This is a genomic window from Candidatus Omnitrophota bacterium, assembly GCA_023819145.1.
GTDB lineage: Bacteria > Omnitrophota > Gorgyraeia > DTHP01 > DTHP01 > JBFWKV01.
This window is the reverse complement of record JAMWCW010000005.1, coordinates 1-115,343: the sequence shown is the minus strand read 5'-3', so window position 1 is coordinate 115,343 and position 115,343 is coordinate 1. Positions and strand designations below refer to the sequence as shown.

The following is a 115,343-nucleotide window of genomic DNA, read 5'->3' as shown; positions in this document are numbered from 1 at the left end:
TGCTATCTGGGGTGGTGTAAGCGGAAGATATGGTGTCCACTGCACTTCGGGAGGAGATTCACCTCCATAATTCCAGACTATTGCCTCGCTGAAGTATGGCGTTATGGTCTTTACTGTTGCGGATGTCTGCTGGGCATAAGAAAGATTACTGATGAATAAAAATATCCCTGTCAGAATAAAAAATAATTTAGTCTTGGGTAAAGTCTCAATCTGAGCCACTAAATTTTCAAGATGTTTATGGTTATAAAGCAAGTTTAGTAATTTGTCAACTTGTTGTTTAAGCGTAAGTTGCCTATGGTTATAATGCCACACATATTCAGCCAGATAAAGCTTAATAAACATATCAAACCTACCTTTTTCTTACTCCTCTCTTTTAATAAAATAATTATTTCGTATAAAACATCTTCTAATAATTATATTAAAAAAATGGATTATCCTTTCTTATGTAAAGTCAGTTTTACTTCTTCAATCCTCCCGAAGAATCGAACGGGGGAGAAAGTTTTTGTATTCCTTGTGACTCTACTCCAAACTGGATAGTTGCGGGAAGCCAGGCAATATCATCGTCAATCATTATATAATTAGATTTAGAAACTAACCCTTTTCTAACCCAGGCAATATCATCATCAATCATCACATATTCAGTGCCTGAAGGAATACGCACCGCTTGGCTCTTCTGAACAATGAATCTACCCTGACTGCCTGAAATAGTCGGTCTGTGGGGTGGGTCAGGGTCCACAATGGCTATATGTCCAATACTTCCACTTTTAAGGTCAAAATTCTTTACCTCAATAATTTTTTTATCCGGCAGTAAAAATTTAAAATGACCGCTTCCCAATTTTTCCACTCTTGTTCCTTTGGGCAAAATAATAGTCTTGGTTTCGGCAAAGGCAGACACAGAATTTACCAAAAGCATCAAAACTAAAAAATATCCTAATCCTTTACTCATTTTTCACCATCCTTTCTCTTTAAAAAAACGGATTATCCTTCCTTATATAGAGGAGTTTAAGACCTTGGGGAGTGTTTTTAAAGGCAAGTTCAGCCGTTCCGCGAGATTTAGAAAATGCACCAGAGTTATCAATTGTTTTTTTAAACCAATGAATTTTTACTAAGACCTTATCCTTATCTATAAGGAAGGTATCTAAAATTAAATATAAATTTAAAAATTTTACTGAATAGAAATAATTTTCTAATTTAGAAATAAAACCTAAATAATTTTCAAAATCCTTATATATTAATTCCTTAAAACCCAAAATGTCTTCTCTCTCGTAAGCTGACTCTAATTGGGAAAGAATTGCCTCAACCAATGTCTTGTCTATTTTTTCGGAAAGGTTAACTTTTTGAGGTTGACTTGCCATTCCTAAAAGAAATAAGGCAATTAACAGTAAAGTTAATTCTTTTTTTATTCTCATTTTTGTTCCTTTTTAAAAGTTCCTTATGACAAAATCATTGTTTCTAATCCAAGGTTGTGGTATAAACATTATTATTCTCATTAGTTTCAGAAATAGTGTTTGAATCATCTACCACTACTTTTCCTGTAGGATTATTGCCAAAATTATTATAATAATCTTGGTGGCTAACTGTTGTCTGGGCGCCACTAGCAAGTGAAGAGATAGTAGTTGAATAAAACAAAACATTATTAGAGTAGATTTTAACAGAAATATTTGAAGCGCTTGTTGAACCATTATTTCTGATAACGGCGGTTACAATGGGTGGTAATGAGTCATCATTAGTAAGCGAAATGGGTTCCAAATCCGGCTGGGCCAGTAAAGCTGACCCAAATATCGTATTTCCCCGCATACCCGAAATTAACCAACTTGGTCCTTCTCTATCAAAGCGCATGGCAATCGTTTCCGAGTCAGAAAATGCAGTTCCGTCTCTATTATCATATTTTCTTTCCCAGTAGACATCCCAGATTGCGCCTTTAAAATCGCTGTCAAAGGTCTTACGGTCAATTCTATATCTTAACCTTATATTTTTATAATTATAAAAATCATTCTGAATTGCCTCTTTAAATTTTATCCTTTCAGGATAATCATAAGAAAATAAATCCATAAATCTATCAATATTTTCCTGCTCATAATAAATCTTCATCTTCTCTAAAACTTGTTCTACTTGCTCATCGGGCTTTTTCTTCTGATAGACTATTTTTACATATGGCTTATACGTCTGCATGCTTCCACTTTCTTCAGTCAAAATAAACTCTGGAATAATTTCTTCTTCGCTTAAAGGCCGATACTCAAAAATAAAATAATCTCCATCTTTTGTCATCTCCTTCCAGTTTCTTCCTTTATCAAAAGTAATTTCAACTTTTTTGAAATTATCTTTCCGCAAAGAAAAAACAATTTTACCTGCGATCAAATCATCAGAAAAAAGATTTAAAGTTTCTCCTTCCTCTACCTCTTTATTGTTCACTCTAAGATTTTGAGCATAAACAGAGGTGTTTAAAATAAAAATCAAGCAAAGACTTAAACAAAATATCTTTTTATTCATTTCCCTCCCTCCTTAAAAACTATGGCTAAGTTTACATTTAAGAATCTCTTCTGCATAATCATTATTTCCATCTACATAACTATATCCTTTATATTCATAACTCATATCAAAAGAAAGACTGTCTCTCAGTTTGCGTGATATAGCAAAATAGTAACGGTTTGTATTACTATCGGTATCATTCAGATAATAATTATTATCGCCCAAGGAAATCTTGGTATCAAAGGTAAGAGAAGATGGAAAGGTCGCTCTTAACCCTAGACTTGTCAGAAGAGACAAATCTGCTTCATTCGCCTCAATATAATAATCATGGCTAACATCTTCGCTGATATTCCAAGAGAATCGTACATCTTTAAGCATAAAATTCCCATCCAGACCCAACGAATAGGTATCAGTTTTTCTTTCCGACGATGGACTTACCTCATCGGTAACAATGGTTTTTGAATACCCAAATGAGGAGTAAAAAATTCTAAAATCGCGATTTATATTCAAGGTGTGGGTAAGAGTTTCGGAATTTGTAGCCTTATCAGTAGAAAATCTTTTGCGTAAATCTGAACCTAAATCTAAAGAAATGTCCCACGGTAAGCTGAAGGAAATTTTTCCTCCAGGATTTATCTGCTTGGTTGTAGTGGTCTTATTATCTGAAATATTATCTCTATCCAGATGCAAATAGTGCGTAAATTTTATTTTCCACGGCATAAACCATATCCCATCAAAATTTAAAGTCTCCAAATCTTGAGCAGAAAAACCACCGGTGGTATTGAAATGGTTCCCTAAGCGACTATATGTAGAAGTAAGAGAATAATTCTGGTGATTAAAATCAAGGGAAGTCTTCAAGGCATAGTCAGATTTTGTATCTATTTCGTCAACTCTTATATTCTCATCAGTAAAGCTTTCAGCTATTTCTGAGGTAAGAGTAAAATATTCATTGATAATATACTTAAAATCACTACTCAACACATTTACCAAAAGAGGTGAGCTTGTTGAACCAATGTAAGCTAAATCGTCTCTCGAACCTCCATAGTTAAAATTTAAAAACAATCTATTGTCAAGAAGATTGTTTTCTAAGCGTGCTCCCCATACATACTTCCGTGTTGCAGAATCATCCCAACGCTTTTCCCACAGATCCTCCCATTTTGAAAAATCCATTCCTCCCACTAAAGTAAGTCGTCTTGACTTTTCATCTCCAAAAACAATCTTTAGCCCTTTTAAGGCATTACCTAAAGAATATTCTGAGAAATTAGAATAGAAATCTCCTATTAAAAACTCCTTCGCTTCTCCTTTCAATCCCAAAAACATCCTCTCTATGCTAACATCTTGGACATCTACTAGACGGTCGTTGGTAGCACGATATTCAAAATTCCCAAAAAATTCATAATCTTTATACGGACTACTGAAGTCAATACTTCCCTCATAGAGGTAATCCGCATCATTTGCAGGATAGAAAGAACGTTCCTTATTATCTCTTACATGATAATAAACCCCTGTCAAATCCTGCCTCATATGTAACTCAGCAAAGCAGGGTAATACAAATAAAAACAAAAAACCTAAAGAAAAGATAAAAGTTCCTGTTTTCATCTTTCACCTTTCCTTTCTTTTTAGTAAAGTTTTATACACGAGGGTGATATTTAGTATTGTTGTTATTTGCAACCTTTTTTATTACATAACAGCTACTTATACTCCCTTATTCCTAATATAGATATAGGAAATTCAAATTCTCTGTAGCCGTCTTTCCTTTTTACATAAACAATATTTCTTTAAAAGCCGAGGTTTCCAAAATCATATTTTATATATACCTAAATTTATTTTTTTGTCAACTTTTTTTAACTCGGAGTTTTTAAGAATTTTGACTGATTAATCTTAACCACATAATATAAATGATACAAAAAATGTGTGTCTATTTCCAAGAACAAATGCCTGTAATCCCTGATTATTCACCACCTTCAAACTCATCATAAGTACGGTGGAGACTATCAGTTTTTGTGGCAGAGTTATGCTCTTTAATCATTACTATCTTCTTTGGACAAGAAAATTTCTTTACTTTGATAAATCTTTCCACTATTTCCTTTGTACCGGTAACACGCAACTCTTTAAAAAGAAATTCAAACTTATTTTCTATCTCTTTGCGAATTTCGGCACGGATATTTTCGGGTAAATTCAATAATTCTTTTTTAAAAGGTCCGAAGGCTTTTTTGCGTGTTTTGTAGTAAAACTGTTCATCGGTTTGTCCTTCTTCCCTTTCATTAGAAAGATTTTCTCTAATCCAAGCATAAATTTTCTCTCTTAACTCCGACGGAAAATATTTTGAGTCAAAAATCATATTCTGAAATTCTGTAGCCAAATGCACCTCTGCGGTTTCAGTTTCGGGAAATTTATGAAACGCTTCTTGAGGTAAAGTAGATGCTCCGTGTTGAACTGCACCGGCAAGTTTGTATTTATCGCGGGCTAATTGGGAAAGAGTTCTCAAAGTATCAAAATCAAGTTTTACCTTTGCCACCGTTCCATCAGGCAAAACCACTCCGCCGTGAGATGTTCCCGTCTGAACGCTTATTTTACTGATTCCTTTTAAATCTCCAATAAATTCAAGATAACCTTCCATAAAACCATCTAATTCTTCAGGCGTAGAATTTTTTCCTCCCACCTCTCCAATCTCAGCTCCAATAGAAATATCTAAACCCTTCGGTTGAATTTCACGCATAAAACGGGTCATTTCCCCTGCTAATTCAAAATTTAATCTCTGTTGTTCTTTGATTGTGGATTTAGACAAATCTACAAGGGTTGAACTATCAATATCGATATTGTAGAATCCATAATGCACCGCCTCAACAATTAATTCTTTTAACCCCTCTACTTCCTTGGAGGGATTCTCCTTGTATTTCTTAGCATTTATCTGAAAATGGTCTCCTTGAATAAAGATTGGGCCTTTATAGCCTTCTTTTATCGCCGCAGCAATACACACTCCCGCATACTCTCCAGGTCGCTGTTGGGTATAGCCAATTTCTGAACGGGCAATTTCAAAAATGAAAGCACCGGCGTTGGTCTTAATGGCGGTCCTTATCACTGCCCGTGCCAAATCATAAGTAAGTCCACGCAGGTTAATTGCGGGAACCGTAAAACCCTTTACCTTCCCTTTACCGCGCGCTTCATAGAGTTTCTGAATGGAAGAAGGATAAATTCCTAATTCCTGCGCTGTGAGCCAGATAATCTCAAACGCTCTGTCTCTTACTCCTTGCTCGCCACTCAAACAAAGAGTTTCTACCAAGTCATCAATAAATTTCTCTTTAATAAGGGCTGAATCTTTTATCTTAATCCTCTTCTCTCTACCTAACCTTATTGCCTCTTCTAAATTTAAATATAATTCCGATTCTTCTTGATACACCATCTTAGCCTCCTCTTTGTTTAAACAATTAAACTGATTTTTCGATATCTACTAATGAATTTTTGGCTGGGAATAATTACTTGACTAAAAGCCCATACCTTTCTATATTCCCATCTGCAATTTCCTGCACGCGGGCAAGTTCTGCTTTTGCCTCAGGCGAGAGTAAATGTTTAAATCTTCCCTGCAGTTTAAGATATTCTTCTACCGGCTTATGTTCTTTGAGTTTATAAACATTGATAAGTTTTCCAAATTCAAATTCTACCAATGGGAAAAGTCCGGTCTCCACTGCCAGCTTTGCTACCTCAAGCGTCAAATTTGGCTCATGCCTCCAGCCTAAAGGACAAGGACAGTGGATATGGAGAAATTTAGGACCTTTTAAAGATAAAGCCTTTTTGATTTTTCTCTGCAAATCTCTGGGGAAACCTACAGTGGCACTTGCTACATAGGAAATTCCATGTGCCGAAGCAATTTCTATCATATTTTTCTTCGGCCTAATATTACCTGAAGAAAATTTCCCCACGGGGCTGGTGGTAGTATTGGTATCCAAGGGAGTTAGCCCTGAACGCTGAATTCCCGTATTCATATAAGCCTCATTATCGTAGCAGATAGATAACACATTGTGTCCTCTCTCCCACATTCCTGAAAGTGCCTGAAGCCCAATGTCGGCAGTTCCTCCATCTCCTGCTTGGGCAATAACATTAATCTGGTCTTCTTTTTTTAAATATTTTAAGGCAGATTCAACTCCTGAGGCTACTGCCCCGGCATTTTCAAAGAGCGAATGAATAAAAGGAACCTCCCATGAAGAATCGGGATACCCCGTAGAAAAAACCTCTAAACAACCTGTATTATTCACAACAATCACATTGGGACCAGCAATATCTACTACCAGTCTTGCGGCCAGAGCCTGTCCGCAACCTCCACAAGCGGTGTGTCCGGGCGATAATAATGGTTTATACATTTTATTTTTAATTTACTTTGCCTTGCTTCGCTTTTTGTTTTAGCGTATTTCTACGTTTTTTAAATCAATAAATTCGCAATCGGTTTGCTTTCCAGAAAGTTTATCAAAGACTGTCTTAATTGAATTCTTGGTTATATCCCGGCCACCCAAACCCACAATGAATCCACTTATTTTGGGATTTTCACCTTTACCCTGAAATAAAGATTTTATCTCCGTATATAAAGGACCAAAACCGCCTAAAGAAATCGCCTTTTCCAAAACCGCTATTTCCTTAACCTTCTTTAAGGCTTGATAAATTTCCTCTTGAGGAAGAGGTCGATAAGTAATTATTTTAAGTAGCCCTACTTTCTCTCCCTTTTCTCGAATTTCATCAATTGTTTCCTTAATCGTTCCGCAAACCGAACCCATAGCAACAATTACTCTTTGGGCATCTTCTAAACAATACTTCTCGATTAATCCGCCGGTGTTTCTGCCAAAAGTCCTATGGAACTCATTGCTTATTTCAGGAATTATACTCAAAACATCTTCCATCGTCTTTTCAATTGCAAAACGTGTCTCCATATAGTAATCAGGACCTGCTAAAACACCTAAGGTTAGAGGATGAGTTGGGTCAAGTTTACGCTCCAGTTGATAAGGGGGTAAAAATTTATCTACCAATTCTTGTGCGGGAATATCCACTACTTCATAACCATGGGTAAGAATATAGCCGTCGATATTTATCATTACGGGAAGCAAAACTCTTTTATCTTCACTTAAACGGTATCCCTGAATATGGAGGTCTGCTGCTTCTTGAATGCTTTCTGCATAGAATTGAATCCAACCGGAATCCCTTACGGTAACAGAATCCTGATGGTCATTCCAGATATTTATGGGCGCAGAAACTGCACGATTAGCACAGGTAAGCACAAGAGGAAGTCTTAATCCTGCAATATTAAAAATAACCTCTGCCATTAACAGAAGCCCTTGAGAACTTGTAGAAGTATAAGCACGCACCCCGGTAGCCAAAGCCCCTAAACAACAGGAGGCAGCAGAATGCTCTGATTCTACATTCACAAATTCTACTTTTAACTCTCCGTCAGCAACCAGTTGTGCTAATCCTTCTACAATGTGCGTCTGGGGGGTAATGGGATAGGCAGAAATTACTCCCGGTCTACATAAAGCCACTACCTTCGCAATCGCCTGTGAACCTTCTAAGTATTCTTTCATTCTGCGTTATTTTGCTTAAAATCTAGCGTATTTTTTGCGGATTTTATTCCTCACTTACCATTATAATGTCCTGTTTAGGACAAATCACTGCACAAAGTCCACAACCTTTACAAAAATCATAATCACAATTAAAGGTATTTTTTTCTTCTCCGGTAATACAACCTTCAGGACAGATTATAAGGCAGTTCTTACAGGCAACGCAATTCTTCTGTAAGAATTTTGGCTTTTTCTCTATTCTCCAAGAACCGGTTTTATTATTTCTTGCTGAACCCGGTTTTGCAGTTAAGTGAATAATCATCTTAGGTCAATTTCGTATTTCTTATTTTTTTATATAATCGTATCCTCTCTTGGCTGTCTCTACATTTTGCTGGGCGACCTTTCCTGAAAACCGCTTATTGATTGCTTTAATTAAAGATTCAATTTTTACCAAATCTGTAACCGCACAAAAGGCACCCAGAATTGCAGTATTACCCAAAGGTCTTCCGATTATCTCTTGGGCAATTTTATTCGCAGGAATAAAAAATATTTTTTGACTTTTCTTTAATCCCGAGAGAGAAATTTCTGCTTCGCTATTAATCACCGCAACTCCTTCATCCTTAAACCCTTTAAAAACATCAAAACCTCTGATAAGAGTGGGGTCAATGATTAAAAGGTAATCTGGTTCATAAACCTGACTTCTTAACCGCACCGGTCTATCCGATACCCGCACAAAGGCATTCATGGGAGCACCCATCCTCGCTGCGCCAAAATGAGGAAAGGCATAGGAAAATTTATCTTCCTCAAATAAAGCATCCCCTAAAATGCTGGCGGTAGTAATTGCTCCCTGTCCTGCGCGCGCATGAATGCGAATTTCTTTAAGAAATTTTTTATCCATTTTGACAAAAAGAAGTTTATCTATTTTACTCTTCTTAGAACTTTTCGTCAAATCTTTTTTTTTACACCTTGCCCAACAACATAAAAATTCCAATAATAATAAATATAGAAGCAGAGACGAAACGAATGAAATTCTCTGGCAGGTATCTCCCTAAAAGATGTCCGAAGCAGACTGTAAAGAGAGTCACAATGGTATACGCAGATACCGAACCTAAGAAAACCAACCAGGGAGATTTTGTGCGGGAAACAAGACTTAATCCTGCAAGCTGTGTCTTATCACCCATTTCTGCAAAAAACACTGCAGAAAATATACTCAAAAAAATTTTAAATGGCATAATTATCGTATCCTTTCTTCTAAACTTCTGCCCATTTTACCTTTTTTGTTTTTTCAAGCCAATTTGCCACTCCTGCCATTATCAACCATAAAAATACTACCGCCAATGTCATTGGAACTCCTATCTTCAATATCTCAGGAAGAGCCTCGCCTATCCCGCGGGTTAAAAATGGAGGATAAAGCACAATCTCGCCATGAGCAATGTGTTCCACAACAAGCATTATCACCCCACCCCAAAGCATAGAAATTAACCAGTGGAAATGGTATTCTTTAGAAACTTTTTTCTTTACTGCAGTAGTTAATATGGCAGTTGCCATCGGAGCCAAAAAACAAGCCATCTTTCACCTCCTTTTTGAATTGGTAATTAAAACCGAAACCATCCAGATACCTAATACCGGAACAAGCATCGCTAATCCTAAAAATGTTCCGTTTTTGATTAATCCTTCGGTAGTTTTTTCTAAAAAAGGCCCTCCTTCGTAGCCCAAGATGTGGTCAATTAAAATCATCACCGTTGCTCCCCAAAGCATTAGTGCCAAAAAACCCAATTTAAATTTATATTTCTTAGGAAGGACAAGATTAAGTATCGTCACCCCTACCGCCGAAACTACCGTAGTTACTAACCACATTATATCACCCCCTTTTTAAAAAGTATACACAAAAGTAAGCACTAAAGAATCATTGACCTCTGTGTTTTTACCTATAAAAGTTCTTTGGTAACCAAAGAGCATTTGAAATTTCTCCGATGCCCAACCAATTCCTGAAGAAAACATAAGATATCTTATATCAGAAGCAGGAATCTTTTCTCCGTTTTCTCTTCTATCTTTTTGCATAACCCCATTTAGTTCAAACATAAGATTAAATCCTTTTGGTAATAAATACTCTATAGCAAAGTCCAGGTTTAAACCTTGGCCGTAAAGAGTTTTAATTCCTTCTATTTTTCTTTCTAAGGGATGAGTATAGATAGTATCAAAATGTACTATGAAAGGTTTTAAATTTTTAGTAGCGATTAATCCCATCCCTGGTTCATAAACTCCATTACCTAAAGCGTCGGTGCCAAGTTTATCTTCATCTAAATTTTTATATTTTGCCGTAGGAAGTTTAATCTGAAAAAGGCTGGTGACACAAGGGAACTTATCTTCTTCTTTTAAAAGATATCTTAGAAATAAATAGGTATCAGCCAAGCCATGAGCATGAGCTTTTAGGTCTTCTTGTTTTACATAGTTATGTTGATAAGTTAATTGGGCATCGATTTCTAAGCGCTCAGTTAAACCGTAATAAAGAAACAATTGTTCTTGAATTTGCCTCTTCTTTTCGCCTTCGGGAATAGAATGGTATTTACCATCGTCATCAAAAGAACCTCTTGCGGAGGTATAGAAGAAGAAGGGTTGAGCCACCAAAACACCTTTTCCACAGAGAGGAGCTGTCCAAGTAGTAAATGGCCCAGGGGAAATAACTTCTTCACCGTAAATAAAATTACTGAGAAATACCAATAATAATAAGAAACAGAAAACAACGAAATAATTTTTATACATTACACCCCCTTTCTATAATTTATTTATTTCTTCCTTTTATAGGTATCCCTTTCTTTCTCAACTCATCGGTTTTCTTTTTAGAACACTCCAAACATAAAAATTTTGGAGGGGCATTCCTCCGGTCATACCCAGGAGCAAAAACTAATCTCCAGAGGCTTGTCTCTTTTCCACAACTATCGCAGGTTCCTTTTTCTTTAAAATGCCACATCTCTACCGCTGCCGAAGTAAAAATAAATCTATCTACCCAGAAAAAGATTGAACCCCCAATTAAATTAGCCAAAACCGTCGCCCAAATACCCGGACCTAAATTCCTTACCACCAACCAGAGAATGGGTGTGCTTAACTGCCAGCGGATAAGATAGAGCATAAAACGCTTTAACACATCTCCTCCTTCTTTTTAAACAATCTCTTTCCCTGTGCTTGACATACTTAAAGTTCCGTGCTTTACTCCTTTTAATACTTTCAGATTATCAGCTAACTTTTTAACTTCTTGGGGCTTCCCCCTCACCGCAATTATTTCTAGACAATTATCTCCATCCAAGTGAATATGCTGGGTAGAAATAATCACTTTCTGAAATTCATGCTGGATATCGGTAAGCCTCTCCAAGAGTTCATCCTTATGATGGTTATAAATAAGGGTTATCGCTCCGGCGACTTCTTTTCCCTCAAGCCACTCTTTTTTAACCAAAACCTCTCTGATTAAATCTCCAATTGCCTTGGAGCGGTTAGAATAATTTTTCTCTCTGATGAGCCTATCAAATTTAATCAATAGCTCCTTCGGCAAAGAAACACCAAATCTAATTAATCTTTCCATCGTGTTACTTTTTTCGAAAAAATAACACAAAAATTCTTGCTTGTCAAGCAAAATGTAGCGGGATGTAGCCGAGTAAAATATTTGCTGATAAAGGTGGTAAAGGGGTGCTTTATTTCGTTTTGATTTGCGGAAAATTGCGTATTGAATCGCGGCGATAAAAATTTTCTCTGTTTTCAAAAGGAAAACCTAAATCTTTTACAATAATCCTACCGCAATATTTTGGTCCTTCATTTCTAAGCATTCCTTTCTTTTTTGCCAAAAAGGTAATTGTGCTATCTGCCCTTACACAACTACCCATAACTTTTCCTGTGTCTGCATCCAAACCTGAAGGAATATCTACGGAAATAACATAGGCTCCTGAAAAATTTATGGAATCGATAACCTCTTTAGAAATTCCTGCTATCTCTCCTTTTAGCCCTATCCCAAAGATGGCATCGATAATCAACTCATAATTTATAAATTTTATCTTCTTTAAGTTCACTTCATTTATCTCTACAACCTTCTCCCCCAAATTTAAAAAAATCTCTAAATTTATTTTTGCCTCATTTTTAACCTCTCCGGTTTTTCCCAATAAAAACACCTCCGGCTTTATTCCCCTGCATAAAAGATGCCTGGCAGAAACCAATCCATCTCCTCCGTTATTACCTTTACCGCAGAAAATAGCAATTTTTTTACTCTTTAATTTAATTACCTCCTCTGCGACAGAACGACCGGCATTCTCCATTAAAACCAAAGTAGAAATACCCAAATTTTTGCTTGCTTTTTCGTCTATCAACCTTGCTAATTTGACAGATAGTGTTGAACTCATAGTGTAAAATTAGGGGTTAGAATTCCCTTGACCATCTTCTGTAATCCCTCAATTTAAAATCCTTGCGTGTATCTGGAGATCGTGCCATCGCTAAATCTTTAATGCCGCAAAGAGGCCTGTTACAATTTAAGCAATTCCCTGAACAATCGTAAAGCACTTCAAAGTTTTTATCTTTTTTCACATATAAAGGAATATCTATCCCTTCGCAATTCTTTGAACTCATAAATTCTTGATTTAGTCCCTGTATTTTATTATCTTTTAATTCATATTCCATACACAAGGAAAAAGTAACCTTCTTTTTGTCACAAAATCCTCTTAAAAATTCAAATATTTTTCGGCGATAGTCTATCTTAGCATTTAGATAACCAATCTTCTCTTTATATAAAGAATTGTATTCTACAGAGATTCCAGAACCAAAGTGTTTTTTGATTTTATAGAAAACAAAATTTTTTATCCTTAAAGGAATATCTAAAATGCTTGCTACAATATGTCTTGCCCCGGCGTCAATCGCTCTTTCAATTACTTTAGAAAGCTCTTTTTTTTCATCAGTAATAAAAGGAAATATCGGGTCAATCCTACATACAGAAAATATCCCTTTTTTAGAAAGCCTCTTTAAGTTGTCAAATAACTCAATAGTATCTGCCCCACCGGGAGCAAGTATCTTTCTTAAGTTTTCCTTAGTCGTTAAGATAGAAATCTGCCCAAAGGAATGTTTCTGGGTCCTTATTAAATCAATGACTCTTTCGGGAACCTTACATTTGGTAATAAATTCTATAGGAATGTTTCTTTTAATAAATTCTTCAATTATTCTTTCTGAAAGATGATAAGTTTCTTCTAAAATCTGAAAGGGGTCGGTAACTGGAGAGAGGTAACCACAGCTGGCAATATTTAAAGCATCAAGTTGTCTTGAGATTAATTTATCAAAGTCTTTACAGACAAAAACTATATTTTTTTGATTAAATATCCCAAAATAACCAGGGAGCGCTCTGGCATAGCAATAGAAGCAACCTACCGAACAACCATTATAAGGATTAATCAACATTCGCTCAGCGGTACACTCCCTCTTGCCCCGATACCAACCATGAAGTTCCTTGTTGGTCTTAATTAAAACATGGGGAAAGGGTTGTCTAATTACTTTAAATTTTTTTGTAAACATAATAAATTCATATTCCCTCTTATCTTCTTGATAGAAATTCCGAATCTTTTATGATAAATCTCCATAACCAATTTTTAGAAATCCCGGCATAAGGGATATTTATTCTGGAAGTAGCAATAATTTTGTCTTTAGCCACTTTCTCTCCTTCAGCAAGATAAACTTTTCTACCCCTAATCAAGTCGTAACCATTTAAACTGCTATCTATCTTCAAAGCCCGACAGATTTTTCCCGGACCATTTAATAATTTTCTCACATCAAAACCTCTTCCCCTTTTCCTCAAATTTTTCAAGATAATCTCCCTCCCTTTAAGCGGTTCCAAAGCCCTTAACAAAATTCCCCCTGCATCTTTTTTAGTATGGCATACCACATTTAAGCAGAAGGTGTTGATATGCACAGGGTAAATATAGGCACAACCCACTTTGCCAAATAAAAGAGCTGTCCTTTTGGTATAACCAAATCTCCCCACATGGCACCCCAAATCATATCTTCCTCCGTAAGCTTCTGTTTCCACAATTTTAGTAATTATTTTCCCTTCTTTAGAATTTATTACCAAAAATTTTCCTAAAAGAAAAGGGGCAACTATTTTCGGATGACGCGAAAAGAAAGCTCTACTTAATCTCTCCATACTAATTAGGAAGGAAAAAATTCAAAATCGTACCTAAAAACAGAGCGGTAGAAAGCATAATGAGGGTTGCTTTTAAAGTATCCTTTATCCCCAACTCCCGCACTAAAACAAAAAACGTAGCAATACAGGGGAAATATACCGCCAGAACCGTTGAACTAATAACAAGTTCTTTTGTGGTAAGATTAAGAGGAGCAAGCATCCCCACCGCTACATCTTTTCTTAAAAAACCCACTAATAAAGCAGAAATAGTTTCTTTAGGAACACCCCATAAACCAATGAGAAGCGGAGAAAAAAGTTTTGCCAAAAATTCAATTATTTTGAATGCGTAGAGTAAATTAATGAAAAAAATTCCTAAAAGTACCAGTGGCACCGCTTCATGAATAAAAATAAAAATACGCATCCAAAGTTTTTTAACCACTGCTTTCGTCTGGGGTATTCTGTAGGGAGGGATTTCTAACAAGAGTTCCGGGCTTGTTCCTTTTAGAAATTTATTTAGGATTAGACCCTTAATTATCAAAAGCAAAAAAAGTATGGCAAAGATTAAAACCACATACTCGCCTCCCCTTTTTCCTACTAAACCTATGATCATGGCAATCTGCGCCATGCAGGGAACCGCAATCGCCATTAATGTGGCTGCAATAAACTTCTCGCGCCTTCCTTCCAAAAGTCTTATCGCTAATGCGCCAGGAACATTACAACCCAAACCTAAAATAAAAGAAACAATAGCATATCCGTGCAAACCGATACGGTGCATTAAGTTATCCACCAGTACTGCTAAACGTGGCAAATATCCAAAATCTTCCCAGAGGCCTAAAAGAAGATAAAAACTTAGAATGTAAGGAAGGACCATGGCTAAAGGAACGTAAAGAGCCGTAGTTAAAACTCCCAGAGAACTACCAAAACTGATTTTCCCCTCCACAAGATTACCAATAAGAACAGTGTGTAAAAAATTACCCTCTTTTAAAAAGATACTTAGTTTATTCATCAAAGGAAGCCAAAAATTCTGAAAAATAGGGTCAAATAAATATCTAATAAGTCCTTCACTTAAAAAGCGAATTATCCAAAAAGTAACATAGATAACCCCAAAAGAAAGAGGAATGCCGGTTAATGGTTTAATACTAAAATCTTCTAAATTATCCAAGAAACTATGGTGGCGATGAGTTATTTTCTGTACCGAAGAAATAATCTTACCCACTGTTTCCCATCTTTCTTTATCGGAAGAAAATTTAAATTTGGGAATTTTTGCTTCAGAAACACGGCTAATTAATTTTTTAATTCCCTCCCCAGTTAAACCACAAGTAGGCACCACCGGAACGCCAAGCATCTCTTCCAATCTACTTATATCAATCTCAATCCCTCTGTGCTTTGTATCATCCCACATATTTAAAGCTACAACGATGGGAATTTCTCTTTCTAAAAGTTGCAATGTAAGATAGAGGTTGCGTTCTAAATTAGTAGCATCTACAACATTAATGACTGTGTCTCCTCCTTTAAGCATCTCTACCGCTATCTCCTCTGCTTTAGAAGTAGGCTCAAGGGTATATGTCCCCGGCGCATCAATAACCATAAAAATCTCCTCCCCCACCTTCATTTTCCCTTGGGTAAATTCTACGGTTGTTCCTGGATAATTAGAAATAACTACCCTTGCGCCTGTAAGACGGGAAAAAATTGCAGACTTACCAACATTGGGATTTCCCATGAGGAGTATTTTCTTCATTTGACTTCTACCAAAATCTTTTTTGCCATACCAAAGCCGATGGCAAATTGACAGTTATCTATTTCGATTGTCTGTGGCCCTCTTAAGAATTGGGAACTTATTTTCTTTATCTTCTTACCTTCTCGTATTCCTAAAGACTCTATCCTTCTCACAAAACCTATACCTCCTCGAAATTCTTTTATAATCCCTAATTCACCCTCTTCCATCTGTGTCAAATCTTTTAACATAATTATCCCTTTCTTTTTTTATGCTTCTATGCCAAAAACACCTCTGATAAATAAACCAATACCAAAATTAATCAGACTAACTCCCAAACTTATTCCTGCCATCTCGAAAAATCTTTTTCTGAAATTAAGACCCCTGGAAACGGAAATATAGAAAGTAAAGATAAGAATTAACATAATGGCATTTACAATCACTAAACTCAGACTGAAAAAGATATTTTTGAAAATAAAATAGGGTAGTACTAAAAGCACAACTGTTCCCACATAGGCAATGCCCGTATATAAACTTGCCTTAAGAGGATTTTTCTCTGAATTCTCTTCCTTAGTAGAGAGAAACTCTGAAGAAGCCATGGATAAAGAAGCGGCAATCCCTGTAATTAAACCGACAATCCCCACCAACTTTGTCTTTTGAAGCGCCAGCGTGAACCCTACTAAAGCCCCACTTAATTCAACCAGTGCATCGTTAAGACCCAAGACCATAGAACTGACATACTTAAGTCGCTCTTCATCAATTAAACTGATGAGTTCGTGTTCATGATTTGTTTCATCGGAAATTACTTTTTCTATCTTAGAAGACAAATTCTTAATCTCACTGTAATTACCCTGGGTAATATCCTCTCCTCTTTCCATAAGCCTCAGACCAAAATTTAGACCGAAAAACCGAGAGACAAAAACGTAAAAGAAAATCTTAAAATAACTTGGTTTAACCTCACTGTGCGTCGTTTCTTTAAAAATCTCATAATGGCAAAACTCCTCATCCGCAATTCTCTTGAGAATTTCCGCATGTTGAGTATTTTTCACAAGAGAGGAAAGTTTTTTGTATACTATATGGTCAGTGAGTTCGTTCTTTTGGTAGTTTAGAATCTTTTTCCTTAAATCTAAAGACAAGTGTTCCATCTATCTCCTTCTAACAAATTATTCTTCATGTAACTCAATGGATTCTATGTAAAATTCCTTGTCTACATTTAATTCTAAATTGTCGCTACCACACTTCTGACAATTTAATCCTTTGCGGGTTATAGAGGAAATATTTTTACACTTCTTGCATTTAGCCAAAATTTCTAAAGGCATAATCACTATCTTTGTCCCTTTAAATTCAGTATCACTTATTAAATTGTTAAAAGCCTCTGCTAAATTTTCTGGACTAACATGGCTAAAAGGACTCAATTTCACATTTACCACAATTTTTTTTCGCACTGATTCCTGAGTTAAAACTCTTTTTAAGAATGCTAATATTTCGTTGGCAAAAACCGTCTCGTGCACAAAATTTCCTTTCTAATGGGAAACAACTCTCAGTCCCCACATAAGAAATATTCCTAAAATGAAAAAGAGCATAGAGAAATTTGCTTCTTTTATATCGGGTTGTCTATGCAATTCGGGTATTAAGTCACAGGAAGCAATATAGATAAAACCTCCTGCCGCAATGGGCAAAAGAAATTGGGAAAAATTACTTATCTGAGCAGCAAATAAAAAGCCCAATGCTGTCCCTAAAACTGCACTCAAAGCGGAGATAAAATTAAGAATAAGCGCTTTAGTGCGACTAAATCCCCCAAAAATCAGAACCCCAAAATCACCCAATTCTTGAGGAATTTCATGCAAAATTATGGCTAAAGTAGTAACAAATCCTAATTTCAAATCGGTGAAAAAACTCACTCCCAGAACCAAACCGTCCCCAAGATTATGAATCCCATCGCCCAACAGATTTAAATAGGTAAAGGGGTGATTTTCGCATTTTCCTCCTTTATGGCAATGGCGCCAGCGAAAGTATCTTTCTAAAATGAAAAAGATAATAAAACCCAAAATCACATTTAAAAATACGAAATTGGCTTCTTTTGTTTCTTCCAGAGCCTCGGGTAAAAGATGGAGGAAACTTCCACCAATAAGCCCTCCTGCGGAAAAGCCTACTAAAATCAATAAAGCTTTATTTAATAATTTTTCCTTAACCAAAAGCCCAAAGATTCCAATAAAAGCAATTAGACTTACCAGAATACTTGCCCCCAGTGCCCAGAAAAAATTCATGATTCTCCCTCCTGGTTTATCTTCTCCTTAATCAAACTAATAAAACTCTCTTTCTTTTCTTTAGTGACCTTTCCCCAATCATTAATCACCATTCCTAATGTTTCTGTGATTTGAATCTTTTCGGTTGAATAATCAAAAAACTCTCTTTCACCTGTAAGATAAGACCATCGCTTACCTAAGATTTCTGCAAACCAGAGCCTAACTTTGAAATCTTTCTTGGTGATATTAACCAATTTATTAAGATAAGCGAGGTATTCTTTTCTTTTTCTAAAAATAGATGTCCCTTTCTCCATTTTTTATTCTCTCGTAATATTCTAACAATTTAGGATATGCAGAAGGAATTTGTCTTTTTACCTCTTCCATCTCCCCTAAAATTACTTTCTCCGCAACAGTTTTTGTTTCTTCAGAAGCAAAATCATCTAACCACTCCCGAAAAGTAAGAATAGCATTAAGCTTGCAGAACTTTGCCTCTTTGCCTGACTTTAGAAGTTCCATAATGCACTCGCCTGTTCTACCGCAACGATATCCGGCAGTGCAAAAGGAAGTTATATAACCCATCTGCGCAAAGTCTCTAATCACTTCATCAAGACTGCGTGTATCTCCCAAAAGAAACTGTTGCCTTTCTGCTTCCTGTTCGTTGTATCTATCACTATAAGCACCAATACCAATCTTTGTAGAAGCGTCGGTCTGGGTACAACCAACTTTAAACATCTCCCGGCGAATTTCTTTTGGCTCACGGGCAGTGATAATCATCCCCGTGTAAGGAATAGCTAATCTTATCACCGCAATCAATTTCTTAAAAACACCATCCGAAACTTTATATTTTGTTTCTTGAACAAAAGGAGTATTAAAAGCAGGCTCAAGACGAGGAAAGGAAATTGTATGTGGTCCGATACCAAATTTTTTCTCCAATTCTCGTGTATGATAAAGAAGTCCCATAACCTCAAATCTCCAATCGTAAAGACCAAATAAAACACCGATTCCCACATCATCAATTCCTGCTTCCAGTGCTCTATGCATACAGTAAAGCCGCCATTGATAATTTGACTTTATAGTATCTTGAGGATGCACTCTCTTATAGGTCTCATGGTGATAAGTTTCCTGAAATACCTGATAAGTGCCAATACCTACTTCTTTTAATTTTCTTAGGTCTTCTATTGCCATAGGTGAAGCATTTACATTCACCCGCCTTATTGAACTGTAACCATTCTTTGTATTTACTTGAACTCCGTAAATAATCTTTATGGTATCTACAATGTAATCCACATCTGTGGAGGGATGTTCTCCGTAAACAACGATAAGGCGTTTATGTCCAACTTCTCCTGTCAAAACCTCTACCTCTCTCTTTATCTCTTCCAAAGAAAGTTTTTTTCTTTTAACTGAATTATTTTCGCTTCTAAAAGCGCAGTATAAACAATTATTTACACAATAACTTGAACAATAGAGAGGAGCAAAAGTAACGATGCGGTTATCATAAACTTTCTTTTTTACTACAGATGCCGTTTCAAATATTTCTTCCCATAAAGCCTCATCTTTTACATTCAAAAGAGAAGCAGTTTCATCGGGTTCTAAGGTCTGAATAGAAAGCGATTTCTTTAGAATTTCTCTGATGTGTGATGGTGAAGGACAAACGTTCTTACGCAGTTTCCCCCAAATTTCCTCATCATTAATAAAATCCTGTTCACCATCCAGATAGCGAACGATTTCTTCTTCTTTAATAACTTCTTTCATCCAGTCTTTTAAACTATAATTATAAACTGTGCTCATTTTAAAATAATAAAAGAATAGGTGTTTTATTTTAACATAATTTTCTCCTTTAAGCAAAAAACTTTCAGGAAGAAAATGGTTATTGCATGCTCCTACTATAAATATTAATTATAACTGCACAGGTAATATAAAATCTGGCTATTCGGTAAGAGTATTTTTTGAAAAATAGTTATCTAAAAACTATGTCTATAGCTTTTTGGACATAGTAATTGCGCATAAAGTATTCCCAAATAAGACCCGAAAAGGCATTCTCTATCATTAACACGGGGGTTAAAACATCCATTCCCACAATAAAAGAAGAGTTTTGTTGAGGTCTGCCTTCTTTATCTAAACTATTTGCATCTAAAGACTCCACTATAAATCCTTCGTGATTATAAATGTTTTTCTCCATAAAATCCCAAGCTAAAAAGGCAGGGTTATTCTTGAGGTCATCTTCCAAATCAAAGAAAGGAATACAGGCAATAGTAATAAAAGGAGCTATGGGCCAAACTTCATTTTTTTTATTACCGTAACGCAAACCCTCTCCAGATAATCCTCCTCCTACATCTGAGCGATATTCCCACTCATCCCAGCGAGGACGGCTTTTTGACCAGCAGGCGGTTAAACCCCAGACATTTTCCGGATATCCTTCATCGCGACAGTAATTGATGTCTGCCTCAATTGCCCGTTTTGTATTTTCCCACCAATCTACGCGGTAAAACCTATCCGGACCCAATCTCTTAAAATCAAGAAAGATATGCGCATAAAGATAAGTAAACAAAGCCCCCCACCAAGAATAAACATATTTCTCTCCCAAATTGTACTTACCAAAATTAACCCTGAATCCTGAGAAAGCGTCTTCAGGGAAAACCCGATATTCAGGATTAGGCGCACCTACGGCTAAGAGTGCAATTAATAATATTTCGTCGGTATAAAAATCCCACCACCCAAAGAAATTCCCATTTTTCCAAGCCATACGGAACTGCCTCCGCGCAGGTTCAAAGAATCTCTTCCAGTTAATTTTAGAATAAAACTCTTCCGCCCTATCACGAATCGCACCTCCAAAGTATTCTCCAGAGGTAAGCATTCCTGATAAAAGTAAAGCGGTATCAATAGTAGAAACTTCCACATCGGGTTTATGATAAAATTTCTCTTTCACCTGGTCCCAGAGATAGAAATGATACAAAAATCCTGAAAAATTCGTTTCAGGATTATTTTGCAATTCTAAACAGCGTTTAATGGTTGCTAAAGCAAAATCTTGCGCTTTATCTCTTGAGATTAAACCGTGCTCTACAGCAATACACAATCCTGCGAGGGCAAAACCTGTCCCGGCAATATCTATTTCTCCCCTTACATACGGTCCCGAGCGATATAAATCTTTAAGCCGAAACTGTTCTTTATATACAAAAGAGAGTTGCTTTTCTTGAAACTCTACAATTCTTTTTTTGTTAATATTTTCTCCAACCGCTTTGACCTTAATTCTAAGAGGAGAAGAAACCGTGGTTAAACCTCTGTTGTCGGTAACCATTAATTGCACAAAATATTCTGCCGGTGGATGATTAAATAGGTGTTTGGGGTTGGCTTCTGCGGAATGGGTTCCATCCCCAAATGTCCAATAATAGGAAATCTCGTCTCCTTCGGGGTCTGAAGTCCCTTCGCTAGAAAACTGGACTTCTAACGGGCCAAGGCCTTCTTTAGGTTGACAGGAAATTTTAACTACGGGAGGAAGGTTAATTTCTTCTGCAAATAATGGAAAAAAACTAGAAAAGAATAATATTAATAATGTTAACCCTACTCTCAAAAACCTTTTTAACCTCAATATTCTAAACATCGGTTCTCTTTTTTTATAATGAGCAAATATCATACCAAAAAATTATAAAATAAATCAAAAATACAATTCATTTAAGATACTTAATAATATAAACTTATAACTACCTATCCTAAAAACGGAATTATAAAATTCCTTGATAAAAGAAAAAAGGGAGTAACTTTTTCTACTTTAATAAATTGAAATACATAAATATCTATCAAAAAATAACTTGTTTTTGTAAACTTTAGTTACACCCCGTAACTTTTCTTATCTTTACCTTAGACTCTTTAATTTCTTAAACAGTTCTTTCAAAGGAAGGCTATTAAGAACGTCTTTTTTCTCCAACCAAGCTCTTCTAGCTACCGCCACACCTAACCGCATATAATCCCATTGACTTAAACTGTGTGAATCCGTACCAATAGCCAAAATAATCCCATTATTCTTTGCAGCGCGAGCGTTAACATCGGTAAGGTCAAGTCTTTGCGGATAAGAGTTTATTTCTAAGCAAACTCCTTTTTCCTTAGCCACTTTAAAAATAGTCTGATAATCCAATTCATAAGCTTCTCTTTCTCCCAAGAGTCTACCAGAAGGATGGGCAAGTATATTAACCAAACCTGTCTCAAAAGCCTTAATTACTCTTTTAGTTAATTCCTCTTTTGATTGTTTAAACCCTGTGTGTAAAGCAGCAACTACTACATCTAACTTCTCTAAAACCTTTTTATCTAAATCTAAACTCCCGTCTTTGCGAATATCCACTTCTGTTCCGCAGAGGAGACGAAAGTTTCTTAATTTCTGATTTATTTTTTTTATTTCTTCGATTTGCCTCAATAATCTCTCTTCATCTAACCCCCGTGCAATTCCTAAACTCTGGGAATGGTCGGTTATCGCAATATATTCATAGCCTCTTCTTATCCCTTCTTTAGCAAGCTCTTCCAAAGAATGCATTCCGTCAGACCAGTCAGAATGAAGATGCAAATCGCCTTTTATATCTTCTAACTCTAAAAGTTGGGGAAGTTTTCTTGATTGTGCTGCTTCTATTTCACCTAAATCTTCGCGCAGTTCAGGGGGGATATAACTAAGGCCTAAAATCTTGTATATTTCTTCTTCCTCTTTATTTTTCGCTAAATTCTTATTTGTCTTCTCCTCAAAAACTCCATATTCACTTACCTTTAATCCCATCTTCTGCGCCAAAGTGCGTAAATGAATATTATGCTGTTTTGAGCCGGTAAAATATAAAAGACAAGAACTAAAGCTCTCTGGCTCAACCACACGCAGGTCCACTTGAATACCTTCGTAAGTCAAAATGCTCGATTTAGTTGTTCCTTTGGCCAAAACTTCTTTTACCTGCTTAAGTTTTACAAAATATTCCATTACTTTTTCTGAATGAGTAGAAGTAACCAAAATATCAATATCGCGAACTGTTTCTTTCATCCTACGAAGACTTCCAGCGTAAGTAATACGTTTCACCTCTTTTAGATTCTTCAATTCTGAAATGATTAATTCCGCTAAGGGCAAAGCAGTTCCCAAGAGCATTCTCTCTCTTCCCTTCTTTAAAAGTTTTATGCCTTTTAAAATATTTTCTTCAGTTTTGTCCTTTAGTCCCGGAAGTCCACTTAATTTGTGCTCCCTTGCAAGCTTTTCTAATTCTTCTATGGATTTAACCCCTATCTTTTCATAAAGCATCTTGGCAGTCTTGGGGCCTACACCGGGAATTTCCAACATCCTAAATACACCTTCAGGAATACTCTTACACAATTCTTCAAAACTGGAAATCTTTCCTTTATTAAGAAATTCTTTTATCTTCTCTGCAAGGTCTTTCCCTATTCCAGGAATTTCTTGAAGACGGTTATCGCGTGCAAGTTTATCGATATCTTCGGTAAGGCTTTCTAAACTCTGGGCCGCCTTTCGATAGGCGCGTATTTTAAAGGGATTATCCTCCTTTATCTCCAAGATATCAGCATACTTACTAAAGATTTGAGCAATTTGAAAGTTCTTCATTATTTCTTACTAATATTATACTAAAAAGACCTAAAACAAACAAAATTTTTGACGGTGGAGAAAGTTTGTGTTATTATGTTGTACAATGTTAAAAATAATATTTTTTTTACTTCTCTTATTTAAATCTACCTCTTCTCTACTTGCCGAAGAATGGCAAGAGGAGTTATTTAAAAAATCTCCCCGTTTAGAATATTTTAAAAAAGAACTTCTTAAACGTTCTTCCACCCATCGATTGCTTACCACTTCACCACAAAATGTATCCAATCCCATTCTGCTGCGAGAAGGGTTGGTTTATACTCTTTACGAATTGGAAATTGAAAAGACAAAATTTATAATCTTAAAAGATTTATCTGAATTTTTGTATTCTCTAAAGTACAAAGACAAAGAAATTGAAACAATCAAAGAAATAATCCAGTCTTTTTCACGAATTTCTTATTTGCGCTCCGAAATTAATCCCCAAGCAAATCTTTGGTTAAATCAGGAAAAAGAATTATTAGAAGAGGAGCTTAAAAAGAAAAACGAAGAAAAATCTTTTTATCATCAAATACTTAAAGATAAATTTAACATTAATACTCTGATAGAAGAAGAATCGCTCTTTAAAAATATAAAAACGGGCATTGAGAGAGAAATAATAAAAAAGAAAGAAGAGCTTTTAGAATGGGACAGTAGCTATTTTCAAGAAAGAAAAGAAAAATACCCTAATTTAGTCTACTATCTCAATACCTCTACAAATATTCCCTATGTTTTCTTCACTTTTCCTATCCCTCCTTCCATATTAGGAGAAATATACAATCTATACTATGAACGGAATAAAATTGAACTTAAAATCGCTGAGTTAGAAAATGCTTTTATTGAGGAAAAAATTAATCTTCAACTTAAATATATCCAGAAAAAAAGAGAAATTCTCAGAAAAATAATAGAGGAAATCAATGAGGCAAAAGGATTATCCAATTCTTTTGAAGAATATTCCTCCATAGAAAACATTTTTTTAGAAGCCTCTCTATCTCTAATAAGACTTGACAAGGAAGAAGAATTATTAAGAAAAGAACTTCTGATACACAAAACAAATTCTTCCAATAATGAATTAAAAATAAACCTCTCCTCTCTCCCAAAATTAGATACCCTCCTTAAATATGTTGAAGAAAATTCCCTCTTTCTGAAAAAAATAGAGAGGGATTTGTCTATTCTAAAAAAAATGGCTTCAAAACATGATTATTTCTCCTCCCTCCATACCTGGAGAGAATTGTGTTACGAAAACGAAAAATATAATCTATTTAATAGAATATTTTATAACTGGTTATGCTTAAGCTCAGCACAAGAAGCATACAATTTTCAAAAAGAAATCTATAATCTTACCACTAAATTATATGATTTGAGTATAGACTCTCCACTTTATACACCATTTGACAGAAAGATAAAGAGAATAGAAATCTTAAAACAAGAACTTATCGTTTTAGATAAAGAGAAACTAATTTCTTTACTTTGGCTGGATTTAAAGAATGCAATTAAAGTTCCACAAATAGATAATCTCGATGCTTACGATTACGATGAAGAAATTCTTAATCTTGATATAGAAAACTTTCATAAAAAACACTTCTCTGAAAAAGCATTTAGTAAAGAAAAAAAAGAATTAATTAAAAAAATTAATAATAACGAACTCGCCTTATTAGCAAAAGGACAAGGCAGAATTATTCTCCATCCTAAAGAAGAGAGTACAGAAGAAAGTTTTTCGCTACCCTTTAGATTGGAAATAACTGCCGAACCTCTTGCTTCTTTCTCTATTATAAATACATCAAAATTAAACTCTCTTAAAGAATACTATAACTTAAGAAAGCAATTAGAAGAAGAAAAGGAAAATAAAGGAAGACTTTACAATTTGGAACTCTTAGAAATGACCAAAAATAGGATTAAATTCATAAGTGATTTGCTCTCCGAACAGGAAGCTATAATCAGAGATTTAGAGAAGATAATTTCTCCGGATATAGAGGAACGTATAACCCAACAAAGAATAAGGATTTTAAATCTAAAAAATCACCTCTTAGAAAAAAAACAGAATTGCGCTTTTGATTTAATTCATACAAAGATTATCCAAATGCCGGTTTTAAATAAATATGAAGAAAAACTAATTTTAGAAAAAATATACCCCTTCTTAAACAAAGAGATTGCCTCAATTATAAACGCAATCAAAGATAAGGAACAGAAATTAGAGAGTATAAAATCTCTTTATACCTTTAAAAATCTTGAAAAAAAAGAGGAAAAAATTGAAAAGATAAGCTCTCTTATTGAAGGTGTGATAAAAATGTTTACTGTCAAAGAAAGAATCGGTTTAATCCCTTTAGACGACCTAAGCGAGCTGAAGCTAATCAAAAATAATCTTGAGGAAGAGCTTTACCAGACAAGAAGAGAAAATATCGCTCTTAAGAAAAAAAACGTTCCTTATAATAAAGTAGAACCGTTTGATGCAAAAGAGTTACAGAAGGCATATTCGTTATTCAATTTAGAAGAAATTAAAAAACGCGACCCTTATTTAAAATTCGTGGAGTTAGAATTAAATCATCCCTCTACACAAGAAACAGATTTTTTAACATACCTCTACAAAGAAAGGGAAAGCAAAATAAAAGAGGAATGGCTAATATTTTCTAAAGCAAATTATCTATACGATAAACTCCTTAACTCTACAAAAAAGAGCGAAAAGATTTGCGAAGAAAATTTAAACAATGCTATTAGAAGTTTAAAGGAAGGGGGCATAGGAATCTATGGTGCCTATGGTTTAAATTCAATCCTTTTGAAATACATAGAAGAACAAAAAAGAATTTATGAGTTTCGGGAAGAATATCAGAGATATCAGACAGAAATATGGAGCATAATAAGTGGCTTATCTCGTTTTAATCATCTTTCCTTAATTCCCACCGGATTAAATATCTCTTGGAAAAGAATCGTTAATTCTTTAAGGATTGAACCATTCATTTTAAGAGAAAGAGAAAAAAGAAGAAAAGAATTTGTTAGTAAAAACTATAACCAGAAAATTCACGCTTTTAAATTTATCCGCGCGGAAGAAGAGAAAGAAGAATCTTTAAAAAGAAGAAGGGATCTGTTTAAAAATGCCCAAGAACAAGAGCTAAGAAACATAGAATACTTAGATAAACTCTGGGAAAAGGATAAACAATTCCGAGAAAGAATAAGGAAAATTATTGAAGAAAGCCAAATAGATATAAAAAAAGAAATTAATCCTCTTAAGGAAAAACTTTCTCTGCGCGAAGCGAACGAAGAAATTTTAGAATTGATATTCATTAACTATGCTAAAAGATTCCGCAAAAAAGAAAATATAAGAAATTACATAAATGATATTACAAATCTTTTTTCTATCCTACCGGTAAATACAAAAGAACTTGAGAATCTTCCCCAATGGTGGGCAAAATATATTTCTGCTCTCCTTCCTTATCCCGAAAAAACTCATTTGGAAGAAATCACCGATCCGCGACTTTTGGGACTATACCTCTACTACGCAGAATTGAAAAAATATCTGGGACTTAAAGATATAGAATCTCTTTCACTATATATCGATGAGGATAAAAAATTCTTATTCTTAGACCTGCGCAATCTCCCATTAGAAAAAATCGAGGAATATCTCAATTGGGAAACGGAAAAAATAAAAACATTGGATACCCTTACTCTCTCTGAATATTCAAAACAAGAATGGGAAGAAAGAAGGAAACTTTTCTTGAAGAATACAGGAGGCATCTTTGGATATACCTACGGCTCTTTAAAAGAAAAGAATCTTCAGAAAGAAATAATTGTTTGGTTAGTTAATAGTGGCATAGAAGATAAAGAATATGCCCAGTTCATTGACGTTGCAGAAACTGTTATTAAAGAAATGGGAAGATTCCTTCCTCCTCTCACCCGCGAAGAAAAATTAAATATTAACGAAGCGGTAAGGCTACGCTGGCTCGCATATAAACAAGAGTTATCGCTATTGGAAGAGGAGGACAAAAGACTTGATGAAGCTATTTTTATAGGGAATCTCCTCTCTTGGTGTGAATTTTTCTGGGAAAATAGAATCAAAAAGGAAGAAATACCGTTATTTTTTAACTTCATGAATACCTTAAAGAAAGAAAGGTTTTTTACTGAAATTTATGGTAAATATGAAGAGGTAAGTATCTTGCGAAAAAACTTCTATATATCTTCTCTAAGCTACTGGGCAGAAAAATGGCTTAATTTTTACCAGAAGAATCCTGAAGAAGCAGAAGATATGATTAAAAAATACCTCTCTCGCTTCAGGCTATTTTATTCGCTTGATTCCTTTCAACGCCTCTACGGACCCCTTGACCTTGCAAAAATTAATCCCCAGAGATGGGAAGAAAAAAGACAACTGCGAGAATTCATGGGGAAAATTGGGTTTTTTGTAGACTGGACTTTTAATCTCTCTCTAAGTGAAGAGGAGACAAAAACATTTTTTAATAACCTGTTTACTCTATTCCTAAACAAAGAGTTCATTGAATCTTTCTATAGAAATCAAGGTATAGAACTAAAACTAAGTTGGGAAAATAGTGAAGAGAAAGAAGAGATCCTAGGAATATTGATCAATTGGGTCCAATTTTTCCATTTCAGAGAAATAAAAGAAAAGGAAGAAATGTTTAACGCTTTAGAAGAAATAAAATTTATCCAAAAAAAATCAAAAAGCTTTCAACTAAATTTTGATATCGATGAAATAAGATATTGGTGGGAAAAATCTAAGGTTAAAGGATGGAGTTCAGAATTCTTAGAAAAAATATTCTCCAACATTAATCAGCTCAACCAACTAATGTCCGTTGTATGCAATGAACTCTTAAAAGAACTATCTACATCACCCTTCTCCGAATGGGAAAATTATCAAGTAAGAGAAAAATTAATAAAGACGATTGAAAAAAATAAAAATATTCCCCTCAGCCGGTCAGAAATTTATAATTTAGCAGAAAAGATTATGCCTACTTATAACCTGGATTTCACAGCAATAAAAAATTACTATAAGGAAAAAATTTATATTGAAACTGCTTATTATGTATTTACAGGAGAGGATATTTATCCACCCAAGATGTTCCAATTCTATTCCATAATGAAAGAAAGAGGCTATAGCCTGAAAGAAATGGGGAATTTTATATACCTCTATGCTATGTTCAAAAGTGATAAACTACTCTCTAAGACTAATCCGTCTGATTTAGAGATATATGGTTTGTTAACCCATCTCTTTAGACAGATTCCTCCTTACGGAAAAAAATTCCGTTTATGGATGGACAAGGCAACATTTTTAGTAAAATGCTTTTATAAAGAACATTCTAAATATATCGATTTCTCCCTGCTTAAATTTATACTAAATTATTCCCTCCTCCGTATGCGCCCTTGGCAAATAAAACTTCTGGTGGAAAATGGCGCATTAAGTACAAACAGCCCTGACGAAGAGATTCGCATGGCGAATACAGAGGAAGATTTACGAAGGTATGTCTTTAGGATTTTTTGGGAGAATCTAAATGAACCAATTTCGGAGGAAGAGGTAAAAGAATTTACTAACTTCCGAACATCCAAATCTACGGAGGAAGTAAAATCCGGTTTCAAAAAAGCGATAGAAAGATATGCTAAATTTCAGAACGGTTTTATCAACATCTTCTTCCAAAAATACTCTAAGAATAAAACCACCCTCCAAGAAATTTACCCCAAATTAGAAGAAATTTTAAAAGAAACAAGAAGGATAATTATCCCCGAACTCCTTCGACATATTTTTTCTGGTGAAGAAGAGACGTTTAACGAAAGACAAAAAATAATTCTTTCATTAAATAAGAATACCTCTAAACACCCATGCCATCCACAACCTTTTTACGATAGAAAAAAAATACAAAAAGATATTATAGAAAGAGCAAGAACTATTTATAAAATAGAACTTCCTCCTCATAAATCATCGAGTCTTACATGGAAAGTTCTGGAAGGATTGGGAGTGGAAGATACCTTAAAAATATATATCGAAGATTATGGATGGTTAGAGGATTTATATAAAAAAATATTTTCAAAGGGAAAAGTTGATTTTGAGGATTATTCAATACTAAACTACTTTAGCGAAGAAATAAACCGTGGTAGCACCAGAAGAGAAATTATCCCCCAACTATTTACGATTTCTCAAGAAATTAAAAATGGCTTTCACGAAATTTTTAATAAAGATATCCCCATCCAGAAAGCAATAGATTATGCATGGCCAATCCTCCACTCAGGAGGAGAAGCAAAAACTGTAGGAAAAATATTTTCTTTAGTAAATACGTTCAAAAAATATTTGGAAGAAATAATGGATGATTATTTAATTCATGAACTTTTATTTCTTACAGGTGAAATATACAGTATAGAAATGGGAGAAAAACCTTTACGCGTTTATTCTATAGAAGAATATACTAAAACTTTGGAAGAGATGTTAAGCCACCTAAAGATAGCAAAGGAAGAAATAAATTATATAAAATTAAAAGAAGTTGCAGAAAAAACAATGTTTCTTCTACAACCACCGGTGGTATTTTTATCCTACGCGCGGAAAGTAGAATATATCCATGAATTTATAAATAAATATCATAAAAATGTTACCCCCAAAGAAATTCTCGTGTATTTAGATATTATAAAAAGAGATACGGTGAACTTCTTAAATCTCAAAAGTATTTTTTATGAATGCACTCCGGAGGCTCTCATTATTCAAAAGTTAGAGTCTGCTCTTTCTCTGTCTTTTAAAAATTTTCTCAAACAAAACTTAAAGCCTAAAAAGCTCAAAATTTCTTATGCTCCCTCTATATCTCAAGAATAGAGACAAAATAACGAAGAAATTAGAATATTTAAAAGAAAGGTTATCCCCCTGTCAACTTTGTCCTCGCAAATGTCGAGCTAAACGTGCCGAAGGAGAAAAGGGATTCTGTGGAGGTGGAGAAAAAGCAACTGTCGCTTCTTATTTCCCCCATTTTGGTGAAGAAAAATGTCTAGTAGGTGAACACGGTTCAGGAACAATATTTTTTACACACTGCAACCTTAAGTGTGTCTTCTGCCAGAATTATGAGATAAGTCACTTAGGCGAGGGAAAAGAAATCTCTTCTCAAGAATTAGCTAAAATTATGCTCTTCTTACAAAAACTTGAATGCCATAATATAAATTTGGTCACTCCAACACATTTTGTTCCACAGATTTTAGAAGCCTTAACTTTTGCCATAGAAGAAGGACTCACAATCCCTTTGGTTTATAACTGTGGAGGGTACGAATCGGAAGAGGTTATCGATATTTTAGAAGGCATCATTGACATCTATATGCCCGATACAAAATTTTATTCTTCTCAGATATCCCAAGAATTATCCTCCTGTAGTGATTATTTTGAAAATTTAAAAAAAATTCTTAAAAAAATGCATGGCCAAGTGGGGAATTTAATTATAGAAAATGGTGTTGCCCAGCGAGGTTTACTTATTAGACACCTGGTAATGCCTAATCAAACGAAAGAAACAAAAGAGATTATGAAATTTATTGCTGGAAATATATCTTCTGAGAGTTATGTAAACATTATGTCCCAATATACTCCTTGTGGAGAAGCACATCACTTCCCTCATATAGGCAGAGCAATAACGAGGGATGAATATTTAGAAGCACGCGAGATTGCTCTTTCATTAGGGATAAAACGACTGGACTAAGATGATTTTGGCAATATCTATTATACTTTTTTTAATTATTGCCTGGAAATTTATAATAATTTTAGGGGAAACCTGCTCTACGCTCTTTAAATTTATCAAAGTAAAAACACCCCTTGAGAAAAAGAGACTAAAACGTCTCCTCCTCATTAGAACTTGTTTTTTATTGCCCTGTGAATTCTTAACCCTCTTTGTTACTTCTATATTTGCTTTTATCGTATTCCACTGGTTTAGCTCATCATTATTAGCGATTTCCTTAGTAAGTATATTATTTAAAGAGATATTCTCCGAAATCCCTTATCTACTGGTCTCAACATTTCTCTATTTTTTTAGAAAACCCCTCTATCTTAAAGATGACCCATTTATTCAAGAAACAGAGATAATTCCCGCAAATTTCTTCTCTGCCCTCTATATACCTCAAAAAGCAAAAAGTAACGCTGAGGTCTATGCCTGTATAACCCAAGGACTTCGTGCCTTACGGAACAACCTCAACCCCAAGAGCCATCTTGCTTTTATTTACCATAGTGACACCGAGGAAGAATCTCTTGTAGAAGAAGAAATTCGTTTGATTCTGGACGCAAAGAAAGAACTTGGCAGTAAAGTGTTCCTCTTTGCACGCAACCAAGAAGCTTACAACCCAATGTTCTTGAAAAAGCCCGGCGGTTATATGAGTGATTATCAAATTTTAACCACAGGGGTTTGGCATCCCTTGAACTATGTTTCGCACAGTTTTGATGCAAGGCGTCAGAAAATTGTCTGTCTTGATGGGGAAATTCAAGAACATATCCCTTTCTATTCTTTAGGTAAAAAAGATGAATTTCAATACTTCCTTCACTATAAAGGAAATTTCTTTCTGAGAGAGAAATTAAATCTTAAGAAATACCCTCCCCAAGAAGAAATATATGAAGATATAAAATTTTTGTCTGAAAGTTATCTTATTGATAAAACAAATTCAGAAAAATACTACCTTATCTCTCAGGGAGCAATCTTTTCTCCTCAGGGAGAACTTTTGTTTAATGCCAAGCAATGGAAGATAGATTCGGAAGGCAGAATAGAATTTTTAGAATCCAGAGATAAAAATTTTGAAGGTAAAAATTATGCTTTTATATTTGTGCAGATTGTATATACAAACGAAGGTAAAAAATTAATTCTTGATTCTGTTTCTAATCTTATTGATGCCTCCAATGGCAAAATTTGGGCAAGGGCGGGAGAATATCGTATAGATTTTTCTTACGACCTCTACAAGCTTAAGGATAAAAAATTCCACTTTGTCAAAAAAGATATCACCATTGAAAAAAAATTAATAAAAGGGGTTGATTACCGCAGGTTAGCTTTTGACCGTCTGCTTAATATATCTTGGTTAAGCATAAAAAATCTTGTAAAAGAGAAAATTATCTCTTTCTCCCAAGCAGATGAATTTATGAAAAATGGTATCATAGGAAACATTTATAACCTCCATATTGGGAAAAAGGGTATAGAAAAAGAATATTTTATAGAAGACACCCTAATAAAACTTAAAGAAAGGGTCTTCGGTGGCTATTTAGTCCAGGAAGGACGAGGATTTAGGCTGGACAAAGAAGGAAATCTTTTTTTTGAGGACAATTTAATAGAACCAAAGGAAAATATCAAGGAAACTTTTTTGCACAGAGAAAATGATTTGGTCTATCTTATGTATAGGGAAAAAGAAGAGGATTTCTTTGTCCGTCTCACAGAAACAAACGAAAAAGTTATAGCGAACCCTAAAGATAAATATATCTATATTCATAATTCTTGGATTAATAAAATAAAAATTACAGATTCGGGATTTGTGGTTAATGAAAAGGACGGTTTTTATTTAGACAACGAAGGTAATATTTGGTATATAGGCGACGTATTTGAGAAAGGTATAGCGAAACCTTTGTTGATAGCAAAAAAGGATAAAATAAAAGAACTGCATAAAGAAGAAATTGCTCTTGATTATACAAACTATGCTCTGATAAAAACCACCCTTTTGGCGGAAGCAGGCGGTTGGTATAAAGACAAGGAAAATAATATAAGGATAAGAAAGATCCTTTCTCTAAAAGACTATGTCTACTTCGATGAAAAATTAAATGCTCTCGTGATTAATCCTTTGGATGGTGATTATTTAATTTATCCCTCGGGTTCTTATACTGTAGGAGATGTCTATCTTTGGCAAAAAGAATCAACGGATGATGTAGTTGTCAAAGAAAAGGATGTTTTAATAAAAAATGGAAATTTAATTAAAGAGGAACTCTTAGCGAAAAAGGAGGATTATATTTTCAATAAAGATGGAGAAATCGTCTTAAAAAATGGAGAGAAGTTGCCCTACGGAATACATTTAAGATTTAAAGATGCGCAAATACTTAGAGACGAAAATGGAAATTTTATCCCCGCAGACTGTGGCATAAAAATCATAAACCAAACTGATGCAGATGACGAATTCCAACCGCAAACGCTCTCTTATCTTAACAGCAAACTCATACATAATCTCCATGAAGAAGACCCCTATTTGATGCTTCAACCGGAAATCTGTTTTGCCAATCAGGGCCAGTCCACATTTGCCCGTTTCCATTCCTGGGCACAACAGATGTATCGTTTCAGCGCAAGAGCAATTTTCTCTTTATATGGAGAATCTTCCGCTTATGGCAAGATGACAAAATTGGTCGATGCTTATGTCAAAAATATACTGTTTAAAGAAGCTATACCGCCATTAGCAAGAACCCACGACCACTGGGAAGCAATGCATCTTAAAACTGCTCTTGTGTATTCTTATCCTTACCTAAAAAGTAAAAATCTTATCGAAAATATCCCCCCTAACTACATCTCTTTTCTAAAACGGCTTGAGGGATGGTTAGGTGGGGATCTTCTTCTATTAGAATACGAAACCTATTTCGGAGTCTTTATTGATTTTTTCAGAATGGTTTTTTCCCTTCTAAAAATAAACTTTTCTGAATTTAAATTTTGGTTAGGCCATATTTATGTAAGAATTAAATATCTTAAAGAAAAAAACGAAGCCCCCTCCTATTTAGCAAAAATATTGCGTATCTGGCTAATAAAACGCTTAGCGTTCTCCCCTCTTTATTACTGTATATGGTTAATGCTTATAGGAACGATTTCTCTGGTTATCCCCGGGATACTCACCATAAAATCTCCTGCTATTGCTTGGCATATCTTCTGGTCTGTTTTAATAATTCTAATTTTTTTACCCAAAGCCGTTGTCCCCCTTCTTGAACGTCTAATTTTATTCGAGAAGAAAAAAGAGAAATTACTGATTTTTCTATTATTATTGCTTATTTCTTTCTACATATATAAATTAGGAAATAACGCTTTCCCCGGAAATTGGGGGAAATTTAGTGCCTTTATTATTAGTCTATATGTTCTCCGCCGTATAATTATTTATATTATGAAGTCAATTTTTTCTCTATATCCAGGTCTGATTAATCGCTTAGTAAGCATAGTGATTATATCGACCATTGGCTTCTTTGCCTGGCTCTATGCACCCTTTTTATTAAACTGGATGGAGAATATTACTTCCGCAAACTGGGTCTTTTTGTTTCTCTTCCAATCTTTTCCATCCCTGGCGGGTTTTTTATTTCCCCTCATCCTTCTTTTAGAAATTGTCCCCTCTCAAAGAACGGTTTTAGACATATTAAAAAGAGGATTTATAGAAACAATCTATTCTAGTTCTATCCTCCTTATGAATGTAGTGCACATTCCTTTTATTGTCATCTCTAAAATCTGGTTTATTATTTTCAACCCTAACACCTCTATCCCTTGGTTTACCACTCCTTTTGTAGAAAAAATCCTTGGCAAAAAAACTTCCCTTTTTGAAGTATATTTACGTCTAATCGCTACTCCCATTCTCTCCTTAACTTTTGCTGTAATTCCTGTTTTTTCAGGGTTAGCCGACCCTTCGCTTATCTTCTATGGGTGGCCAGTATTTATCTGGTCATGGATAATAGGACCAATGCTTGCATGGCTATCAGGAAATTATGGAGAAAGCCCATCATTCTCTTCTCTTGAATTCTTAGGGATGCGGGATAGAATTAAGTTATTGAAAAAAGAACTGTCTAATAAAAATAAACCCTTAGAGAGAGAACAAATTATCGAAAATATCTTGGAATATAATTTGGAAATCAATCATACGTTGGGCCCTCGAGAATTGTTAAGAATATTTTTATCTTTTCTTACTGAAATGGATTGGGAAAAATTCCCTGCAAAAAATCTGTTAGAAAAACTTACCCATAAGGAAATACTGCCCGAAAATTTGCGTGAGTATAACTGGGAAACTCTCAATGAACTTAGTAGGGCGCGAATTTTGTTAAAGCTATATAAAAACAAAAAATACAGAATCTATCTTCCTCAGGATAAAGAGATAAAATTCATTAAAGCCTTAACCGCGCTTATAAATCTTATGGGGCCCAAAAAACTCGGTTTCCCCCCTTGGGAAGAACTTTCCTTTAATCAACAAAAAAAATTAATCAAAAAAATAATCAAAAGATACAAAATCAGTATTGCGGAAGAAAGGGAAATAAGAAAACTATTGCAGTTTTTTGAAAATAGTGAGTTAAAAAAATTATACAAAAAAATAATGAGTTTACGGAATCTAAGCGAAGTTATTGATTTGGTTGCTCCAGAATATTTCTATTTGAGAAAGGCTCTATCCGAGATACAGAACATTCCTTATGCTAAACTATCACTTTATCAGAAGGATGTCTTTTTAAATTTGCTCACAACACGCTATAATCTCAGACAAAAAATATACACAAAGATAATTAAATCCTCCTTAAATCTAATATCTTCTCCTGCCTCGCTGGTAGAATAGAGGTAAGAGTAACACTCCTGCAAAAAAACCACCAAGATGAGCAAACCAAGCAACCCCTCCACCTAAATCGCTGTCCATTCCCGAACTAATTATCCCTGATAAAAATTGAACCGCAATCCAGAATCCAAGAAAGAAAAAAGCAGGAATTTTAACTATTCTGATAAAGTAGAAAATAGGAATTATGGTAACTACCCTTGCTTGAGGGAAAAGAATAAAATATGCCCCTAATACCCCGGAAACCGCTCCACTTGCACCTAAAGTAGGAATAGTTGAATGGGGATTGGTAAGAATGTGTGCAAGGGAAGCGGAAATTCCGCAGAGAAAATAGAACAAGATAAATTTAAAGTGCCCCAAAACGTCCTCAATATTGTTGCCAAAAATCCAAAGGTAAAGCATGTTTCCCAAAAGATGCAATAAACTCCCATGCAAAAAAAGTGAACTAAAAAGCGTACGTAATTGAGAAAAATCAAAATAGTTTATAAAATTATATGGAATAAGGGTATAACGACGGATAGTTATCTCTAATGAACTACCTAAGGAAAGCTCATAGAGAAAAACAATGGAATTAACAATAACCAAAACAATGGTTACAAAAGAGAACCTTTCTGTAGGATTTTCATCATGTAAGGGAATCATTCTAAAATTCAGAAATAAAAAATTTTACATTTAATGTCTAAATGTTTAGTATGTATTCTAAACTTGGCGGAATATCTTCTAAACTGTGAGGCTCAAGGGTAATGGTAGGTAAGATTCCTCTTTCCTTGATTAATTGGAAGAATTCCTTGAAGTTAATGTCGCCTTTTCCTAAAGCTAAATGGGTATCAAAATCCCCTAAGTTATCCGAAAGATGAATCTCCCCGATAACTTCTTTTGGATATTCCTTGAATATTTCGAGTGGGGATTTATTACCAAAGGCATTGAAGTGCCCAATATCAAAACAGGCAAGAAAGTTTGGAGAATTAATTTTTGCAATAAGTTCTAAAATTATACTTGGTTCGGGATCTAAAGAATTCTCGATTAATAAATAAATATCCTTTTCTAACAAATATTCTGCAAAAGGTTTCCAAATTTCATAGGAATTTTCCAGCCATTTTTCTCTATGATTTCTATAATAAAGATGCCCAAAACCATGGTGAAAAACAATATTTGAAGAATTTAATCGCTCACAAAAAGATATCGTCTGCTTAATCCGTTTCTTAGAAATACTGCGAATCTCTGAATCTAAAGAACCAGGATTAAGGTCGTATATTGGACCATGGATATTCTTTTTAAGTCCATGTTTTTCAAAAATTTCGTTTATCAATTCTATTTCTTTATCATGATAACAATCCAAGGAATCTCCATCAATATAAATCTCGCAATTTATTCCTAAATCTGCTATCTTCTCCAAATTTGGCAAAAGCACCCTGTAAGGAACATGTACAAAAATCGTTTCTTTTCTCATTCTATGTTTCCAAAATAAAAGTAACGGGACCGTCGTTGATTAGTTCTACTTCCATTCTTGCAGCAAATTTACCTTCTTTTACTCCTAAACCAGTTTTTGCCAATTCCCTAATAAATAAGTCGTAAAACATTTTTGCCTCAGTTGGTTCCGCACAAGGGTCAAAAGAAGGTCTGCGTCCATCCCAACAATCTGCATATAGCGTAAACTGTGACACTACCAAAATTTCACCTTTGACATCCTTTATAGATAAATTCATTTTACCTTGGCTGTCATCAAATATCCGCAACTCGGAAATCTTTTTAGCCAATTTTATAGCGCTTTCTTCGGTATCTCCTTTACCCACCGCCAAAAAAATCAAAATACCCTTCCTGATATCAGCAACGGTCTCATTATCTACAACTACCTTGGATTCTTTTACACGTTGTATTACCGCTTTCATAGCAAACCCGCATTTCAAAAATCAGAATTTAATATTTAAACTTATAACTCCGCCTCATCCCCAACTTCGGGTACATAGACATTATCTACCCCTACTTCCTTAATACCTTCAGCCAAAGCCTCGGACTGGTCTGGATCGCCATGAACTACAAAAACTTTCTTAACCGATTCTTTAGTTCTTCTTACATACTTGAGTAAATCGTTTCTATCCGCATGACCGCTAAAAGCATTCATTATCACTACCTCTGCTTTAAGTCTATATTCCTCGCCGAAGATTTTCACTTTTTTTTCCTTCTCTACAATTTTCCTGCCAAGGGTATCCTGGGCCATATATCCCACAATCAATATGGTGTTTTTGGGGTTTTCAATATTGTGTCTTAAATGATGCAGAATTCTTCCGTTTTCACACATGCCCGAAGCAGAAATAATTATGGCGGGTTTTTTTAAATCATTAAGCGCCTGCGATTCTTCTTTAGAACGAGTATAAACAACATTTTCAAAGCCAAATGGGTCACGCCCCATCAAAAGCATATTTTTAGTCCTTGCGTCGAAACAATCGGGATGGAGGCGAAAAATCTCTGTAATGTTTATCGCTAAAGGGCTATCTACATAAACAGGGATGGCAGGAATCATTCCCTTATTCCACAAATCACTCAAACACCAGATAATCTCCTGAGTCCTCTCCAAAGCAAAGGCAGGAATAATTATTTTCCCCTTTCTCTTAAAGGTACGATTTATCAAATCAGCCAGTTCTTTTTTCACCTCACTAAATTCGGGGTGCAAACGATTGCCATAAGTAGATTCAATAATTATATAATCCAAGTCGGGAATAAATTCTGGGTCTTTCAAAAATGGTAAATTTTGCCTTCCCAAATCTAAAATATATCCAAGCCGTTTTGGACGAACTGTATCCTCGGTAATTTCCAAGAGGATGAGAGAAGAACCTAAGACATGCCCTGCATCAAAAAATTCTACTTTTACTTCCTGACTCAGACTAAATACCTTATGATATCCAATGCCCATAAAAAGCCCCAAAGCTCTCTCTGCATCCTCAATAGTATATAGTGGACTGAGTAAAGGTTTTTTCTTTTTCTTCAATCTCTTATTCAAAAACTCAGTATCCTTCTCTTGAATATAGGCTGAATCTCTTAACATCGCATTAGATAGGTCGTAGGTAGCCAAGGTAGAATAAATGTGTTTCTTAAACCCCAACCTCGATAAAGTAGGGATATTACCGCTATGGTCGATATGCGCATGGGAGAGAACGACTGCCTCAAGTTTGGATAAATCCACTTTGGGATTTTCATTAAATAACCGTGCCTCTTGACGCTTACCCTGAAAAAGTCCGCAATCTAAAAGGAAATTATTTCCTTTAACCTCTATGAGGTGATGGGAACCGGTTACAGACTTTACTCCTCCCAAGAATTTTATCTTCATCTTAGATATTTTCTACTATCTACTCTAACCCTTTACTTTTGTATCTTTACATTAACATAATTAATGAAATAATCCTTCCTACATCCTTACCTTCTTTGCGATAAGAAAAGAATTCATGGTTTTGACAAAAAGTGCACATCCCGCAGTCAAAAATATTCTCATCCCTTACGCCTAAAGAACGCAACTGTTCTAAATTTGCTTCCTTGAGGTCTAAAAATAGCTCCTCTTTTCTACCTTGAATATGTTTAGGAAAATAGCTTTGTAAATCTTTATTCACTTTATAGCAACATACTCTTATACTCGGACCGAATGCTACAAGTAAATCAGAAGGCATTGTAGAAAAACGCCTCTGCATATTAGTGACAGTATTTTTTAGGACTTCTTCTTTAGTGCTTCGCCAACCTGCATGCACTATCCCAATAGCCTTCCGAACTGTATCGTATAGAAATATAGAAAGGCAATCCGCAGTAAGTACCCCCAGGGCTATTTCTCTCTCCTGAGTAATCAAAGCATCAGCAAAAAACTTCTTATTCCTATTATCCAAACTTACAAATTCTACTTTACCACCGTGTTCCTGTTCGGGCAAGACTAACCTGGTTCTTTCTATGCCCAATCTCTGATAGAGGTATCTGCGATGCTCTACCTGAGAAAAATCTATCAATCGATTTGAGAAAAAAGCACCTACGGGGTGGGATTTCCATCTTTTAAAGTAATAAAAAAAATCATCCTTTATTAGTTCCGAGGATACCAAGATATTCGCTTCTCTCATTCCTGGGTTGTCTGAGGGGGGAAAACATGAATAATATATTTGGGATTTATGGTCGGCTTACCATCCTTTACGAGATACCCACGGTTTCCCAGAAGAAGTCCTTCGGCATTCCGTTGTTTAAGCTCAATCCTTCTCTCTTGAATCTCCTTCAATTTCGCCTCTCTCAATGCTTTTCTCAACTCACTTAAAGAAGAAATCTTCCGCTCTAATTCTAATTTTTCTTCGTTTAAATTGTAGAGCTGGACTTCGAGATTCTTAGCCTTTTCCGTCAATGATAAATTTTCAGCCTTTAAATTCTCTTCCTCCTGTTTTATCTGAGAAAGTAAATTCTGAGTTTGTATTAACTTCCCGTTTATCTCATCAATCTGTTGCATTAACTTCTCTCTTTCATTAGCCATGTCTGAAACCTTTGCTTCAAATTCCTGCTCTTTTAAGTCCATCGCTTTCTTATACTCAACTATTTTATTCTCAAAATTAATTACTGCTTTTTGTAGGGCTGCGCGTTCTTTTAAGAGTGCGGAATAATGTATGCCTAATAAAACAATGACAAATAACCCGAGAACAAGCAGGATATAGAGAATAATTCCTTTTTTCATGCCAACCTCCTTTTTAAATATTCTAACAAAGTGATTATATCATTTTTTCTTTTCAGAAGAAAGTAAAATCTGTTTTTTAATCACGCGCGCGATATGGGGACCAACAATACGAGCGATATCTTTTTCTTCGACCTTTCGCAGAATAAAGATATTTTTAAAACCAGAGTTAAAAAGTCGGCGCGCCCGTTTGCGACCCACGTCTCGCAAACTGACCAGTTCCAATAACTCTTCACGAACACCATAGTGAAGTCTAATTCTTAATTTTCTAACATTGGGGATGTTTAATTTTAATATTTTTGATAATTCTTCCAAAGAATAAATAAGCCAATCTCCAACTTCACGTTTAGCATGAAATTCACCAGGAGTTAGTTTAAACTTATCCAAAATTTCCTCCTCATTATCCTCGTTTATCCAGGCGTCAAAAACAAGGGACAACTTTAAAGCAGAAAGGAATTCTTCATAGTTATCTTCCCAGATGGAAGGAGGTTTGTTTAAAAAAACGTCTTGCATCCTCATTAGAAATTCTCCCAGATTATAAAAATCTTCTTCGCGTAATGGAAGGGGTGGAGAAATCTCTTTGGCCAAAGAAATAATCAGAAGAATTGCCAAGTCAGAAATTTCTTCTTTGTGGACAAGTTTCGTTAAAGAATTAATAAAATCGTACCCTGTAAGTGGGTCTAAATAGAGTTGAGTTATCCTTTTACCCAGCTTTGTTGCTTTATAATGCCCCGATTTTTCAAAAATAAATCCCCAATCTTTAAGGTTTTCAATAACCGAACTAATCTTTTCCTTTATAAGACCGATATCCCGATATTGAAAGCCAAAAAAAGTCAGCTTAAAAAAATCATCCAAATCCTCAAAATTAACACAAAATTCAGAAGCAACGAGGGCAAGGATATGCATACGTAAAACTGATTCCTGTGCAAGTTTAGAATTAATCTCTTCCGGTTTTCCATAAATATACCTCTGAATTAATTCCTCCTTTTCTCTTTCGGAACGACTTATAAGAATTGCTTCTCCAAATTCATCATACTGAGGACGTCCTGCTCGCCCAATGAATTGCTTATATTCTAAAGTGGGGATGTATTCTGAACCCAACCCAGGATAATACCGTTTTACATCACGGACGACTACGCGAAAACAAGGAAGATTTACCCCTAATGCAAGCGTAGGAGTAGCCACTACTACCTTAATCCACCCCTGGCGAAATCCTTCCTCAACAATTTTTCTCTGTCGAGATAAGAGCCCGGCGTGGTGAAAAGAGGTACCTTCATCAACACATTTTGCCAACCTCCGACATTGATGGGTGGGTGTTTCTAAAACAGAAATTATCTCCTTACTTAAGTGACGAAGACGTTCTTTATCCTCTAGAGCAAGAAATTTCTGCGTTATTTTACCTAAGCGTTCAGCAAGGGATTCAGCATTTCTACGGTTTGCGACAAAGAAAAGTATCTGTTTTTTTATCTTTAAAGTCTGCTCGGTAATTGCCTCTTCCACAGAGAGCCTATCATTAAGAATGCATCCCTCTTTGTCCATAAAGTGAAGAAGGTGGTCAAATACTATTCCCTCGTATAACTTTACTGGCCGAAAATCGCTTTTTACCAATTCTGCATTAAGCCACATCCCCATCTCCTCTGCATTGCTCACTGTCGCAGAAAGAGCTAAAATCTTTGCCTGGGGAGAAAGCTTTCTTAACTGAGTAATCACTATTTCCAGAGTAGGTCCGCGTGAATAATCATTAATAAGGTGTATCTCATCTACAATTAATAGTTGCACCTGAGAAACCCACTCAACACCGTGCCTGATAAGAGAATCAAATTTTTCTGTAGTAACGACTATAAAATCATAATTTGCCAACCAAGACTCCGGAGAATCTATGTCACCGACCGATAAGGCAACTTTAAAATTAGAAAAGAGATGCTTATAATAAATGTATTTCTCATTTGCTAAAGCCACTAAGGGAACAATGTAAACAACTTTGCCTCTTTTCTCGTTAAGGGTTTTTATTGCCAAAAGAGTTGCATTTAAAGTCTTACCCGAAGCGGTAGGAAAGGCAAGTAAGAAATTTTTCTCTTGCCTAAGTAACCCGCGTTCAATTGCCTCTGACTGAGGAGGGTAGAGATAATTAATCTTTTCTTCCTTAAATCTATCTATGAAATATTCGGAAATACCAAATTTTACCAGCTGTTCAATCTTCATCTTCTTTTTTCTTTTAAAGGAAGGAATTTCCCGTTTAATGTAACAAAATTTTGAGTGCGTCTCAATAGAGGAACCAATTTTTTAAGGTCTTCTAAATTTGCAATCTTTTTAATCCTGCGGAATTTTATAATTTTCTCTGCCGAACATCTCCCAATGCCCGGAACACGCAAAAGTTCTTCAAAACTTGCTCTATTTATCTCTACGGGAAATCTTTCAGGATGTTTTTCTGCCCAGGCAAATTTTGGGTCTATATTTGGCAAAAGATTACCCTGCTCATCAAACACAAGTTCTTCCTTCTTAAAACCATATTTCCTCAAAAGAAAATCTGCCTGATAAATACGATATTCGCGGAGGTCAGAACAATGGGGATGGTATTCCAAAGGAGTACCTTTTACAGGGGCAAAACCGCTGTAGTAAATGCGCTTTATTTTATACCTATTATAAATTTCATCAGCAAAGAAAATGATTTCTTTATCCGTCTCACTACCGCTTCCGATAATTAACTGGGTAGTGATTCCTGATTTTAAAGGATAAAACTTTACTGCTTCTACCATATTTTCTAAGGTGGGGATAAGAATCTTATGCATATTTTTTTCTTTGGCAATTTTATTAAGATAAACATCACCCGGCGCCTCGAGGTTAAGCGAAATCCTATTACTTAATTTTGCTGCTTCAAAAATGAGTTTTTTGTCTACGCCGGGAAGAATTTTAAAATGAATGTATCCTTGATAACCATAAGTTTTCCTTAAAATCTTTATTGTCTCAAGCATCTTCCCCTGAGTATTATCTGCATCATTTTCTAAGGCAGATGAAAGAAAAAGTCCTTGAATCTTTTTCTGGCGATAGTATTCGATAAATATTTTTGCCAACTCTTGAGGCGTAAAGGAGAATCTTGCAAAGTCTCTATCTCTTCTATTAGCGCAGTAGAAACAATTATTTCTACAGCTATTAGTCTGTAAAATTTTAAAAAGATTAACACAAAAACCACCTTCTCCTACTGCCTGGTAGATGAACCTGTCGTGCCATCTATGTCCAAAATTTCTTGGTAATCCGCAAGATTCAAAACGTGCTTCTTGCCCCAGTATTTTCAACTTCTTTTCAGTATCAAGAGCAAACATCTAAATTCTTCCCTAAATATAGTTTTTATAACATTATCCTCTGCGCCAAAAATTTATGCAAAAACAATTAATTAACTCTGAACGTAGCCTGTAAATTCCAAACTGCGTCTTTAAAATAATCTCCGAGAGTTTCAATCATATGTTTTTTTTCAAAAAATTAATTATTTTTTGGGAATATACTTCCGGATATAAACCATAACCCTCACCGTGGTCTGCTTGAGGAATAATCCAAATTTCTTTGGGTGCATGTGCTCTTTCAAAGAGCGTGTAAGCGTTTTGGGGAGGAATTTGTTTATCCTTTTCTCCGTTGATAATAAAAACTGGGCGAGGAGAAATGTGGGTAATTACTTTTTGAGGAGAAACATCTTGAGGGTCAATTCCAAAGCGCAAAAAATATGCTATTCTTAAGAAGATGTTAAAGGGGATTTTAGGCAAAGAATAAAAAACTTTTGCAAAATAAAGCATCGAGGAATATAGTTCTTTATAAGCACCTTCAGAAACTACTATCTTAATCCGCTCATCTTTGGACGCCACCATAATCGCCACCGCTCCACCTAAGGATAAACCAAAAACACCAATGTTTTTATGCTCAAACCTTTGATAAAGATAGTCCATTGCCCCTTCTAAATCCTTCTGCTCAAAATAACCTAAAGAACAAACCTTACCTTGGCTTTCTCCGTGTCCGCGAAAATCAAACAGAAATATATTAAAGCCCGCATCATAAATAAATTTAGCAATACTTAAGAGCTCTGATTTGTTTGTCCCTAAACCGTGACATAAGATTATTGTGGATGAATCTTTATTGTTTAAAATTAGCCATCCTTTAAGCATTATTTTATCTTTACTATAAAAATTAATCTCTTCAAAAGGCATTCCATACTCGGAAGGTAAAGTATTATCATGCCAACGGGAAAGAAGAGTATTGCGGATAAGGAGTGAGAAAGTAAAAGCAAAAATACCCACGCTTATAATAAAAAAATACTTCAAAAAAATAAAAATTTTAATCACCATATGCCTAATAAAAATAGATAATAACCTTTTCTCCTTTTCCTGCCATCAATTTTTTAGCAGCATTCCCCAAATTTATAGAAATCTCCAATAAATTCCTGCTTCCCCAGATGGCAAGAAGTCTTCTCTTATTCGATTCCGCATAAGCATTATTTATCTTATGAATTTTCCTTCCCTTGATTGCAATAGAAAAAGAGGCTTGAACCTTGTTTCTCAATGATTCTTTCTCTATGTTGGTAACCAAATTACCAAAATGGTCAATATGAATAACTTTTCCAATCATACAATCTTTTCTCATTATGGGCGTTGGTAATTTAATCCTTCTTATGTTTTTAATCTTAGGTCCGAATTTTTCTAAAGCCACTCCTTTGGAAAGATATCCCGCCACTGGTGCCATAATGTCCCGACCATGAAAGGTAGAACTGATTTCTTTCAGGAAAAACTTCTTATTTCTTATTTCGACTATCTGCTCCACTTTTTCTCTTTCTAAAACCTTGGTTAAGATGCCATTATCCGGACAAACGAAGAAATAGTCTTTTGTTTTCACAATAATCGTCCGTCTTTCTGTCCCTACTTCCGGATCAACTACGCAAAGAAAAATTGTCTTTCTGGGAAAAAATTTATAAGCGTTCCCTAAAAGGAAGGAGGCCCAGATTAAATCCTGAGGAGGAATTTCGTGAGAAAGGTCAATAATTTGAGCTTGTGGATTTACCTCTAAAATCACTCCCTTAACCAATCCCACATATTCATCTCTATTACCAAAATCAGTAATTAGCGCAATAAATGCCATTTTTTATACTATACCACAATTACCAAAAAGTTTAAAGTCATCTTGTCACTACCTCTATTTTATGCTATATATTTCATAGAAAAATGAATAAAAAAAGTTTTAAAACAATGCTGGTAATAATAATCTTTTTGACATTTATCCTCAATCAAATATACATACCACTATCTTCTGAATCACTCAACACAAGAAGAATCTTAACCCCCAAAGATGCTACCATTAAAGAACCTTGGGCAGATTTATTAACAAAGATACTTGGAGAGATATCTGGTCTTAGTAATTTTCGAATTGAACCAAGTTTAGTCGCAGAAACTTTTGAAGCGCTTAGACAACTCCGTATCTCCCCTAGTGAGCCTGCTTTTAGAAAATTAGCAAGACATTTTCTGTTTCAAACAGGGAGGATAACCCCCGAAGAATACCAGATAAATCATTTAACCTTCTTAATATATGAAGCATTACAGAAATATGAATTTAAAGAATGCACCAACCAAAATGGCACAATGGTAATAACCTATCAGCAGAGAGAAATGCCCCAATTTGCCACGGAAGCAATCGAGCCATCCTATTTTGAATGGGAAAATGAATTGTTGACTCAACAAAGGGATAACCCTACTTCTCTTGAGGTATACAAGGAATTAGAAAAGTTATACAAAGAAATGATTGAAAAGTATCCTTACAATATAAGGCTGTGGTGGCAATTGAGCTGGGTTTATGGATGCTTAGGCGAAAGTCAAGAAAGGAGAATCCATTTCATTGAAGGCGCAAAACAAGATATTATTCCCATTCCTGCTCATACTTCTTTATATAAAATTGCTCAAAATGTAACGCCTTCGGTCAGAGAACGGGCAATTGTAAATTGGCGAGATTATTCAAGAAATGATTATCTATTCTTAGAAGAACATGCCTTAAAATATTACCTCTTATTCCCCGAAATATTTATGCCTGAAGAAAAACCCTTAACTGTGAAAACAGAAGAATTTGCTCAAGCAGTTAAAAAATATGATGAACGGGCAAGAGAAATTTTAAGAGCAGGAAGTGGCATAGAAATCTATGCTTTTGTGCGCAAAAATATTGGCTTTGGTGAAGAACCGCTAAGATATTTAGCCTATAACCCTGAAACCCTTGAAGTCGTAGGATTCCGTATAATGCAAGATGAAAGAGGAACTTATAAAATTGCTCTTGACACTTTCTATAAAGCCTCCAAAGGAATGCTTGAAGACCTGAGAAAAGCGCGCTTAATTACTCTCCTAATAAATACCCAAGGCGAAATCGCTGTGGCAAAGGATGACCATCTGGATGATGCGTATAGATTAGCGAGAGTAGAAGAACAAAGAACAGAATTCGAACTTTTTGGACTTTCAGATTCTATGTATCAACCTGCACTGGAGAAAATTGAAGAAAAAATCCTGCGTTACCCAAATAAAGTTGCAATAATTCGCATTGGCGGAGTTTCCGCTGCCGGCAAATCTCCCGGTGCAGAAATAGTTGAAAAATATCTCCTCGCCCGGGGAAGAACAAATGTATGGAAAATCAATATGGACAACTATTTTGTAGATCGCGAAGACACCCCGAGTATTGTTGATGAAAATGGCAAGGAAATAGCCAAAGATTTTGAACATCCCCGTGCAGTTAACATCGCAAAATTCCAAGAAGATTTGGCACGTTTACTTGCTGGAGAAACTGTAGAAATTCCTATTTTTGATTTTAAAAGCGGAAGAAGCATCCCTCATTCAGGGATAAAGATAACACTTAATCCGGGGGATATTCTCATAATCGAAGGGATACATGCTCTAAATCCTTTGATTTTTACAGATGAGAAAGGAAATCCCATTATTGAAGAAAGCATATTCCCCACCGTAAAGGTGGCGATAGATGCTTCCCCCTACATCAGGCTACCACGACGAGTCGCCAGAGATATGCAAACTCGCTCGCCCACTCCCTGGGGAACAATGCGTTCAATTGAACAATGGAAATATGTACGGATGGGTGAGGATAAATATCTCTATCCTACTTTTGAAAATGCCGATGTAGTCATTAACACCGATATCCCTCTTGAGCAATTTCGAGAATCAATTGCTTACGAAATGTTTCGTCAAGCATTAACCTCAGCTTATCAAACTTTAAAAAAATCACCAGAAAGTTTTCCTGGTCTGCGAGAAGAAATTGAAGAATACTTTCTGCTATACTTTGGAGAAATTCCCTAAATTACTTCTAACTATACCTTCTTCACCCCATCAGTGGTCGTATAAAAATTTGCTCCCAAATGGTGAAGGGTTTTAATATGCTCAATATCTAAAACTTCCTTAAACAAACCTTCTTTTATCTGAGCGCAAAGGACTTCTCCTAAAATTATAGAATGGTCCCCTCTAGAATAGATATCCACAACCCTGCATTCCAAATGGGCAAAACATTCCTTTATTAACGGTGGAGCAACCTTTTCTGCTTTAAGAGGAGTAAGCCCAAATTCCTTAAATTTATCTATCTCCCTACCAGAAACTGTCCCACATCTATGAACTTTTTCTATTAAACCTTCATCGGGAACATTAATTACAAATTCCTTAGATTCCTTAATTAGTCCGTGGGAGAAGTGATTTTGATGAATACAGATAGCCACTAACGGAGGATTGTGGGAAACAGGAGTAGTCCAAGCTAAGGTAACAATATTTGTTTTATCTTTATATTTTGAAGTAACCAAAACTACTGGTCCATGGTTAATTAGGCGATTCGCCCGTTTCAGAGGAATCTCTACCTTTTTAAATTTTGAATCATTATTTTGCATTCTGATATTTGCCTCCTTGCATTACTTCTTATATCCTATGGGCATTATTGCCAAAGGTTCCAAATTCCTAGGAATCTCCAAAACTTTTTTTACCACTGCATCCGAGAAAGCTCCGACGATTACTGTTCCTAAGTCCAACTCCTCCGCTACTAAATGTAAATTTTGAGTAATGTTCCCTGCTTCCAGATGCACATATTGAACACCTCTCTTTCCATAGTGAGCAGTGGTTCTCTCATATTCAGCTAAAACAACCACAGAAATAGGTGCCTCAGCAATAAAACTTTGTCCCAAACATGCATTTGCAAGATTTTTCCGCACATCGCTTCCTAAAATTTTCTCTATGCTGTGTTCTTGCCAGAGATATAAATAAATTCCCTCAGCAAGTCCTTCGACTCCATTCTCCCCTACCACCAAATAAAGCTCTAAAGGATAAGTGGCTCCTGCCGAGGGATAAACCCTTGTTGCTCCCGTTACTGCATCTACTTTCTTCCCTCCTCCTGACCAAAGAATCTGGGAGACATCTTCCAATTTTAAAGCTCGTGAATCAAAACTTCGCCAAGATTTCCTTTTATTTAAATTCTCCGACAAACTCATCCCTCCCCCAATTCTTGGTCTGGGCAGTTTTATTTTCATTTGTGAATTCACCTCCTTTACAAAACAGAAGGCAGTAATCAAAAAGTAAAGAAATAAGAGAATTTTTACTCTTAATATTTGATTTTTTATATTTGATATTTTATTGCTCATCTCTTGAACATCCTCTGTAACTCCTCCCAGTTTAATCTTATCATTGTTGGTCTTCCGTGGGGACAGGTCCAAGGAAATTTTGTGCTTTTTAAATCCTGTATCAAACGAGAAATCTGCAACTCTCCCAAAACATCTCCTCTTCTAACTGCGGAGTGACAGGCAATTAAACTCAGCAATTTCTCTTTCTCAAGCTTCATAATTTTAGACTCGTCCTTATAAATTTCGGAGATGATTTCTAAAATCAGCTCTCGTGGGGAACGGGAAATAATTGTAGGAATTTTTCTAACCTGAAAACTATTCCTTCCGAATTCTTCAATTTCAAAACCAATTTCTTTAAATTTATCCAGATTTTCTTTCAAAATCTCTGCTTCCCGCACTGCTAAGTCAATTATCTCGGGAATTAAAAGGTTTTGCGTCTCTATGGGCTTTTCCTTTTCTGACAAAATACCAAAAATAATCCTTTCGCTGGCAGCGTGTTGGTCAATGATTAAAATTCCCTCATCATCGGAAATAACTATATAAAGATTGGCAATCTGTAAAAAGGGTAACTTATGGATAAAAGGAGTATCGGAACTAACTAAATTTATCTCGCGTGGAGAAAAACTTTCTTTTACTAAGGGAGGAATTATTTCTTCAGCCTTATCTTGAAATGAAGAGTAGAATTTTTCTTTAAGCTCAAGGATTAGAGAACTATTGGTAAGTGCCTCTTTTATTGCCTTAACCAGTGAATCATGGATTATCCCTTCATTTTGAAAACGGACTTCTCTTTTAGTAGGATGAACATTGACATCTAATAACTTTGGTGCTATTTCTAAGAAAATTATAGCCACCGGAAAACGTTCCTTAGGAAGCAATTCCTGATAGACGCTGGATAACGCATGAGAAAAAGATTTATTCGTCACCGCCCTTCTATTCACAAAAAGAAATTGTCCATAACGGTCAAACCGAAAAAATTCTGGTTTACTCACAAAACCAGTAATTTCTAACTCCTTATCCTTAAATTCTACTTCCAAGAGACTGTCTGCTAATTCTTTACCCAAAACTTCTTTTATCCTCTCTTTTAAACTCTCTTGAGGCAAAAAATTAAACAGTTCTTTTTCTTGATGGATTAAACGAAAATTAACCTCCGGATAAGCCAAAGCAAACTGTTCTAAGATATGAATGATATGTGCTAATTCGGTAGCAGATGATTTTAAGAATTTTTTACGGGCAGGGGTGTTATAAAAAAGGTTCCTTACTGCTATGCTCGTCCCCCTTCTAACACTTACTTCTCTTTTGGCCTTAATCTCTCCACCCTCAATCTCTAATTCTATCCCTAAATCTTCTTCTTCATTTTTTGTAACTACGCGCATTAAGGAAACGCTGGCAATGGAAGAAAGGGCTTCCCCCCGAAAGCCAAGAGTAAAGATTCTTTCCAAATCCTCAATGGAGGAAATTTTACTGGTAGCGTGAGACTTTGTGCAGAGTAAAGCATCTTGGCGACTCATTCCTATCCCATTATCCGTAACTCTAATGAACTTTTTTCCTGCCTCTTTTATTTCTACCTCAATGAGGCTTGCTTCTGCATCTAAAGAATTTTCTACCAGTTCTTTCACAACTGATGCCGGCCTTTCTACCACTTCTCCGGCAGCAATTTTATTGACAACTTCTTGAGGAAGAATAACTATTTTTTTATGCATATAATAAATTTAGACCTTTGATGTGTCGTTTTGATATTTGTTCTTTTGATTTTCAATTCTTCTCTGCAAATCTTTAAGCTTTAACATTGCCTCTAAGGGGGTAATTTTATCTAAGTCGATTTGCTTTAACTCATCGATTAAAGAGGGTGAAAGATTGCCAAATAAATCAAGTTGTTTCTCCTTTAATTTCTCAATTTCTGATTTTGCTAACTTAGGAAGGCTATCTTTCCCAAGGGAATTTATCTCTAAGTTGCTTAAAATCTCTTTAGCTCTTCTAATTACTTCCTGAGGGACCCCTGCTAAACGTGCCACATGAATCCCAAAACTTTTATCACAACCTCCTTCCACCAACTTGTATAAAAAGATAACCTCATCCTCCCACTCCTTAACAGAAATATTATAATTTTTGACTCCTTTTAATGTTAAGGAAAGCTCAGTCAATTCATGATAGTGCGTTGCAAAAAGGGTTCGCGCTTTTAAATAATTATGGATAAATTCGCATATTGCCCAGGCGATAGAAAGGCCGTCCAAAGTAGATGTTCCCCGACCTACTTCATCCAAGATAACTAAACTTCTGTCCGTAGCATTGTTTAAAATATTCGCGGTTTCTATCATTTCCAGCATAAACGTACTTAATCCTTTGGCTAAAACATCATGTGCTCCGATGCGGGTAAATATTCGGTCTACGACTCCAATTTTTGCTTTCTTTGCCGGAACAAAAAACCCTATCTGTGCCAGTAGAACAATTAAAGCAACCTGACGAATGTAAGTAGACTTTCCCGCCATATTCGGACCGGTAATGATCAAAAACCGATTATCTTCGCTATCCAACAAAGTATCATTGGGAACAAACTTATTCGTCCCCAGATTTATCTCAATTACGGGATGTCTTCCTTCTTCAATGTATATTTCATAACCATCGTTAACCTCAGGCCGATTATAATGATTCCGTAAAGCAACCTCTGCCAGAGAAGAAAAACAGTCTAAGAGAGAAATATTCCTCGCGGCCTCTTGAATCTTGGGGACAAATTGAGAAAGCTTGTCCAGAATATCCGTAAAAATTCTGTATTCCAGAATATCTATTTCTTCTTCGGCATTTAAAATTTTTGCCTCATACTCTTTCAATTCGGGAGTAATAAAACGTTCACAATTAACCAAGGTTTGTTTGCGGATATAATCGGAAGGGACAAATTTAAGATTGGGCTTAGTTACTTCAATATAATAACCAAAGACCTTATTAAACCCTACCTTCAAAGAGTTAATTCCTGTGCGTTGGATTTCTCTCTTTTGCAGGTCTGCAATCCAAGATTTTCCTCCCCTTAATACTTCTCGCAACTCGTCGAGTTCTTTATTAAAACCACCTTTGATTATCCCGCCCTCCCTCAAAGAGTGTGGTGGCTCATCTACAATCGCTCTTTCAATTAAATTAATCACCTCCTCTATACAATCCAGTCTCTCTTGAATCTCTTTTAAAATAGAAGAGTTTACTTGACTTATTTCTCTCTTTATCTCTTTTACCACTTTTAGGGAATTGGCTAAAGAAACCAAATCTTTTGGAGAAGTAATTTTCAAACTGATACGCGAGGCAAAACGTTCTAAATCCTGAATATGCTCTAATTTTTCCCTTAAGCTATGGCGCAAAGAACTATTTTTACAAAATTCATCCACCGCATCGAGACGCCTATTTATGACTTTGGTATCTTTTAGAGGCTGAAGGAGCCATTGGGAAAGAAGTCGTTTTCCCATGGGCGTTAAAGTCCTGTCCAAAATATAAAATAAAGTATTTTCTTTTGCTCCTTCAGAAAGGTTTTTAACCAGTTCCAAATTTCTCTGCGTAGCATAGTCTAAAAGCATGTAATCGGAGATTGAATAGAAACTTAAACGATTTATATGGCGGGGAGAGGACTTTTGGGTTTCTTCCAAATATTTGATAAGCGCCCCTGCACAACCAATGGCTACTTCTAAACCATCGCAACCAAAACCTAAAAGACTCTCGACATTAAAATGGCGAATAAGAAAATTATATGCGGTTTCATAAGAAAAAAGCCAATCTTCATAATAAGTAATTGACTTAGGCAAAACCGATAAAAAACTTTTCTGAAAGGATTCATCTCCCTTGAAAGCGTGGGGAACAAGCACTTCTTTGGGCTCAAGCCGAAAAATCTCGGCCAAGAATCTTTCTATGGCGTCAACTTCAGTAATTCTAAATTCTCCGGTAGAAATGTCGGCAATTGCTAAACCAAAGAGATTTTCTTTTTTATTCAAGGCGACAATATAATTATTAAAGCTACTCCTTAAAAGGTTATCGGTAGTCAAAGTACCGGGAGTAACAACTCGTACCACTTCTCTCTTTACAATTCCTTTGGCTAATTTTGGGTCTTCAACCTGTTCTACAATCACCGCTTTAAAGCCTTCATTTAAAAGGCGGGAAAGATAATTATCTACCGCATGGTAAGGAACTCCGCACATCGGAACACGCCGATTTTTTCCTGCTTCACGAGAAGTTAGGGTAATGTTTAAAACCCTTGAGGCGATTTTCGCATCTTCAAAAAACATTTCATAGAAATCGCCCAAGCGAAAGAGAAGAATGGAATCGGGATAATCCTTTTTTATCTCCAGATACTGATTAATCATCGGGGTAAAATTTTCAGACATGGCTTTAAAAATGTGGGGGTTTAATTATTAAATATTTTATTGTAGCAGAATTGAGTTAAAGATGGCAAGGAAAAGATAAAAAAGGGTTGAGAATTTATTTTTCTCTAAACTAAAAAATGACTTTTTATTTTGATTTCTTAGTAAAATGATTATTTTATAAAATCGAAGATGGCTATCAAATCCTATAAATACTTAACGTCTATCTGCCATCAATCGTCTTAATTCGTCCTCATTGTATTGAAGCCTATAGTCGTACATGGATCTTACATTTCTATACCACTCTTCCCCCTCCGCATATCCTCCTATAAATTTCGAACCCGCGTTTCCCCGCCAAACCCAATGTAACCAATCACCTGGTTTACCATTATCTATCCAAGCTTTGATTAACTGCCTCAAAAGATTACCTGCTTTGGCTAAATCTCTTATAAAATCATCGTCCGGCAGGCTATTATTAGTATCAAATGAACCAGTTCCTTCTGCTCCGAGGATCGCTAATAGAATAAAAGGATCAATTTTAAACCCAAGGTCTCCTATTTTATCTTCTTCTCCAAAAGGATAGCTACCCTTTTTATAAATAGCTGTCTTCTGTGCCTCTTCCCAAATTAACTCAAGTTTTCTATCAGTAAGACCCCGACCATTTGCCCAAAAAGCTCGAACCGAAGCAGCTTCTAGATAGAGTTTTGGTAACTCAGAAACTTTTGGGGGGCGTCTCATCCCTCTTTCTTCAAAGGTATGAGGCATATCAGGATTATGGGATAAATTACTTATGGTTGTTTTACTTTGTTCAAATGTCCGAGGAACCCAAATAACCTTGTCCCAGTCTTTATTAACATTACACCAATCCTCTTCACCATTAACTCTTCGTATTTTTACATAATAGTCACCCCAAATCCACGGCCACGGGTGGGCTAATTTCCAACGGATATCCATATCTCCGTAAGGCTTATATTCCGGTAAAACCTCTACTGTTTCTCCTTCATATGGACCTCTGTATGGTTTTATGTATACTCTACCCGGATAAGTTTCTGCTAGATTAGTTAAATATTTTGCTGTAAATTCCTCACCCATACCTGAAACAATTTTATATCCTATATATTGGTTTATCGGACTCACAGGCACAATATCTAAGAAACTTGGTCCAAATGGCCAATCTTGGGCTAATACGGGATTGGTTATTATCGCTAATAAAATAACAACTATAAGCCAGCTTAGGCTTTTAGGTTCTCGCAATTTCCTAACAACTTTTTTAAACTCTTTAATCATTGGACAAAAAAATAAATATATTTATACCTTATTTAAGTCGTTTTCCTTTTTCTTTTTATATAAATTATACCACATATTTCTCTTTTTGTCAAGGTGTGCTTCTATTTTATTCTTTAGCAAGAATTGTGCCAGAAATTTAGAGAAATAAACAGGTTTTGTCTAAGATTTAACTCCAGTAATTACAGATACTTATGCTATAGAGGTGCTAAAAGACACAATTAAGGAGAGAGATGCGCGTTCCCGAAGAGTAAAATTATTTTACATATCAGTTTCTTTAGAGACGGAAGGTGTGTAAGTTACTACTAATAAAGATATTAGACAAGATATTCCTTGAGCAATTTCCGTTTCCGATTAGAAACAAAAGTTTACTTGTAGGAACCACTTGAATTAAACCTGTTTTAGCACTTTACTTTATCAACCCTTCTCTCACTAATACAACTTCAGGAGACAAATTTATCGCCATCAATTGAAGTCTAAGGGGATCAACAAAAGGAGTTCCTACCAGATCATAAATCTCGCCTGTGTTAGTATCCATGATAATTGAACGTGATTCAAAACCCAAGATATCTTTTTCTACAATCTGTATCCCTCCAATTGATTCTAATGCTTTATAAATCTGGTAGATCAATTCCTCAGAAGAACCTGTATTTCCACCGATTATTCTTGCTTCCAGTCTTTCAATATTTGCTCCGTTTATTTTCATATGGTATATTACCTTTCCCAGTGCTCCTCTGATATCTGAAATTGCATCAAAATGAATTAATGTACCAATTTTTGTGTTGGGATCGTATAATGTAACAATAACACAAGGCCCAGCTCCAAAAGTAAGTAAATAGGGCTGGTTAGTCTCAGCACTAGTAATTCCTGCTTCTCTTTGTAACACTGTAACATAACTTCCGTTAGGGGGGAGAAACATTGGTAAACGAATACGATCCTTCTGGGGAACTATTTCTGCAAGCTCAGCGTTATGTCTTTGCAGCGCATCCTCCCATAGTTGGACTCGGGTTAACATTTCAGGAGTTACTTTTGGTAAATCTAAAACTTTCCAAATCCAGTCACGTAGTGGCATATCAGGATCAGAATCTAATTTTACAGCTACTATACCTCTTGGCTTAAATGCTAAAACCTCTATTATCTTCAAAGTATTAGCATCTACTACTAAGGTAACCATAGAAGTTTCCATTATAGGAGGTCGAATATATATATAGATATAGCTTTTTCCACTAAAACTGGATTTATAATATTCCATTACTAAAGTATTACTTTCGTGAATAATAGCTCGATTGTTAGACAAGACAAGGCCATTTATTAAATCAGCAACAGAAATTTGTTCTTCGGGTTTCAGACTAACGCTTTTTTGTTGCCATTCTCTATCCGAATCTTTTGGTTGTTGTAGTTGTTGTAGTAGAGCAAAAAGAGTATCCAATCCTTGCCTACCATTATTATCGGAAGATAAAATTGGCTCTATATCTCTAGGATTTTCTTTCTCTTTCTTTTTTTTCAGGATGGATGTTTCTTGAGCTAAACTACGAGCTTCTAACATCGCTAATACTACTACCGCCAAGAACCCTAAATATAAAATATTTCCTCTCATCTCTTCCTCCTTTATTTATTAATTAAATTTTAAATATCCTCTCTTCCTGGCCGTGCCAAATAAAATTTATAATAAAAACCACCCTTACTCTTACTATTGTTATTCCGATTGTTTTCCTTATTATCAAACTTTTAAAATCTTTTAGTTAATTCGCGAAGAATAACTTTTATACACACTATTTTATTTTTATTTTCTAGAAAGACCTCAGAGCCTTTACAAAATATGAAGTATCAGAAAATATCTTTTTATATCTTCCCACCAAAAATTGTATATAGGGATTATTGCTTGCCCACTCTATAGCAACTTCTTCAGTAGGGAAAACATCGCTTTTAAAAAGAGCTTTCAACAATTGTAGCCAATTATCACTAGAAGCAAATCCAACACCACTATAACTACTTCTCATTACTAAAAGATCGTTATTAATATAAGGAGAATCTAAAAGATCTTTGAATATTTTAGGATTTTTAATTAAGACGGAAAATACTTCGCTATTTATTTCCATATATCTCCCATTTTTCTCTAATCTCATACTGTTTGCAATTGCCATTAATATTCTTTCCTTAAACTTTTCTCCAAGAGTAAAATAGGCAGAGACTAATAAGTCGTTACGGCAAAAATGATACCAGAATAAGTCAACGTACTCATCTAATTTGAATCTCAAAGATTCCAAACTTCTTAAATAATAATCTGTAGCATTTTCTAAGTAATATTGTCTTTCTTCTTCAGTCTCTGCTAAGGTCCAGAGATTATTATATATTTGAGCTATATTAAAATATACTGCCGAGTTCGTAAAGAAAATCTTTCCCTTACTTGCCTCCAATATTACTTTAGCACTTTTTGCTATCTGTAATGATTTTTCTAAGGTTTCCTTATTTTTTGAACAAACGGAAAAATAACAACGAGCTAAATTTTTGTAAGCAGTTGCAAGCATAATCCCATAAATCTTCCCCATTAAGTCTAGGTTTGTATCATTTGAGAAATATTCTTCGAGTTTTTGCTGTTCTTCTTCAGAACCTATGTTACCAATATCTAAGCCCAATCCACGCTTAAGCCAAGCAATCGCATATTGATAGCAATCTTCTGCATCCATATCTCTTCTATATTCTTCTGCAAAAGCTCCTTTCAAAATCCAGACCAAGGCTGTTTCAATATAGGGAGGAATAGATGGTGAGGATTCTGTCCTAAATTTACTTGAAATATATCTATCCATACTCCCTAACATATCAATATCATGTAAATCTATGTTTCTCCAAGCTTCGTTAAAAACTTCACAAGCCTCCTTATCATTTGCAGTGTTTTCTGCAACTACCTTTAATATGTGCACAAGTGCCACAACCTCATTGACTGTGTCAATCATTAAGCTCATTGACAGAGGCAATACCCGAGACAAAACAGGTAGTAAGGATATACATCTCTCAGAATTTTCTTGTGAATATATTATTTCATAAAAAATTGGCAAAATTTCAGTATAAAATCCTATATTTTCAACACCATATCCACCTATAGTCAAATAAGTTCGTTTCCAATAAAAAATCCTCTCATTTTCGGAAACTGAGGGTTCTGGTAAATGTGTAGTATCCTGAGAAGAAGTTGGTACCATCAACGGTAATTCAGGGGGATCGTTTCCCAAGAGAGGAATTTGACCTAATTTTCCTCCAAGAGGAGGAAAATAAGCATCTGTTATTCTAATCAAAGTTAAGCTACTTAAATTCGCCAACCCTGCTAGTAAAATTGTAACCATTAATAACTTCTTCATCTTACACCTTCTTTTTGGTTAAACTTGTTTCTCTGCACATCTATCTCCTTCGCCGGGATAACCGTATAATACCCCGGCTACCTTGCACCGGAATTACTTTAGGCCGGCTCCCTTTTTAAAACTTCCAAACTAATTATAGCATACTTTTCCTAAATTGTCAAGGGGGAATTATTTTTTTCTTTATAAAAGTTTTTTGTTGACATTGCCCCTTATTTAGTGTGTGAAATCTGCGAGGCTATATAATCATATATTAGATATGTGGTGGTTTCCAATGGGGAAAAGAAGTTATTAAGTGAACATCTAAAAAATTACAAAGTGTGTGCTTTCCTGAGATAGGAATAAACTTTATCCTCGGTTCGGATTACTACGGTGAGGCCAAGAAAGGGTTTCTTACTCAGGACGGCTGGAATAGGAAACAGGGTGAGATACCGCTTGCTTAAAAGTGTATACTTTTGGTTCAGGGTGTAAACTTTTGAGAGGGTATCTTACTTAAGACTCTGAAGATAAATTACTTAAGTAAGGTTAGCTACAGCTTATAGGGGATTAAACTTAAAGATTATCCTCAAAACAAAAGGCGGAGAAGAATTTTCTCCGCCTTTTATACTTACTCCGAATCGCCCTTTTACCAGGTTATCCCAAACTGGGCATAACCGTCGGAAGTCCCCTCTAGAAAGGCAGTTTCGGCTACTTCACCTATAACGCGTTTAATTTCCCCGTCTATCTTATAACGGCGCATAACAACAAAGACATCCACTAAATTTACTAATACACTGGGCACATTCATCGGCTCGCTTTCAAGCCGTATTACCGTTTCTCTAGGCGTGGAAGCATGCAATGTCCCCATGCAATACTTGCCAATATTCATCGCTGTCATTAAATCCTGTGCCTCCTTGCCTCGCACCTCTCCGACAATTACTCTATCAGGGCGCATACGTAATGTATCTTCTATAACTATAATTCTTTCTTTAGCAGGAATAAAACTAAAAAGCGCATTAAGAAGCGTGGTCTTGCCTGACCCGGGCCCTCCGGCAATAATTATATTTGCCGGTTTAACATTTAGCCCCTCCACATACAGCCAAAGCTGCGCTGCTAGATTTAAACTTAAAGTCTCACTTTTGATTAATTCTATGATGCTCAGCGGTTTTTCTTTAGCACGGGTAATAGTGATCTGCGGCCCAAAAGGAGAATACGCAATATTGCCCTCCCCTTTATCTCCGCCAATTACACGTTATTTATCTTGCCAATATGCTTTCTTCCGGAAAAGATAACCAGTTTTTTAATAAATAATTCTAATTCTTCACGCGAAGAAAATTTTTTATCCGTAGCAATCATATCCTGCCGCGTCTTATGCACCTATATAGGAGACAGGTAATTTATCATTATATCTTCCACTTCCGGATCGCGTAAAAATTCCTCGATTATTCCGTAGGACATAAATTCGTTAAAAAATTTCTCTAATTCCAATCCTCCCGTTCTCTTCATAAACGCCTGACAAGAGGAAGAATTATAAACTTCCATAAAAACTTGAAAAATAACGTCGCGCTTATTCGTAAGGTCCTGCAGCAAAAAACCTTTCCCGCTAATTTATCTAAAATTTCATTCTCTATAGCAATCCTTCCTCTATCCATCTTTATTCTCCTTATGAAACTTGCTTAACAGAAAAATTCTAGAACTTTTCTACAACTAATAAACCAATCCGCACGGCATAAGAAATCGTGGTAAAAATTATAATCCAAGCGCTTAAACAAAACCCATTATATCAAAAATTGGCAAAAAAAATAGAAGAATTGCCTTTGTGCTGGAACATCGCCTAAGGCAATAGCAAGGACCTTTAAGATAAGCGAGGAAACGGCGACGAACGCCTATAAATACAGCGCACAAAATCCTAAGCTAACGGTAGATTAGATCTTCCTTAAGAAAGTTATTTACAGAAGTTCTGGCTTCGGTTGACATTATCTTTTTCTTATCCGCGGCCTCTTTCTTCCTAAGGCGTATCTTTTATTTTGGTTGACAGGGCTTTTTCGATCTTGGCAATCAAATCCTTCTTTTCTATCGGCTTTGTCAGATAGCCCACCGCACCCTTTTTATAGGCAGCCAGTTTATCAGCGTCTTTATCTAAAGCAGAAAGAACAATGATCGGAATCTTTTGACCCAAGGGGTCGTTATTTAACATCTCACATGCCTCAATGCCGCCGATTCCCGGCATAATTAAATCCATAAGAATTAAATCCGGTTTAAAGATATGCACATTTTCGATTAGATTCTTGGCGCTTGTCAGGGTCATGACCTCAAATCTTCCTGATTCTTCCAGATTTAATTTTGCGATTCTTAAAAAATCCTCTTCATCATCGACCACCAAGACCCTTATTTTTTTCGGCATCGCGCCTCCTTTTTTAACCTTACACACCTACGAGGTGTGAGAAGGGGTATCGGCTATCTTTAAGGTAATAATTACGCAGGTGCCTTGGCCAACTTTGCTTTTTACCTCAATGAGCCCTTTATGCAAATCAATGATGTTTTTGCTTACCGCCAGACCTAAACCCGTGCCATGGTCAGGGCATTTGGTGGTAAAAAATGGCTCAAAGATTTCCTTTAATTCACTCTCGGCAATCCCCTTACCAGTATCTTCTATTTCCACAACGACGGCGTCTTCATTTATCCTAAAATAATCTTCTTTTTCGTCTCCAATACGCAACGAAGGTTTATCCAATCTCTTTTTGTAGGTACGTAAATAAATCTTACCGCCTTCGGGCATTGCCTCAACCGCATTTACCAAAATATTCACAAAGACCTGCTCCATCTTTATCCTATCAACTAGAACAAAAGGGAGTTTATCTTGAAATTGCCTAATTATTTCTATGTTCTCCAATCTAACCCGTGGCTGAATAAGTTTAACTGAATTCTCCAATATCGCATTTATATTTTCGGCTGCCAAAGTTAGCTTAGTAGCACGGGAGAAGTCAACTAAAGAACTGATGATATTATCCGCCCGCCGGATATTATCTTTTATCATCTTCAGGATCTCCTGATTCCCTAAAGCTGATTTTTCTTCCAGATAATTAACCGCCTGTAAAATTATCCCTAAAGGATTTTTTACCTCGTGGGCAACACCGGCGGCAAGCCGACCGACCGCCTCCAATTTTTCCGCCTGAATAAGTTGCTCTTGAAGGGATTTGAGTCGGTTGTGTGCTGCGAGCAACTCTTCTTCGTATCGCTTGCGTTCGGTTATGTCCAGCACTGTGCCATAAATTATCCGGGGTGAATCATCGGTCTTTGGCTGAATAGACTGTTCTGCCAAAAGCCAGCGAATCTGACCATCGGGTCTGACAATGCGGTATTCAAAATTATGGAATCTGCCTGAATGTCTGGCGGCATCTAACATTTTAAGCCAATTCTGGCGGTCTTCTTCATAAACCATCTCTTTTAAAACTTCAAAGGAGGGCGCCTCATCTTTTGGCGTAAGTCCGTAAATATGAAACATCTCTTCTGACCAGATGGTTTTATTTTCTGAAGGGACATATTTCCAGCTTCCTAAATGTGCCAGTTTTTGCGCCTGACGAAGTGATCTCTCGCTTTCTCTTAATTCCTCCTCCATCCTGCGGCGCTCGGTAATATCGCGGGTGACTCCCAGAATGCCTGTTGCCTTGCCTTTTTCATCGCGTAAAAATGTCACTATCAATTCACAAAAAACCGATGAGCCGTCTTTGCGGATATGTTCAAGTTCTATCCGGCGGAAGCGTCCTAAATCTTTTTGGGGCAAGATTTCTCGCAGCAATTCTTCTTTTAATACCCTGCCTGCCTCTATAATACTCGTGGGGCTTAAGATTTTACCTGCCGGCTGGTTGATTAACTCTTCCGGAAGATAACCTAAGATTTCCTTGCAGGAGGGGCTAATATAAGTAAAATTTAATTTCAGGTCGGTTGTCCAGATAATATCTTTGGTGTTTTCTGCCAGAAGCCGATAGCGTCTTTCGCTTTCGCGCAGCATTGATTCTATTTTCTTGCGCTCATTAATTTCATATTGTAATCCATCCTTTTCGCTTAAAAATCGGGTTAAAATGCGCGATAAAACACCAAATTCGTCTTTATTGTCCTTAAGAGGTTCTAAATGGGCGGCGTCGTTTTTATTCAAGGCACGGGTAATTAGCCGCAGGGGATGACTCACCCATCTAAAAATTGCCAAGGTAATGACAACAAATATGAATCCAAAAAAGATAATGAACGTAAAGAAATCCCCTTTTAATATACCTGCTAACGCCAAAATAAAAGGAGATGTTATCTCTACTTGTAGATAAGCCGCAGCCTGATTATCCCAGGAGGGAAGTTTTCTAAAAAAGGTGATTAAACCTCTCGCGGTCGTGGCCTTAGAAGCGGCGATTGATTCTTTCGGAGAAAAAACCAATTTAATCTTAGTCCGGGTTATACGTGCAAGTTCATTTATATAGTCTTCATCCCAGAGCCGGGCGGCAAAGAAATAACCCGCGGGAGATTCTTTTCTTTTTATATCAAGGGTAGAATGGATACTCGCCCCTCGGATTTCCCATAACTTATCTTCATTAAGAATAAAGAAATGACAGAAACGCTGGTTATTTTGAAAGAGACTCCTCAGGGCTTTTTTTCTAAAGGCAGGCACCCACATTGTCCGCCTTGGGGATTACAGGTTGAATAAATGCAGTCAAATTCTTCTGTATATACCCAGGCAGTGTCTACGCCAAAAGATTTTATGCCTTCTTTAATGTTTTGTTCTGCCCAATCTCTGTCTTTTGTCTTGACAAAATCCACCATCTCATCCCAAAAGGTATAATCAAAAGCAAGGCTCTTTAAGGTCTCCCCTTTTATTTCAAGGATTCGGTCAAAACTGAATATCCTTTCTTCAGCCGTGGAATTGAATAATTTAAACAGGGATGTCTCTTGATAACGCTGGTAGAAGAAAATCGCCGAGCCAAAAAACACGAGCAACAGAAGACCGAAAATAATAAATTTTATCTGTAATTTCATTTGTTAAAGATGTTATCCCTCAACAAGATTTTTCGGTGCCTTTTAAACAAAGTTCGAACCTATTTTTATAATTACAAGTAATCTCATTCGGCCAGTCCCGCCAAAGGCTGAGACTGCGTCCTCGCTCTTTAACAAGTAAATTAAGGTGTCGCTCGTCCGCCTCTGCCCTTAAGCGATAAAATAAGGTAATAGGTAATGAAAACGAACCAAAAATTATGTAAAATATCTGTATATGAAACGGCAATGTCCAAAATGTGGACACCACTGGGCATGGAAATGTAAAGATAACAGATTTAAGTGTCACAAATGTAGATACATATATACTTTTAAGAGTATCTGGGATTCCTTTAGGATATCTGAAAAGGATAAAAAGAAACTTTTGGAATATTTTGTTTTGGGAGTTCCTGGTTATCGGCTCAGGTTTAGAACTAAAATATCTTATAAGACAATCAAGAGATTTTTTACAGTTATTCGCAAGTTGTTGAGCATTAGAGAAGAATGTTGCGAACCACTTACAGGTGAAATTGAGTGTGATGAGACGACATTTGGAGGTAAAAGACCTGGTAAACGTGGTTGGGGTGCTTGTGGTAAAATTATTGTTTTTGGTATTTTGAAACGGAATGGTATGATACGGGTATTTCCTATTGCCAAAAGAAAAAATGATATTGTTCAAAAGTTGATACAATATCATACAAAGCCAGGATCTCTTTACTACACTGATGATTGGCACGCGTATGCAACACTTGCTTTGCGAGGCGAGCATGTTGTTGTTAGCAAAGAGAAAGGAAAACCCAAAGGCAGAGACCATATTAATAGCATAGAAGGGTTCTGGAGTTATGCAAAACACTGGCTTTATCAGTATAGGGGAATTCCTAAAAAGTTTTTCCATTTTTTATTTGAGCGAAATTTCGTTTAGATTTAATCATAGATATGAAGACATTTTACCTACGATATTTAAGTTATTAAAACATGCTCCTTTCAACAAAAATTTGGTACGAAATGGGTGACTATTACCTTATTTTTAAAAGAGCGCCGCCTCGTTTTCTCGTCGGAAAGTCCCTATAGGGACTTTCTTTCTTACGCTCCATTTCTCAACTGGCGGGCCCGACGAGATTTGAACTCGCGATCTTCAGATCGACAATCTGACGTGCTGAACCAGGCTGCACCACGGGCCCGAAATCAGTTTACAAATTACCGTTTATAGTGTGAAGAGAGTTTGTATATTTTACGAAAATTTTCTCTAAAAAGAAATAACAATTTATACGAGTTATACCCTAACCGCCATGCGCCAATTTGGGCGATAGAGGATTTGAACCTCTGACCCCTTGAATGTAAGTCAAGTGCTCTTCCCAGGCTGAGCTAATCGCCCATCGTTTTTAAGAAATCCTAAAACTTGGCTAAAATACCCAAGGTGAACACCATCACAAATAAAGCCACGGTCTCAATAATTCCCAAAACCACAATGTAGTTACCAAAACCTTTCCCAGTTTCTCCCAATGCATCGCAGGCAACCGCAGCTGCTTTTCCTTGCATTAAAGCGGAAATTCCCATTGCTAATCCCGAAAGAATTCCTATGCCCCACAAAAAACTCCCTTGAGAAATTAAATCTGCCATTCTGTTCATCAGAATCATGCCGTAAATGGTCTGGGTTAAAGGTGCACCTACAAAAGCAACCATGAGAAAGGGAGCAATTTTATTTTGAGCAAAGGCTTTTTTCCAAGCGCCAATTGCCGACATTCCTGCTACTCCCGCACCTAAACCTGAACCCAGAGCAGAAAAGGCAAGCACTGCCCCTAATCCCAAATCTTTAAATTGTCCTAACAAATCTCCCATGGTCTTCCTCCTTATTCCTTAAGGGCTTGTAGGGAAAGCCTATCCATTTTACCTCAAGATGGTTGCAAAATTCAAGTAGATTAAGTCTTACTCCATGCACAAGCACTGACATCGGACCGAGTAAGATGTTTAATGTATGTCCTAAAATGAGAATAAATGAGGTGATAAGTCCGGGGAAAAATCCTCCCCAACCTACAACCATTGCCAGGCGATTAAAGGAATCGGAAATAGCCACAGTAGCCAGACCGACAGCAAAAAGACGAATATAAGAAACCACATCCGTAAAATTGTTCACTAAATTTAAAAGGAGTGTGCCCATGCCTTTGGCCACGCCCTTGATTACATTCCTTTGGGGATGGGTAAAAAAGAGAATGAGAAGGAAACCCGAAAGAAAAAAAACTTTCCCAAATACAGGAAATGCCTCACCTAAGATAAGCATGCGCGCTAAAAAGTATACCCCCCATAAAATAGCTATCCAGCCCAGTTCCCCTAAACTGGAGAGGTGGGGTGATTTTAATATGAATCTCCAGAGATGGGCAATGCTTAAATGAGTAGCACCCAAGAAGAAACAAAAACCCTGAATGGTTCTATCGTTTCTTAAAAAGGGCATAAGGGGTTTAACAAAATGAGCATGCCATTCCTGGCCAAAGATTGTTCCACTCAAAACACCCCAGATGATTGCCGAGATGCTTAAAAGATAAACCAGCGGAAAAACCGATTTATCGCTTACCCTGTATCTCCAGCGCTTCTTTACTAAAAAAGCCAGAAGAAGATAAATTACTCCATAACCTGCGTCCCCAATGAGTATCCCAAAAAAGAGAGAAAGAAAAATCAAAAACCAGATGCTGATATCCAATTCGCGATAGCCAGGAAAAATTTCCAATACGCGAAAAATGGGAGCCAATATCTGCACCCAGCGCGGATTGCGTAAAAGGGTGGGAACATTATCATTAAAAGCGGGGTCCTCTATTACTAAACCCCATCCCGCTTGATGCGCCACGCGGGAAAAACGCTCTGTTTCCTCAGAAGGAATGTATCCCCGCAGATAACTAAGGGCGGTTGTTTCACCCATACCATCTATTACCTCAAGAAACTCTTTTTCTTTTGCCAAACTCCGCCTCTTCTTTTCTAAAAGGGGTAAAAAAATACTTTTTTCTTTTAAATCTTCCTCTAAAGAAGAAATGAGCTGTTTTGTCTCCCGCCACCTTTGCTCCATTGCTTCTAATCCCATCTCAGGAAGAGGCATCTCCCAGAAGGAAAGATTTATTTCCCTGCGCGAAATCACTATGCAATTCGCCAAACCTCGGCGTCTGGAAATTTCTTTTACCACAATATCGGAGGGAAGATTTTTCAAATCCTTAAGAGGAATTTTATAGAATTTGACCGAAATGTTTTCTTCGTGCAGTGCTTTAACTGCCTGAGGGTCAAAATCTCCCCACTCTTTCCACTCGTTTATCCGAATTTCAAGCTCGCGGTTATCACTCTCTAACTCTTTCATCCTCTTTGCTAAATCTAAAATTTGGAGAGTAAAATTCTTAAAATCTCCCAAATCCTCTTCTTTAGCTAAAAAACCGTTACTAGAAGAGACAAGAGAGTTAAGAATCCTCATCGCCTCTTCTACCTGCTGAATTTCCTCTTTAATCAAATTCAAGTCTCTGCCTGAAGGAGTCTGGATATGCTCTATGTGCAACAGCCCAAGTCTTCCCAATTCTTCAACCAAGGCCTTCTTATCCTTTGCTTGGACAATCACCGTTATTTTTTTCATGGGAACAATCATCGAATGACTGCCTCCTCGTATTCCTCAAGTTTCTTCTTTGCCAATTTACTTCTTGCCACCGCATTTGCCATCTGGTCTCCCAAGTATATTTTGATGACGCGTATTGCCTCTTCGGCTTGGGGAATTTTTATCTTCTCAAAGAGATTTACCCTCTGGGTAGTAATGCGTAACTCTTCCTTTAGAATGGCGATTATCTCTTCTAAGTTGGCAACTTCTGCTCTTAAAGAAACCCATTCCTTCAAAGCATCAAGGGCATAATCTACCCATAAAGGAACGAGAAACAAATCATAATCAACGGGACTAAATTCCAATTTCTCAAGGTAAGGAATGTCTATGCCCGCAATGTTTTTGGTGGTGTAGAGTCTTTTTTGCGGTAAAATCCAGGGTTTTAAATCAAGCCCGCTATCTGCCAAAAGGCCTGCCCAGTTCAAGATTTGCTCTTTCTTTTTTTTAGCTTCTTCTCTCTTTCTTTCCAGCAAGAGTTCTTGGTGTAAGATTTCCATCTGTAATTGTTTCTTTTTTACTTCCAGAATGGGAAGGTATCTCTGAAAACGGCTTAAAGCATCGCGCTGTCGTTTTAATTCATCACGTGTTAATCTTATCTTCATGCTCTTATTCTTGCCCCTTGACTACTTTTTAGGCCAGTACTCTTCAATGAGGCTGAGCTTTATCCCTGTTTCTTCGGGCTTAAAACAATCTGCCAAAATCTGCCAGCCTAAATCAAGCGCTTCTTTAAGCGGAAGGTTTACTTCCAAAGACATCATCCTTTTTTCAAACATCGCTCCGTAACGCAAAAGTTTTTTATCCCAATCGGTCATCTTAAATCCCATCGCCCGTTTTTCTAAAGTTTCTCGGTATTGCGCAAACAATTGAATCATGGTATCCATTAAGGTGCGATGGTCGGAACGGGTGGTGGCATTTACCTGTTGTCTCAATCTGCTTAAAGAACCAAAGGGCTCAATCGCTTTATTCTTAAGATAAAACTGCCCTTCGGTAATGTAACCGGTGTTATCGGGAATGGGATGGGTAACATCATCGCCGGGCATGGTGGTAACGGAAATGATGGTGATGGAGCCTGCTCCTTCAAAATCTACTGCTTTTTCATATCTTTTTGCTAACTGGGTGTATAAATCTCCGGGATAACCGCGATTGGAAGGAATCTGTTCCATGGTAATGGAAATTTCTTTTAAAGCGTCACAAAAATTGGTCATATCTGTAAGCAGAACCAAAACTCGCTTTCCTTTCAACGCAAAATCCTCGGCAACCGCTACGCTTATGTCCGGAACCAATAAACATTCTACGATAGGGTCGGAGGCGGTATGCACAAAGAATACCGTTCTTCCAAAAGCATTTTTCTCCTCAAGAATGTTGCGGAAAAAAAGATAGTCGTCATACTTAAGTCCCATTCCCCCGAGAATAATTATATCCATCTCCGCCTGTACTGCAATGCGCGCCAAGAGTTCATTGTAGGGTTCACCGGGAATAGAAAAGATGGGAATCTTCTGCGATTCTACCAAAGAATTAAAAAGGTCTATCAAAGGAATGCCAGTATGCACCAGCTTATGGGGAATCAATCTTTTCACGGGATTAACCGGAGGCCCACCAATCTCTACCACCTGTTCAGAAAGACTCGGGCCTTTATCTCGGGGTAGCCCTGTGCCATTAAAAATTCTTCCCAAGAGCGCCTCTCCACTTGCCACACGCAAGGGATGGCCTAAAAATCTAACCTTGTCTCCCGTGGAGATGCCTTTGCTACCGGCAAAAACCTGAAGAAAAACCTTATTTCCCTCCAAACGAATCACTTGAGCAAGAGATGTCCCGAGACTGGAGATTACCTCGGCTATCTCCGCATAACCCACATTCTCGGCCTCAACCGTGATTACATCTCCAGCAATCTCCAAAATCTCTGTATAGACCTTATACATGATTACTCTTTACTCTCTTCTTCTCATCCAAGAATATCTTAATTTCTTTCTCCAGACTTACAAAACCTTCGCTTTGCCAGGCTTCTGAATTCCAACTCTTAAAGAGTTGTCTTAATTTTTGGAAGAATTTTAACGCCTGTTCTTTATCTTGGAGAGCAAAATCTTCTTTTATAACCTTGTGATAGATAAAATCAAAAACATGTTTTTGCCTTTCCTGAGGAGTGGCTTCATCTATTGGGTCAAAGGCATTCTGCTGAAGATAAACAAAGTCAAAAAACTCTCCCTTTAAAGAATCTACATAATCTTCAAGCGTAATCCCCTCCTCGCCTACTACTTTCATCATCTGGGAAATTTCGTTGGCTCGACGCAAAACCGTATGCAGGTAGCGGACTTTATCTTCATCGATAAAACTCTTATATTTCGACCAGCTGATTAAAGGGTCTATCGCGGGATATTTTCTTGCTTCCGCACGTTCACGGGAAAGTCCCAAAAATGCTCCTACAACCTTTAAGGTTGCCTGCGTAACCGGTTCTTCAAAATTCCCTCCCGCAGGGCTAACTGTTCCTCCAATGGTTACAGAAGCAACTGTTCCGTCATTTAACCTTACACTTCCTGCGCGTTCGTAAAAGGAAGCGATGCGCGATTCCAAATAAGCAGGAAAAGCCTCTTCACCAGGAATTTCTTCAAGCCTTCCAGAAATCTCACGCATTGCCTGCGCCCAGCGGGAAGTGGAATCTGCAAGGAGTAAAACATTAAGCCCCATCTGCCGATAATATTCGGCAATGGTAACCGCAGTGTAGACGCTTGATTCCCGGGAAGCCACGGGCATGGAACTGGTGTTGCAGATAATCACTGTACGGTCGCTTAACGGTCTTGCTGTGCGCGGGTCAGTAATCTGGGGAAAAGTCTTTAAGGTTTCCACCACCTCTCCTGCCCGTTCTCCACAGGCGGCAATGATTACGATATCTACTTCTGCGTGTCTACTGATTAGCTGTTGTAAAACCGTCTTACCCGAACCAAAAGGACCAGGGATACAATAGGTTCCTCCTAAAGCCACAGGAAAGAGCGAATCAATAAGGCGCATTTTGGTCACCAGAGTTTTCTCCGGTAAAAGTCTCTCCCGATATGCTCTAATGGGAATCTTCACTGGCCAGGATTGCTTAAGAAAAACTTCCTGAGTCCGTTGTTCTTTATCTTTTAAATGGGCAATTGGTTGTCTTAAATTGTAACTGCCTTTCTCAACAATACTCTCTATTTCAAAAACGCCACTAAAAGCAAAGGGAACCATAATATAATGCTTGAATATCTTCTCGGGAACAAAACCCAATTTATCTCCTGCTTTTACCTTGTCCCCTTTTTTTACCAAGGGAGTAAATTCCCATAAGCTTTCCTCGGAAAGGGCTTTAAGGTATGCTCCGCGCTTTAAGAAGAAACCAAAGCGTTCTGCCAAAAGAGTAAGCGGATTTTGCAGACCATCAAAAATTTGCCCGAGTAAACCTGGCCCAAGCTCTACGGAAAGAAGCTCACCAGTAAACTCTACACTGTCTCCCACTTTTACGCCATCGGTATTCTCATAAACCTGAAGTTCAGCAATATTACCTCTAATCCTGATTACCTCGGATTTAAGTCTCTCTTCTCCATGAATAATGTAAGCGACTTCATTCTGTAAAACAAATTCTTTAAACTCTACCGCTATCATACTCCCACTTATTTTTACAATCCTGCCTTTTCTTGTCATCTTAATTAACCAAATGCTCTAAAAGAGCTTCCTTGTCTGCTTTTTGTATTCTGTCCCAACGCTCAAGGATAGAAAGTTTAATGCCATAGACAACCAAAAAATCAAAATCAAAGAAGTGTCTGGCTTCTAATTCTTCAAGAAAATCCCATCTTAGCCTATCAAGCATCTTTTCTGCTTCAAGTGGGGAAGGATTCTTAACGGCTTGATTAATGATTTGGAGAGAGTAAAGAGATAAATTCTCTTCTGTCTTTCTTAAATATTTATACGGCTCCTTATTCCTAATCAATGCCCTCTGTTTTATCAATTCATTTCTTAAGGCAAAATCAAAATTAAACCATCTCTTTAAAGTCTTCTGTTTTATCTGGGGAATCTCGGGCTCTTTCTCAGGGATAGTCTTCATCAGCACCAGTTCCTCCTCACTGATAAAATCCATACACTTATCTAAAAATCTCAAGAAACTAAAAGGAGGTTCTTTGTCAAATTTAAGAAAAGGGAGGCTGGAAATAAGATAGGTGTAGTAACGTGGCATATTTCAGGACTCCTTGACCACATCGCTAAGTAAATCTTTTAATCGTGGTTTTAAATAGTTACCAATGTATTCTGCTAAAGCTCTATCGCTAAAATCAAAATATGATTTTCCACCATCATAACTAATAAGAAACCCGCCTGTAAGTTCATCGGATTGCTTCACCAATATACCCCTTTTTACCTCTTCTTTAAGTTTGTTCAGATAGTGATTCCTAATATTATCTGCATCCTCTCTTTTGAGTAAAACAGTTATCTCTTGGGTCGGATCGCCCTTGTATTCTTTTACGAGGGTTGAGATAATTCTGCTTAACTCTTCTGGCTTAAATATCTCTCGAATTTCTAAAAGAATTATTTTCTGAAGTAGGGTATTAATCTCTTTTTTAATAACCAGGAGAGTGTCGCGACTTGCTTGTTGAAGCAAAGTTTTAGTATAGGCTTCTTCTTGGAGAATTTTTGCCTTTGCCTCTTTGATTAACTTCTCCGCCTCTTCTCTTGCACTCTTTAAAATCTCTTCAGCACGTCGCTTTGCTTCTCTCTCAATCGCAGTTGCTTTCTCTTCCGCTTCCTTAATCCCCTCTTCCTGAATCTTTTTTAATAAGCTCTGAATATCTTCTGCCATCTCTTCTCCTTTTTGTAATTTTAGGGTATTATATTCTACCTAAAGACAATTTTCAACCTTTTTTATTTGCACAAGAAAACATTATGTAGTATGATGTTTAAAACCAAACTTTTAAAAAAGAAAGGAGTCTCAATGTTAAAGGCAATGCGCAAGAAAGAAAATGTAAAGGCAGTAATGTGGATTTTAGCCATCATTCTCATTCCGGCATTTGTGCTCTGGGGCGGAGGGGCAATGCTCCGTGAACGCGCTCAGGGACAAGCGGGTAAAGTATTTAACCGCAAAATAAGTTTAGAAAAATACCTGGAAAGTTGGGAAGCTGTGAGAAATCAAGCAATCCTTATCTACGGAAAACTCTTTGACCAGATTGCCCAATACCTTGATTTGGACAGCCAAGCCTGGGATAGGCTGATGCTTTTAGAAGAGGCAAAGAGACAAAAGATTAAAGTAAAAGACGAAGAATTAATTGAACGTTTAAGAAATCTTCCTCTTTTTCAAAAAGATGGTAAATTCGACCCTCAAATTTATGAGTGGGTTTTAAAATATTACCTGCGCACAAATCCTTTAAGGTTTGAAGAAGAAATGCGCGCTTCTTTAAAAATTTCTAAGTTAGTAGAAAAAATTTATAACGAGGTAAAACTTTCGGAAGAAGAATTAAAGGAAGAATATGTGAAGGAAAATGAAAAGGCAAAATTTTCCTATTTTATTATTGAGACAAAAGATTTCCTGGAGAAAGTAGAGATAAAGGACGAGAAAGAACTTCTTGACTATTACACCTTAAACAAAGATTTCTTACGCAAACCCGAGACGGTAAAAGTAGAATATATTTTCATAGACCCGTTGATGTTAGAGAAAGAAATAAACATTTCTGAAGAAGAGATTAAGGAATATTTTGAAAGCCACAAAGAGGAATTTGCCCTCCCCCCTACCCCGCAAAGCCAACAAGAAACTCCTCAAGCAGTTCCCGAGCCAGTGCTTACGGAGGAGACAAAAGGCAAAATCAAAACCCGATTAACCAGCCAAAGAGTGATGGATAAAGTGGAAGAAATTAGGAATGAGCTTATAGGAAAACTCACCCCTCAGGCAAACTTAGAAGAATTGGCAAAGAAATATGGGGTTTTGTTCAAAGTAACCGATTATTTTTCCTTAGACACAGTTCTTCCGGAAATAGGTTTTAACTTAAAATTCTATAACTACGCATTTAGGCTGAAGCCAGGAGAAATATCCGACCCCATTGAGATTAAAAATGGGTATCTCTTTTTGAAAGTAAAAGAAAAGAAACCTCCTTATGTCCCTGAATTTAATGAAGTAAAAGATAAGGTTGAAGAATTATTAAAGAAAGAAAAAGCAAACCTCATGGCAAAGGAAAAAGCGGAGAAGGTCTTAGAAGAATTAAAAACAAGAAATTGGGATGAGGTAGCGAAAGAACTCAATTTAACTCCTGTCTCTACCGAACTTATCACCCGCACCAGTTACATCCCTGGAATTGGTAAATCCGAGGAATTTACAGAGACTGGCTTCTCTCTAAATCCTAATCAAGTCGCTACCTCAATAGTTAAAACAGAAAGAGGTTTTGTGATTTTGCGTCTTGAGGAAAAAATTTCCGTAAAAGAAGAGGATTTTGAGAAAGATAAAGAGGCTTTCCGCGAAAAAACCTTATCCAAGAAACAACAGGAACATTTTGAAATTTGGTTTAAAGACCTAAAGAGGCGCGCTAATCTCCAGTCAAATATTGATAAACTAAAAGCGAAATTTAATCCTTAGAACAAAGCTGGTTACAAATTTGATTTAATTTTGTAACTTTTGTAACCTTAGCGGAGTTCAGCTTGAAACTCTTCTTCTAACCCCTTACGAAGCTTAACCAGAGATTCCTCTACTTCTTCATCACGCAAGGTGCGTTGTTCTGACTGAAATTTTAAAGAGAAGGTAAGGCTTTTTTTGCCAAGAGGGATATTTGCTCCTTTATAAACATCAATCAAAGTTATCTCTTTAATTAAAGCGCAAGGGAAATTTTTCAAAAATCCTTCAATTTTCTCGTAGGCGATGTCTTCCTTTACCAAGAAAGAGATATCTCTTAAAACAAAAGGAAATTTTGGCAAGCTTACATACCTTTTCTCAAAAGAGGAGAAAAAAACCACTTTATTTAAATCCAATTCTGCCCAATAGACCTCTGTGGGCAAATCAAATTGCCTCTGGATATCTTCTTTAACCTTCCCTAAAAAACCAAGAGATTCTTCTCCAAATGCTATCTCTGCAGAATAACCCTTTTCTAAATAAGAACTTTCTTTTTTAAGAAAATTAACCTTCTTTATTCCCAAGTGCCCTAAAACTAATTCCACCACTCCTTTTAAATCATAAAAACTTAATTCTTCTTCTTTTTTTAACCAGCCCAAGGAAGTTTTTCCGCTAAGACAAATTCCCAAATAAGGAATTTCCTGAGGTAGTTCTTTATGGAAGTAAATTTTCCCCCATTCAAAAATCTTGAGGTTCTCTGTCTGATATTTTAAATTGTGGGCAATAACCTCTAAAATACTGGCAAGGAGTGTGGGGCGCAAAAACTCCTGTTCTTTACTCAAAGGATTAAGAACCTTTACCCATTCCTTTTCATCAGAGAGATTTACTTTTGCTAACAGATTCTTCCCTACCAAACTATAGGTAATTACTTCGCTAAAGCCTAACCCGGTTAATATCTCATAAAATATCATCTTGGTCTTATATAAAGGCGCAGGGGGAATAGCTTGAGAAATTTCTTCCTGTGGAAGGGTCAAAGGAAATTTATCATACCCATAAATGCGGGCAATCTCCTCCATTAAATCTTCTTCGATTACAATATCTCTACGAAAGAAAGGGGGCTTTATTTCAAATAAATCTTTTTTCCTTTTTACTGAGAAACCAAGCCTCTTTAAAATCTTCTCAATGTGAGAAGAAGAGATTTTCTCTCCTAAAAATTTATTAACCTCTTCAGTATTTAACGAAATTGTTTTTTCTTTATCTTTTTTAGAACCTACGTCTTTTATTTTGCTCACCAGAATCTTTTTCTTAAAAGAAGCATATTTTTCAAACAACTCCAGCGCACGCAAAGAAGCATTTAAAACGGTGTCTAAATCCACTTTTCTCTCAAAACGATATGAAGACTCAGTAACTAATCCCAATTTTTGGGAAGCACCTCTTATGGTAAGCGGGTCGAAATAAGCACTTTCTAAAAGAACCGTTTTTGTAAATTCGCTTACCTCAGTATTTTTACCTCCCATAATTCCGGCAATGGCGATGGGTTTTATTTTATCGGCAATGATAAGCATCGAACTGTCCAGTTTGCGTTCTTCACCGTCAATAGTAACAATAGACTCCTTATCTTTTGCCTTACGGACAATGATCGTCTGATTTTCAATTTTCTCATAATCAAAGGCATGCATTGGTTGACCAGTTTCAAAAAGACAATAATTGGTAATGTCTACAACATTGTTAATCGGCCTTAACCCTACTGCCGTAAGCCTTTTCTGTAGCCAAGAAGGAGATGGTTTTATCTCCACATTCTCAATCACCCTCCCAATGTACCGTGGGCAACCTTTTTTATCTTCAATTTTAATTTCAAAAGGTAATCGGGTAAGGGGTAAATGGCAGGTGGTGTTCTTTATTGAGGAGACTTTAAATTTACCTCCAGTAATTGCCGAAACTTCGCGGGCAATCCCTATAATACTTAACCAGTCAGGACGATTGGTAGTAACCTCTATCTCCAACACCCAATCTTTATCAACTTCTTCCAAAGAAACTACTTCCAACCCTGCCATTGTAAGTTTTTCCGCTAATGACTGGGGGGTAGTTCTTATCTCTACGAAATCTTTAAGCCAATTATAGGTTACCTTCATCCGCTTGATTAGTTATATGGTTAAATAAATATTAAAATCACCAATTAGCGATTCAAAACTGCCTCAGGAATCTCAAGTCATTCTCAAAGAATAAACGGATGTCATCAATACCATATTTAAGCATAGCAATTCGTTCTACTCCCATGCCAAAGGCAAAACCCCTGTATTTCCCTGAAGGATATCCCGCAGAATAAAACACGCGGGGATGAACCATCCCCGCTCCTAAAATTTCAAGCCATCCTTTCCTGCCGCAAACACTACAGCCTTTACCTTTACAGATTATACAAGATATGTCTACCTCTACTGATGGTTCGGTAAAAGGAAAATGATGCGGTCTAAAACGCATCTTGATCTCTTTACCAAAAAATCTTTGAGCAAAGGCAAAAAGAGTTCCTTTAAGATCAGAGAATTTGACTTTCTCCCCTACAGCAAAACCTTCAATCTGGTGAAACATGAAAGAGTGACTTGCATCGGTTGCGTCCGGACGGTAAACCCTTCCCGGAGAAACCACCCTTAACGGAGGTTTAAATTGTTCCATAATACGCACTTGAAGGGTAGAGGTCTGACTTCTCAATAAATATCTTCCGGGAGAGCATTTTAGTTCTTCCAAACCGCGATTCTTAGTGGTAGTGGCTTCGGTACTCAAATAAAAAGTATGAAAGGCTTCTGTAGCTGGATGCTCGGGGGGAATATTCAGTGCCGTAAAATTATAGTATTCAGTCTCTATTTCCGAGCCCTCGACAACCACAAAGCCGAGGGTTTCAAAAATGGATAAAATACTTTCTATCGTCTGGGTCAGAATATGCTTTACTCCTCTGTTAAAAGAAACTCCAGGAAGAGTAACGTCAAGCTCTCCTCCTTCTTGAGCGGTTCTTTCTAATCTCTCCTCTATATCCTTTATTACACTTTGTACCCTCTCCTTAAAACTATTGAGTACTTCACCCAAAATTGCTCTCTGCGAAACATCCACTTGGGAAAATCTGGAGAAAAATCCACTTAAAACCCCTTTGCGCCCCAGATATTTCGCTCTTAAGACCTCAAGCTCTTTAAGAGAGCTTATTTTTTTAACCTCTTCAAGAAATTCTTTCTCTATTTCCTTAATCTCTTCTTGCATCATGCTCTCTTTATTTTTAAAGCAAACCACAAGTTACGCAAAACAATACAGACAAGAAGAAAAGAACCAGAGACAAAGAACCGTTTCATCCATCTTTCCCTTAAAGGATTAATTTTTTCCTCTCGGAGAAAACCTTCGCTAATTATGCTCACTTTTTCCGCATGAATATCCACATCTCCTCCATGCTCTACACAGCGCGCATGAAAAATTCCCTCTACTTCCAGAGTATCTCCGGTTATTTTGTAACTACCAACATATTTTATGGAAGGAAGGAGTTCCTTGGCCAAATATACCCCAATGGCGAAATCTCCATCGTAAAGATTTATCCAGAAAAAATCTCCTCTTTTCATCACGTCTCCAATTACTTCTCCCCGATAAACCACTTTTTTGCCATCATATTCATTGGGGTTAGTGAGTAAATCTTTGCCAGAAATAACCCCCGCAAAACAGGCAGTAAAGAGTAAACAATGCAGAGCGTATACAATAAACGCTATACTATAAATCTTAAACTGTAAACTGTAAAATTTCATTTACTATTTCCCTCTGATTAACGCAATGAGAAAACCTACCAAAGTAAATATCGCTACAAATTCCAAACGTCCCAGCCACATTTGAAGAATATAGGTCAATTTTAAAGCCGTAGGCATATAGAATGAGGTAATCCCACAGGAAAGCCCTACATTTGCTCCTGCAGAAGTGGATTCAAAGAACGATTCTAAAAAGGGATAACCGCAAAGCATCCCCACCACGGTTCCTAAAAGATAAAGCATAAGATAAGCAAGAAAAATAACCGCCGCAGAACGCACATGACGGTCTTCTAAGATTAAATCCCGCACATGATGAAATTTTTCTACTGAAACCACGTTATCGGGTTGCATCAATTGTTTCACATCCTGAATAAGCGCTTTAAAAACCAAACCAATTCTTAAAGCTTTAATACCTCCGGTAGTAGAACAGGTTGCCCCTCCTAAACCCATGGCGATGATAAGCCCTACAATGGCCAAAGCAGGCCAGGAATTTATTAATTCCTGGGGGGAAAGGGTCATATAACCTGTGCCCGTATGCCCAGAAATGAGTTGGTAAAATCCTTTACGGAATAAAACCATTGCCTCTGGATACACATCGAGCTTAGATAAACCTACTGCCACAAGCAAGAAAGTTAAAACAACAGTGGAGGAAAAACTGATAATCTCAATATCCCTCCAAAATTCTTTCCTGTTACCTGTCCAAAGACTGTAATGTAATTTAAAATTAATTACTCCCAGAAACATCATAAATATCGTAGCCATCTCCAAGGCAAAACTGTGATAGTATAAAATATTCTGTGTTTGGGGAGCAAATCCTCCGGTATCAAAAGACGCCATAAAAAGCCACAAGCCATGGAAAAATGCGCGTTTTAAGGAAACTCCTTCTAATAAAGCGATGCCCCCTAAAATGAGGCTACCAAAAATAAGATAGAAAATACTTAAGACGAAAATAAACCTTGCAGTTTCAATCACATTGGGGAAAATTTTCTCTTCCCTTGCTTCACCCACATATATCCTGAAAGCACCTCCCATCCCTTGACCGAGAAAACTCAAAGCCATGATAATCACCCCTTGCCCTCCAATGAACATCATGAGATGTCGCCACATCTGGTGCGCCATCGAGAGATGGTCAAGGTCTTGCACCAGCGTAAGCCCTGTGGTGGCTAAACCGCTCATGGCATCAAAAACCGCATCCAGAAAACTTCTCCAGTGACCACTTAAATACAAAGGAATCGCCCCTAAAACCGCCATAAATAACCAGCCTAAAGAAACAATTACCATCGCGTGCATCCAGCGTAATTCTTTCTCTATCTTAAAAACAAAAATGAATAAAAACCCCAGATTGAGAAATATCCCCAAGGAGAGAAGAAAATCTATTAGTGGCACCTTTTCCTGTAAAAAAACGGCAGTTAAGAGTGGTAAGGACAAAGAAATTCCTACGGCAATAATAATTTTACCAATATAATACAAAACTAAACGAATGTCTTCAAATCTTGGCTTGACTAACATGGAATTAAAATTAAAAAAATCTAATGAATAATAGACCTAAAAGAAAAGAAAAAATTAAAAGAGAAGAGTAAAAGATAAAAATGGTAAAGATTCCCTTTGCGATATTAGAAAAGATGTATTGTTTCATATTTTGCCTACTAAAAATTCTAAAAGTTGCTTTTCGTTTTCTACGGTAGTAAGTGCAATTACATCATCACGCGGTTCCAAAACCGTATCCCCTCTGGGAATAATCACTTTATCACCGCGAATTACAGAAACCAATACCGCATCGTGAGGTAATTTTAAGTCCTTTATTGCCTTATTCACCACTGGAGAATCTTCTGCTAAATCGACGCGCACGATGGCTAATTTACCCCGCTTGAAAGTCATTAGAGTAACAAAATCGGCAAAAGAAACTTCCTCCTCAATTATCTTGGCAATAATGGCATTAGAATCAACGGGCACATCCACACCCAATTCACTAAAGATATATTCATTACGAGAATCATTAACCCGTGCCACGGTACGTTTAGTGCTAAATCTCTCTTTCGCCAATTGGCAAATAATCAAATTGTCTTCATCGTCTCCAGTAACCGCAGCCACAACATCTGCACGGTCTGCCCCCGCATCTTCCAGAGATTTGGGGTCGCATCCATCCCCATTTATAACCAAAGCTCCCATCTCTTTAGCAAGCTCTTTGCAGCGGGAAGAATCTTTTTCAACCACCACCACCACATGTTTATCTTCCAGAAGACGCCGCGCAAGGTATCTACCTACATTACCAGCACCTACAATTATAATATACATTTCTTACTCAATTTTGTATAAAGCCTTTATCTTTTTAAGTGTAGAGATTTTCACCACGGCAATCAGAATATCCCCTTTTTCTATAAAGGTATTCTCCGCAGGGATAAAAGTCCCCTTCTTTTTCCTTATAATCGTCGTCACAAGAAACTCTTCAGGAAGATTAATTTCTTTTACCGACTTCCCCACCATATCATCTGTGGCATTAAATTCTAATACTCCCAGTTCCTTAGTCTCAATGAGATATCCGGTGAAATGGCTTTCAATAAGTTTGTCACGCATCATGTAGGCAAAGAGAAGGGTTCCACTGATAGTGTAAATGCCCAAAGAACGATAAATCTCTGCACGCTGGGGGTCATACACACGCGCGATTACCTTGGGAACATTAAAAATCTTCTTTGCCACCTGGGCAGTCATAATGTTGGTGTTGTCTCCATTGGTCACCGCACAGAGCGCATCTGCCTTTTCCACCCCGCCCTCTTTTAAGATCTCTAAATCAAATCCATTGCCGATGAGGGTTATACCATTAAAATTTCCTCCCAAGCGTTTAAAAGAATCGGGGTTTTTATCAATGACCACTACATTGTGCCCTTCTTCTTGCAGAATCTTCGCTAGTTCCGCACCCACCCGTCCACAACCAACAATTATGACATACATAGTTATTCCTCAAAATCGAAACAGAAGAATCCGAAACTAAAAATGTTTTCTAAAACGCCATTTCCACCTTAGGCGGTTTTGACCAATTCTACTAATTTACTGAAAACTTCGGGGTTGTTTACTGCCAAATCCGCCAAAACTTTACGGTCCAAATCCACTTTTGTTTTCTTCAAGCCATGAATAAACCGATTATAAGAAATCCCTTCATTTTTACAGGCAATGGAAATACGGGTAATCCAAAGTTTACGAAACTGACGTTTCTTCGCCCTGCGGTCACGGTAACTATAAACCAAGGCACGCTGAACCGTTTCCTTTGACCTCCGATAGAGTTTACTTCGCGCTCCCCAGTAACCCTTAGCCTGTTTGAGAACCTTTTTGTGTCTTCTATGTGTCGCTACCGCATGTTTTACCCTGGGCATAAATACTCCCCTCCCTCCTTGAATTTTATTGGAAAATCATTAATTCAATTCTAAATTATTCCAAATTCTTCCCTATATTTTTTTTAATAATAAGGGAGCAGTCTCCGAATTTTCTCTCTATCCACCGGGGCAATGAACCCCGGTCTGCGCAAATCAAGTTTTCGTTTACGTCTCTTTTTGCTCAAAAGGTGACTTTTACCGCCTTTTGGCCTTTTAAATTTACCACTTTTAGTCGACCTAATGCGCTTCGCCAGTGAACGCGAAGTTTTCATTTTCGGCATAGCTCTACCTCCGTATCTTAACCATGATGGGGCGCAACTACGGCAATAATGTTTCTCCCTTCGTTTTTGGGCGGTTTTTCTATCTCCCCCCACTGGGTTGCATCATTTAAGAATCTCTCCAATAGTTTCTCCCCAATCTCAGGGTGGGTAAATTCTCTCTTGCGATAAAAAAGCGTGATTTTTACCTTATCCCCGTGTTTAAGAAATTTTTGCAAATTTCTCAGTTTAACCTGATAGTCGTGTTCTTCAATGTTTGGTTTTAAACGAATTTCTTTAAGATGATGCATATGCATTCTCTTACGCGCCTGCTTTTCTCTCTTTTCCTGCTCATATCGATATTTGCCATAGTCCATAATCCGGCAGACCGGAGGAATCGCTTCTGGCGCAACCTCTACCAAATCAAGATTGTGTTCTTCTGCCTGCCTCAATGCATCTTCAAGAGAAACCACTCCCAACTGCTCGCCATTCTCCCCAATTAACCGAATCTGTCTGGCTCTTATCTGTTCATTTACCCTAAGAAACCTCAATAACCTTTCACCTCCTTTCGCTTATCTCGTTTTTAATTTGCTCCAAAAACTTAGCTAATGTAATTTGACCCAAGTCTCCCTTTTTACGCTCCCTGATGCTTAAGGTATTTGAAACCTTTTCTTTTTCTCCTACAATAATCATGTATGGAATTTTATTAAGCTGTGCCTGCCGAATCTTGTACTGCATCTTTTCCTCACGCATATCAATTTCTACCCGCAAACCCTCTTCTAAAAGCTTTTCTTTTACCATCTCTGCATAATCAAGTGCTTTATCCGAAATAGGAATGATTATTCCCTGCACCGGTGCCAGCCAGAGAGGCAGTGCGCCTGCATAATGCTCAATTAACGTTCCTATAAAACGTTCCATGCTCCCCAAGACTACGCGATGAAGCATTATCGGTCTTTTCAGAGAACCATCGGAAGCGGTGTAGGTTAAGTCAAAGCGCTTGGGTAAAGCAAAATCACATTGAATGGTTGCACACTGCCAAGTTCTCTTTAAGGCATCCTTCAATTTTATATCAATCTTCGGTCCGTAGAAAGCACCTTCCCCCGGACTTATTTTACAATCCAAACCTTTCTCGCTCAAGGATTTTTTTAGAGCATTTTCTGCCCTCTGCCATTCTTCATCGGTACCAATGGATTTTTCTGGGCGGGTACTTAACTCTATCTCATACTCGTCAAAACCAAAAACCCTCATTGTTTCGATAACAAAATCAATTACCCCTTTTATCTCATCAATCAATTGTTCCTCCGTGCAAAAAATGTGGGCATCGTCCTGCGTAAATCCTCTAACCCTCAAAAGTCCGTGCAAAACGCCTGTTTTTTCATTGCGGTATACGGAACCGAGCTCAAAGAAACGTAAAGGCAGTTCTCTGTAACTGCGTAATTTTGATTTATAAATCAGAATATGCCCGGGGCAATTCATGGGCTTTACGGCAAATTCCTGTTCCTCTACTTTAAAAATATACATATTCTCCTTATAATAATTATAGTGGCCAGAGCGCATCCAGATATCCGACCTTAAAATATGGGGAGTAATCACCAGCTGATATCCTCTTTTAAGATGTTCTCTCTTCTCATAATCCTCAATAATTGTCCTTAAAACTGCTCCTTTGGGATGATAAAAAATAAGTCCTGCTCCTGCTTCTTCATGGATACTGAAAAACTCCAATTCCTTGCCTAATTTTCTGTGGTCCCGTTTCTTTACTTCCTCTAATTTATTTAAATAAACCTCCAGTTCTTTCGAGGTAAGGAAACATGTCCCATAGATTCTTTGAAGCATGGGATTGGTTTCTATGCCGTGCCAGTAAGCCCCAGCAATGGAGAGGAGTTTGAAAGCCTTAATTTTACCCGTGGATTCTACATGAGGACCACGGCACAAATCTATGAATTCTCCGCTACGATAAATGGTCACTTTTTCCTCAGGAATTTCTTTAAGTAAATCTAACTTATAATCATCTCCCCATTTCTTAAATAAATCTTCTGCCTCTTTCTTAGAAATTTCCTCCTTTATAAAAGGAAAATCCTCCTTGATAATCTCTTTCATCTTCTCCTCAATCTTCTCTAGGTCTTCAAGAGCAAACTTATGAGGAGAATCAAAGTCATAGTAGAACCCGTCTTCAATGGAAGGCCCAATCCCCAACTTTGTGGCGGGAAAAAGTCTTTTTACTGCCTGGGCCATCACATGAGCACAAGAATGTCGTAAAGTATCTAAATCCATATCGCAATATTAAATATCAGAAATCTTGAACTTTGCACTTAATTTTCAAAGCTTATACTGGTGGGCGCTACAGGACTTGAACCTGTGACCTCTTCCATGTCAAGGAAGCACTCTAAACCAACTGAGCTAAGCGCCCATAAAATAAATTGTTCCCTTGCCAAATTGTCTATGGGCGAGAAGGGATTCGAACCCTTACGGCCTTAACGGCCAACGGATTTTAAGTCCGTCGAGTATACCATTCCTCCACTCGCCCGAACTAAAAATCACTCTCACTAAAATCGAGGCGCGGGTCGGAATTGAACCGACGAATAATGGTTTTGCAGACCACTGCCTTGCCACTTGGCTACCGCGCCACAATTTGGATTACGTCCTGAGATTATTTTTGGGATAATTTAGCACTTAACTTCTTAAAAGTCAAGGTATTTATCTCCTTAAGGAGGCGCTTAGAAAACCCAAGCTTAGAACAAGGAGCACTTTTCTTAAGCACACCTTCTCTGTAAATAATCAAGGGGGTAATACTTCCCTCTCCGAAGGTATTTCTGCCCAATTTCTGGGCAATAATTAAATCTAAATTTTTCTTTTTTAACTTTTCTTGAGCATGCTTAATTAGGTTAGTGGTTTCCAAGGAAAAACCAATCAAAATCTTATCCTTTTTCCTTCTACCCATCTCATAGAGGATATCGGGGTTTTTAACCAATCTTAAAATCAAATTTTTAGAACTACCTTTTTTGATTTTATTCCTTGCTGGTTTTACCACGCGAAAATCACATACCGCTGCAGTCATAATGAGGCAGTCGCAGGAAGAAAAATGTTTTTTTACTTCTTTATACATTTCGGAGGCAGTATTTATAGCAATAAATTTTACGCCCTGAGGAGGTTTCAAATGCGTAGGACCACTAATTAAAGTAACGCTATAACCCTCTTTTTTAGCCTCCTCTGCCAAAATATAACCCAAAGTTCCTGTGGAATAATTAGAAATAAATCTCACCGGGTCAAGGGGTTCACGGGTGGGACCAGCAGTAATGAGAAGATGCACCTTCTTCATTTGAGCAGAGCAAAAACTTCTGCTACTATCTGAGTAAGAGGGGCAAGATGGCCTATGCCTGTCTTCCCACAGGCAAGTTTACCTTTAACAGGTTCAATGAATTTGTAGCCAAAATTTTTTAGTTTTCTAATATTTTCTTCTATGATTTTATTCTTATACATATTCTCATTCATCGCCGGACAGATTAAAACGGGTGCTTTTGTAGAAATCACGGTGCAAGTTAAAAGGTCATCGCAAATACCATGGGCAATTTTCCCAATAATGTTAGCGGTGGCAGGACAAATGAGGATTAAATCCCCTCTCTCGGCAAGTCTGATATGTAACGGGTTATTTTCTTGTGGAGGAGAAAACATTTCGGTATAAACAGGATTATGGGAAAGCGTTTGAAAAGTCAAGGGCTTTATCAGTTCTTCTGCCTCTTTAGTCATAATTACAGAAATGTTTAATCCTTTTTCTTTTAATAAATTAATTAGATCCAATGACTTATATATAGCAATGCTCCCACTAACCCCTAAAACAACCTCTCTTTTCATTTCTCCCCCTGTTTAGTCTTTTTATAGCTAATTTTACCTTGGATAATTTCTTCCAAGGCAATGGTAGAAATTTTAGAAGACTCGATATTTGCCAACTTGGGAGCTCCTTCATTTAATTCTACAGCACGTTTACTCGCCAAGTTAACTGCTTTATAAATGCTCCCTACGTTTTTGAGAATCTTTTCTATAGGCACATAAGACATAAGTCTACACCTCCATTTTATTTTTTATTAAGCCTCTCTAAGGTAATAATAGCATTAAGTATTTTCTTGGCAACATCCAAATCATCGTTTATCAAAATATAATTATATTCTCTTTTAAACTCCATCTCCTTCTTTGCCTGACGTAGGCGTTTTTCTATCTCTGAAGAAGAATCCAATCCTCTTTTTTTTAGTCTTTCTCTCAAGGCCTGCAAAGAGGGTGGGGCGATAAAAATGAATACCGCGTGAGGAAATTTTTTCTTTACCTGCATTGCACCTTGAACATCGATAATCAAAACAACATCTTTGCCTTGGCTAATTTTCCTTACCACAAATTCGCGGGGCGTTCCATAAAAATAACCGAAAACTTTCGCCCACTCAAGGAGTTTGTTTCTCTTTTTTAATTCCATAAACTCTTTGTCATTTACAAAAAAGTATGCCTTACCTCTTCTTTCCCCCCGACGCGGTGGACGGGTAGTTACCGAAACAGAACGTACCAGATTCTTATTCCCAGAAATAATCTCCTCTCCCAAGGTAGTCTTCCCGCATCCCGAGGGTCCGGAAATCACAAAAAGTAAACCTTTCCTCTTCATCTCTGCCGTTACGCTCTAATTCTCTCTGCCAAGGTTTCGGGATTAATTCCTGAAAGAATTACATGGTCAGAAGTGGTAATGATTATTGCCCTTGTTTTTCTTCCGTTGGTGGCATCAATGAGTTTACCTTGGCGTTTTGCCTCTGCCCGAAGTCTCTTCATCGGAGCAGCCTCTGAAGAAACTACTGCCACTACCTTGTCTAAAACAACCGAATTGTTAAACCCAATGTCCAAAATTTTCATTCTAAATTCTGCACCTGTTCGCGAATCTTTTCCACATACGACTTTATCAAAACCACCTCATGGGAAATAAGATAATCGTTGGCTTTCGCACCGATGGTATTAGCTTCGCGAAAAGCCTCTTGGGCCATAAAATCAAGCTTCCTTCCCACTTCTTCTTCTTTCTTTAATAAATTCCGCATTTCCACGAGGTGTCCTCGAACACGCACTATCTCTTCAGAAATATCGGTATTCCGTAAGAAAAGACTTGTTTCTTCCATTAGTTTTTCTTTGGTAAGGGTTAAACCGGCTAATGCCTGGCACTTTAATTGTATCTTTCTTTTAAATTCACCTACATTGTGCTTTGTGCGCATTTGAATCTTCTTTAAAGAATTTTCTGCAGATTGTATATTCGCCAAAACATCTTTAAGTAACACCCTGCCTTCTTTTTCTTTAGAAACAAGCAGTTTGTCTATCGCTTTATCTAAAACTTTTCTACACTCTCCCCACTCCTTACTCAAATCTATGTGCTTTTCTTCGCATACCAAAACCCCGGGCAGATTCAAGAAGTCGCTTATTCCCCACTCTCCTCTCAAACCTATTTTTTTAGAGAGCAATTTGGCTATTTGAGTATATTGTTTAACCACCCTCTCATCCAAATTCACAGACTTTATATTCCCTTGAGGAGAAAAATAAATAAAGAGAACATTGATTGAACCACGACGGATTCTTTCTTTAAGCCGACGTTTTATTTCTTCTTCGTAAATTAATAGTTCTTGAGGGAGCCGGGTAGTAACTTCAAAAAAACGATGGTTGAAAGATTTTATCTCTACACTCAAAACACCCCCTTTGATTTTTCCTGTTGCTTTACTAAAGCCGGTCATGCTTTTTGTCATGTTCTCCTCGCTTTTTGTTCAGCGCTAAAGCTTATGCCCAAACTCGCTTTTTAACTTTTTCCTCAATTATTTTTGTAGGGTAAACTTCTACAATAAGTTCTTCGGGTAAAAACCAAAGTTTTATTTCTCTTTCTGCTTCTTGATTATCCCGAGAAGCATGAATTACATTTTCATAAACTCCCTTGGTGGTGATTCTACCGTATGCTCCTCTGATGGTTGTGGGGTCTGCTTCCTCGGGGTTGGTAGCCCCGCAGATTTCGCGCACTTTCCCAATCGCCCCTTCTCCCCAATAAACTAAAGCCATGACCTTGCGTCTTTCGTGAAATTCTCCTTGGATATATTTAATCAAGTCTTCAAAAAAGGGTTTGTCTTTCATATGGGCATAGTGACTCTCTGCCAGCTCACGGGAAACTCTGAGAACTTTCGCCCCGATGATTTCTAACTTCGTCTCTGAAAGACGGGTAAGAATATTACCCGTAAGCGATTTTTTCAAGCCATCGGGTTTAATAATCACCAAAGTCTGCTCCGTCATATTTTACCCCTCCTTTTAACTGCTGCTTTTCTTCAAGAGATTAATCAGCCTTTCCAAATCCGCAAGAGAATAATATTCTAACTCAATTTTACCTCGTTCCCGACGATGAATAATCTTGACTTTGGTACCAAAAAGACGCTGTAATTCCTCTTCCCAAAATCCTAAGTGCGGGTCTTTTTTATGTGCTAAAACTGGCTTCTTGCTCTTTTTTCTTTTTAAACTCCTTACTCTATTTTCCGCTTCCCGCACCGAAAGCGCTTTGGCGATGATTTCTTCGGCAAAATCTATCTGTTCTTGAGGCTCGGGGAGAGAAAGGATTGCCCGGCCATGCCCTTCACTCAATTCCCCTTGGATAATCTTTTCTTGCACCGGCAGAGGGAGCTTTAATAAGCGGAGTTTATTGACAATAGAAACCACTTCTTTACCCACTATCTGGGCAATTTTCTCCTGAGCCATCCCAAATTCTTCCATAAGACGTTTAAATGCCTGGGCTTCTTCAATAGGATTAAGGTCCTCACGTTGAAGATTCTCAATCAAGGCTAACTCCAGAAGGTCGACTTCTTCTTTTATATCTTTAATAATTGCAGGTACTTGCGTCAACCCAAGTTCTTGGGCAGCTTTTAAGCGCCTTTCACCGGCAATCAGTTCATAGCCAGCAGGGGTACGGCGCACAATAATCGGCTGAATAATTCCTTTTTCTCGAATTGAGGCCATTAATTCCCGCATCAGCGGTGCAGAGAAATTCTGGCGAGGTTGATATTTATTAGCCACAATGTCTTTAACTTCAATATTTACTATTGCTTGCGTATCTTCTTTCTCTAAAGCCGAAACAGGAATGAGCGCATCAAGCCCTTTCCCCAAAGCTCTTCTTTTCTCCATATTCACTCCCTGGTTAAGAAATTGATGAGGTTAAATTAAGGTCTAAGTTTATATTCGTATTTCTTAAAAGAAATTCTTGGGCTAACTCTGCATACTTCAGAGCCCCCACGCACTCCGGAGCATAGAGAAAAACAGGTTTCCCAAAACCGGGTGCTTCACCCAAGCGAATACTGCGGGGAATTACAGTGGCATAAACTTCCTTCCCAAAATGCTGACGGGCCTCAGCAATTACCTCCTGCGAAAGATTAGTGCGATAGTCTGCCATGGTAAGCAAAATCCCTTCAATGGCTAATGTCGGGTTAAACGCCTGTTTTATCCTCTCCAAGGTTACCAATAGTTGACTTAACCCTTCCAATGCATAGTATTCACATTGCACAGGAATGAGCGCAGAATGGGCAGCAGTTAGTCCATTCACCGTAAGTAGACCCAGAGAGGGAGGAAGGTCAATAAAAAGAAAGTCGAAATTCCTTTGTGCCTCCTCTAATAATTTTTGCAAAACAAACTGCCCTTTATCCATTCTGCTTAACTCTACTTCAGCGCCAATGAGCTCTAAGCGCGCAGGAACTAATTTTAGATTCTCTATGGTTGTTGGCTGGATAATCTCCTCTAGTTTCACTTCTCCTAAGAGTGCCTGATAAATAGAAGAATTTAGTTTATTCTTCTCTACTCCCAAACCACTGGTGGCATTTCCTTGAGGGTCTAAATCTATGACCAATATTTTTTTACCTGCATGGGCTAAAAAAGCAGAAAGATTAATGCAGGTAGTAGTCTTTCCCACTCCTCCTTTTTGATTACAGATTGCAATTATTTTACCCATCAGTTTTCACGTGAAAACTTAAAGCTAAATATAGCGCTTTAACCTTTATGCACCTTCCCTTGTAAAATTAAATTTAATAAGGTGCTCACTAACCAATAAAGCACTAACCCTGAAGGAAAATTATAAAAAATAAACCCAAAAAAGAAAGGCATAAACCAAGTAGTCTGCTTTTGGGAAGGAGAATAAACCTGTGTCTTTTTTTGTTGAAGATACATAAGTAAAACCATAATCAAGGGTAGCAAATTAAAGGAGTCGAGAAAAAGGACTTTCTGGGGAAAAGAAAACAAATTATCAGGAAGCGAAAGGTCTTTTATCCAGAGGAATCTTGCTCCTTTCAGTTCAACCGCACGCGAAAGCACCTGATAAAGAGAAACGAAGATAGGCATTTGCAGAAATAAAGGAAGACATCCTCCAAAAGGATTTACTTTATGTTTTTGGTATATCCCTAATATTTCTTTATTTAATCTTTGGGGGTCTTGTGCATATTCTTTACGCAAGCGCTCTATCTGAGGCTGAAGGCTCTGGAGGGCTTGCATCGACTTCATGCTCTTCCAGGTGAAAGGGAAAAGAAAAAGGTTAACCAAAAGTGAAAGAAAGATGATTGCTAAGCCATAGTTCTTTAAAAGCATAAAACCTCCTCGGAGGATGCGCAGGATAAATTTAGCAATGCCATCAAACATCCCGTAATATACAATTTCTTTCCATTCACTATTATATTGATGCAGGACACGCGTGTCAAGTGGTCCGAAATAAAACAAAAAATTTTCTTCCTTAGTTTCTCCAGGTTGAAGAATTGTTAAAGGAACTTGCACTGAAACCTCTAAGCCATTATCGGCAAGACGCTGGGCAGTAAACGAAGTGGTTCCTGAAGAGGGAACAATGATTTGAGAAAAATATTTACTCTTTAAGGCCAACCAAGGAAGGGGAGCCAAATAAATTTTAGAGGTGCGAATTTGGCGGAAAAACTCATGTTTGATTTTCCCTTCTTGAGCAAAAGCGATTTCCCAGTAACGCTCTTCCCAAGGTTCTTTGGTTTTAAGATTCTGGCCTCCTACAAAACCTACATTCACCGGTAAGGGTTTCTGGTCTAAGTTTTGGAGGCGTAAATTAAACTTTAGCAGATGGGTATTTTCCTCTAAAATAATCTTCTTTTCTATTAAGCATTGTCCGGGAACTAATAAATAATAGCTTACTCCATTTTTAGATTCGTTATAAGCATAGACCGCTTTATTTAAGTCGTAATTTAGAAAAGGGTGGGTAAAATAAAGGATCTTTTTACTATAAGTATCGTTTTTATAAATACTTATGGGGTTACCCTCTTGTTGATTATTAAACTGTATCAACTGTATCATGTTAATCCCTGCCCCCTTGTTCGTGCACTCTATACGCAGATGTTTATTTTGTAAAACCGTATCATGAACCGTATCATAGTTCTTAACTTCTTCTTTATCAACTACTTGAATACTTACTTCTTGGGGGAAATCTATTACTGCGGTTTTAGTAATCTTGGGAGAGGGTTGTGGAGCAAAAATCTGGAGGTAAAAAGGATAAAGAAAGATAATGAGTAGAATAAATAAAAGACCAATAAGATTTTTTTTCTCCATCTCTAACCTTCTTTCTCTAAAGGGTCGTAACCTCCGGGGTTCAAAGGATGACAGCGTAAAATGCGGAAGATTCCCTTACAGAGCCCCTTTACCAACCCTCTTTTAATTATTGCTTCTTTGGTGTAAACAGAACAACTGGGATAAAAACGACAAGCTGGAAATAGAGCCGAAAAACTATCTTTATAGAGGTCTAAACAGAAGAGCAGAAATCTTTTCAACATGCTTAAACGGTTAGGCGTTTTCTTCCTTTTTTTCTTCGGTTACTAAGCACTTTTTCCCCCCAACGGTCAGCCATTCTCCTTCGAAATCCATGTCTTCTTTTTTTCTTCAAAATAGTGATGGGCTTAAGTGTTTTTTTCATCCTATCCTCTCTTTTTTATAACAAAAATGGTGTGATATATTTTAAGCAAATTATCCATATAAGTCAAGTAAATAAAAAACAGGGCGTAGGGGTTGTATTCTGAGGTTTAAGGAAGAGCGTTTTTCTGTGCATAAAATGTGGATAACTCTCTTTTATGTTGACAAAAAATTTTTTTTAATTTATTATATTACCTCTTACAACTAGTCTTATAATGAAAGAAAAAAATAAATACACTGTCTGGTCTTTATTAATGGAGGCAATTCAAAAAAAGATTCATCCCCGTAGTTATGAAACTTGGTTTTCTATACTTAAACCTTGGGGATTGGATGACAATACTTTAATTATCGAAACCCCTGACCAATTCTTTAGCGAATGGCTCAAAGAACGCTACGGTAAACTGCTCAAAGAAGCATTGCAGGAAATCGGATTGGGGAGTATAAAAATAGATTTTACCTCTTTAGAAAATATAGAAACCAAAGCAGAAAATCTTTCTGCAAACCGTCTTAAAAAAGAGGAGGAGAGATTAAGATTAAATCCCCTGTATACCTTTGAAAATTTTGTGGTCGGACCGAGTAACCGTTTTGCCCACGCAGCTTCTTTAGCTGTCGCGGAATCGCCTGCCAGAGCCTATAATCCGTTATTCATTTACGGAGGAGTGGGCCTTGGGAAAACTCATCTCCTCCAGGCAATTGCTCATTACATCTATAGTAAAAACGCACAGGTAAAGATGGTTTTTATTTCTAGCGAAGATTTTACTAATCAGTTAATAACCGCAATCCAAACACGTACCACGAATAAATTTAGAGAACGTTACCGTAATATTGACGTGTTGCTTATTGACGATATTTACTTTATTGCGGGGAAAGAAAGCACCCAAGAAGAGTTTTTCCATACCTTTAACGCGCTCTACGACGCACATAAACAGATTGTTCTTTCCAGTGACCGTTCTCCCAAAAATATTCAAGGCTTAGAAGAAAGATTAGTTTCCCGATTCGGTTGGGGGTTGGTAACAGATATCCAACCACCGGATTTCGAAACAAGAAGTGCTATTTTAAAGAAAAAAGCGGAGTTGGCTAATTTAGAAGTTCCGCAAGAGGTAATTTTTTTTATTTCCGAAAAGATAAAGAACAACATCCGTGATTTAGAGGGAGCTTTAGTAAGAGTCCTTGCCCATGCTCAATTGATTGATGAAAAGATAAGTTTAGAAATGGCTCAAAAAGTATTAAAAGATATGATTATTGAAGAAGAGAAAAAAATAACAGTTGATACTATTCAGAAGAAGGTTGCAGATTACTTTAATATCCGTTTTTCGGATATGCGGACAAAAAGAAGAAATCAAGCAGTGGTTCTTCCTCGTCAGATTGCCATGTATTTGAGCAGGGAATTGACTGATTTGTCTTTCCCGGATATTGGAATGTACTTTGGGGGTAAAGACCATACAACCGTTCTACATGCTTGGAATAAGATTAGGAATGACTTAGAACTAAAAAAGGAACTTAAAGAAATCTTGCAAAGGTTAGTTGAGGAGATTAAAAAAAATTAAAATTAAAATGTGGATAAATTTATGCTATAATCACAACTTGTTCCCTGTTTTGTGTAAATCTTTTTATGTTGAAAAATAATAAATTATGATTTTTTAACCTAACTTTTCCACAAACACCCAAGTATTACTTTTAATAAATGCTAAATAAAAAATAGAAAGGAGAAGAAATGAAAATCCGTGTAAAAAGAAAGGATTTAATAGAAGCGGTTCAAGCTTTACAAAATGTAGTTTCTACTCGTGTTACCCTACCAGTATTAGCTAATTTTTTAATGGAAACACAAAAAGATACATTAGTTATGATTGCTACAGACTTGGACATCGGCATATCAAAATCGATTCCTGTAGATGTTCAAGAGGAAGGTAAAATTACAGTGCCGGCAAAGAGATTTAGCGAGATAATAAAAGAATTACCCGAAGAAGGTGAAATAAATATTTCTGTCAAGAAAAATAACAGTATTCATATTACCCAAGAAACCTGTTTTTTTAAATTGATGGGCATCCCTGCAGAGGAGTTTCCTAAAATACCTAAAATTGAAAAAGAAGAAGACTTAATTTTAGAACAAAACGAATTAAAGAAGATGTTAGACTTAACCATCTTTGCAGTTTCACATGATGAAGCAAGGTATATTTTAAATGGTATTCTTTTTGATTTTGGAGACAAAGTTTTAAATTTAGTAGCCACCGATGGAAGAAGATTGTCTTTAGTAAATAAAGAGATAGAAAAGACGGGGAGCTTCCAAATGATTGTTCCTTTAAAAACAATCCAAGAACTTAACCGGTTACTTCGAGATGAAGGAAAGATAAAGATTATTCAAAGCGAGAATCAGGTTTGTTTCAAACTGGACGAAACCCAAATCATTTCCCGTTTAATTGAAGGAGAGTTTCCTAATTATCAACAGGTTATTCCTGAAGAGAAAAAGGCTAAACTAAAAGTAAAAAAAGAACCGTTTTTACAAGCTGTTAAACGTGCTAGTTTATTTACTACTGCGGAATCTCTCTCTGTAAAAATTGAGGTCTTTAAAGATAAACTGGTAATTTCAAAAATCGTCCCTGAGATAGGAGAAGCGAGAGAAGAAATTCCTGTGGAATATGGCGGAAAAGAGTTTGCAATTGGATTTAATCCGTATTATTTGATTGATGCCTTGAAAAACATAAAAGAAGAAGAAATTCCTTTTGAGTTGGAAGACCCAGATAAACCGGGAGTAATTAGATTGCCTAACTATATTCATATAGTACTTCCCATGCAGTTAGTTTAAAAAGAAATGCCCTCTGAGCCAATTTGCGATATAGTATCTCGGGTTGTGCAGAATATACAAAGCAAAAAACAAAATAGTGATTTTTTTTATTTCTGGGAAAAGGCAGTAGGAAAAAGGATTTCTAAGCACACAAAACCGATATATTTGCAAAAAAGAAAACTCATCGTCAATGTAGATAAAGCAGGCTGGTTGTATGAACTTAATATATTTAAACCTTTTCTTCTGCGCAGATTGAAGAAAACGATTCCCAGTCAAGGGATTGAAGATTTAAAATTCCAAATTGGCAAGGTATAAGAAATGGCTAAAAAGAAGAAAACGATAAGTGAAGGGGTAAAGGAAACAAAAAGTTCCCGCTACGATGCTACCACAATTCAGGTCTTAGAAGGCATTGAAGCGGTACGGCGTAGACCAGCGATGTATATCGGTGACGTTTCTTCCCGCGGTTTACACCATATGGTATACGAAGTGGTGGACAACAGCATTGACGAGGCAATGAGTGGGTTCTGTCAGAATATCGAAGTAATCGTCAACCCCGATAATTCGGTTGCCGTGATAGATGATGGTAGGGGTATTCCCGTGGATATGCATAAAACTCAGAAAAAGCCCGCGGTGGAAGTGGTAATGACGATGCTTCATGCGGGTGGTAAATTTGACCACCGTGTTTACAAAGTGGCGGGGGGGTTACATGGAGTTGGAGTCTCGGTGGTTAATGCGCTAAGTGAATGGTTAGAGGTAGAGGTAAGAAGAGAAGGGAAGGTTTTTCACCAAAGGTATGAAAAGGGTAAGGCGGTTACTCGGCTTACGATTATTGGTAAGAGTGAAAAAACAGGCACAAAAGTTACCTTTAAGCCGGATAAAGAAATCTTCGGCAATAAGATAGAATTTTCTTACGACATTCTTGCCAATAGATTGCGAGAGCTTGCCTTTTTAAATAAGGGTCTGCGTATATTTTTAAAAGATGAACGCACAGATAAGGAGAATGTTTTTAAATTTGAAGGAGGAATTATTTCTTTTGTAGAGTATCTTAACAAAAATAAAAATCCCCTCCACCACAAAGTGGTTTATTTCCAGAAGGACAAGGACCAGATTATCGTAGAGGTGGCTTTACAGTATAACGATGGCTACGCAGAGAACATTTTCAGTTTTGCCAATAACATAAATACCATTGAAGGAGGAACGCATCTGAGTGGTTTTAAATCTGCTTTAACCAGGACAATAAACAACTATAGTAAAACAAAAAATCTTCTTAAAGAAAATGATCCCCCTTTACAAGGAGAGGATGTGCGTGAGGGCTTAACGGCGGTAATTAGTGTAAAACTTCCTAACCCCCAATTTGAAGGGCAGACAAAGACAAAGTTGGGTAATTCGGAAGTTTCGGGGTTGGTAGAATCAATCGTCAACGATTCTCTCTCTGCTTTTTTTGAGGAAAACCCGTCTATTGCGAATAAAATTGCGGAAAAAGCTCTTCTTGCCAGTAGAGCAAGGGAGGCAGCAAGAAAAGCACGCGAACTTACGCGACGCAAGGGTGCCTTAGAGAGCGCAGACCTTCCGGGGAAATTAGCAGATTGTTCGGAGAAAGACTCCAAACTGTGCGAACTCTATCTTGTCGAAGGAGATAGTGCCGGAGGGAGCGCTAAACAAGCGCGTGACCGCAGGTTTCAAGCGATTTTGCCTCTGAAAGGCAAAATCTTAAATGTAGAGAAGGCAAGGGTGGATAAAGTGTTGAGCAACGAAGAAATTCGCATGATTGTTTCTGCTATTGGTGCAGGAGTGGGGGAGGATTTTGACTTATCCAAAATCCGTTATCATAAAATTATTCTGATGGCAGATGCGGATGTGGATGGGAGCCATATTCGTACCCTCCTTCTTACCTTTTTCTATCGACAGATGAAACCTTTGATTGAAAACGGCCATGTTTTTATTGCCCAACCTCCGCTCTATAAAGTTAAGCGGGGGAAACGTGAAGAATATATTCAGACAGAGTCAGAAATGAATGAGCTTTTACTCGATTTGGGTTCAGAAGGCTTGAGTTTAGTTTCCAACACTAAAGAAAAGAAAGAATTCAGCCCCAACCAGTTTCGCAGTCTTTTAGATATCCTGGTAGAATTGGAACGCTATGAAAGTATATTTAAGAAAAAGGGAATTGATTTCATAAAATATCTCAGCCTCCAGGACAAAAAGAAAAGATTGCCTCTTTATTATCTGCGGGAAAATAACAAAGAGTTTTTCTTTTACGGTGATGAAGAATTGTCACGCTATACCCAAGAACACGAGACAGAAACCGACCGAAACTTGGCAGTAATTGAGTTGTTCGAGGCAAAGGATATTGAAGAGTTGATTAAACGCTTGGAGAAATTGAATTTGGAAATTAAGAACTACATCGCTAAAGACGATAAGGAGAAGGCGCTTTTTAAAATAAAGGATGATAAGAAACAGATAGAGCTTTATAGTCTCAAAGAAATTTTGAGTTATGTGAAGAAGAACGCTAAAGAAGGGCTGGTTATTCAACGCTACAAAGGTTTAGGAGAGATGAATCCCAGCCAGTTATGGGAAACGACAATGGATGCAGAAAGACGCACCTTGACTCAAGTCACTCTCGAAGATGCGGTTGAGGCGGATGAAATATTTACTGTGCTTATGGGAGACCAGGTGGAGCCGAGGCGCAAATTTATAGAAGAACACGCTCATGAAATTAGATACCTAGACATATAAATATAAAGAGAATGAATCAGATAGATTTTTATCATGATAACAGGTTTATGAATATGCTCAGCCGTCTTCATAGCAAGACTACCTTTAACCACATTCTTGAATTTATTTATCAAAATTTTAAAGAATACATTCCCTTTGAAAGGGTAGGACTTGCTTTGTTAGATGAGGAAGGGGAGTGCATCAACAACCGTAAAATAATTTCCGAAAAACCGCTTCTCTACCGTGGGTATGAAATACCTTATAGCGAAACGGAGTTAGATGAAGTGATCCATACGGGAATACCGCGCGTGATTAATAATCTTGAAGTATATAGTGAGAAGAATCCTTGTTATGTATGGCCCAATCGGATGCTGGGTAACGAAATATCTGCAACGGTTCTTTTACCTCTGCGGGTAAGAGAGAAAGGGGTGGGGGTAATATTTTTTTGCCACCCCCAGACTAATGTTTATAACCAGATGCACTTAGATTTTTTACGTTTTGTCTCCACGCACATTTCCACAGTTTTTGAAAAGAGTTTTCTGATGCGTGAACTTGCGCTTACCACTGTAATGGGATTAGCTAATCTTGCAGAGAAAAGAGACATGGAAACAGGTCAGCATATTAAAAGAATAAAGTACTATTCGCGTGCCTTGGCGGTGGAATTGGCTACAAATAGTGCCTATAGGGATGAGATAGATGAGGAATTTATTCAGGATGTTTATGATTTTAGCCCGTTGCACGATATTGGTAAAGTTGGAGTATCGGATGCAATATTGCGAAAACCCGCTCGTCTTAGCCCCGAAGAATTTGAAGAGATGAAAAAACACCCGATTATTGGTAAAGAAATTTTGGAGGCAATTGAGGAGAATTTAAGCAAGAAAGGATTTTCTTTTTTCAAGATGGGGATAGAGCTTGTTTATTCTCATCAGGAAAAATTTGATGGTTCGGGTTATCCGCGTGGTTTAAAAGGAAAGGATATTCCGCTTGTTGCGCGTCTGGTGAGTGTCTGTGATGTTTTTGACGCGTGCAGTCTGGAAAGAATTTATAAGGAGGCGTATTCTTTAGAAGAGTGTTATCGCATTGTAGAAACAGGTAAAGGGAGCCATTTTGACCCGGTAATAGTAGATGCTTTTATGAACATAAGAAAGAGGATAGAAGAAATTTATCATCGCTTCCGAAATTAGAGGAGGATTTTTTTATGTATGACCGCAATACCAAAGTGATTCCTGTGGATATTGAAGATGAAATGAAGGCTTCCTACATTTCTTACGCCATGAGCGTTATTGTCGGAAGGGCCCTTCCCGATGTCCGCGATGGCTTAAAACCTGTTCATAGGCGGATTCTTTATGTAATGAAAGAACTGGGATTAGAACACCAAAAGCCCTATAAAAAGTGCGCGCGGATTGTAGGAGAATGTTTGGGTAAATACCATCCTCATGGAGACATGGCAGTTTACGATGCTTTGGTAAGGATGGTTCAGGATTTTTCTTTGAGATATCCTTTGATTGAAGGGCAAGGTAACTTTGGTTCCATTGACGGTGATGCTCCCGCGGCCATGCGTTATACAGAGGCAAGGCTTTCTTCCATTGCGGAGGAGGTGCTTGTGGATATTGATAAAAATACAGTAGATTTTATTCCCAATTTTGATGAATCGCTGAGCGAACCGGTAGTTTTGCCAGCGGTTCTTCCTAATCTTCTGATAAATGGTTCGAGCGGGATTGCGGTAGGCATGGCGACTAATATTCCTCCACACAATCTTTCCGAAATAGTGGAGGGCATTGTGAAAGTAATCGATGAACCAGAAGTAGGGGTAGAGGAATTGACAAAAACCGTTAAAGGTCCAGATTTTCCCACCGGCGGATTTATCTGTGGGACGGAGGGAATAAAAGAAGCCTATCGTAGTGGAAGAGGAGTGATTAAGCTTCGTGCCCGTGCAGTAATCGAAGAACAGAAATCAGGCAAGGAGACAATTATTATTACTGAGATTCCTTATCAGGTAAATAAAGCAAGTCTTATTGAACAGATTGCCAAATTGGTAGAGGAAAAGAAGATTGAAGGAATCTCTGACCTTCGTGATGAGTCTGATAAAGAAGGGATGCGGATAGTAATAGAATTAAAACGCGATGCTCCCTCCCGGGTTATTTTAAACCAGCTCTATAAGCATACTCAGATGGAGACCTCTTTTGGCATAATCATGCTTGCTTTAGTGGACAATCGGCCACGGGTTTTAAACCTGAAGGAGATGATTCAGGAATATATAAAGCATCGCAAAAATATCATTATCCGCAGGACTACATTTGAGTTAGAAAAGGCAAGGAAACGCGCCCATATCTTGGAAGGCCTAAAAGTGGCCTTGGCGAATTTAGATAAAATAATCAAAACAATTCGGCAATCCAAATCAGTAGCGGAAGCAAAGGAAGCCTTAATGAAGGATTTTAAATTGACCGCCGAACAAGCACAGGCTATTCTGGAGATGCAACTGCAAAGACTGACTGCTTTGGAGAGACAAAAAATTGATGAGGAATACCTTGCTTTAATTAAAAACATTCAAATCTATGAAGCAATTCTTAAGAGCGAAAAGAAAGTATTGGAGATAATTAAAGAAGAGGCAAAAAATTTAAAAAATAAATATGGCGACAATAGGCTTACAGAAATAATTCCTGCAGAGGAGGAGTTGGAGATAGAAGATTTGATTGCGGAAGAGGATGTGGTGATTACCATAAGCCACAATGGTTATATAAAGAGACTTCCGGTAAGTGCCTATCGAAAACAGAAAAGAGGAGGTAAGGGTGTAAGTGGTGCGGAGTTAAAGGAGGAAGATTTTATTGAACACCTGTTTATTGCTTCCACCCACGATTATATTCTGTTTTTTACCAATATTGGTAAAGTCCACTGGTTGAAAGTATACGATATTCCTCAGGCAGGAAGAGTTGCCAAAGGTAAAGCAATAGTTAATCTTTTGGAACTGGAACCCAATGAGAAAATCAGCGCTTTTGTCCCGGTAAGGGAATTTAAAGAAGAGGAATACTTGGTAATGGCGACGAAGAATGGGCTGGTGAAGAAGACTTCCCTCGGGGCTTTCAAACATCCACGAAAAGGAGGAATAATTGGTATTACTCTAGAAAAAACCGACGAGTTAATTGAAGTAGAGTTGACAAAGGGGGAGGAGGAGATAATTTTAGCCACTCAACAGGGTAAAGCTATTCGCTTTTCTGAAGAGGAAATTCGGGATATGGGAAGGAGCGCCAAAGGAGTAAGAGGAATTAGATTGGGTAAGAATGACAAAGTGATTGCCATGGAGATTGTGAGAAAAGAGGCAACTTTTCTTACGGTAACCTCTTTAGGTTTTGGGAAACGCACTCCCATTGATGAATATCGCACGCAATCACGTGGAGGTAAAGGAATCATTAATATGAAAGTGACCAAGAAAAATGGTGAAGTGGTAGGGCTAAAGACGGTTACTGATAAGGATGAGGTGATGATTGTTAGTTCTTTGGGGATGCTTGTGCGCTGTGCGGTCAAGGACATTCGGGAAACTGGTAGGTCTGCTCAAGGAGTGAAATTGATTCGTTTGGATCCTAAGGATAGAGTTTCTTGCGTAGCGAGTATTGTGGCGGAAGAAGAGGAAACCGAGGAGTAAATTGCTGGTTTAATTTTGGGAAATACACTGACCCTGTCGTCTAGCCTGGTTTAGGACAAGGGCCTTTCGAGCCCTCGGCACGGGTTCAAATCCCGTCAGGGTCGCTCTTATTTTATATAAGAGATAATCAATGGAGCATTTTTGCACGGAACGCAGAATCTATTATCACGATACCGATTGCGGAGGAGTGGTTTATTACGCGAAATATTTGGAACACCTTGAGGAAGGCAGAGCAGAATTCTGCCTATCAAAAGGTGTAAATTTAGCGCAATATGTCGCAAAAGGGATTGCTTTTCCCGTAGTCCATCTAGAGATTGAATACAAACATCCAGCGCGGTACGGAGATTATATCAAGATATTTACCCGATTGGAAAAAATGGGCAACTCCTCTTTGTGTTTTGTGCAGGAGATAAAAAAGGAAGATACGCTTTTAGTAAGAGTAAAAACCACCTGGGCTTGCGTAGGCAACAATTTCCAACCCCGCCCCATTCCCCTAGAAATAAGAAAAGCCTTAGCAAACTAAGAGTATACACTCGCCCTCTTATCGGGGGGATAAATTTTTCACTTTGGGGTAGAGCCTATCGAATACGAATTAAGGGATTAACTTTTCTCCCCTTGACAAATCATAAAAAATGCGCCATACTTATCTATAGTTAAATGGTTAAAGGGTTAGATTTTTACTAATCACTAATTCCCATTTAACCATTCTGAGCGAAGCGAGGAGAATATGTGCGGAATAATCGGATATATTGGAAGAGAAGAGGCGCAACCTATCCTTTTAAACGGTCTAAAAAGATTGGAGTATAGAGGCTATGATTCCGCGGGCATGGTTACGCTTTCTAAGGACAATCGAGGAATTACCGTATGTAAGCTTCCTGGTAAAGTAAGGGATTTAGAAGCGCTTTTAAAGATTGCGCCCCTTTCCGGATGTTTAGGGGTAGGACACAGTCGCTGGGCAACTCATGGAGAGGTAAATGAAGTTAATGCCCATCCCCATTTAGACTGTAAAGGAGAAATTGCAATAGTGCATAATGGAATCATTGAAAATTACCATATTTTAAAAGAGAAACTGATCAAAGAGGGACATGTTTTTCTCTCTAAAACCGATACCGAGGTGGTGGCGCATTTAATTGAAAAATATTATGATAGCAATTTGGAAACTGCGGTAAGGTGGGCTTTAAAAGATATAAAAGGGGCTTATGCCTTGGGTATCGTTTCCAAAAGAGAACCAGAAAAATTAATTGGGGTGCGTGTAGGGAGTCCTTTAATTGTCGGAACAGGTAAAAATGGTAATTTTATTGCTTCGGATATTCCCGCAATTTTGGATTACACCAATTTGGTTATCTATTTAAATGATTATGAAATGGCAGTTATTACGGAAAATCAAATTGAAATTAAGGATTTTGAGGGAAAAGTTCTTAAGCGGAAAATAAATAAAATTGATTGGGATATCTCTTTGGCAGAGAAAAATGGACACCCTCACTTTATGCTTAAGGAAATTTATGAACAGCCAAGCGTATTGAGTCAAATATGTAGAAGAAGGATTCTTGAAGAAAAAATCTTATTGGACGAGATGCAGATTATAGATGTGGAGCTTAAAAAATTCCAAAAGATTTATATTGTTGCTTGTGGAACCGCTTATCATGCAGGTTTAGTGGGTAAGTACATTATTGAAGAATTAGTAGGAATTCCTGTAGAAGTAGATACCTCAAGTGAATTTCGCTATCGGAATCATATTTTAGACAAAAATACATTGGTTTTAGCAATTTCTCAATCAGGAGAAACTGCGGATACTTTAGCCTCTATAAGAGAGGCAAAAAGTAAAGGAGTAAAGGTAATTTCTATCTGCAATGTGATGGGTTCTTCTATTGCCAGAGAATCAGATGGAGTGATTTATACCCATGCAGGACCAGAGATTGGTGTCGCTTCTACTAAGGCTTATACTGCGCAACTGGCAATACTGTATCTTTTTGCTTTTCACTTGGCAAAGATAAAGGGGGGCATTAAGGATAAGGTTTTAAGAGAATTTTTAGAAGAATTTAAGAAAATTTCTTTTAAAATGGAGGAGGTCTTTAAAAAAGAAGAGGCAATTAAGAACATAGCGAAAAGATTCTCTAAAGCAAATTGTTTCTTGTATTTGGCAAGAGGTCGCGATTTTCCCAATGCTTTGGAAGGTGCCTTAAAGTTAAAAGAGATTTCTTACATTCATGCTGAAGGATATCCTGGAGGGGAAATGAAACATGGGCCGATTGCTTTAATTGATGAAAAAATGCCTGTAGTCTGTATTATTCCCAAAACAAAACTTTATGAAAAAATGCTTTCTAATATTCAGGAAGTGAGAGCAAGAAAAGGAAAAGTAATTGCCTTAGCTACTTGGGGCGATGAGATAATAAAAGAAAATGTAGATGAGATTTTTTGGCTTCCTCCAGTAGATGAGTTATTTACTCCTTTAATTACAGTTTTACCCTTACAGCTTTTAGCCTACCACATTGCGGTTTTACGCGGTTGCGATGTTGACCAGCCAAGAAACTTAGCCAAGTCGGTAACTGTAGAGTAAATTACTATCCTTGTCAAAAGCCTCTTTTTATGTTATATTTTTATATAAGGAGAGTGATTTATGTCAGAAGAGGTTTATATTCCCGAAGAAAGAAGGTTTAAAATCCGTGGTGATTTAATCATCAATGCAATAAATGAAAAGAAGAAAACCGGTTATTTAATTATTAATCCTTTAACAGGAGAAACACTGCGCTTAAATCAAAGAAATTACCTTATACTACGCCATTTTCAAGGGAGAGATATCACCAGCCTCCAGCAGCATTTAAGTAATAAGCATAAAATTTATTTAACGCGCAAGGCATTGGAAAACTACCGCAACTTTTTCTTAAGTCATTATCTTTTTGAAGATTGCCTCGAAATTTATCTACAGAAAATAACCCTTAGGGAAAAGGAAGCTCTTGCACTTAAGCTGGCGGAGTGGTTGAAGGAGTATGGAGAGAGCCAGAAAGATGGTTTTTCTTGGTTGGAAGAAATGGTTTTAAATCAAGCAATTCAGGCGTCAGGTGAGCGAGACATTTTTAAAGCAATTAGCTATTTCTGCGATTTGGAGAAGTTAAATTCAAAAAACAAAATAGCAAATTGGATATTTAACAGATTAGAAGAAGAGGTGGTTAAAGTTGCAAAAGAGAGTACGGTTATAAAAAAAGAGGGGCTAACTTTGCTTAGACCGACTGTTGCGGGCGTGGGAGTTTTGTTAATTGTGGGCATTTTAGCAGTGAGGATTTTCTTTAGCTCATTTTATTTGTCACCATATAGTAGAGAAACTCTGCGTATTATTAAAACTACCGCTGAAGAATTGATTCAAAATAAGATTCTTGCCTTAACTACGGTGCGCGGGGTAGGTGATAATCTAAAGTAGCCTTACTACGCATGCCAGATTTGTTTTACACTGATAACTTTTCTGCTTCAGGAAATGTTCTATTTTTCTGGTGAGCCCGCCAAGAGTGCTTGTTTTACCGCCTCACCCAGAGCCATAACTCCTTGGATAATTTTTTCTATTCCTACATTTGAAAAGTTTAAACGCAGGCAGTTACGAAGTTTTGCGGAGTCGGTATTAAAAGGAGGTCCCGGAACAAAGGCTACTTTGATAGTAGTACCGTTTACAGAAATTCCCTCACGCGCCAGTTTATTTAGAAGCATGGTTGTGTCTATCTCAGGAGGTAAAGTTACCCAGACAAATAATCCCCCTTCTGGCTGTGTAAAATTTACTCCTTCGGGCATATACTGTCTGAGAGCTTCAATCATTGTCTGGGCGCGCCTTTTATATTCGGGTATGATGACCTGCTGGACATGTTCATCGAGCCAACCACTGGAGATAAACTTAGCTACCAACATCTGCGATAAAGAATTAGTCGGGCCAGCGATTTTTGCTTTTATTTGGGAAAGCTCTTCAATTATCTCCGTTGCACCAACGATGTATCCTATACGTAACCCTGGGGCACATACCTTAGAATTGGAAGTCAAGTAGGTTACTGAGGAGCCATTGTTATCCAGTTCTCGCAGGGACGGCATTTTTTCTCCTTCATACCAACGCACCTCTCCATAAGGGTCATCTTCAAAGATATGTATATTTAGTTCTTGGGCGAGGCTGAGAATTAGCTTTCGGTGTTCTAAGGACATAATCTTTCCTGAAGGATTACCGAAAGTAGGGGTAAGGTAGAAGAATAATTTATCTCCTTTTTCTTGCATCGATTTTAGCGTTTCTTTTAATTGCCACTGCCCTTGGGGTGAATTGAGTAAACTCTCCAAATCAAAATGTATTATCTGTTCTCGGGCATTTTGTAGATAAGGAGAAAAACCCGATAAGGCTCCTATATAAGTAGGAAGGTCAGTAATAATCCGTGTTTTATCTCCATATTTGCCCAGTAATTGACCAATGAGGTCAAGTCCCTGTTGACTCCCGTCCGTCACCAAAACCTCGCCATAAATTCCTCTTGCTCCCAGCCACCCTTTTATCGCCTCTATTAATTGGGGTAGACCCTTTATGGGAGATTCGTTTAAAACTGCTTGCCATTCTTCCGCGGTGAGATTTTCTAAAATATTTTTCATAGCATCGAAAGGAAATAATTCTGCAGCAGGCATGCCTCCTGCAAGAGAGATAATACTTGGGTCTTGCACTACCTTGAGGAGTTGGCGAATTACTGAAGGCCAGAGATTTCTTCCTGTTTGTCCGAACAAGGATTTAACATCCTCCTCGGTAAAGGACAGCCCCTCGTTTTTTAGTTGCCAAGTATATTCTTCCTCATTTAGAGGATTTTTTGATTGATAATCAGTAGGTTGAATTCCGAGAGTTCGGCTTATAAACTCTGAGATAAAAACTTGACTGATACAGTTGGGGTGTAGAGTAAAACCCTGTTTTGCCAGTTCCAGTTTTTTCATTATCCAATAAGGAGCAATGGCAAAACTAGTGCGGAAACCTTGTCCAATTAGATGGGAGAGGTCTTCCAAATAAACCACACGGTCATTGGTATCCATTGATTTTAAAGTTAAGGATTTCTCACCCGTCAGTGGACGAAAAGAGGCATCTTCAACAATAATAGTATTATGATTTTTAGCGATGTTGTAAAGTTTCTGTTTGTTTTCTTGAGTGAGGGACCCTCCTTCTAAGGTATCAGAAAGAAGATAGATGATTTTTACTTTTGAATCTTTTAGTTTTTCCTCCAGTTGCCCGAGGTCACGGTTAAAATCAAAGGCAAATAGTTCTGCTCCCCTTATTTCAAAAGGAGTAAGCATTTCTGGATTGAGGCTGGAATTTGCTTGATAGAGTACGGTATCACCAGGATTGATAAATATGCTCAATGCATTGCGCATTTCCGTAAAACCATCCATAACCAGAATATTCCACTTAGCATCTGTTTGAATCCCCGATTCACGTAAGACCATCGTCGCAATTTGTTTACGTAGAAACTCAAATCCCTGCGAATCTCCATACTGCAAGGCGGCGATTGCCCGACTTCCTCTTTCAAGACGCTGGCCATAATTACCGAATATACTATTAGATATTTCTATGACTTTTTCTGCTATTGTTTGTGATTCTTTGGGTGAATTTAATTCTTTTATTCTGCGCAGGCCAGAAGATAGGAAAAGAGATTTTTCTTGGGAATGTAGTATCACTTCGGGATTTCGTTTAAATTGATAAAGCGGGTTTTTTATAATCAAAGTTAGGGAAAGGATAAAGAATCCAATGATTGTCTTTTTCATAAATTTTTACCTCGCGCAATTTCGGTTGACACAATTTTGATTATGGGATATTTTATATCTAAGATGCTTTATATTATAGCAACTCCTATTGGCAATCTCAAGGACATTACCTTAAGAGCGCTTGAGGTTTTGAAATCTGTTGATCTCATTGCTTGTGAGGATACAAGAAGAACAAAAATTCTTACTACCCATTATGGTATAAATAAACCCCTTTTAAGTTATTATGAATATAATAAAATTAGGCGCGGTAAAGAACTGATTAAATTGCTCAAAGAGGGAAAAGACATTGCTTTAATTTCCGATGCAGGGACTCCGGGAATTTCTGACCCAGGAGCAGGTATTATAAAATTAGCTATAGAAAATAATATTCCTATAACTTTTATCCCTGGGCCAACTGCCTTTGTTGGCGCTTTAGTTTTATCGGGTTTTCCTACCGATAGATTTATTTTTGAAGGATTTTTGCCAGCAAAAGTTGGAGCAAGGAAAAAGAGATTAGAGAGCTTAAAGGAAGAAAAAAGAACCGTCATTTTCTACGAATCTCCTCATCGCTTGTTAAAAACTCTTCAGGATATTAAAGAAATCTGGGGAGATTGTCAAATTTGTGTAGTGCGGGAGTTGACCAAAAAATTTGAAGAGGTAGTTCGAGGAAAAGTTTCTGATTTAATTATTTGTTTCCAGAAGAATTCTCCACGTGGGGAGTTTATCATTGTTCTGAATAAAAAATAAGCTTGACAAAATACGTATAGAAAGCTATAATTTCTAAAAACCTTTTAAGCTCGTCCAGTGAGGCGGGCAAAGGAGTTAAAATGTGTTTTAAAAGAGAGAAAATTGCGCCTGTTGGTTTTAACCAACAGGCTTTTTTTTAGTGGGGTCAATATGCCTTTTCGCGAAAAAGCCAAGATTTTGGATGAGGAAGGAATAAGAAGAATCCTTCTCCGCATTACCCATGAGATCTTAGAGAGGAATAAAGACCTTTCTAATTTAGCAATCGTTGGGATTCGAACAAGGGGTGCTTATTTAGGGGAGAGGATTGCGAAATTGATTGCTGAGATTGACAAGATTACATTACCTCTGGGTGCTCTGGATATTACCCTTTACCGTGATGATTTAACGCTACTTTCCTCTCAGCCCATTGTGCATAAGACAGAAATAGATTTTGATATCACCGATAAAAAAATAATTTTGGTGGACGATGTTTTGTTTACGGGAAGGACGATTAGATGTGCTTTAGATGCTTTAATTGATTTTGGGAGGCCAAAACTTATTCAATTGGCAGTTTTGATTGACCGGGGACACCGAGAATTACCGATACGTGCCGATTATGTAGGGAAGAATGTACCTACTTCTTTAAAAGAGAATGTTAATGTGAAATTGAAAGAAATAGATGGTATGGATGAGGTAGTGATTGAAGAAAAAATAACAGATTAGCACCAAATGATGGAAATGGACACAGATAAAAAAACCGATTGGACACGAAAAGATTTGTTGGGACTTGCGGAATTGTCCAAAGAAGAAATTGAGTTAGTTTTGGATACTGCAGATTCTTTTAAAGAGATTTCCTTAAGACCCATAAAAAAAGTCCCTACCTTAAGAGGAAAAACCATAGTTTTATTCTTCGTTGAACCTTCTACAAGAACACGCACCTCTTTTGAATTGGCTGCAAAAAGACTTTCTGCAGATACAGTGAGTATTTCTGCGGACACATCCAGTATGATTAAAGGAGAAAGCCTCAAGGATACTGCTAAAAACATTGAAGCAATGAAAATTGATGTGATTGTAATGCGACATTCTTCTTCGGGGGCACCGCATCTTTTGGCGAAAGCGGTAGAGGCTTCGGTTGTTAATGCGGGCGATGGTTGCCACGAGCACCCCACCCAAGCACTTTTAGACCTCTTTACGATTAAGGAGAAAAAAGGAAAAATTTCCGGACTTAAAGTAAGTATTATTGGAGACATTCTTCATTCACGGGTGGCACGTTCCAATATTTGGGGGCTTACGAAATTGGGAGCAGAGGTAACAGTCTGTGGCCCTCCTACCTTGATTCCTCCAGGGATGGAAAAGTTTCCCGTAAAAGTTACTTACGATATAAAAGAGGCAATAAAGGGCGCAGATGTTTTAAATATCTTAAGGATTCAACTTGAACGCCAGAAATCAAATTTCTTTCCCTCCTTAAGAGAGTATGCTATAAATTTTGGTATAGACCGCGATAAATTAAAGTTGGCAAAGCCAGATGTTTTAATTATGCATCCTGGCCCGATAAATCGGGGTGTAGAAATATTTCCTGAAGTGGCGGATGGGCCTTATTCAGTAATTTTAGAACAGGTTACTAATGGAATTGCAGTAAGGATGGCAGTATTATATTTAGTATCACAAGAGAGAGAATAAGAAGTTTAAAATGCAAAGTGTAAAGTTCAAAAATTTTGATATTTAGGCTTATGAAGGAAGTAATTCTAATTAAGGGTGGTTATATTGTGGATCCAGGAAATGGGCGAGAAGGAGTTTTTGATATACTCGTGGAAAAAGGAAAGATTGTTAAAATTGAGAAGAATATAAAAGATGAGGGACATAAGTTAATTGATGCGGGGGGGAAATTTATTCTTCCGGGGTTGGTGGATATGCATTGTCATTTGAGAGAGCCGGGAAGAGAGGATGAGGAGACCCTTTTAAGTGGTTCTTTAGCAGGAATCAAGGGGGGGGTTACTACTCTTTGTTGTATGCCCAATACAGAACCAGCTATTGATAATCAGGGAGTTGTGGAATTTATCTATTTAGAGAATAGAAAGATAAAATTGATTGATATTTATCCCGTGGGTGCGATTACTAAGAAAAGGGAGGGTAAAGAATTGGCGGAGATAGGAGAACTAAAGAAAGCAGGGGTAATTGCCCTCTCTGACGACGGTAATAGCGTGATGGATAGTGAGGTGATGCGGAGAGCCATGGAATATAGCAAGATGTTTGATTTATTGGTTATTTCTCATTGTGAAGATACTAATCTTTCCCGCGGGGGCTTAATGAACGAAGGATATCGTGCAAGTTTTCTGGGATTAAAGGGTATTCCGCCGGAGGCAGAGACAATTATGGTAGCAAGGGATATAAAACTGGCGAAGCTAACGAAAGCAAAACTTCATATTGCCCATCTTTCTTGCAAAGAGTCAGTAGAGTTAATTCGCCAGGCAAAAAGAGAAGGTATAAAAGTAACCTGTGAAACTTGTCCCCATTATTTTTCGCTTACGGAAGAAAGTGTTTTAGATTATAATACAAATTGCAAAGTAAATCCTCCCCTGCGTACAGAAGAAGATAAAGAGGCAATTAAGGAAGGTTTAAAGGATGGGACTATAGATGTTATTGCTACCGATCATGCTCCTCATGCTGATTTTGAAAAAGATGTAGAATTTAGCCAGGCAAGTTTTGGGATTATTGGTTTAGAGACAGCTTTGGGAATTGCGCTTAAAGAATTAGTAGAGACAAAAACAATCAACCTTTCTCAGTTGGTAGAAAAAATGAGTTTTCTACCCAGCAAAATATTGGGTTTAGATAAAGGAAAGTTATCTGTAGGAGAAAATGCCGATTTGATAATTTTAGATTTGAATAAATCATGGAAAGTGGAAAAGGAAAAGATAGTTTCTAAGTCTAAAAACTCGCCCTTCCTAAACTGGACATTGCCCGGCGTAGTGGAATATGTTATTTTGGGAGAGAAATTACTTTTGGACAATGGGCGGCTTAACCATTTTGAGTAAAGGAGAAAAGATGAAAAAATTTATTTTGTGTTGGTTTGTTTTTCAGTTGTTATGTGTCTCTATTTCTTTTGGAGAAGAGGTAGCGGAAATTTTAAAAATTGTTCAGGAGAAGGCTAATCAGATAGATAGCTATAAAGGGGAGTTTACTTTGAAAATGGATACCCCCGGAGGTGAAATGTCGATGAAGGGAAGCAGTCTTTTTAAAAGACAGGATAAGATAAGGATAGAAATAGCCATACCGAATATCCCCAATGCCACGCAGTTAACAATTTCTAACGGCGAAATAATGTGGCAGCATCTTCCTTTTTTAAAGGTGGCTTCAAGAATAGATTTGGCAAGTCTAAAGAAAGAATTTGGGGATGCTTATTTCGCATATTCTAAAGAAGATATTTCTAAACCATTGAAGGATACAGAGGAAAGTTCTATAAAATATCTGGGAAAAGAAATGATGGGAGAAAATGAATGTTTTGTTTTAGAGGCGGAACCCAAGCAAGGCACTACCCAAGAGATTCCTTTTTCCCGCCTAAAAGTATGGATAGATACCACTTTAGGAATAGAAAGAAAGACTGTTTTTTATAGTCCCGAAGGGAAGGAAGTCTTCAGTCGTAGTTATGAAAACATTTCTGTAAATATCCCCATTGCGGATACGGAATTTGAATTTTATCCTCCTGAAGGGACAGAGGTTATAGATGTGACAGAGGAGACAAAGCAATATATCGAGAAAGAAAAGAAAGACGTTTACCAACCCTTACCTTCTTCTCCTCAATAAACATCTCTTTTGTTTACGCATGAAGTTTTTGGTTACCCCAGAGCTGGGTAGGTTATGCAGATGGCTACGTATCTTAGGTTTGGATGTTTTTTACGCCAAAAGTGGTAATCGCAGTGAGATAATTTTTAAGGCAATAAAGGAATCGCGCATTATTGTTACTCGTGATAGAAGAATAGGTGAACATCACGGTTTAAAGATAATTTTGATAAAAAGTGATTTTTTAAAGGAGCAGTTAAGACAGTTGATAAATGAGACTAAGATAGAAATAAAACCCGAAGCGATGTTTATGCGTTGCACAATCTGTAACGAAATCCTGGTAGAAATTGATAAAGAAACAGTTAAGGGAAAGGTTCCGGAATATGTGTATGCAACTCAAGAAGAGTTTGTGCAATGTCCTCAATGTAAACGAATCTATTGGGAAGGGACACACTGGGGGCGTATTACCAAGACATTAGAAGAAATAGCAGGGATTAGTTAAATAGTTAAGAGGTTAAGTGGTTAAATTTAACCAAGAGCGAAGAGATGCGAGGAGATGAAAATAATTGCTGATTTCCATATTCATACCAAATACAGTCGGGCTACCTCCAAGGATATGGATTTAGACCATTTAGTAGAATCTGCCCGCTTTAAAGGCATAAATCTTTTAGGAACAGGAGATTTTACTCATTTTTTATGGCTTGAAGAATTACGCCACAAATTAAGTCCTTTAAAATATGGGCTATTTGAATATAAAGGAATAAATTTCATTTTAACTACCGAGGTATCAAATATATATTTTCAAAATGGACGCATGCGACGCATTCACAATATGATATTTACTCCTACTTTTGAGATAGCGGATAAAATAAATGAACATCTTTCCCGCTATGGTAGCCTTTCCAGCGATGGGAGACCTATGCTGGGTTTAAGTGCAGAGAATTTGGTAGAAATAGTTCTAGGGATTAGTAAAGATTGCTTAATAGTTCCAAGCCATATTTGGACACCATGGTTCAGTCTCTTCGGTTCAGAGTCGGGATTTGATAGTATTGAAGAGTGTTTTGGCAAATATACTAAAGACATTTATGTTTTAGAGACAGGTCTATCCAGTGATCCGGCAATGAACTGGAGGCTTTCCTCTTTGGACAGGTTTACTTTAATTAGCAATTCCGATTCTCATTCTCCTTCGCGTATTGGCAGGGAAGCAAATGTATTTGATGCGACGCTTGATTATTTGGAGATTTTAGATATTTTAAAGAAGAAGGATAAAACGAGATTTCTTTTTACGGTAGAATTTTTCCCCCAAGAAGGTAAATATCATTACGATGGCCATCGCAATTGCGAGATTCGACTCTCTCCCCAAGAAACCCTCAAGTTTAAAGGCATATGTCCTAAATGTGGGAAGCATCTTACCATTGGCGTTATGCATCGCGTAGAGCAGCTTGCGGATAGAGGAGAGAATTTCTCTCCCGAAAATGCCATTCCTTTTAAAAAAATGGTTCCTTTGGAAGAAATCATTGCTTCTGCGAGAGGAATAGGGGCAGATACGCAACAGGTGAAACAGGAGTATTTACGAATCGTGGGACACTTGGGCACGGAATTCGATATCCTCTTTGAACTTTCTGAAAAAAAGCTTTACGATACTCTTTCTCCTCAAATAGCAGAAGGGATTATGCGTGTAAGAAAAGGAATTTTAAACATCCTCCCCGGCTATGATGGAGAATACGGGAGGGTTGAGATTTTTAATAAGGAAGAAATAGATAAAAAAGAGAAACAGAGAACTCTGTTCTAAATAAGACCTAGGTTATTAGGAAAGGGGAGCAAATGGGTATAAATAGGGCAAAATTAGTTTTGGAAGATGAAACGGTTTTTGAAGGGAAATTTGCGGGGGCAGGTGGTGAAGCCATAGGAAAAGTTATTTTTAATACCGGTGTGGTAGGATATCAAGAGGTGATAACCGACCCCAGCAATGTAGGTAAGATTATAGTCTTTACTTACCCCCTGATTGGTAATTATGGAGTAAGTCCTAAGTTTAATGAATCTGAAAGAATTTGGTGCCAAGGGTTAGTGATAAAAGAAAAATCACGTATTTTTTCTAACTGGCAGGCAAAAGAAAGTCTTGAATGTTTCTTGGAAAGAAATAGAACCATAGCCATAACTGATGTGGATACAAGGACATTAATGGTTCATTTGAGAGAAAAAGGAGAAATGGGGGGGATTATTGCTTCTGAAAACTCCTCAGTGCTTAAGCTTTTGAGGAAGATAGAAAGTTTTAAAAAAAGAAAGAGCTCTTTCTTGGAGGAAATTTCGATTAAGAAAAAGAGAGTATGTGGAAAACAAAATGCAAAAACAAGGATAGGTATTTTAGATTTGGGGTTAACTAAAAGCATTATTTCGCAATGGGAGAATTTGGGAGTTCAGTTGATTTTGTTACCTTACAGAACTTCTTTTGAAGAGTTGCGGGATTTAAAACTTAATGGTCTAATTATCTCTCATGGACCTGAAGAGGATTTGAAACTTCTAGGGGTTGTAGAGAATATAAGACCTTTGATAGGGAAAATTCCTCTTTTAGGTATCTCTACCGGTTTTCATGTTTTAGCAGAAGCTTTGGGATTGAAACTCAAAAAGATGAAGTTGGGGCATCGCGGATTAAATTATCCCCTGATGAGGCCGGGTTCTCAAAAGGGAGAGATAACAGTACAGAATCATGTTTGGGTGGTAGACCGGCTAGAGGTAGATAAGAAAAAAGAATTAAAAATTACAGGATATAATTTAAATGACCAGACCATAGAAGAAATAGAAAGTAAAAAATTAAAACTAATTGGTATAGAGTATTATCCTCTAAGTTTAGAAGCTGGAAAGCCTCATCCAATTTTCACTAAATTTCTAAGAATGACAGGAAGGTAAGATGGCTAAGCGCAAAGATATCAGAAGAATTTTGGTAATCGGTTCGGGCCCGATCATCATTGGCCAGGCATGTGAATTTGACTATTCCGGTTCGCAGGCTTGCAAAGCTCTAAAAGAGGAGGGGTATTTTACTATTCTGGTAAATTCTAATCCGGCAACTATTATGACTGACCCTGGAATGGCAGACAAAACTTATATAGAGCCACTCACAGTAGATTCGGTGGCAAAAATTATTGCTAAAGAGAAGCCCGATGCGCTTCTGCCTACTCTTGGTGGACAGACGGGACTAAATCTTGCTTTCTTCCTTATGAAAGAAGGTGTTCTTAAGAAATACGGAGTGGAATCTATCGGAGCCTCAGTAGAGGCAATTTCGTGTGCGGAAGACCGCAAGCTTTTCAAAACCGCAATGCAGGATATTGGAATAGATGTGCCCAAAAGCGGTATTGCCCATACAGTTGAAGGAGGAATGGTAATTGGAAAAGAGATTGGTTTTCCACTTATTTTAAGACCAGCATATTGTCTTGGTGGTAGTGGAGGGACAGTGGTTTACAATAGGGAAGAATTTGAATCTGCCTTGGCAAAGGGGTTAGAAACAAGTCCCGTACATCAGGTGTTGGTAGAACAGTCGGTATTGGGCTGGAAAGAGATTGAGTTTGAAGCAATACGTGACTCTGCAGATAATGTGATTATAATTACTTCTATGGAAAATGTTGACCCAATGGGGGTGCATACTGGTGACAGTATGGTGGTTGCCCCCAGTCAGACGCTTACCTATGCAGAATATACAAGTTTTGTCAATTTATGTCGGAAGATTATGCACCGGGTGGGAATTTCCGGAGGAGGAGCAAACATCCAATTTGCTCAAAATCCGGAAAATGGGCATATCGTAATCATTGAGATGAACCCCCGCCTTAGTCGTTCTTCTGCCTTAGCTTCCAAGGCTACGGGTTTTCCTATTGCAAGAGTAGCCACAAAGCTTGCAGTAGGGTTTACGCTTCCAGAAGTAATGAATCAAATTACGGGTAAGACCACATCATTCTTTGAGCCCACTGTAGACTATTGCGTTTTCAAAATCTGCAGGTTTACCTTTGAGAAATTTTCTCGGGCAGAGCGGATAATTGGCACTTCCATGAAGGCGGTAGGGGAAGCAATGTCCATTGGAAGAAACTTTAAAGAAGCCCTCCAAAAAGGGATCCGTTCAATAGAAATTGGACGCTTTGGATTAGGAGCGGATGGTAAGGATAAGATTAGCGATGAAGTATTAAGAAAACCTGATGATAGTCTAATAAAGATGATAAAAGAAAAAATTCGCATCCCTAACGATGAAAGGATATTTTACATAAGATATGCAATCAAAGCAGGGGTTTCTATAAATGAGATTTACGAACTTTCTAAAATTGACCGTTGGTTTCTTGAGAATATAAAAGAATTAATTGAGATAGAAGAAGAAATTAAAAAGTTCAAATGCCCAAGTGCTAAAGGTAAAATTGAAATATCTAGGGATTTGCTTAGACGGGCAAAAGAAAATGGATTTTCCGATCGCCAGCTTGCTTATTTACTAAATACCCGAGAGGAGAAAATAAGGGAATTTAGAAACAAAATGAAAGTGAATCCTGTTTATAAGTTGGTAGATACTTGTGCGGGAGAATTTAAGGCAGAGAGGCCTTATTTTTATTCTACCTATGAGACAAAAGAAGAGGCGCGTGCAGGCAAGAGAAAAAAGGTAATAATTTTAGGGGGAGGCCCAAATCGTATTGGTCAAGGTATCGAATTCGATTACTGCTGTTGTCATGCTTCTTATGCACTGCGTGAAGAGGGGATTGAAAGCATTATGATTAACTGTAATCCCGAGACGGTTTCTACTGATTATGATACCTCTGATAGGCTTTATTTTGAACCGCTTACCTTGGAAGATGTGCTTAATGTGATAGAAATAGAAAAGCCCATGGGGGTGATTGTGCAGTTTGGGGGGCAGACTCCTTTAAATCTGGCAATTCCTCTGAGAAAAAGCGGTGCGCCTATTTTGGGAACTACTGCTGAATCCATCGATATTGCGGAAAATAGGGAGCTTTTCAAACAGATGCTCGATAAATTAGGACTTCTTCAACCGGCCAATGGGACGGC

Annotated in this window: 104 protein-coding genes and 6 tRNA genes (1 of these 110 running past the window's edge); 25 read left to right on the top strand and 85 right to left on the bottom strand. The window is 37.2% G+C overall.

Annotation, left to right across the window (positions count from 1 at the left end; genetic code table 11):
* The 28 genes from NC818_04080 to polX form a co-directional block, all read right to left on the bottom strand.
* Window positions 1–342: part of a hypothetical protein coding region (locus tag NC818_04080; protein ID MCM8783936.1), annotated on the bottom strand (this coding region is incomplete at its 3' end). The annotated region extends 145 nt beyond the left edge of the window; the window shows 342 of its 487 annotated nt.
* Window positions 343–457: 115 nt separating this feature from the next.
* Window positions 458–946: a hypothetical protein gene (locus tag NC818_04075; GenBank protein MCM8783935.1), complete on the bottom strand. Its 489-nt coding sequence runs from the start codon at window positions 944–946 to the stop codon at window positions 458–460.
* 19 nt (window positions 947–965) lie between these two features.
* Window positions 966–1,409, bottom strand: coding sequence for a hypothetical protein (locus tag NC818_04070; GenBank protein MCM8783934.1), 444 nt, complete (start codon window positions 1,407–1,409; stop codon window positions 966–968).
* Window positions 1,410–1,452: 43 nt separating this feature from the next.
* Window positions 1,453–2,490 carry a hypothetical protein gene (locus NC818_04065; protein MCM8783933.1) on the bottom strand — a complete coding sequence of 346 codons (1,038 nt, stop codon included), beginning with the start codon at window positions 2,488–2,490 and terminating at the stop codon, window positions 1,453–1,455.
* Window positions 2,491–2,502: 12 nt separating this feature from the next.
* Window positions 2,503–4,065 carry a hypothetical protein gene (locus NC818_04060; GenBank protein MCM8783932.1) on the bottom strand — a complete coding sequence of 521 codons (1,563 nt, stop codon included), beginning with the start codon at window positions 4,063–4,065 and terminating at the stop codon, window positions 2,503–2,505.
* A 352-nt stretch (window positions 4,066–4,417) separates the two neighbouring features.
* Complete coding sequence (locus NC818_04055) at window positions 4,418–5,869, bottom strand: class II fructose-bisphosphate aldolase (protein MCM8783931.1); 1,452 nt, start codon at window positions 5,867–5,869, stop codon at window positions 4,418–4,420.
* Window positions 5,870–5,942: 73 nt separating this feature from the next.
* Window positions 5,943–6,824 carry a thiamine pyrophosphate-dependent enzyme gene (locus tag NC818_04050; protein ID MCM8783930.1) on the bottom strand — a complete coding sequence of 294 codons (882 nt, stop codon included), beginning with the start codon at window positions 6,822–6,824 and terminating at the stop codon, window positions 5,943–5,945.
* A gap of 39 nt (window positions 6,825–6,863) precedes the next feature.
* On the bottom strand, window positions 6,864–8,030 hold the full coding sequence (gene porA / locus NC818_04045) for a pyruvate ferredoxin oxidoreductase (GenBank protein MCM8783929.1): 1,167 nt from the start codon (window positions 8,028–8,030) through the stop codon (window positions 6,864–6,866).
* A 43-nt stretch (window positions 8,031–8,073) separates the two neighbouring features.
* Window positions 8,074–8,328, bottom strand: coding sequence for a 4Fe-4S binding protein (locus tag NC818_04040; protein MCM8783928.1), 255 nt, complete (start codon window positions 8,326–8,328; stop codon window positions 8,074–8,076).
* 21 nt (window positions 8,329–8,349) lie between these two features.
* Window positions 8,350–8,904, bottom strand: coding sequence for a 2-oxoacid:acceptor oxidoreductase family protein (locus tag NC818_04035; protein MCM8783927.1), 555 nt, complete (start codon window positions 8,902–8,904; stop codon window positions 8,350–8,352).
* A gap of 61 nt (window positions 8,905–8,965) precedes the next feature.
* Window positions 8,966–9,238, bottom strand: coding sequence for a TMEM165/GDT1 family protein (locus tag NC818_04030; GenBank protein MCM8783926.1), 273 nt, complete (start codon window positions 9,236–9,238; stop codon window positions 8,966–8,968).
* Between the two features lie 19 nt (window positions 9,239–9,257).
* Window positions 9,258–9,575 (bottom strand): hypothetical protein, encoded by a 318-nt coding sequence (locus tag NC818_04025; protein MCM8783925.1) that lies wholly within the window; start codon window positions 9,573–9,575, stop codon window positions 9,258–9,260.
* Between the two features lie 3 nt (window positions 9,576–9,578).
* Window positions 9,579–9,863, bottom strand: a complete 285-nt coding sequence (locus tag NC818_04020) for a hypothetical protein (protein ID MCM8783924.1) — start codon at window positions 9,861–9,863, stop codon at window positions 9,579–9,581.
* Between the two features lie 15 nt (window positions 9,864–9,878).
* A complete protein-coding gene (locus tag NC818_04015) occupies window positions 9,879–10,769 on the bottom strand; it encodes a transporter (GenBank protein MCM8783923.1) in 891 nt (296 codons plus the stop codon).
* Between the two features lie 19 nt (window positions 10,770–10,788).
* On the bottom strand, window positions 10,789–11,151 hold the full coding sequence (locus NC818_04010; protein ID MCM8783922.1) for a hypothetical protein: 363 nt from the start codon (window positions 11,149–11,151) through the stop codon (window positions 10,789–10,791).
* Between the two features lie 15 nt (window positions 11,152–11,166).
* A complete protein-coding gene (gene nikR, locus NC818_04005; GenBank protein MCM8783921.1) occupies window positions 11,167–11,583 on the bottom strand; it encodes a nickel-responsive transcriptional regulator NikR in 417 nt (138 codons plus the stop codon).
* 109 nt (window positions 11,584–11,692) lie between these two features.
* The gene (locus NC818_04000) at window positions 11,693–12,391 is read right to left on the bottom strand and encodes an NAD(P)H-hydrate epimerase (protein MCM8783920.1); all 699 of its coding nucleotides are present in this window, start codon (window positions 12,389–12,391) and stop codon (window positions 11,693–11,695) included.
* A gap of 16 nt (window positions 12,392–12,407) precedes the next feature.
* On the bottom strand, window positions 12,408–13,547 hold the full coding sequence (locus NC818_03995; GenBank protein MCM8783919.1) for a hypothetical protein: 1,140 nt from the start codon (window positions 13,545–13,547) through the stop codon (window positions 12,408–12,410).
* Window positions 13,548–13,566: 19 nt separating this feature from the next.
* Window positions 13,567–14,172, bottom strand: coding sequence for a DNA-3-methyladenine glycosylase (locus tag NC818_03990; GenBank protein MCM8783918.1), 606 nt, complete (start codon window positions 14,170–14,172; stop codon window positions 13,567–13,569).
* Window position 14,173: 1 nt separating this feature from the next.
* Window positions 14,174–15,889, bottom strand: a complete 1,716-nt coding sequence (locus NC818_03985; GenBank protein MCM8783917.1) for a ferrous iron transporter B — start codon at window positions 15,887–15,889, stop codon at window positions 14,174–14,176.
* On the bottom strand, window positions 15,886–16,116 hold the full coding sequence (locus tag NC818_03980; protein MCM8783916.1) for a ferrous iron transport protein A: 231 nt from the start codon (window positions 16,114–16,116) through the stop codon (window positions 15,886–15,888). The genes NC818_03985 and NC818_03980 overlap by 4 nt, the downstream gene beginning before the upstream one ends.
* Before the next feature lie 18 nt (window positions 16,117–16,134).
* Entirely contained in the window at window positions 16,135–17,010 is an 876-nt protein-coding gene (locus NC818_03975; GenBank protein ID MCM8783915.1) for a VIT1/CCC1 transporter family protein, read from the bottom strand.
* Between the two features lie 18 nt (window positions 17,011–17,028).
* Complete coding sequence (locus NC818_03970; GenBank protein MCM8783914.1) at window positions 17,029–17,376, bottom strand: hydrogenase maturation nickel metallochaperone HypA; 348 nt, start codon at window positions 17,374–17,376, stop codon at window positions 17,029–17,031.
* Window positions 17,377–17,388: 12 nt separating this feature from the next.
* On the bottom strand, window positions 17,389–18,132 hold the full coding sequence (locus NC818_03965; GenBank protein MCM8783913.1) for a ZIP family metal transporter: 744 nt from the start codon (window positions 18,130–18,132) through the stop codon (window positions 17,389–17,391).
* The gene (locus NC818_03960; protein ID MCM8783912.1) at window positions 18,129–18,425 is read right to left on the bottom strand and encodes a hypothetical protein; all 297 of its coding nucleotides are present in this window, start codon (window positions 18,423–18,425) and stop codon (window positions 18,129–18,131) included. Before NC818_03960 ends, NC818_03965 begins: the two co-directional genes overlap by 4 nt.
* Window positions 18,400–19,899 (bottom strand): [FeFe] hydrogenase H-cluster radical SAM maturase HydG, encoded by a 1,500-nt coding sequence (gene hydG / locus NC818_03955; protein MCM8783911.1) that lies wholly within the window; start codon window positions 19,897–19,899, stop codon window positions 18,400–18,402. The genes NC818_03960 and hydG overlap by 26 nt, the downstream gene beginning before the upstream one ends.
* Window positions 19,900–20,068: 169 nt before the next feature.
* Window positions 20,069–21,709 carry a PKD domain-containing protein gene (locus NC818_03950; GenBank protein ID MCM8783910.1) on the bottom strand — a complete coding sequence of 547 codons (1,641 nt, stop codon included), beginning with the start codon at window positions 21,707–21,709 and terminating at the stop codon, window positions 20,069–20,071.
* Between the two features lie 252 nt (window positions 21,710–21,961).
* A complete protein-coding gene (polX, locus tag NC818_03945) occupies window positions 21,962–23,686 on the bottom strand; it encodes a DNA polymerase/3'-5' exonuclease PolX (GenBank protein MCM8783909.1) in 1,725 nt (574 codons plus the stop codon).
* An 85-nt stretch (window positions 23,687–23,771) separates the two neighbouring features.
* Between polX and NC818_03940 the strand changes: the two genes are divergently transcribed.
* From NC818_03940 to NC818_03930, 3 genes are read left to right on the top strand one after another with little or no spacing between them, the layout of a single operon-like run.
* Complete coding sequence (locus NC818_03940; GenBank protein MCM8783908.1) at window positions 23,772–30,494, top strand: hypothetical protein; 6,723 nt, start codon at window positions 23,772–23,774, stop codon at window positions 30,492–30,494.
* Window positions 30,469–31,359 (top strand): radical SAM protein, encoded by an 891-nt coding sequence (locus NC818_03935; protein MCM8783907.1) that lies wholly within the window; start codon window positions 30,469–30,471, stop codon window positions 31,357–31,359. Before NC818_03940 ends, NC818_03935 begins: the two co-directional genes overlap by 26 nt.
* 1 nt (window position 31,360) lies before the next feature.
* A complete protein-coding gene (locus NC818_03930; protein ID MCM8783906.1) occupies window positions 31,361–36,181 on the top strand; it encodes a hypothetical protein in 4,821 nt (1,606 codons plus the stop codon).
* On the opposite strand, the gene NC818_03925 is transcribed toward NC818_03930, so the two are convergent.
* The 10 genes from NC818_03925 to NC818_03880 all read right to left on the bottom strand — a co-directional run bounded on the left by NC818_03925 (window position 36,149) and on the right by NC818_03880 (window position 45,980).
* A complete protein-coding gene (locus NC818_03925; GenBank protein MCM8783905.1) occupies window positions 36,149–36,817 on the bottom strand; it encodes a rhomboid family intramembrane serine protease in 669 nt (222 codons plus the stop codon). The genes NC818_03930 and NC818_03925 overlap by 33 nt on opposite strands.
* A 37-nt stretch (window positions 36,818–36,854) precedes the next feature.
* Entirely contained in the window at window positions 36,855–37,625 is a 771-nt protein-coding gene (locus NC818_03920; protein ID MCM8783904.1) for a sugar phosphate isomerase/epimerase, read from the bottom strand.
* A 1-nt stretch (window position 37,626) separates the two neighbouring features.
* Entirely contained in the window at window positions 37,627–38,064 is a 438-nt protein-coding gene (gene dtd / locus NC818_03915; GenBank protein ID MCM8783903.1) for a D-aminoacyl-tRNA deacylase, read from the bottom strand.
* Window positions 38,065–38,105: 41 nt separating this feature from the next.
* A complete protein-coding gene (locus NC818_03910; protein ID MCM8783902.1) occupies window positions 38,106–39,500 on the bottom strand; it encodes an MBL fold metallo-hydrolase in 1,395 nt (464 codons plus the stop codon).
* Between the two features lie 46 nt (window positions 39,501–39,546).
* Entirely contained in the window at window positions 39,547–40,161 is a 615-nt protein-coding gene (gene pgeF / locus NC818_03905) for a peptidoglycan editing factor PgeF (protein ID MCM8783901.1), read from the bottom strand.
* A 104-nt stretch (window positions 40,162–40,265) separates the two neighbouring features.
* Window positions 40,266–40,865 carry a hypothetical protein gene (locus NC818_03900; GenBank protein MCM8783900.1) on the bottom strand — a complete coding sequence of 200 codons (600 nt, stop codon included), beginning with the start codon at window positions 40,863–40,865 and terminating at the stop codon, window positions 40,266–40,268.
* A 39-nt stretch (window positions 40,866–40,904) separates the two neighbouring features.
* The gene (locus tag NC818_03895) at window positions 40,905–43,064 is read right to left on the bottom strand and encodes a DEAD/DEAH box helicase (GenBank protein ID MCM8783899.1); all 2,160 of its coding nucleotides are present in this window, start codon (window positions 43,062–43,064) and stop codon (window positions 40,905–40,907) included.
* Entirely contained in the window at window positions 43,061–44,182 is a 1,122-nt protein-coding gene (locus NC818_03890; GenBank protein ID MCM8783898.1) for a helix-hairpin-helix domain-containing protein, read from the bottom strand. Before NC818_03890 ends, NC818_03895 begins: the two co-directional genes overlap by 4 nt.
* Window positions 44,183–44,317: 135 nt before the next feature.
* Window positions 44,318–45,193, bottom strand: coding sequence for an alpha/beta hydrolase (locus NC818_03885; protein ID MCM8783897.1), 876 nt, complete (start codon window positions 45,191–45,193; stop codon window positions 44,318–44,320).
* 4 nt (window positions 45,194–45,197) lie between these two features.
* Window positions 45,198–45,980 carry an SAM-dependent chlorinase/fluorinase gene (locus NC818_03880; protein ID MCM8783896.1) on the bottom strand — a complete coding sequence of 261 codons (783 nt, stop codon included), beginning with the start codon at window positions 45,978–45,980 and terminating at the stop codon, window positions 45,198–45,200.
* Window positions 45,981–46,063: 83 nt separating this feature from the next.
* Between NC818_03880 and NC818_03875 the strand changes: the two genes are divergently transcribed.
* Window positions 46,064–48,181, top strand: coding sequence for a hypothetical protein (locus tag NC818_03875; GenBank protein MCM8783895.1), 2,118 nt, complete (start codon window positions 46,064–46,066; stop codon window positions 48,179–48,181).
* An 11-nt stretch (window positions 48,182–48,192) separates the two neighbouring features.
* On the opposite strand, the gene NC818_03870 is transcribed toward NC818_03875, so the two are convergent.
* From NC818_03870 to NC818_03815, 12 genes are all read right to left on the bottom strand, one after another.
* Complete coding sequence (locus tag NC818_03870; GenBank protein MCM8783894.1) at window positions 48,193–48,756, bottom strand: flavin reductase family protein; 564 nt, start codon at window positions 48,754–48,756, stop codon at window positions 48,193–48,195.
* Between the two features lie 21 nt (window positions 48,757–48,777).
* On the bottom strand, window positions 48,778–49,389 hold the full coding sequence (locus NC818_03865) for a SagB/ThcOx family dehydrogenase (GenBank protein MCM8783893.1): 612 nt from the start codon (window positions 49,387–49,389) through the stop codon (window positions 48,778–48,780).
* A 107-nt stretch (window positions 49,390–49,496) separates the two neighbouring features.
* A complete protein-coding gene (mutL, locus tag NC818_03860; GenBank protein MCM8783892.1) occupies window positions 49,497–51,179 on the bottom strand; it encodes a DNA mismatch repair endonuclease MutL in 1,683 nt (560 codons plus the stop codon).
* Window positions 51,180–51,188: 9 nt separating this feature from the next.
* The gene (gene mutS / locus NC818_03855; protein MCM8783891.1) at window positions 51,189–53,834 is read right to left on the bottom strand and encodes a DNA mismatch repair protein MutS; all 2,646 of its coding nucleotides are present in this window, start codon (window positions 53,832–53,834) and stop codon (window positions 51,189–51,191) included.
* Between the two features lie 192 nt (window positions 53,835–54,026).
* On the bottom strand, window positions 54,027–55,097 hold the full coding sequence (locus tag NC818_03850) for a hypothetical protein (GenBank protein MCM8783890.1): 1,071 nt from the start codon (window positions 55,095–55,097) through the stop codon (window positions 54,027–54,029).
* Window positions 55,098–55,503: 406 nt separating this feature from the next.
* The gene (locus NC818_03845; GenBank protein ID MCM8783889.1) at window positions 55,504–56,691 is read right to left on the bottom strand and encodes a hypothetical protein; all 1,188 of its coding nucleotides are present in this window, start codon (window positions 56,689–56,691) and stop codon (window positions 55,504–55,506) included.
* 193 nt (window positions 56,692–56,884) lie between these two features.
* Window positions 56,885–58,447 (bottom strand): hypothetical protein, encoded by a 1,563-nt coding sequence (locus tag NC818_03840; protein MCM8783888.1) that lies wholly within the window; start codon window positions 58,445–58,447, stop codon window positions 56,885–56,887.
* 622 nt (window positions 58,448–59,069) lie between these two features.
* Complete coding sequence (locus tag NC818_03835) at window positions 59,070–59,516, bottom strand: CpaF/VirB11 family protein (GenBank protein ID MCM8783887.1); 447 nt, start codon at window positions 59,514–59,516, stop codon at window positions 59,070–59,072.
* Window positions 59,517–59,800: 284 nt separating this feature from the next.
* Entirely contained in the window at window positions 59,801–59,965 is a 165-nt protein-coding gene (locus NC818_03830; GenBank protein ID MCM8783886.1) for a hypothetical protein, read from the bottom strand.
* A gap of 466 nt (window positions 59,966–60,431) precedes the next feature.
* The gene (locus NC818_03825; GenBank protein ID MCM8783885.1) at window positions 60,432–60,827 is read right to left on the bottom strand and encodes a response regulator; all 396 of its coding nucleotides are present in this window, start codon (window positions 60,825–60,827) and stop codon (window positions 60,432–60,434) included.
* A gap of 27 nt (window positions 60,828–60,854) precedes the next feature.
* On the bottom strand, window positions 60,855–63,086 hold the full coding sequence (locus tag NC818_03820; GenBank protein ID MCM8783884.1) for a PAS domain S-box protein: 2,232 nt from the start codon (window positions 63,084–63,086) through the stop codon (window positions 60,855–60,857).
* Window positions 63,053–63,445: a hypothetical protein gene (locus NC818_03815; protein ID MCM8783883.1), complete on the bottom strand. Its 393-nt coding sequence runs from the start codon at window positions 63,443–63,445 to the stop codon at window positions 63,053–63,055. The genes NC818_03820 and NC818_03815 overlap by 34 nt, the downstream gene beginning before the upstream one ends.
* A gap of 232 nt (window positions 63,446–63,677) precedes the next feature.
* Here NC818_03815 and NC818_03810 point away from each other — a divergent pair, with 232 nt between their 5' ends.
* A complete protein-coding gene (locus tag NC818_03810) occupies window positions 63,678–64,361 on the top strand; it encodes an IS1595 family transposase (protein MCM8783882.1) in 684 nt (227 codons plus the stop codon).
* A 180-nt stretch (window positions 64,362–64,541) separates the two neighbouring features.
* Here NC818_03810 and NC818_03805 read toward each other — a convergent pair.
* From NC818_03805 to NC818_03765, 9 genes are all read right to left on the bottom strand, one after another.
* Window positions 64,542–64,620, bottom strand: a tRNA-Asp gene (locus NC818_03805).
* A 119-nt stretch (window positions 64,621–64,739) separates the two neighbouring features.
* A tRNA-Val gene (locus NC818_03800) sits at window positions 64,740–64,814 on the bottom strand.
* A gap of 17 nt (window positions 64,815–64,831) precedes the next feature.
* Window positions 64,832–65,278 carry a V-type ATP synthase subunit K gene (locus NC818_03795; protein ID MCM8783881.1) on the bottom strand — a complete coding sequence of 149 codons (447 nt, stop codon included), beginning with the start codon at window positions 65,276–65,278 and terminating at the stop codon, window positions 64,832–64,834.
* A complete protein-coding gene (locus tag NC818_03790; GenBank protein MCM8783880.1) occupies window positions 65,253–67,055 on the bottom strand; it encodes a hypothetical protein in 1,803 nt (600 codons plus the stop codon). Before NC818_03790 ends, NC818_03795 begins: the two co-directional genes overlap by 26 nt.
* A complete protein-coding gene (locus tag NC818_03785) occupies window positions 67,052–67,663 on the bottom strand; it encodes a V-type ATP synthase subunit D (GenBank protein ID MCM8783879.1) in 612 nt (203 codons plus the stop codon). The genes NC818_03790 and NC818_03785 overlap by 4 nt, the downstream gene beginning before the upstream one ends.
* A gap of 21 nt (window positions 67,664–67,684) precedes the next feature.
* Entirely contained in the window at window positions 67,685–68,980 is a 1,296-nt protein-coding gene (locus tag NC818_03780; GenBank protein MCM8783878.1) for a V-type ATP synthase subunit B, read from the bottom strand.
* Window positions 68,973–70,718 carry a V-type ATP synthase subunit A gene (locus NC818_03775; protein ID MCM8783877.1) on the bottom strand — a complete coding sequence of 582 codons (1,746 nt, stop codon included), beginning with the start codon at window positions 70,716–70,718 and terminating at the stop codon, window positions 68,973–68,975. Before NC818_03775 ends, NC818_03780 begins: the two co-directional genes overlap by 8 nt.
* Window position 70,719: 1 nt before the next feature.
* Entirely contained in the window at window positions 70,720–71,247 is a 528-nt protein-coding gene (locus tag NC818_03770; GenBank protein ID MCM8783876.1) for a DUF2764 domain-containing protein, read from the bottom strand.
* A gap of 3 nt (window positions 71,248–71,250) precedes the next feature.
* Complete coding sequence (locus NC818_03765; GenBank protein MCM8783875.1) at window positions 71,251–71,865, bottom strand: hypothetical protein; 615 nt, start codon at window positions 71,863–71,865, stop codon at window positions 71,251–71,253.
* Between the two features lie 132 nt (window positions 71,866–71,997).
* On the opposite strand from NC818_03765, the gene NC818_03760 reads away from it, so the two are divergent.
* Window positions 71,998–73,626 (top strand): SurA N-terminal domain-containing protein, encoded by a 1,629-nt coding sequence (locus NC818_03760; protein ID MCM8783874.1) that lies wholly within the window; start codon window positions 71,998–72,000, stop codon window positions 73,624–73,626.
* 47 nt (window positions 73,627–73,673) lie between these two features.
* Here NC818_03760 and pheT read toward each other — a convergent pair whose 3' ends face one another.
* The 25 genes from pheT to rpmH form a co-directional block, all read right to left on the bottom strand.
* Window positions 73,674–75,728: a phenylalanine--tRNA ligase subunit beta gene (gene pheT / locus NC818_03755; GenBank protein MCM8783873.1), complete on the bottom strand. Its 2,055-nt coding sequence runs from the start codon at window positions 75,726–75,728 to the stop codon at window positions 73,674–73,676.
* Between the two features lie 52 nt (window positions 75,729–75,780).
* Window positions 75,781–76,842 carry a phenylalanine--tRNA ligase subunit alpha gene (gene pheS, locus NC818_03750; GenBank protein MCM8783872.1) on the bottom strand — a complete coding sequence of 354 codons (1,062 nt, stop codon included), beginning with the start codon at window positions 76,840–76,842 and terminating at the stop codon, window positions 75,781–75,783.
* The gene (locus NC818_03745) at window positions 76,842–77,372 is read right to left on the bottom strand and encodes a DNA-binding protein (GenBank protein MCM8783871.1); all 531 of its coding nucleotides are present in this window, start codon (window positions 77,370–77,372) and stop codon (window positions 76,842–76,844) included. The genes pheS and NC818_03745 overlap by 1 nt, the downstream gene beginning before the upstream one ends.
* Before the next feature lie 3 nt (window positions 77,373–77,375).
* Window positions 77,376–78,878: a TrkH family potassium uptake protein gene (locus NC818_03740; GenBank protein ID MCM8783870.1), complete on the bottom strand. Its 1,503-nt coding sequence runs from the start codon at window positions 78,876–78,878 to the stop codon at window positions 77,376–77,378.
* Between the two features lie 123 nt (window positions 78,879–79,001).
* Window positions 79,002–79,664 (bottom strand): NAD-binding protein, encoded by a 663-nt coding sequence (locus tag NC818_03735; protein MCM8783869.1) that lies wholly within the window; start codon window positions 79,662–79,664, stop codon window positions 79,002–79,004.
* Window positions 79,665–79,667: 3 nt separating this feature from the next.
* A complete protein-coding gene (locus NC818_03730; protein MCM8783868.1) occupies window positions 79,668–80,318 on the bottom strand; it encodes a TrkA family potassium uptake protein in 651 nt (216 codons plus the stop codon).
* A gap of 68 nt (window positions 80,319–80,386) precedes the next feature.
* Complete coding sequence (rplT, locus tag NC818_03725; protein ID MCM8783867.1) at window positions 80,387–80,737, bottom strand: 50S ribosomal protein L20; 351 nt, start codon at window positions 80,735–80,737, stop codon at window positions 80,387–80,389.
* 83 nt (window positions 80,738–80,820) lie between these two features.
* On the bottom strand, window positions 80,821–81,018 hold the full coding sequence (gene rpmI / locus NC818_03720; protein MCM8783866.1) for a 50S ribosomal protein L35: 198 nt from the start codon (window positions 81,016–81,018) through the stop codon (window positions 80,821–80,823).
* Window positions 81,019–81,035: 17 nt separating this feature from the next.
* Window positions 81,036–81,545, bottom strand: coding sequence for a translation initiation factor IF-3 (infC, locus tag NC818_03715; protein ID MCM8783865.1), 510 nt, complete (start codon window positions 81,543–81,545; stop codon window positions 81,036–81,038).
* Window positions 81,546–81,552: 7 nt separating this feature from the next.
* On the bottom strand, window positions 81,553–83,265 hold the full coding sequence (thrS, locus tag NC818_03710; GenBank protein MCM8783864.1) for a threonine--tRNA ligase: 1,713 nt from the start codon (window positions 83,263–83,265) through the stop codon (window positions 81,553–81,555).
* Window positions 83,266–83,323: 58 nt separating this feature from the next.
* Window positions 83,324–83,401 (bottom strand) — tRNA-Val (locus NC818_03705).
* 33 nt (window positions 83,402–83,434) lie between these two features.
* Window positions 83,435–83,518 (bottom strand) — tRNA-Leu (locus NC818_03700).
* Between the two features lie 28 nt (window positions 83,519–83,546).
* Window positions 83,547–83,618 (bottom strand) — tRNA-Cys (locus NC818_03695).
* A 23-nt stretch (window positions 83,619–83,641) separates the two neighbouring features.
* Window positions 83,642–84,310, bottom strand: a complete 669-nt coding sequence (locus tag NC818_03690; protein MCM8783863.1) for a phosphopantothenoylcysteine decarboxylase — start codon at window positions 84,308–84,310, stop codon at window positions 83,642–83,644.
* Window positions 84,307–84,843, bottom strand: a complete 537-nt coding sequence (locus NC818_03685; protein ID MCM8783862.1) for a hypothetical protein — start codon at window positions 84,841–84,843, stop codon at window positions 84,307–84,309. The genes NC818_03690 and NC818_03685 overlap by 4 nt, the downstream gene beginning before the upstream one ends.
* Entirely contained in the window at window positions 84,840–85,046 is a 207-nt protein-coding gene (rpoZ, locus tag NC818_03680; protein MCM8783861.1) for a DNA-directed RNA polymerase subunit omega, read from the bottom strand. The genes NC818_03685 and rpoZ overlap by 4 nt, the downstream gene beginning before the upstream one ends.
* A 17-nt stretch (window positions 85,047–85,063) precedes the next feature.
* Window positions 85,064–85,636, bottom strand: coding sequence for a guanylate kinase (gene gmk, locus NC818_03675; protein ID MCM8783860.1), 573 nt, complete (start codon window positions 85,634–85,636; stop codon window positions 85,064–85,066).
* A gap of 8 nt (window positions 85,637–85,644) precedes the next feature.
* Window positions 85,645–85,878: a DUF370 domain-containing protein gene (locus tag NC818_03670; protein MCM8783859.1), complete on the bottom strand. Its 234-nt coding sequence runs from the start codon at window positions 85,876–85,878 to the stop codon at window positions 85,645–85,647.
* Entirely contained in the window at window positions 85,875–86,738 is an 864-nt protein-coding gene (locus NC818_03665; protein MCM8783858.1) for a YicC family protein, read from the bottom strand. The genes NC818_03670 and NC818_03665 overlap by 4 nt, the downstream gene beginning before the upstream one ends.
* 43 nt (window positions 86,739–86,781) lie before the next feature.
* Window positions 86,782–87,282, bottom strand: a complete 501-nt coding sequence (locus NC818_03660; GenBank protein ID MCM8783857.1) for a nucleoside-diphosphate kinase — start codon at window positions 87,280–87,282, stop codon at window positions 86,782–86,784.
* Window positions 87,283–87,297: 15 nt separating this feature from the next.
* Entirely contained in the window at window positions 87,298–88,161 is an 864-nt protein-coding gene (locus NC818_03655; GenBank protein MCM8783856.1) for a ParB/RepB/Spo0J family partition protein, read from the bottom strand.
* Between the two features lie 13 nt (window positions 88,162–88,174).
* A complete protein-coding gene (locus NC818_03650; GenBank protein ID MCM8783855.1) occupies window positions 88,175–88,978 on the bottom strand; it encodes an AAA family ATPase in 804 nt (267 codons plus the stop codon).
* A gap of 38 nt (window positions 88,979–89,016) precedes the next feature.
* Window positions 89,017–90,582 carry a membrane protein insertase YidC gene (gene yidC, locus NC818_03645; protein ID MCM8783854.1) on the bottom strand — a complete coding sequence of 522 codons (1,566 nt, stop codon included), beginning with the start codon at window positions 90,580–90,582 and terminating at the stop codon, window positions 89,017–89,019.
* Between the two features lie 2 nt (window positions 90,583–90,584).
* The gene (yidD, locus tag NC818_03640; protein ID MCM8783853.1) at window positions 90,585–90,803 is read right to left on the bottom strand and encodes a membrane protein insertion efficiency factor YidD; all 219 of its coding nucleotides are present in this window, start codon (window positions 90,801–90,803) and stop codon (window positions 90,585–90,587) included.
* A 2-nt stretch (window positions 90,804–90,805) separates the two neighbouring features.
* Entirely contained in the window at window positions 90,806–90,943 is a 138-nt protein-coding gene (rpmH, locus tag NC818_03635; GenBank protein ID MCM8783852.1) for a 50S ribosomal protein L34, read from the bottom strand.
* A 211-nt stretch (window positions 90,944–91,154) separates the two neighbouring features.
* Here rpmH and dnaA point away from each other — a divergent pair, with 211 nt between their 5' ends.
* The 10 genes from dnaA to NC818_03585 all read left to right on the top strand — a co-directional run bounded on the left by dnaA (window position 91,155) and on the right by NC818_03585 (window position 103,488).
* A complete protein-coding gene (dnaA, locus tag NC818_03630; protein MCM8783851.1) occupies window positions 91,155–92,486 on the top strand; it encodes a chromosomal replication initiator protein DnaA in 1,332 nt (443 codons plus the stop codon).
* 167 nt (window positions 92,487–92,653) lie between these two features.
* Window positions 92,654–93,742: a DNA polymerase III subunit beta gene (gene dnaN, locus NC818_03625; GenBank protein ID MCM8783850.1), complete on the top strand. Its 1,089-nt coding sequence runs from the start codon at window positions 92,654–92,656 to the stop codon at window positions 93,740–93,742.
* Between the two features lie 6 nt (window positions 93,743–93,748).
* Complete coding sequence (locus NC818_03620) at window positions 93,749–94,036, top strand: DUF721 domain-containing protein (GenBank protein ID MCM8783849.1); 288 nt, start codon at window positions 93,749–93,751, stop codon at window positions 94,034–94,036.
* Window positions 94,037–94,039: 3 nt separating this feature from the next.
* Entirely contained in the window at window positions 94,040–96,454 is a 2,415-nt protein-coding gene (gene gyrB / locus NC818_03615; GenBank protein ID MCM8783848.1) for a DNA topoisomerase (ATP-hydrolyzing) subunit B, read from the top strand.
* 11 nt (window positions 96,455–96,465) lie between these two features.
* The gene (locus tag NC818_03610) at window positions 96,466–97,617 is read left to right on the top strand and encodes an HD domain-containing protein (protein MCM8783847.1); all 1,152 of its coding nucleotides are present in this window, start codon (window positions 96,466–96,468) and stop codon (window positions 97,615–97,617) included.
* 14 nt (window positions 97,618–97,631) lie between these two features.
* Window positions 97,632–100,073 carry a DNA gyrase subunit A gene (gyrA, locus tag NC818_03605; protein MCM8783846.1) on the top strand — a complete coding sequence of 814 codons (2,442 nt, stop codon included), beginning with the start codon at window positions 97,632–97,634 and terminating at the stop codon, window positions 100,071–100,073.
* A gap of 29 nt (window positions 100,074–100,102) precedes the next feature.
* Window positions 100,103–100,177: transfer RNA gene (locus tag NC818_03600), tRNA-Glu, on the top strand.
* 26 nt (window positions 100,178–100,203) lie between these two features.
* Window positions 100,204–100,596, top strand: coding sequence for an acyl-CoA thioesterase (locus tag NC818_03595; GenBank protein ID MCM8783845.1), 393 nt, complete (start codon window positions 100,204–100,206; stop codon window positions 100,594–100,596).
* A gap of 204 nt (window positions 100,597–100,800) precedes the next feature.
* Window positions 100,801–102,630, top strand: coding sequence for a glutamine--fructose-6-phosphate transaminase (isomerizing) (gene glmS / locus NC818_03590; GenBank protein MCM8783844.1), 1,830 nt, complete (start codon window positions 100,801–100,803; stop codon window positions 102,628–102,630).
* A 60-nt stretch (window positions 102,631–102,690) separates the two neighbouring features.
* Window positions 102,691–103,488, top strand: a complete 798-nt coding sequence (locus tag NC818_03585; protein MCM8783843.1) for a hypothetical protein — start codon at window positions 102,691–102,693, stop codon at window positions 103,486–103,488.
* Window positions 103,489–103,547: 59 nt separating this feature from the next.
* Here NC818_03585 and NC818_03580 read toward each other — a convergent pair whose 3' ends face one another.
* Window positions 103,548–105,830, bottom strand: a complete 2,283-nt coding sequence (locus NC818_03580; protein ID MCM8783842.1) for an aminotransferase class I/II-fold pyridoxal phosphate-dependent enzyme — start codon at window positions 105,828–105,830, stop codon at window positions 103,548–103,550.
* 63 nt (window positions 105,831–105,893) lie between these two features.
* On the opposite strand from NC818_03580, the gene rsmI reads away from it, so the two are divergent.
* The 9 genes from rsmI to carB all read left to right on the top strand — a co-directional run.
* On the top strand, window positions 105,894–106,556 hold the full coding sequence (gene rsmI, locus NC818_03575; protein ID MCM8783841.1) for a 16S rRNA (cytidine(1402)-2'-O)-methyltransferase: 663 nt from the start codon (window positions 105,894–105,896) through the stop codon (window positions 106,554–106,556).
* 150 nt (window positions 106,557–106,706) lie between these two features.
* A complete protein-coding gene (pyrR, locus tag NC818_03570) occupies window positions 106,707–107,258 on the top strand; it encodes a bifunctional pyr operon transcriptional regulator/uracil phosphoribosyltransferase PyrR (protein MCM8783840.1) in 552 nt (183 codons plus the stop codon).
* A gap of 15 nt (window positions 107,259–107,273) precedes the next feature.
* Window positions 107,274–108,215: an aspartate carbamoyltransferase catalytic subunit gene (locus NC818_03565; protein MCM8783839.1), complete on the top strand. Its 942-nt coding sequence runs from the start codon at window positions 107,274–107,276 to the stop codon at window positions 108,213–108,215.
* Between the two features lie 50 nt (window positions 108,216–108,265).
* A complete protein-coding gene (locus NC818_03560) occupies window positions 108,266–109,567 on the top strand; it encodes a dihydroorotase (GenBank protein MCM8783838.1) in 1,302 nt (433 codons plus the stop codon).
* Window positions 109,568–109,577: 10 nt separating this feature from the next.
* The gene (locus tag NC818_03555) at window positions 109,578–110,336 is read left to right on the top strand and encodes an outer membrane lipoprotein-sorting protein (GenBank protein ID MCM8783837.1); all 759 of its coding nucleotides are present in this window, start codon (window positions 109,578–109,580) and stop codon (window positions 110,334–110,336) included.
* A gap of 19 nt (window positions 110,337–110,355) precedes the next feature.
* Complete coding sequence (locus tag NC818_03550) at window positions 110,356–110,814, top strand: Mut7-C RNAse domain-containing protein (GenBank protein MCM8783836.1); 459 nt, start codon at window positions 110,356–110,358, stop codon at window positions 110,812–110,814.
* A 54-nt stretch (window positions 110,815–110,868) separates the two neighbouring features.
* A complete protein-coding gene (locus NC818_03545) occupies window positions 110,869–112,104 on the top strand; it encodes an endonuclease Q family protein (GenBank protein ID MCM8783835.1) in 1,236 nt (411 codons plus the stop codon).
* Between the two features lie 32 nt (window positions 112,105–112,136).
* Window positions 112,137–113,219: a glutamine-hydrolyzing carbamoyl-phosphate synthase small subunit gene (gene carA / locus NC818_03540; GenBank protein MCM8783834.1), complete on the top strand. Its 1,083-nt coding sequence runs from the start codon at window positions 112,137–112,139 to the stop codon at window positions 113,217–113,219.
* 1 nt (window position 113,220) lies between these two features.
* The coding region (gene carB, locus NC818_03535) for a carbamoyl-phosphate synthase large subunit (protein MCM8783833.1) at window positions 113,221–115,343 on the top strand (2,123 nt) is incomplete at its 3' end.

What these genes read in the sequence shown, in the direction of transcription:
- NC818_04075 (MCM8783935.1), bottom strand. Translation starts at nt 946, where the DNA reads ATGAGTAAAGGATTAGGATATTTTTTAGTTTTGATGCTTTTGGTAAAT.
- NC818_04070 (MCM8783934.1), bottom strand. Translation starts at nt 1,409, where the DNA reads ATGAGAATAAAAAAAGAATTAACTTTACTGTTAATTGCCTTATTTCTT.
- NC818_04065 (MCM8783933.1), bottom strand. Translation starts at nt 2,490, where the DNA reads ATGAATAAAAAGATATTTTGTTTAAGTCTTTGCTTGATTTTTATTTTA.
- NC818_04060 (MCM8783932.1), bottom strand. Translation starts at nt 4,065, where the DNA reads ATGAAAACAGGAACTTTTATCTTTTCTTTAGGTTTTTTGTTTTTATTT.
- NC818_04055 (MCM8783931.1), bottom strand. Translation starts at nt 5,869, where the DNA reads ATGGTGTATCAAGAAGAATCGGAATTATATTTAAATTTAGAAGAGGCA.
- NC818_04050 (MCM8783930.1), bottom strand. Translation starts at nt 6,824, where the DNA reads ATGTATAAACCATTATTATCGCCCGGACACACCGCTTGTGGAGGTTGC.
- porA (MCM8783929.1), bottom strand. Translation starts at nt 8,030, where the DNA reads ATGAAAGAATACTTAGAAGGTTCACAGGCGATTGCGAAGGTAGTGGCT.
- NC818_04040 (MCM8783928.1), bottom strand. Translation starts at nt 8,328, where the DNA reads ATGATTATTCACTTAACTGCAAAACCGGGTTCAGCAAGAAATAATAAA.
- NC818_04035 (MCM8783927.1), bottom strand. Translation starts at nt 8,904, where the DNA reads ATGGATAAAAAATTTCTTAAAGAAATTCGCATTCATGCGCGCGCAGGA.
- NC818_04030 (MCM8783926.1), bottom strand. Translation starts at nt 9,238, where the DNA reads ATGCCATTTAAAATTTTTTTGAGTATATTTTCTGCAGTGTTTTTTGCA.
- NC818_04025 (MCM8783925.1), bottom strand. Translation starts at nt 9,575, where the DNA reads ATGGCTTGTTTTTTGGCTCCGATGGCAACTGCCATATTAACTACTGCA.
- NC818_04020 (MCM8783924.1), bottom strand. Translation starts at nt 9,863, where the DNA reads ATGTGGTTAGTAACTACGGTAGTTTCGGCGGTAGGGGTGACGATACTT.
- NC818_04015 (MCM8783923.1), bottom strand. Translation starts at nt 10,769, where the DNA reads ATGTATAAAAATTATTTCGTTGTTTTCTGTTTCTTATTATTATTGGTA.
- nikR (MCM8783921.1), bottom strand. Translation starts at nt 11,583, where the DNA reads ATGGAAAGATTAATTAGATTTGGTGTTTCTTTGCCGAAGGAGCTATTG.
- NC818_04000 (MCM8783920.1), bottom strand. Translation starts at nt 12,391, where the DNA reads ATGAGTTCAACACTATCTGTCAAATTAGCAAGGTTGATAGACGAAAAA.
- NC818_03995 (MCM8783919.1), bottom strand. Translation starts at nt 13,547, where the DNA reads ATGTTTACAAAAAAATTTAAAGTAATTAGACAACCCTTTCCCCATGTT.
- NC818_03990 (MCM8783918.1), bottom strand. Translation starts at nt 14,172, where the DNA reads ATGGAGAGATTAAGTAGAGCTTTCTTTTCGCGTCATCCGAAAATAGTT.
- NC818_03985 (MCM8783917.1), bottom strand. Translation starts at nt 15,889, where the DNA reads ATGAAGAAAATACTCCTCATGGGAAATCCCAATGTTGGTAAGTCTGCA.
- NC818_03980 (MCM8783916.1), bottom strand. Translation starts at nt 16,116, where the DNA reads ATGTTAAAAGATTTGACACAGATGGAAGAGGGTGAATTAGGGATTATA.
- NC818_03975 (MCM8783915.1), bottom strand. Translation starts at nt 17,010, where the DNA reads ATGGAACACTTGTCTTTAGATTTAAGGAAAAAGATTCTAAACTACCAA.
- NC818_03965 (MCM8783913.1), bottom strand. Translation starts at nt 18,132, where the DNA reads ATGAATTTTTTCTGGGCACTGGGGGCAAGTATTCTGGTAAGTCTAATT.
- NC818_03960 (MCM8783912.1), bottom strand. Translation starts at nt 18,425, where the DNA reads ATGGAGAAAGGGACATCTATTTTTAGAAAAAGAAAAGAATACCTCGCT.
- hydG (MCM8783911.1), bottom strand. Translation starts at nt 19,899, where the DNA reads ATGAGCACAGTTTATAATTATAGTTTAAAAGACTGGATGAAAGAAGTT.
- NC818_03950 (MCM8783910.1), bottom strand. Translation starts at nt 21,709, where the DNA reads ATGTTTAGAATATTGAGGTTAAAAAGGTTTTTGAGAGTAGGGTTAACA.
- polX (MCM8783909.1), bottom strand. Translation starts at nt 23,686, where the DNA reads ATGAAGAACTTTCAAATTGCTCAAATCTTTAGTAAGTATGCTGATATC.
- NC818_03940 (MCM8783908.1), top strand. Translation starts at nt 23,772, where the DNA reads ATGTTAAAAATAATATTTTTTTTACTTCTCTTATTTAAATCTACCTCT.
- NC818_03935 (MCM8783907.1), top strand. Translation starts at nt 30,469, where the DNA reads ATGCTCCCTCTATATCTCAAGAATAGAGACAAAATAACGAAGAAATTA.
- NC818_03930 (MCM8783906.1), top strand. Translation starts at nt 31,361, where the DNA reads ATGATTTTGGCAATATCTATTATACTTTTTTTAATTATTGCCTGGAAA.
- NC818_03925 (MCM8783905.1), bottom strand. Translation starts at nt 36,817, where the DNA reads ATGATTCCCTTACATGATGAAAATCCTACAGAAAGGTTCTCTTTTGTA.
- NC818_03920 (MCM8783904.1), bottom strand. Translation starts at nt 37,625, where the DNA reads ATGAGAAAAGAAACGATTTTTGTACATGTTCCTTACAGGGTGCTTTTG.
- dtd (MCM8783903.1), bottom strand. Translation starts at nt 38,064, where the DNA reads ATGAAAGCGGTAATACAACGTGTAAAAGAATCCAAGGTAGTTGTAGAT.
- NC818_03910 (MCM8783902.1), bottom strand. Translation starts at nt 39,500, where the DNA reads ATGAAGATAAAATTCTTGGGAGGAGTAAAGTCTGTAACCGGTTCCCAT.
- NC818_03900 (MCM8783900.1), bottom strand. Translation starts at nt 40,865, where the DNA reads ATGAAAAAAGGAATTATTCTCTATATCCTGCTTGTTCTCGGGTTATTT.
- NC818_03895 (MCM8783899.1), bottom strand. Translation starts at nt 43,064, where the DNA reads ATGAAGATTGAACAGCTGGTAAAATTTGGTATTTCCGAATATTTCATA.
- NC818_03890 (MCM8783898.1), bottom strand. Translation starts at nt 44,182, where the DNA reads ATGTTTGCTCTTGATACTGAAAAGAAGTTGAAAATACTGGGGCAAGAA.
- NC818_03885 (MCM8783897.1), bottom strand. Translation starts at nt 45,193, where the DNA reads ATGGTGATTAAAATTTTTATTTTTTTGAAGTATTTTTTTATTATAAGC.
- NC818_03880 (MCM8783896.1), bottom strand. Translation starts at nt 45,980, where the DNA reads ATGGCATTTATTGCGCTAATTACTGATTTTGGTAATAGAGATGAATAT.
- NC818_03875 (MCM8783895.1), top strand. Translation starts at nt 46,064, where the DNA reads ATGAATAAAAAAAGTTTTAAAACAATGCTGGTAATAATAATCTTTTTG.
- NC818_03870 (MCM8783894.1), bottom strand. Translation starts at nt 48,756, where the DNA reads ATGCAAAATAATGATTCAAAATTTAAAAAGGTAGAGATTCCTCTGAAA.
- NC818_03865 (MCM8783893.1), bottom strand. Translation starts at nt 49,389, where the DNA reads ATGAAAATAAAACTGCCCAGACCAAGAATTGGGGGAGGGATGAGTTTG.
- mutL (MCM8783892.1), bottom strand. Translation starts at nt 51,179, where the DNA reads ATGCATAAAAAAATAGTTATTCTTCCTCAAGAAGTTGTCAATAAAATT.
- mutS (MCM8783891.1), bottom strand. Translation starts at nt 53,834, where the DNA reads ATGTCTGAAAATTTTACCCCGATGATTAATCAGTATCTGGAGATAAAA.
- NC818_03850 (MCM8783890.1), bottom strand. Translation starts at nt 55,097, where the DNA reads ATGATTAAAGAGTTTAAAAAAGTTGTTAGGAAATTGCGAGAACCTAAA.
- NC818_03845 (MCM8783889.1), bottom strand. Translation starts at nt 56,691, where the DNA reads ATGAGAGGAAATATTTTATATTTAGGGTTCTTGGCGGTAGTAGTATTA.
- NC818_03840 (MCM8783888.1), bottom strand. Translation starts at nt 58,447, where the DNA reads ATGAAGAAGTTATTAATGGTTACAATTTTACTAGCAGGGTTGGCGAAT.
- NC818_03830 (MCM8783886.1), bottom strand. Translation starts at nt 59,965, where the DNA reads ATGGAAGTTTATAATTCTTCCTCTTGTCAGGCGTTTATGAAGAGAACG.
- NC818_03825 (MCM8783885.1), bottom strand. Translation starts at nt 60,827, where the DNA reads ATGCCGAAAAAAATAAGGGTCTTGGTGGTCGATGATGAAGAGGATTTT.
- NC818_03820 (MCM8783884.1), bottom strand. Translation starts at nt 63,086, where the DNA reads ATGTGGGTGCCTGCCTTTAGAAAAAAAGCCCTGAGGAGTCTCTTTCAA.
- NC818_03815 (MCM8783883.1), bottom strand. Translation starts at nt 63,445, where the DNA reads ATGAAATTACAGATAAAATTTATTATTTTCGGTCTTCTGTTGCTCGTG.
- NC818_03810 (MCM8783882.1), top strand. Translation starts at nt 63,678, where the DNA reads ATGAAACGGCAATGTCCAAAATGTGGACACCACTGGGCATGGAAATGT.
- NC818_03795 (MCM8783881.1), bottom strand. Translation starts at nt 65,278, where the DNA reads ATGGGAGATTTGTTAGGACAATTTAAAGATTTGGGATTAGGGGCAGTG.
- NC818_03790 (MCM8783880.1), bottom strand. Translation starts at nt 67,055, where the DNA reads ATGATTGTTCCCATGAAAAAAATAACGGTGATTGTCCAAGCAAAGGAT.
- NC818_03785 (MCM8783879.1), bottom strand. Translation starts at nt 67,663, where the DNA reads ATGAAGATAAGATTAACACGTGATGAATTAAAACGACAGCGCGATGCT.
- NC818_03780 (MCM8783878.1), bottom strand. Translation starts at nt 68,980, where the DNA reads ATGTATAAGGTCTATACAGAGATTTTGGAGATTGCTGGAGATGTAATC.
- NC818_03775 (MCM8783877.1), bottom strand. Translation starts at nt 70,718, where the DNA reads ATGACAAGAAAAGGCAGGATTGTAAAAATAAGTGGGAGTATGATAGCG.
- NC818_03770 (MCM8783876.1), bottom strand. Translation starts at nt 71,247, where the DNA reads ATGCCACGTTACTACACCTATCTTATTTCCAGCCTCCCTTTTCTTAAA.
- NC818_03765 (MCM8783875.1), bottom strand. Translation starts at nt 71,865, where the DNA reads ATGGCAGAAGATATTCAGAGCTTATTAAAAAAGATTCAGGAAGAGGGG.
- NC818_03760 (MCM8783874.1), top strand. Translation starts at nt 71,998, where the DNA reads ATGTTAAAGGCAATGCGCAAGAAAGAAAATGTAAAGGCAGTAATGTGG.
- pheT (MCM8783873.1), bottom strand. Translation starts at nt 75,728, where the DNA reads ATGAAGGTAACCTATAATTGGCTTAAAGATTTCGTAGAGATAAGAACT.
- pheS (MCM8783872.1), bottom strand. Translation starts at nt 76,842, where the DNA reads ATGCAAGAAGAGATTAAGGAAATAGAGAAAGAATTTCTTGAAGAGGTT.
- NC818_03745 (MCM8783871.1), bottom strand. Translation starts at nt 77,372, where the DNA reads ATGAAATTTTACAGTTTACAGTTTAAGATTTATAGTATAGCGTTTATT.
- NC818_03740 (MCM8783870.1), bottom strand. Translation starts at nt 78,878, where the DNA reads ATGTTAGTCAAGCCAAGATTTGAAGACATTCGTTTAGTTTTGTATTAT.
- NC818_03735 (MCM8783869.1), bottom strand. Translation starts at nt 79,664, where the DNA reads ATGTATATTATAATTGTAGGTGCTGGTAATGTAGGTAGATACCTTGCG.
- NC818_03730 (MCM8783868.1), bottom strand. Translation starts at nt 80,318, where the DNA reads ATGTATGTCATAATTGTTGGTTGTGGACGGGTGGGTGCGGAACTAGCG.
- rplT (MCM8783867.1), bottom strand. Translation starts at nt 80,737, where the DNA reads ATGCCCAGGGTAAAACATGCGGTAGCGACACATAGAAGACACAAAAAG.
- rpmI (MCM8783866.1), bottom strand. Translation starts at nt 81,018, where the DNA reads ATGCCGAAAATGAAAACTTCGCGTTCACTGGCGAAGCGCATTAGGTCG.
- thrS (MCM8783864.1), bottom strand. Translation starts at nt 83,265, where the DNA reads ATGGATTTAGATACTTTACGACATTCTTGTGCTCATGTGATGGCCCAG.
- NC818_03690 (MCM8783863.1), bottom strand. Translation starts at nt 84,310, where the DNA reads ATGAAGAAGGTGCATCTTCTCATTACTGCTGGTCCCACCCGTGAACCC.
- NC818_03685 (MCM8783862.1), bottom strand. Translation starts at nt 84,843, where the DNA reads ATGAAAAGAGAGGTTGTTTTAGGGGTTAGTGGGAGCATTGCTATATAT.
- rpoZ (MCM8783861.1), bottom strand. Translation starts at nt 85,046, where the DNA reads ATGTCTTATGTGCCTATAGAAAAGATTCTCAAAAACGTAGGGAGCATT.
- gmk (MCM8783860.1), bottom strand. Translation starts at nt 85,636, where the DNA reads ATGAAGAGGAAAGGTTTACTTTTTGTGATTTCCGGACCCTCGGGATGC.
- NC818_03670 (MCM8783859.1), bottom strand. Translation starts at nt 85,878, where the DNA reads ATGAAAATTTTGGACATTGGGTTTAACAATTCGGTTGTTTTAGACAAG.
- NC818_03665 (MCM8783858.1), bottom strand. Translation starts at nt 86,738, where the DNA reads ATGACCGGCTTTAGTAAAGCAACAGGAAAAATCAAAGGGGGTGTTTTG.
- NC818_03660 (MCM8783857.1), bottom strand. Translation starts at nt 87,282, where the DNA reads ATGACGGAGCAGACTTTGGTGATTATTAAACCCGATGGCTTGAAAAAA.
- NC818_03655 (MCM8783856.1), bottom strand. Translation starts at nt 88,161, where the DNA reads ATGGAGAAAAGAAGAGCTTTGGGGAAAGGGCTTGATGCGCTCATTCCT.
- NC818_03650 (MCM8783855.1), bottom strand. Translation starts at nt 88,978, where the DNA reads ATGGGTAAAATAATTGCAATCTGTAATCAAAAAGGAGGAGTGGGAAAG.
- yidC (MCM8783854.1), bottom strand. Translation starts at nt 90,582, where the DNA reads ATGGAGAAAAAAAATCTTATTGGTCTTTTATTTATTCTACTCATTATC.
- yidD (MCM8783853.1), bottom strand. Translation starts at nt 90,803, where the DNA reads ATGTTGAAAAGATTTCTGCTCTTCTGTTTAGACCTCTATAAAGATAGT.
- rpmH (MCM8783852.1), bottom strand. Translation starts at nt 90,943, where the DNA reads ATGAAAAAAACACTTAAGCCCATCACTATTTTGAAGAAAAAAAGAAGA.
- dnaA (MCM8783851.1), top strand. Translation starts at nt 91,155, where the DNA reads ATGAAAGAAAAAAATAAATACACTGTCTGGTCTTTATTAATGGAGGCA.
- dnaN (MCM8783850.1), top strand. Translation starts at nt 92,654, where the DNA reads ATGAAAATCCGTGTAAAAAGAAAGGATTTAATAGAAGCGGTTCAAGCT.
- NC818_03620 (MCM8783849.1), top strand. Translation starts at nt 93,749, where the DNA reads ATGCCCTCTGAGCCAATTTGCGATATAGTATCTCGGGTTGTGCAGAAT.
- gyrB (MCM8783848.1), top strand. Translation starts at nt 94,040, where the DNA reads ATGGCTAAAAAGAAGAAAACGATAAGTGAAGGGGTAAAGGAAACAAAA.
- NC818_03610 (MCM8783847.1), top strand. Translation starts at nt 96,466, where the DNA reads ATGAATCAGATAGATTTTTATCATGATAACAGGTTTATGAATATGCTC.
- gyrA (MCM8783846.1), top strand. Translation starts at nt 97,632, where the DNA reads ATGTATGACCGCAATACCAAAGTGATTCCTGTGGATATTGAAGATGAA.
- NC818_03595 (MCM8783845.1), top strand. Translation starts at nt 100,204, where the DNA reads ATGGAGCATTTTTGCACGGAACGCAGAATCTATTATCACGATACCGAT.
- glmS (MCM8783844.1), top strand. Translation starts at nt 100,801, where the DNA reads ATGTGCGGAATAATCGGATATATTGGAAGAGAAGAGGCGCAACCTATC.
- NC818_03585 (MCM8783843.1), top strand. Translation starts at nt 102,691, where the DNA reads ATGTCAGAAGAGGTTTATATTCCCGAAGAAAGAAGGTTTAAAATCCGT.
- NC818_03580 (MCM8783842.1), bottom strand. Translation starts at nt 105,830, where the DNA reads ATGAAAAAGACAATCATTGGATTCTTTATCCTTTCCCTAACTTTGATT.
- rsmI (MCM8783841.1), top strand. Translation starts at nt 105,894, where the DNA reads ATGCTTTATATTATAGCAACTCCTATTGGCAATCTCAAGGACATTACC.
- pyrR (MCM8783840.1), top strand. Translation starts at nt 106,707, where the DNA reads ATGCCTTTTCGCGAAAAAGCCAAGATTTTGGATGAGGAAGGAATAAGA.
- NC818_03565 (MCM8783839.1), top strand. Translation starts at nt 107,274, where the DNA reads ATGGACACAGATAAAAAAACCGATTGGACACGAAAAGATTTGTTGGGA.
- NC818_03560 (MCM8783838.1), top strand. Translation starts at nt 108,266, where the DNA reads ATGAAGGAAGTAATTCTAATTAAGGGTGGTTATATTGTGGATCCAGGA.
- NC818_03555 (MCM8783837.1), top strand. Translation starts at nt 109,578, where the DNA reads ATGAAAAAATTTATTTTGTGTTGGTTTGTTTTTCAGTTGTTATGTGTC.
- NC818_03550 (MCM8783836.1), top strand. Translation starts at nt 110,356, where the DNA reads ATGAAGTTTTTGGTTACCCCAGAGCTGGGTAGGTTATGCAGATGGCTA.
- NC818_03545 (MCM8783835.1), top strand. Translation starts at nt 110,869, where the DNA reads ATGAAAATAATTGCTGATTTCCATATTCATACCAAATACAGTCGGGCT.
- carA (MCM8783834.1), top strand. Translation starts at nt 112,137, where the DNA reads ATGGGTATAAATAGGGCAAAATTAGTTTTGGAAGATGAAACGGTTTTT.